Raw genomic sequence first — 115,343 nt, 5'->3', positions numbered from 1 at the left:
GACGACCAACTGATCAAACTGATCGTTCTTCCAGCCCGATTCATTGTTGGCCGCGCTCGACATATAGAACTGAGAGAACAGCATATCCAGCGTTGGACGCGGGTTGATCGAGCCATAACCCACCGGGTCTTTGGTCCAGTGCGTTGACCAGTAGCCGTCATACGGCACGCGACGCACCTTAACGTTCAACCCGGTGTTACGCGCCACCTGCTGGATTAACTGGCCCCCTTCCACCGCACCTTCGATGTTTGGCGTGGTGATGATCTCTACCGTTGCGCCCTTCATACCGGCTTTCTCGATATGGAATTTGGCCTTTTCGGCATCCAGCGGACGCGGTTTGAGATCGGCGTTAAACAGCGGATGCCACGGCGGCACGGGGGTGTCGTTACTGATATCACCGTAGCCTTGCAGCACGGTTTTCAGCACGATGTCACGCGGCTGCAGATATTTCATCGCCAACACGAAATCCTCGCTGCTGCCCGGCTTCATGTCGGTGCGGATAATCAGGTTGGTGTACATCCCCGCCTTGCTCTCCAGCACGGCGAAGTCTTGCGTGGCTTTCAAACGATTACTGTCGGCTGCGCTCAGGGTCGAAACGATATGTAAGTCACCCGACATTAGCGCATTGACACGTGCCGCCTGATCGGTGACGCCCAGCAGTTCGATTTCGTCGAGATGTGGCAGGCCGGGCTTGTAGTAGTTTGGGTTCTTCACGCCAACAGAGCGTACGCCCGGCGTGAACTCTTTCAATTTGAACGGCCCCGTGCCAATACCCTTACTGAAGTCTTTGGTGCCATCCTGCACAATCAGGAATGGGGCACTGGCGAGCATATAAGGCACGTCAAAGTTGGCGCTGCTCAGCTCAAGAGTGACTTCGTTATCGTTCACCGCCGTGAAGGTTTTGAACTGATCGGCCAGCTTAAAGGCATTGGAAGCCACGGCGGGATCTTTGTGGCGGCTGAGTGAGTAAATGACGTCTTTCGCGGTGAGAGGTTTACCGTCGTGGAACGTGACCCCTTTGCGCAATTTAATGTGCCAGGTGACACCATCCGAAGACTCCACGGACTCCGCCAGCCCCGGTTGAATCGCCAACTTTTGGTCGAGTTCGGTCAGGCCGCTGTAGACCATAAACTGGCGGGTATAGTCACCGCTGTTATTGCCTTTGGCAGGATCGAGTGTGTCAGTAGCGGAGGCGTTGGACATGGCTGCGCGCATCTTGCCGCCTTTCACCGGTGTTTCAGCCGCAAAGCTCATCTGCGGAAAACCTATCAAGCCGCTGCTCATGACTGCACCCGCAGACAACAACTTCATCAGGCCACGACGTGACAGGGATCCCTCAGTCAGCATACGTGTCAGGGCCGGATTTACAGCGTCAGACTCTTTATCGAATTTACTCATCTGCACACCCTCAATATGAAAAGTGGTTTGTTTTGATAATCGAGCGTCAATCAGATCGCCATTAATGTGGCCCCTTCCAAACCGGATAGCGCCCGCATGAATGCCAAATCAATGACACCTTAGGATGTGCATTTATGCGTCCCCCCTCGAAAGCATCCCCCTGGCGCGCATCAATAGCGACCTGAAGAATCCCATCGTAGAGTGCACATTGATGCGCACCGGATTAACGATCAGGAGAGCCGATCCTTAGCCTTGTAATACAGCCCCGCGAGAGGCAAAAACCAGGGTTTCCCGTGGTAACCGGGCAGCGCAGGCCATGTATCGCGCTGCCAGGGATTTTCGTTACGCTTTTCTGCCAGTAAATCGGCCATCACCCGCCCCATCCACACCGACATCTGTGTGCCGTGGCCGCTGTAACCCAGCGAATAGAACACGCCATCGTGCTCACCCGCATGCGGCAGGCGATCGGACGTCATATCCACCATGCCGCCCCAGCAGTAATCGATGCGCGATTTGCCGAATTGTGGGAACAGCGCGGTCATCGCCGCACGTAACACGTCGCCACTGCGCGAATCCGAGGTTGGATTGCTCACCGCGAAACGTGCACGCCCCCCAAACACCAGACGACGATCCGCAGTAGTGCGGAAGTAGTTGCCAATATTCAGCGAAGTCACATAGGTGCGATCTTTAGGCAGCACTTGTTCAATCAGCGCATCACCCAGTGGTTCAGTGACGACGATAAAGCTGCCTACCGGCACGATGCGGCGCTGGAACCACGGGAACGGCCCTTCATTCGATACGCCGGTGGCCATCATGACTTTTTCCGCGATGATCTCGCCCTGGGCGGTGGTGACGCGATGACGGTAGCCATCCAGACGCGTCAAGCCGGTCACCGCGTGATGGGGAAAGATCTTTGCTCCCGCGCGGGCAGCGGCATTGGCGAGACCAATGCCGAACTTGCCCATATGCATCTGGCCACCGCGTTTTTGCAGTAAGCCACCGTGAAAGGCATCGCTGCCCACTTCACGGCGAATCTCATCTTTACTGATCAACTCGATTTCCGGGTCAACTGTGTCACGCATCAGTTGCCATGCACTGCGCAGTCCGGGGAAATGCGACGCTTTGCTGGCGAGCTTGAGCTTTCCGCACAGGCGAAAATCACAATCAATCTGCTCTTCCCGCACCAGTTGCTGGACATAACTCACGGCGTCATCAAAAGCCCGATAGAAGCGACTGGCTTGCTCGATCCCCTGGCTGGCTACCAGCGAAGCAAAGTTTTGCGATACGCCGGTATTGCAGTGTCCACCGTTACGTGCGGAGGCCTGACTCATCACGTTGCCACTTTCCAGCACCACCACGTTGATACCCTGTCGTGCGAGATTCAGCGCGGTTGAGATGCCGGTAAATCCGCCGCCAATCACCACCACGTCAGCAACCGACGGCAGTGCGCCACTCGCTGCGCCAGTAAATGCCGGTGCCGTGGCTTGCCAGAATGATTCGAGTTTCATCGCCGCCTCCGGGCTTAGAGTCCAACCACAGCGGGCAGACCGCCGATATCTTTAATCTCGGTGTATTCATAAGCTGGGTTGGCCGGATCGTGACCCCGGTTGACCCACACTTTGTTTTTGATGCCCATGTCGTAGCAGGTCATCAGGTCATAGCGCAGGCTCGACGAAACATGCAGGATCTCTTCGGGACCGCAATTCAGCTTGTCCAGCATGTACTCGAAGCCTTTCATCTGCGGCTTGTACGCACCCACTTCTTCTGCGGTGATGGTCATGTGGATCGGTGCACCAAGACGCGGCACGTGATGGGGAATCAAATCGTTCATTGAGTTGGTGAGCAGCACCAGTGGGAACTCTTTCGCCACTTTAGCAAGTCCTGCGGGCACGTCTGGGTGCGGCCCCCAGGTGGCGCAATCGGTGTAGATAAAGTCGCTATCGGCTTTGCTCCACTGCACGCCCCATTTTTTACAGGTGCGCTCCAACGCATCGCTGACGACGTCGTAGTAAGGTTTCCACGCCCCCAGCACTTCATCGCGGCGATAGTTGGCGAAATCGGTGGTGAAGGCCAGCATCTCTTGCGCTGACACCCGATCTTTGAAGCAGCGCTCTGCCGCTCCTGCCATGTCAAAATTAATCAGGGTGCCGTAGCAATCAAAGGTGATGAATTTCGGTTTAAACAGTGCCATGACGCGACCTCGTCGTTGTCTGATACGTGAATTTAGAAATCGATTAATACACTCTTCTGGCGCTGGCAGGCCTGAAACGCCTGACGACCCAGATCCTTGCCAATACCGGAGCCCAGGAAGCCGCCGGTGGGAATAATGAAATCGCCGGAGCGACCGTAGCGGTTGATCCATACAGTGCCGGACTCAATGGCACGCATCGCTCGCATGGCTCTCGGCAGGCTCAGCGTATGCACGCCGGCACACAGCCCATAGGTTTCGTGCGCCGCCAGCGCGAGCCCTTCTTCTTCGCTGTCAAACTCCTGCACGGTGAGCACCGGGCCAAAGATCTCCTGCTGCACCGCCGGGTTATCAGCCGCCACACCACATAACAGCGTAGGCTGCCAGAACCAACCTTCGTCGGTGTCCGCAAAACGTTCGCCGCCCACTAACACTTCTGCGCCCTGCGCTTTGGCTTCAGCGATCACCGATGCCACCTTGTTGCCCTGGCGCTCATCGATCAGCGGCGCATAACGGCTGCTGTCTTGCCAGGTGACACCCGGCTGCGGCTGCTGACATAGCGCCACCAGGCGATCCAGCAGCGGTTGAGCGATACCACGTTGCACAATCAAGCGAGTACCCGCGACGCATGCCTGTCCACCGTTGGCGGTGAAGCCGCGCAGGATGCGCTGTGCCAGGACATCGATATCGCCCGCATCATCGAACACCAGCTGTGGGCTTTTGCCACCTAACTCCAGCGTGACAGGCTTCATGCCATGCTGTGCTGCGTCACTCATGATGCGTGCACCCGTCACCGTGGAACCGGTGAACGAGACTTTGCGTACCAGCGGATGGGTGACCAGCGCGCTGCCGGTCACTGCACCACTGCCCTGCACAATATTCAGAATGCCCGCCGGTAAACCGGCCTGCACCGCCAGTTCTGCCATGCGTACGGTAGAGAAAGGTGTCAGCTCCGAAGGTTTCAGCACCACGGCATTACCGGCTGCCAGTGCAGGACCGCATTTCCACGAGGCCATCGACAGCGGGAAATTCCACGGTGTAATCGCGCCAATCACGCCGTATGGCTCCGAAATCAGCATGCTGAGGCTGCTTTCCTGCGTCGGGAACAGATCGCCACTGTATTTGTCTGCGCACTCGGCGTAGAAACGGATGGCCTCTGCGGTAAACGGAATCTCATGCTGTACCACATCGCTGATCGGCCGCGTCGACCCCAGCGCTTCGAGCTGAGCCAGTAACGGATCGCTTTCAATCAGATCCGCCCAGCGGCGTAACACTTTTCCACGTTGCCGTGGTGGGCAGCTGCGCCAGCCACTGGTTTTCAGCGCTTCATGGGCCAGGGTGACAGCCCTATCAACATCGCTGGCCTGGGCTTCGCTCAGCTCGGCATAGACTTTGCCATCAGATGGCCTTTTAACGGCAAAACGCGCGCCCTGGGTGGAAACATGCTGGCCACCAATATAATGGCCAATCGGGAGAGAAACTTTTTCAGGGTCGAAACTTAACATGGAAAATTCCTTATTTGTTACACCCATCACATGTGCGCCAATTAACGATTTGCACAACATTTATCTGTCACGTTAATAAGCTAATGCAGAAAGTATGCCAGCCCAGTAAAAAATAAAAATGCGTAAAAAACAGTCCAGAAAAATTTTCTGCCGTATTGAAGAGGGAAAATTTGCGGATTTGCCGAAGGAATAAACAGATGATTTACTTCACAAAATTCGTGCATCCCTACGGTGCAGCTCGCACGAAACTTGCACTAAAACGGTGATGGGCCGGAAAAGTATGACGCCGCGCACAAAATAAAACAGCGCCGTGAACCTGAGGTTGCCGGCGCTGTTTATGTAATTGGTGATGAAAGTCATTATGCGCAATGAATTGCGCGATTACCTATTTGGAGCGGTACGATTTAACACGCATTGCTGCATTTATAAACTGCCCATATGAAACGTTTTCTGCTCCAGATACTCTTCAATTCCATAGCGCGAACCTTCACGTCCTAAACCGGATAATTTAATTCCGCCAAAAGGTGCCGCATCTAAAGATATCGCACCGGTATTAAAACCGACCATGCCAAATTCTAATGATTCCGCCACGCGCCAGGCTCGACGTATATTCTCCGTAAAGAAATATGCGCCTAATCCATAAGGCGTGTCATTCGCCATGCGTATCGCCTCCTCTTCGGTATCGAAGACAAAAAGCGGTGCGACCGGGCCGAAGGTTTCTTCATGCGCAATACGCATACTGCTGGTGACATTACCCAACACGGTCGGCTCAACAAAGGTGCCATTCGCTGCACTGATCCCGCCACGCAGCAAGGTCGCTCCCTGGCTAAGCGCATCATCAATATGGCTGTTCACCTTCTCAACAGCGCGATCGTTAATCAGTGGCCCAATCGTGCTACTGGGTTCAAAGCCATCCCCCACTTTAAGGGTTGCCACTGCCTCCAGGAGTTTCTCACTGAAACGCTCATAGATACCGCGTTGCACCAAAATGCGATTGGCGCAGACGCAGGTCTGACCGGCATTACGGAATTTACTCGCCATCACACCAGGGATAGTGACATCGAGATCGGCATCATCAAACACAATCAGTGGCGCATTACCGCCCAGTTCCAGGCTAAGGCGTTTAATGCTGTCGGCACTTTGTTGCATCAGCAGTTGGCCGACGCGCGTGGATCCGGTAAAGGAGATTTTGCGCACCGTGCGGCTGGCAGTCAGCGTGCTGCCGATCTCGGTGGGTAATCCGGTGAGCACCTGAAGTACGCCAGAGGGAAAACCTGCCCGCTCTGCCAGCACCGCCAGTGCCAGAGCCGACAGCGGCGTCAACTCAGAAGGTTTCACGATGATCGGGCAACCGGCGGCCAGCGCCGGTGCCACTTTGCGGGTAATCATCGCAATCGGGAAATTCCACGGCGTAATCGCTGCGGCCACGCCAACGGGTTGTTTCAGAACCAGAATGCGGCGGTCTTCACTGGGCGCCGGAATGGTATCACCATAGATGCGGCGTGCCTCTTCAGCGAACCATTTAACAAAGCTGGCACCGTACAACACCTCACCTTTGGCCTCTGCCAGCGGTTTGCCCTGCTCGGCGGTCATGATAATCGCCAAATCGTCAGCATTGTCGAGAATCAGCTGATGCCATTTATCCAGCAGTGCCGCGCGTGACGCGTTCGGGGTTTTGCCCCAGCTGACACGCACCGACTCAGCATAATCTATTGCCTGCTCGGTTTCGGCTGCACCCAGTGCCGGAATAGTGGCAATCTGTTGCTGAGTGGAGGGATCGATCACCGGCAGCGTGGCCCCGGCGTGCGCGTCCTGCCAGCGCCCGCCAAACAACGCCTGCTGGCGTAACAGTTCTGCATCTTTTAGTTGAATCCGCGACATTTTCATCCCCTTTATCCTGTTCATTTCACTGTAACGTGGTGAAGCAGTGCAGGATGTTTTTCTACGGGGTGGAAACTCATCAGGGGGGCGTTTTGCGGCGGGAAAAGAAATTTTATGCTGTGCTGGGCGCACAGCCATACGTTACCCGTTATTGCGCACTTTACAGCAAGGGGCGCATCAATGCGCCCCCTGTATGGCCTGTAGCATCGCCAATCATGGCGACCACTGCATCAAATCTGGAAATCGATAGCAGGTTCAGACTCCGTTTCATAGGAGAGCGCCTGACGCTTAATCTCCTCCAGCGACAGATTGGCGTTACACAGTTCCAGAAACTGCCAGACGTAATTGCGCTGCAACTGGCCGCGCTTCAATCCCAGCCATACGGTGTTGGCATCAAACAGATGATGGGTGTCGATTTTCACCAAATCTTCACCTTCATAGATGTCACACGCCTGATCAGCCAGAATGCCGACGCCGAGACCCAGCTCTACATAGGTTTTCACGACATCAGAATCCTGCGCGCTGAGCACGATATCCGGCTTAAGTCCCGCCGCCTGGAACGCACGGTCAACACGCGAGCGACCCGTGATCCCCTGACGATAGGTAATCAAGGGATGGCGACTCAGGCTAGCCAGCGTGATCGGCTGATGCTGTAACAGTTCATGGTCGTGCGGCACCAATAACGAGTGGTGCCAGCTAAACCACGGGAAAGCCGCAAGGCTGCTGTTGTTCACCAGTTGCTCGGAGGCAATACCAATATCAGCTTCACCCGCCAACAGCATGGCCACAATTTCCTGCGGTGAACCCTGATTGAGTTCAAGTCGAACATTAGGATAGAGCTGTCGGAATGCTTTGATCACACGCGGCAGACTATAGCGGGCCTGCGTATGCGTGGTAGCAATCGTTAGCACGCCGCTGGTTTCATTGGTAAACACATCCGCCAGGCGACGCACTTTGCCTGCTTCATCAAGAATGCGTTCAGCAATGGTTAACAGCGCCTTGCCCGGTTCCGTCATGCCCAGCAATCGCTTGCCGCGACGAATGAAGATCTCGACGCCGAGTTCATCTTCCAAATCACGAATATGGCGGCTGACCCCAGATTGTGAGGTAAACAGCGTGTTCGCCACTTCTGTCAGGTTGAATTCGCAACGTGCAGCTTCACGTATAATTTTAAGTTGCTGGAAATTCACACCCTTTTCTCCTGTTCCCTGCCCTGTTTCGTCCATGTTATGAAGTTGGTGTCATTGCAGGAAATAATAAAAAACGGTGTGTTATGCGGAATAGTAATAAGGAGGGTGATTTATCTCGACGCGTTTGCGGGTGTTAAAGCGTGAAGGGGTTACCCCAGCCGTAGATAGCTGGGGTAAAGAAGAAGGGATTAACCGACCAGCATCAACTCGCGCTCTTCCGTCATCGGCTTATTCAGCAGTGACAGCAGGATGTTTTTCACTGCCTGCGCAGAAGGTGACAGTGGCAAGCGCGCAGAGATATTCAGCGAGAGCGGCAGATTCAGCGATGGGCTGTTAATACGTGCCATCCACGCGTGAGTTGAACTCACCAGGGCGCGAGCCGCTGATTCCGGCAGAACGGTCACACCCATGCCGCTGGAAACTGCGGCAGTCAGGGTTGAGATTGACTCGATTTCACCGATGATTTTTGCGCTCAGACGACGCAGCGAGAATGCTTCATCAACACGTTTGCGCACCGCGCTGTAGTCACGCGGCAGGAACAAATTCATCTGCGCCACGTCGGCGAGATCAACGGTAGCGCCCGGGCATGCGGTCGCACCGACCAGATACAACTCTTCTTTCATCAATGGAATGCTGTTAATGCCGGCTGTCGGCGCACGGTCATACAGCACCGCCATATCCAACTGACCGTTCATCACTTTTTCATTTAAAGAGGTGCCGCTATTCTCATGCAGATACACCAGTACATCCGGGAATTGTTCCCGCACCGTTTGCAGCAGCGGCATCGTCAACGAAGAAGCGGCGGTGCCCGGTGCCAGACCAATTGATACCTGACCATTTAACGCCTGGCCCGCGTTGATGACAGCCGTTTGCGCCTGTTCACACTGGCGCAGAATAGTACGAGCATGAGCATAAAGAATTTTGCCCGCCTCGGTTGGTGTTACGCCACGTTTGGTGCGAATCAGTAACTGCTGATCGAGTTCGTTTTCCAGCGTCGCAACTTGCTGGCTAAGCGCAGGCTGCGCGATGTGCAGCACTTCTGCTGCCTGAGTCAGGCTGCCGATATCGACGATTTTTACAAAGTACTTCAGTCGTCTTAAATTCATATTGCCTCCGTCAATCCCCGAATAACCCGTTTGGGTGTCTCAGCCTGCTGGCTTGTGTTCATGAAGTTGCAATATGCAGGCCAGGTTTATTCGGAGCGTGAAAAAGCAGTGCCAGAATATTCCTAACGGCACGGAAAATAAGCCTTTCTGATTACCTCTTAAGAGTTAATAAGCTGAGCACATGACACAGAGTGATTAAAAATAAATCGAAATGCACCACCATGGTGCACAACTTGCGTGGCAGATGTGCAAAAAAGTGATGACCGAAAGCGTCGCAGTGGTGCATAACTCACAGAAAATGACCAAAAACGGTCAGAACGAAAGCAAACGCGGGGAAAGGAGCAGGATCAACCAGTGGGAAAACTTATTGTGAACAACGGAGCAAAATGTCCTTGAGGGCGCACACAGTGCGCCCTGCAATCAGGAAGTACTATCTCTTTTTACGGTTTCTATGCATATCGATGGACACTGCGGCGACAATGATGATGCCTTTAATGATGTCCTGCACGTAAGCATCCACACCCACGAAGGTGAATCCGCTCTTAATCAGACCCAGAATCACAGCACCAATCAGCGTTCCGGTGATGCGACCCACGCCGCCCATCAGGCTGCTACCGCCGATAACGGCTGCGGCAATCGCATCCAACTCGTACGCCATACCCATACTTGACTGGCCGCTACTGACGCGCGCCGCCAGCACCACACCCGCCAGGCCAGAGAGCGCACCCGCGATGGTATAGACGATGATCAGGTATTTATTAACGTTGATCCCTGACACTTTGGCCGAAGTCATGTTGCCGCCAATTGCATACACATACTTACCGTAACGGGTATGCTTCAGGGCGATGTGGAACAGGAAGGCCACCACCAGGAAGATGATCACCGGCATCGCGCCCTGGCCGATGGAGGTAAAACCATCTGACAGGAAGCTGATCGGGTTACCTTGCGTGTAATACTGCGCCAGACCACGCGCCGACACCATCATGCCCAGTGTGGCGATAAATGGCGGGATACCGGTTTTGGTAATCAGGAAACCGTTCATGACCCCGCAAAGCAAACCCACACCGATACCGGCCACAATCGGAATGACGGCAGGCAGGTTAACCAGTGACGGATACATCGGTGTCAGGCTGTCAGAGGTTTGTGCCAGACTGGCCGCCACTACCGCCGTCAGTGCAATCACCGAACCAGACGACAGGTCAATCCCCGTGGTGATGATGACCTGGGTCACGCCCACCGCAATGATGCCGATGATCGCCACTTGTAAAACAATCAATACCAGACGGTTGGTGTTGAGCAGGAAAGATTGGTCACGAACGTACCAGCCTGCAATCTCAAAGATTAAGGCAATACCCAACATCACCACAAAGATGCCGGTATCTTTCGGCAACTTATGGCGCAGGTTGCCAAAGAAGGATGTCGATTCCGCGGCCTGCGGGGCCGTAATTTTTACGTTACTCATAGATGTCTCGCGCCTCACTCGGATGCCAACGACAAAATGGTTTCCTGATTGGCCTCTTCTTTATCGAGGATGCCAGTTATACGTCCGCCGTGCATAACCATCACGCGGTCGCTCATGCCCAGAATTTCCGGCAACTCCGACGAGACCATAATGATGGCCACGCCACGGTTTGCCAGTTCGCTGATTAAGCGGTAAATCTCGGCTTTTGCCCCGACGTCAATACCGCGCGTCGGTTCATCGAGGATCAGAATCTTCGGTTGAGCCAGCAGCCAGCGCGCAATCAGCACCTTCTGCTGGTTACCGCCACTGAGGTTGTTGATGATTTGATCCATGGTCGGCGTTTTAATATTGAGCTTGCGGATCTGCTCCATGCAGTCCTGTGCCATCTTCATGTGGCTAACGAAACCGGCTTTACTGACATAATCCGGCATGTTGACGATGCTCATGTTCTCCATCACCGACAACACCAGGAATAAGCCGGACTTTTTACGGTCTTCGGTCAGGAACGCCATGCCCTTCTCAATCGCCGTGGAAGGCGAATCGATTTTGACCGGCACGCCATCGATCAGCACTTCACCGCTGTCGAAGCTTTCCATCCCGAACAAACTTTCCATCACTTCACTGCGTCCCGCCCCCACCAGACCGGCAACACCGAGGATTTCACCCTTACGTACCGTGAAGTTGATATCGGTGAAACGGTCTTTACAGGTAAGGTTGCGCACCGTCAGCACTTCTTCACCGATTTCACCATTGAATTTCGGGAACAGCTGCGTCAGTTCACGCCCCACCATCTGGGTAATTAATGACTGACGGGTAAATTCAGAGGTGCTGTTGCTGCCGACCCAGGTCCCGTCGCGGAAAATGCTGATCTCATCGGTAATAGTGAAAATTTCATCCATCTTGTGGCTGATATAGATGATGGCTTTACCCTGCGCACGCAGGTCGCGGATAATAGTGAACAGATGCGCCACTTCGGTTTCCGTCAGTGCCGAGGTCGGTTCGTCCATAATCACAATGTCGGAGTTCCAGGACACCGCTTTAGCAATTTCCACCATCTGCTGAGCAGCGATACTCAGCTCGCCAACCATACGATCGGCTTTTAAACGGATATTGAGTTTGTTGAGTAATTCCTGCGTTTGCTTGTTCAGCAACGCGTGGTCAACAAAGCCGTACTTCATCGGTTCGCGACCGAGCCAGATGTTCTCAGCCACAGTCATGTAAGGCACCAGATTCAGTTCCTGGTGGATCATGGAGATGCCAGAACGCAGCGCATCCATGGTGTCCTGAAACTGCACCGGCTCCCCTTTAATGCGAATGGTGCCCTTATCGGGACGATACATCCCGATAAGGCATTTCATTAAAGTGGATTTGCCCGCGCCATTTTCACCCATCAGGGCATGTACCGACCCCGGTTTAATGCGTAGTGAGACATTGTCGAGTGCCTTCACTCCGGGGAAGAACTTGCTGATGCCTTCGGCTTCAAGCGCAAAAGCGGTCATACATCACCTCCGTACGGCTGAGTCGGGAACGATTATTTCTGGTTACGAGATTCGAACTGCGCCATGTTGTCTTTGGTGATCAGCTGGTAAGGGATGTTAATCACCTTCTCCACTTTCTCGCCTTTCGCCAGTTTCACGGCAGTCTGTACGGCGCCTTCACCCTGACCTTTAGCATCCTGGAATACAGTGGCGACCATCTTGCCGTTCTTCAGCATCTGCAACGCATCCGGTGTACCATCCACGCCCGCAATCAGGATGTGGTTCGGGTTTTTGCCCAGCGCCTGCAGCGCACCGATCGCCATTTCATCGTTGTTTGAAGCAATCGCCTGAATGTCATCGCCTGCGGTCATCCAGTTACTCACTACGTCCACCGCGTCATTACGGGTGAATTTCGCGGTCTGTTTCTGCACCACTTTGATGCCAGGATATTTAGCCACAACCGCTTCAACACCTTTGGTGCGGTCACGGGTGGATTCGTTAGCCAGATCGCCCATCAAAATGGCGACGTTGCCTTTACCGTTCATCGCTTTTGCCAGCGCTTCCATTTGCAGACGGCCCGCTAATTCGGAGTCAGAGCCGACGTAAGCCATTTTGTCGGTCAATTCACCTGCCGGTTTGCGGTTAACAAAGATCAGCGGCACACCCGCTTTAGAGGCCGCATCCATCAAAGGTTTGACGGCATTGGTATCCACTGGGTTAACGATAATGGCGTCAACGCCCTGACCGATGAAGTTCTGAATTTGTTGCAGCTGCTGGGAGACGTCGCCTTTCGCATCTTCGACCTGCCCCTTAACGCCATCTTTGGTCATCTCTTTCTGCATCGCGGTACGCAGAATGGTCAGGAAGTTATCGTCAAACAGCGCCATAGAGACGCCCACCTGAAGGTCTTTTGCCATAACAGCGGCAGGTAACATGCAAGCTAACAGGGAAGTCACTAACGCTTTTTTGAATTTCATAGGTAACCCTTCTTATTCGTTAACATGCTCAGTTGGGCTGATACGACGAATGAAAAATATTTTTTACATTCACTCAACGGCACTGGCGTTATTTATCTGGTTGTAGAGGTAAGGCTTCTGGTCTAACGCTATCGTTTCGGTACTGCTCTTTCCTGCAACTATCTACTTATCAAAAGGTTATTTTCGAAATGCTGTTTCAGACGCCAAAACTGATTTCACCCGTGATGATAAGCAGTTCATTTGTTTCATCTGATCAGCATTTGAAATTTTCATCATAAAAGCACTGAAATGATTGTTTTAAAATCGGCAAATAACAAAACTTTGACATGCATCTAACATCTCAAAGGAAATGCGCTTAAAGTGAGATCTTGCTGGCAGTTTGAAATCTGAACGTTCAAGGCAGAAAAACAGCATTCCGCTGCTTTTACGCGCACTTAAACCAGAAGTGTGCGATCGGGCTTTGACATTGGGGATCGGCATCGCTAATATGCGCCTCGTTCACACGATTCCTCTGTAGTTCAGTCGGTAGAACGGCGGACTGTTAATCCGTATGTCACTGGTTCGAGTCCAGTCAGAGGAGCCATATTTAGAGAAGCCCGCTCAGGGAAACCTGAGCGGGCTTTTTGTTTTTTATGATTTGTTGATGATAGACGATGACGCCTGATCATGAATTATTCGGCCAGTCTTCCTAATGGCTGATTGCTTGTTGTATTGCAGAACGCTCAATACGAAAAGGCCGCTCAGAATTCACTGAGCGGCCTTCGCATTTCTGTTTTTATCTTCTTTATATTACCGCGCCAGCGAAGCCGCCTGACTCAATGTCATATTACGCGTCTCCGGTGCCAGCCATACCGATACCAGCAGACCAATAAAGGAAACAATCGCGGCAGCGTACATGGTGTATTCGATACCCAGATTTTGCAGGGAAATCGGAACCAGCCAGGTTCCCGCAGCAGAACCGATACGTGACATGGATGAACCCATACCGACGGCGAAGGCACGCACTTCCGTTGGGAACAGCTCATTCGGATACACTAACTCCAGCACCTGCGCTCCGCCGATAAATACCGCGTAAGCACCAAACATCACCAGAACCAGCATTTCAGAACCGTGGGAGAACATCCCCAATGCCAACAGCGCCAGGCTTGACCATAAAAAGCTGTGGATGATCAGACGGCGGCGGCCCATGCTATCAATCAAACGGGTTGCCACAACACAGCCCACCACAAACAACAAGGTGATGGCTATCGAACCCAGTGAGGCCCATTCGCCATCCAGATTCAGGGCTTTCAATACTACGGGTGCGAACGAATACACCGCAAACATCGGCACAACGGCCGCACTCCAGAACACCGAGACAAACAACATACGTTTGCCATAGCCAGAGCGCACCAGATCTTTCAATGTGACTTTGGCTTCCACTGACTCCGCGGGCATATTTTTCAGCGAGAATTCCGGACCGTAGACTTTCTTGATGATCTGCTCAGCCTCATTGAAACGACCTTTGCTGACCAACCAGCGTGGCGATTCCGGCGTGCCGATGCGCAGAACGAAAAGGAGTACCCCCAGCACGGCCGGGCTGGCCAGAACCAGACGCCATGCGGCATCACCGCCAATCGAGAGAATGAGGTTACCCACGATATAAGCCAGGGCTGCACCGGCGAACCAGAGAATGGTCAAACCGGCCAAACGTTTACCACGATGCTTTTGCGGCAGGAATTCGGTGAGCAGTGATCCGGCAACCGGGTACTCCAGCCCCACCCCGACACCCACCAGGAAACGCAGGATAAACAGCGTGAGGGCCGATTCCGCCCAGAAAGTGCCGACCGAACCCAGGATAAACAGAATTGGCCCGACAAAGAACAGACGACGACGACCCACAATATCGGTCAACCATCCACCGAGAAAACCACTGCAGAAAGTGCCAAGCATCGCTGAAGCGGCCACCATGCCCTGCCAGAAAGTATCAAGTTGCAGATGCTGGGAAAATTGCACGATCGCCACGCCGATGATACTCAGCACGTAGCCATCGAGGATCCAACCGCCACCCGCGCGCAGCGACATTAACTGGTGAAAATTATTAAGCGGGACATCTTCAATGGATATATTGGTGTTGCTCATAACAGGGTCTCTCCTGAATTATTCATTTCTCTGCAGGCGCAGCGATCTGTCCAAATCAAAGATGATTTGGCGGAACGTTAAAGAAACAGAAAAAACATCATTGACTGATTTAGGTATTTCTTTGAAAAAGAAATTGACCTCGAAATTGAAAAACCCTGCGTTTAATCCCTGAACATAAATAATGAAATTAAGCATGACCCACTTGCAGATCGTCTGTCTTCATCATTGTTTAGCGGTGTGTTGACCCAATACGCATTTGTTCGCTTTTGTCTGTTAATCACAGGTTAACTCCATGTTCAAACTATGCTGAATTTCAGGTGGTGTAAACATGCCCAGGACACCCAAAACTTGAGATTGTGATCATCTCCAAAATTCATCTGGAAAAATAATTCGAAAAAGTTATACGTATAACTGATTGAAATTTAATAAATTAATTTTACATGATGGTAAAATCATACTACTTAATTGTATTTCCTTTGTATTTTTCATGTATGCAAAAAGTTACGTGGTGGGATGGTTTTTCTTGGGTTGGGAAGCCAGGAAGGGGAAATGAGTCGGCGTGCAAGTACGCGAAACAGTGCGCCAGATCGCACTGTTTTTTCGCGGATAGAAAGTCAAAGAAGGGAATTAAACAACAAACTCATAATGCGAGCCATCGGGGAGTTCAATGTTGAGACGCAGTTTTCCGCCCGCGGCTTCAACATAGCGCTTCAGCGTCGAGAGTTTTAAATCCCGTCCAGGTTTTTCCATTCCAGCAACGGTGGGTTGTTTAATATTTAATTGCTGCGCTATCTCTACCTGCGTTTTGTTTACTCTTTCACGCAATTCAGCAAGGTGAATATTTAACAATACTTCTTCAGCCATGGTGTTAGCTTTAGCCACCACCTCTGGCTTCTCGGCCGCAAGAATCTGTTCGAGTGTTCTGCCCATGTCGTTACTCCTTTGTCTCTTCGCGTTGAAGATGATGGGTAAATTCTTTATCTGCGAGCGGGATCAGCTCAGCATAAAAACGCTTTTCATTGCCACTCTTATGACCCGCACAAAGCACTACACCGCTGCGCCGGGGATCGAATGCGTAAAATGCCCGAATAGGATCACCTTTGCTTTGAATGCGAAGCTCTTTCATATTGCTAAAACGAGAGCCTTTGAGGGTGTCGGCGTAGGGCCTGCATAATGCGGGGCCAGCTTGCTGTAATACGATCATTGCGGACAAAACGCATGCTCGATCAGTGTCGTCTTGCGCTACAAGCCAATCATCAAACGTGTCCGTTGTCATTATTTGCCACATGATACGCTCCTTGCGATATAGGTCAAATGCTATATAGGTTAAAGTCGATAATCAGTGTGACGAAACAAGGCGAGTCACGCACTTTATCTGCAATGACGTGTCGATAGGGATTCCAAAAAAAATGCCCGCTCAGTTATCCTGAGCGGGCATGGCCCTCATTAACAAAGACGTTAATCCACGGCAGGCGGTAAAGGTGCCAGCTCCAGGCTGCTGCGGAAATCGCTGCCTTGATAGTCGCTATCCAGCAGATTACGGCGACGCAGTTCCGGGAGCAGTCCGTTGAGAAGCAAATCCTGCTGGTCGGGGCTACCCAGGCCGTGCAGGGAAATGACGTCCAGCACACCCGCCTGATAGCGCTGTTCGATGGCATCGGCGAGTTGTTCTGGCGTGCCTGCCACAAACCAGTGGCCGGTCTCTTCTGCTTTGATAATCAGTTCATGTAGCGTCAACCCCTCCAGCGCATACTGCCGGAAGATGGCGGCGCGGCCCTGGCGGCGATGCACCTGCTCCAGTTGCGGAATCAGCGAAGCGGGCAATGCCTGGTCGAGCGGCAAGTCAGACAGATTCACCTCACCGCCCAGCATATCCGCAACGCGCAATCTACCTTGTTCGAAATCGATGCGATCGTGCTTATCACGCAGGCGGCGTGCCACATCCGCATCACTCTCGCCAATGATGGAATGGAATGAGTTCATGATCAGCGGCGGATTCTGTTCGCGACCAAAACGTCGTGCCCGCTGCTGCACATCTGCCACAAATGTCTGCGCCGCTTCAAAAGTGGGCTGCGAGGTATAGATCACCTCGGCATAGCGCGCACCCAGCGTGACACCCGCCTCAGATTGCCCGGCCTGAAACTGCACCGGACGGCGCTGCGGCGGCGGCGGTACGTTAAGCGGTCCGGCAACCTGGAAGAAATCACCACGATAGTGGATAGGATGCAGTTTGCGATGATCAACACGAATGCCACCGCTTGCCGTGCGCTGCACTGCTGCACGTTCGTTGGCGTCATACAGCGCGTTCATCACCTCAATAAATTCGGTGGCGCGTGCATAGCGTTCCTGCGGCGGTGGCAACTGGCTTTCACCAAAATTCTCCTCACCGACGGAGGACGTCACCGCATTCCACCCTGCTCTGCCGCCGCTGATGTGATCCAGTGTAGCGACCTGGCGCGCCAGATTATAAGGATGTAGCCAACTAGTGCTGACCGTAGCGATCAAGCCAATCTGCGACGTCACCTGACTTAACGCCGCTAAGGCAATCAGCGGGTCCTGCGTGCCGGTGGTGCCCGCTAATCCAGCGGGATCGGCCTGCAGTAAATCAGCAGTGAACAGGCCGGTGATTTTCTCGCGTTCAGCGATTTTCGCCAGTTCAATGGCGCGTGCGATACCCACGCCCGGTTGGCTGTCATTGCCCGCGGAAATCACGCTGCTGGCACCGACTAAGGTTTTGAGTTTACGACGATACGTTTGCGACACCATATTCTCCTTTAGGGCTGGCGCGTGAAATCCGCTTTAACGGCTTGAAGGGCATCTGCATCAATCAGCAGACGCAACCCGGTGCGTGCCAGCACGCGGGCGCCAATCAGCAACGCCTGATAGCCGCGTTCAGAGTTGGCGGCTTCACGGAAGGGCACAGTGTGAAAAATCAGATCATCCGGACCAATTTTTAGCCACGGATGCGCGGTGGGCACCGCATGGCTGATGTCCCCGGCATCAGTTGAGACTTTGTTGCGCTGCGCCGAGAGATCGACCTGCTCACCTGCTGCACGAAACTCCTCCAGCAGCACCGCATCCAGCGCGGGGTTAAGCTTGAAATCACGCGGACCGATTTGATGATCAATCTCCACACGTGCACCGGTCGCCAGCGCCACACCCTCGGCAATCGCTCTTAATTTCGGCTCTAAGGATTCCACCAACTCGCGGCTATCGGCACGAATGTAGTAATGCGCCGAGACGAACTCTGGAATGACGTTCGGTGCCTGACCGCCATTGGTGATAATCCCGTGCACACGCACGCCGTCCGGCAGCTGCTGGCGCAATACGCTAATACCGTTGCACAGCAACACCAGTGCATCCAATGCGTTGATGCCTTCATGCGGCGCGCTGGCAGCGTGTGAGGGTTTGCCATAAAAATGGAAATAGAGATGATTGTTCGCCAGCGTCGATTCAGTGAGGCGCGTTTTACCGGATGGATGCACCATCAGCGCCACATCGACATCGTCGAGTAATCCGGCTTCGACAAAACGCTTCTTCACGTTGCCTTTAGGCCCGCCGGGGCCGGCTAACCCGCCCTCTTCCGCTGGCGTTCCTAACACCACGACACGGCCGCCGGTTTGTTCCAGCACCTGAGACAGCGTGATGGCCGCCGCAACGCTGGTGGTACCGATCAGGTTGTGTCCGCAGGCATGGCCAATGTCAATCAGCGCATCGTATTCCGCCAGGAAGGCAATGGTCGGGCCCGGTTTACTGCTGGCTTTGACCGCGTAAAACGCGGTTTCATGTCCGGCGACGTTGCGTGTGACCTCAAATCCCTGCTCAGTGAGCAACTGCGTCAGCTGCTCACTGGCAAAGTATTCGTTGTTACCGGTTTCCGGTTTCGCAAAGATCGATTTAGCCACCGCAATATATGAGGCGCTGTGCTGTTCGAGATGGTTTTCCAGCGTGAGCTGAAGCGTGTTCAGCGGCATAACGGATTCTCCTGAATCAGGGCAAGTCAATGCCATCACTCTAAGCGCGTTAGCTGCTGATGTTTATCAAGAAATAGTGATAAGGATTGCGGGAAAAGGCACAACTACTAGTAAAGTAAAAGCGCAGATAAAGTGCGCCGCTATGCTATGTGCAACTGATCGAATTCGTTCCCATCGTTTGCACATACCCATAGCGGCGCGCCTTTGTTAGTGCCGTTTATCGATGTGCTGCACCAGTCGATCGCCGACCCACTGAATGCCACATACCAGCACAATTAATACTGCGATCACCGCGATCATCACTGAGGTTTCAAAGCGTTGATAACCGTAGCGAATCGCCAGATCGCCTAATCCGCCCGCACCAATCGCTCCCGCCATCGCCGATGCGCCGATTAATGCCACCAGCGTCACCACAAATCCCGAGAGAATGCCGGGCAGCGCTTCAGGAATCAGCACATCCCAGACGATACGTAGCTTGCTGGCACCCATCGCGCGTACCGCATCAATCAAGCCGCGATCCACATCGCGCAGTGACACTTCGGCCACGCGAGCGAAATACGGCGTTGCGGTGATCGATAGCGGAACAATCGCCGCCCAGGTCCCCAGTGACGTACCGACCAGAAAGCGGGTAAACGGAATCAGCGCCACCAGCAAAATGATGAAAGGGAGCGATCGGAAGCCGTTGATCACCAGCCCCAGCACGCGGTTAATCCCGCGATGTTCTGCGATGCCGCCTGCACTGGTCATCACCAGAATCAACCCCAACGGCAAACCGGCCACCAGCGAAAACAGCCCGGAAATCAGCGTCATTAATACCGTTTCGCCCAACGCATTGAGCAATAAATCAATCATCACTGGCGACATAACCCACTAACTCCACTTGCGCCTGCTGCCCGCGCAGCCAGCTGAGAATCTGTTGCTCATCGGTCACGTTGGCGACCGGAAGCGCAATAAAGAAGCGCACCACAGCGTAGTGCTGAATATGGTCGATGCCGCCTTGCAGTAAGCGGAACTTGCCCGGCAACGCTGCGGCAAAACGGGTCAGCAGATCACCCTGCGCGTCTTCGCCAGCGAAGTGAACGCTGTAAATTGCCTCGCCCTGTCTCCTCTCGGTAATCCGTGCAGCCAGCGCTTCTGGCAGTTGCGGCAGCAATCCACGCAATAAGGTTCGCGTCAGTTCGGATTGCGGATGGGCGAACACCTGCCACACCAGGCCTTGCTCAATGATCTCACCCGCGTCAATCACCGCCACGCGGTGCGCCACCGACTTGATGACTTCCATTTCATGGGTGATCAGCAGAATAGTGATACCCAGTTTTTGGTTGAGCGATTTAAGCAGCGCGAGAATAGAACGGGTGGTTTCAGGATCCAGTGCTGAAGTCGCTTCATCACACAGCAGCAGTGCCGGGCTTGCCGCCAGTGCACGAGCAATGCCAACACGCTGTTTCTGACCGCCTGAGAGCGCCGCTGGATAGTGCTGCGCTTTATCCGCCAGCCCCACCAATTCCAGCAATTCCGCCACGCGTTGGGCACGTTGCACCTTATCCAGACCGGCAATTTTCAGCGGCAGCGCGACATTCTGCGCCACGGTTTTCGCCGACAGCAGGTTGAAGTGCTGGAACACCATACCGACGCGGCTACGCACAGATTGCAGCTGTTTTTCCGACAGGCCGGTAATTTTCCGGCCTTCGATTTCAATGACGCCTTCGTCAGGTTGCTCCAGCCCGTTCAGACAGCGAATCAACGTCGATTTGCCCGCGCCACTGCGGCCAATCAGGCCGAGAATTTCACCTTTCGGCACCGTCAGTGAAATATCGCGCAGCGCCTGAGTTTGCCCAAAGCGACGTGAAACGCCCTGCAAGCGCACCACGCTGCCGCTTTCGCGAGCAACACGTTCGCGGTCTTGCGCATTCTCTACCACGCCACGCGTTAACGCGTTTAACGGCGCTTCGACTCCTGAGAAAATCGTCATGCTTAATCCTTACCAGGCCGTTTCGCCGGTGCCTTTATAGACCTTATCAAACACGGTCTTCACAGCGTCGTTCTGATAGGAGGACACCAGGGTTTTCACCCACGGCGCGCTCACGTTCTCTTTCTTCACGGCGATAAAGTTGTTGTACGGGTTGTCCTTCACCGGCTCCTGCGCGATACGATCGGCGGCAGTCAGCCCGCTTTTCAATGCCCAGTCGGTGTTCACCACCGCCGCATCCAGATCCGGTACTGAACGGCCAATGATGCCGGAGTCGAGCTCTTTAATTTGCAGATGATGAGGATTGGCGGTGATATCTGCCGTGGTGGCGGCAATGCCGACGCCAGGCTTCAGCTTGATCAGACCTTGCTGTTCCAGCAGCACTAAGCCACGCGCTTCGTTGGAAGGATCGTTCGGCACACCAATTACTGCACCGTCTTTCAACTCAGCCGCCTTCTTCACTTTTTTCGAGTAGAGACCAATCGGCCATACCGCCGTATCGCCCACGCGCACGATATCGTAATGATTCACTTTGATTTGGTTATTGAGGAACGGCTGATGCTGGAAGGCATTGGCATCCACCTCACCATTTTGCAGTGCCTCATTCGGCTGGTGGTAGTCGTTAAAAATCACGGTTTTCACCGTCAGTCCTTTGGCAGCGGCTTGCTTGATCACTTCGCGCCAGACGTCTTCATCTTCTCCGCTCATGATGCCGACTTTGACTGAGGTTTTATCGGCGGCGTGCGCCAGTGACAGCGGTGCTAATACGGTGCTCGCCAGCAGCAAAGCGCCGGCGGTTAACAAGAATGTCGTTTTGGCGGATGCCAGGCGTGTGTGCATAGTTATTTCCTCATAGTTATAATTGCAGCGGTCAAAGTACACTGTCGTGATGAACAGATAGCCGCAGTATACGCAGATGCTTATTCCTGCATTATGATTTATCCGGGAATGCTATTCCTGAAAAGAATAAAGACACACAGCCGCTCGCATCGCCACAAGTGAACGGACGGCTGTGATACCATGCCGTTTTGATTGACCTGTTATTGAGCGCTATGTCGGACACTACAACGAAACGTAAAAATGACCCGGAAGGGCTGAAAAAACGCATCCTTGCCGGTGCCCTGAAAACCTTCGCCGAGTTCGGTATGCAGGGCGCACGCCTTGAGCAGATTGCTGAACACGCGCAAACCACCAAACGTATGGTGGTGTATCACTTCGTCAATAAAGAGAAGCTCTATATCGAGGTGCTGGAGCAGGTCTATCAGGCGATTCGTGAACACGAAACCGGATTGAACCTTGCACAAATGGAACCCGAGCAGGCGATGATTAAACTGGTCGAAGCCAGCTTTGACTATCACGCCACCCATCAGGATTTTATGCGCCTGGTGTGTACGGAAAACCTGTTGCGCGGCCGCTACATTGTGCAGTCTGAGCGCATCAAAGCGTTGAACAAAAGTACCCTGGATCTGCTGGATGACATCCTGACGCGCGGCCAGCAGCAAGGCATCTTTATTGATGGCCTGAACACCGTGGACGTGCACCGCCTGCTAAGTAGTATCTGTGTGCACCACGTCGCCAACCGCTACACCTTCCACTTCCTGTTCACTCCAGAGGATACGGAAGAAGATAGCATCCGCCGTAACCGCCAGTTGGCTGTCACTGCCACCCTGCGCTATATCCGCAAAACACCTTAGATCTGTACTCCGCTGTGATGGTCTACGCTTAAAGCCTTGGGACCGTCACAGACCTCAGTCTAAGGAACGCCGTAGTGAACAGAGATTCCCATCTTTATCCTTTACGCAACACAGGTAACACTGAGCAAGACAGCGCACTGTGGAACTGGGCGCAAAACACCGTGGTGGGTCGACGCCAGCAAGTCTTTCAGCCGCAAAATGAAGCGGAACTGCAACAACGCCTGAAATCCTCCAGCGGCAAAGTGCGGGTGATTGGCAGCCGCCTTTCACCTGGGCGCATGCTGTGTGTGAACGCTGACGAACTGTTGCTGGATCTCAGCGCGATGCAAGGCGTGCTGGGCGAAGATGATACCAGCATCACCTTCGCAGCCGGTACGGTGTTGCAACAGGTGTTCGATGCGCTTACCGAACGCCATCGCATGCTGGCCTGTTCGCCTGGCGTGATATCCGTGCAGACACTGGCCGGTGCCATGGCCACCGGCACCCATGGTCAGGGCCTGAATCAGAGTTCTCTGGCAGATGAAGCCTTGCGTATCCGCATGGTGATGGCCGATGGCAGCGTGCGGGAATTTCAGCGAGGAGAACCCGATTTCCCCGCCACGCAGACCTCCCTGGGATCGCTGGGGATTGTGACCGCCATAACGTTGCGCACCGAGCCGTTTCGCCTGTTTACCTGCCATAAATTTGCCGAGTCCGCCGATACGCTGGAGCAGGATTTGCCGCGCTGGAATCAACAGTATGAGCTGAGCAAAGCCTGGTGGTTTGTTGATGACAACCTGATGCACGTCTGGAATGCCAACCCTGCCAGTGAAGCAGATGTTCAGGCGTGGCACGCCAATGGCGGCGAGGTGATTGAACATGGCGATGATACCGACAGCAGTCTGAATGACACCATCGATCAGACGCTGGCGCAGATGCATCGTGATACACAAATAGAAGGCAAAGGTGGCAAGCAGTTTCGCACCGTCACGCGCTTCCGCGATTTCACCGACCTCAGTGGCGATATCTACCAGCTGTTTTGTCGCGGCATTGCCGTGCCGCAAATCAACGTGGAAATTGGCGTGCCGCTGGATAAAACACCGGAAATTATCGGCAAAATCAAAGCCTGGTATGCGGAGAATCATCCGCACATGCACTACCCCATCATTCTGCGCTGCACGGGCGCGTCAGAAGCCTGGCTCAGTCCGGCTTATCAGCAGCCGACCTGTTTCTTTGGCTTCGTGGTCTATTATGCCGATGACGGTTCGCTGTCACAGGACGGTCTCCATTTCCTCACCGAGGTGGAGAAATTGCTGGCAGCAGAAGGCGGACGACCGCACTGGGGCAAATACTACGATCCGCAGCGCTACAGCTGGCGTGATATCTATCCACAGTGGGATGCGTTCCGCGCGGTGCGGGAACAACTCGATCCGCAGCGTCGTTTTAGCAATGACTATGTCACGGCTTTGCTTGACTGAATTTTGACGGGGGAGGATTTATGTACGCCTGGGTAACACTACTGACACAACCGGATTATTTTATCGGCGTGAAAGCGCTGCACCGTTCACTGAAACGCAGCGAAACCGCATGGCCATTGATTGTGATGGTGACCGATGCCATTGACATCGAAACGCGTGAAGCTTTGCAGGCTTTAGGCTGTGTGATTCATCCGGTCGAGCCTCTGATGCCGAATGCCGAACTGGAGCAGCATTATGCCTCTGCGCAATTTGGTGAAGTGTGGAGCAAGCTGCGGGCATGGGAACTGACCGGCTGCGATCGCGTGGTGTTTCTCGATGCCGACATGCTGGTGCTGCGCAATATGGATGAGCTGTTTACGCTGGATCTCGGCGATCATGCGCTGGCAGCGTGCCACGCCTGTCGCTGCAATCCGAATAAAATCGCCAGTTATCCCGCCAGCTGGCAGCCGGAAAATTGCCATTACACCTGGCAGGATCGCGGTGAAGCGGCTCCTGCCAGCCTGGACCGCTATCTGAATGGTGGCTTTTTAGTGCTCGAACCGGATCAAGAGGTGTTTAGCTGGCTACAGCAGAAAGTCGCTGCTATCACTGATCTACGCCGCTATCCGTTCTCTGAACAGGATTTACTTAATGAAGTGTTTGAGAATCGCTGGCTGCCGCTGCCGTATATTTACAACGCACTGAAAACGCTGCCATTCCAGCACAGCGCTATGTGGCGTGAAGAGGATGTAAAAAACCTGCACTTTATTCTGGCTAAGCCGTGGAAGCGCGACCTCAATCAACCCGAAAACCAACGCGACCGCTACTACGCATTGGATAAGCTGTGGTGGGAGTTAGGGGTTAATTAACGTTAACTGAGTAGCTGCCTCACAACGCCTGAGGCAGCTACTCATTAATGCGGGCCTCCGCAAAAACGCTGAGGCTATAAATCTGCAAACACGTTATCAACGCGTTTTGGCAATACGCTCCAGTGCCACCTGAGCCAGAAAACCCGAACGAGTTTTAAATTCAGGATGAGTAGCGACACAACGGTCAATACGGTCAATCAACAGCTTCGGCAGAGTGACATTAATCTTCTCCGAACCACCTAAAATACGCGTCACATCCACTTCCACCAGCACCCAAACATAACCTGTATAGGCAGGATCTTTCATCACGCTTTTAAGTTCTGAAACTGCTGGAATATCCTGCTCCAGCTCAACCATCAACTCCAGATGCCCGATGATAGCCTCTTTCGCGTTTTTCACCGCGTCTTCCAGCGTATCTCCAGCAGAAAAACAGCCAGGTAAATCAGGGACCGTGACACCGAACGCCGTGCTTTCATCGCCCGCTTCAATCGCAATCGGATAAAACATTGTTAACACCTCTCTCAATTTAATGGACTGCAAGCCCGGCCTGTTTGCGGATGCTTTTTACCGTTTTTATCGGCAGATCTTTTTTAGGGTGCGGAATTGTCACTAAACCTTTCTTAGTAGGATGCACAAAATGATGATGGCTGCCGTTAACCCGAATCAGCTCCCAACCAGCGGCCTTGATCTCAGCCATTAATGACCTGCTATCCATGTCCATTACCGGCTTCATCCTGAAAGCAAAAAGATAACCCCAATAACCCCGAATTGCAACACCTGGAGTTACTGGGGTTATCTGTTAATTAAAGTCTGCTTGAACATTGAGTAGAGTCAGGGATAAATAAAGGGCGCACTTAGCGAATGAAGTGCGCCTCTTTAGTTTTAACGCCAGCCCAGTTCCGGTGCCACATGGGTCAGGATGCTTTCCATCACGTGCGCACAGTAATCCACGCCCAGCTGGTTCGGGATGGTGAGCAGCAGCGTATCGGCTTCGGCAATCCCTTCGTCCTGAGCCAGCTGTTTGATCAGCTGCTCTGGCTCTGCGGCATAGCTACGGCCAAAGATGGCGCGGGTTTTCTCATCGAGGAAGCCCACGGAGTCCTGATCCTGACCACTGCGACCAAAGTAAGCACGGTCGATGTCATTGGTCAGCGCAAAGATACTGCGGCTCACTGACACACGCGGCGTGCGCTGATGTCCGGCGGCTTTCCAGGCTTCACGGTAAGCGCGAATCTGTTTCGCCTGCTGGATGTGGAACGGTTCGCCAGTTTCATCATCCTTCAGGGTGGAGCTTTGCAGATTCATGCCCTGCTGTGCTGCCCAAACTGATGTCGCATTTGAACCGGAACCCCACCAGATACGCTCACGCAGCCCTTCTGAGAACGGCTCCAGACGCAGTAAGCCCGGTGGATTCGGGAACATCGGCTGTGGATTCGGTTTAGCAAAACCCTCACCGCGCAGCACTTCCAGCAACTCTTCGGTGTGACGACGTCCCATATCGGCATCGGTTTCACCCTCTTTCGGGTTAAACCCAAAGTAGCGATAGCCTTCAATCACCTGCTCCGGGGAGCCGCGGCTGAGACCGAGTTGCAGACGACCGTTAGAAATCAGGTCTGCCGCACCGGCATCTTCTGCCATGTACAGCGGGTTTTCATAACGCATATCGATCACGCCAGTACCAATCTCAATGCGATTGGTTTTGGCACCGACTGCCGCCAGCAGCGGGAACGGCGAGCTTAACTGACGCGCAAAGTGGTGCACGCGATAGTAAGCGCCATCCGCGCCCAGCTCTTCTGCCGCCACGGCTAAATCGATGGATTGCAGTAACACGTCCTGAGCGGAACGGGTAGCTGACTGCGATGACGGGGTCCAGTGACCAAAGGATAAGAAGCCAATCTTTTTCATGGTGAAATTCTCCAGGGGGACCGCACTGGCCCGCACATGATGCATTAGGTTTCGATGGAGAAAGGTTACGCCAGGCGAGAGGTGACTGATAGCCAATAGTTTTCGCTCGCTTCATCAACTTTTTTGCATAAGTCATAAAAACACGGTCTTTGTGTTTATCACGGTGATCAATCATCTTGCGGGGAATTCATCCGATTCACAGGTTTATGGCATCCGCATGGCAAACGACTATATCAACGCACAGCAGCGTGAAGTGGTGCATCAACTGGGCCGCAATTGGCTGTGGCGCAGTGAACTGCCCACCTGGGCGCTGATGGTCGGGGTGTATGGCGGCTGGTTTGGCTGCGTCATCTATTGGCAAACGCTGGGTCTGTTTTTAACCACTCTGCTGCTGATTGTTTTCACCACCTGGTATATGTCGCTGCAGCATGAGCTGATCCATGGCCATCCCACGCGTTTTCCAGGGCTCAATCAGCTGTTTGGTACCCTGCCGCTGGCGGTGTGGTATCCCTATGGGCTGTATCGCGATTCCCATCTGGCACATCACCGCAATCACACCCTCACCGAACCGGATGAAGATCCGGAAACCTATTACCTGTCACCGGAACGCTGGGCACAGCTCAAGCCGTGGCAGCAACGCTTGATTCACCTGCGTAATACGTTTCCCGGCCGTTTGCTGTTAGGTCCGCTGCTGGATATCGTGGCGACCCTAAAGATGATGCTTTTGGCGCGTGACCGTGCCGCTATTTCGATGTGGGTGATTCATCTGACGCTGCTGGCTGGGCTTTTCTACTGGATGCAGCAGCAAGGATTGTCGCCGCTGTGGTTCGTGGTTGCCGTGAGTTATCCGGCATTGGCGTTGACCAAAATACGTTCTTTCTACGAGCATCGCGCAGAAGAAGCCCCGCTGGCACGCTCCGTGAACAATGAAGCCGCCTGGCCGTGGCGTTGGCTATTTCTGAATCTCAACTATCATTCTGTACATCACGATCTGCCCGGTTTGCCCTGGTACGGCTTGCGCAAAGTCTATCTGCTGTATCGCGACGGCTACCATCAGCGCAATCACGGTTTCCGCGTCGCGGGTTATGGCGAGTGGTTGCTGCGCTTCTGGCGCAAACCGGTCAACGTTAACGCCCATCCGGGAACGCACAAGGATGCACAGCATGCCGATCATTTCACTGCCGATGTACGATATCCACCATCCGACGACGCTTGGCCTGACCGCTGCGCTAACGACGCTGCTCCAACAACGCGGCGTGCAGGCTGAGGTTGAGTGGCACAGCGATCTCTTACCCCACTGGCGCGACGCTGATTTGCTGTTAAGCCAGACCTGCGGCTATCCGCTGGTGGCTTTATTGCCTGATGTCCAACTGGTTGGGGCATTTCAATCCAGCGCGCAAGGCTGTGAGGGACTGCGCTATCGCAGTTGGCTGGTGGCGCGCAAAGAGGATGAAAATCTCACCCTGAGCGATTTTCGTGGTCGCCGCGCGGTGTGCAACAGTGATGACTCGCACTCGGGCTACAACTCGCTGCGTTATGTGATCGCCCCTCTGGCACACGACGGGCATTTCTTCAGTGAAGCGCTGCAGAGTGGCAGTCATCGTCAATCGTTGGCCGCGTTGCGTGAACAGCGAGCGGATATCGCGGCGATCGATTGCATCACCTGGGCGCTGTTGCGTGCTCATCACCCTGAAGAACTGGCCGGGTTAGAGATCATTGGTGAAACCCCGCTGTGTGCCGCACTGCCGTTAATCACCTCAGCAAAAACCGATGCCAAAACGCTTGAGCGTCTGCGCAGCGCCTTGACCGAACTCACTACTGATAAGAAGCATCAGCAGTTGCTGGCAGCGAGTCTAATCAGCAGTTTTGCGGTGCCAGAGCGGGCGTTTTACGATGAGGTGCAAGCGTGGGAAGTTCAGGCTGCGGAGTATGGTGTGACGGCACTTTGATTGCAGCGGCAGATTTTTTTGATGATGCGAGCCTGCAATCCACAGCACCTTTACTGATGTAAAGATGCTGTGGCCAAAGTGGGTGTTCCTTTTGTTCGCCTAAACTGCGGATTGTCCTGTTAAGCCACGACTTGCTGACGGCGCTGAGCGGCAAACTGGTTTTCTGGCTCGGCTAATCCCAGATTCTCACGCAGGGTCTCCCCTTCGTATTCGCTGCGATAGATCCCGCGCGCCTGCAGCAGTGGAATCACCTGCTCAACGAAATCATCAAACGCAGTCGGTGTGCCGCCACGCACGATAAAACCGTCGGTTGCGCCCGACAGGAACCATTGCGCTAATCCGTCTGCCACCTGTTGTGCAGTGCCGAGGAAACTCGGACGCGGTGTGGCTTCCTCCAGCGCGGCCTGGCGCAAGGTTAACCCACGCTCACGCGCATTCTGCTTAATCTTATCGGTGGTGCTGCGGAAGCTGTTCGCTCCGAGATCGCCAATCTCCGGGAAGGGTTCATCCAGCGCATACTGAGTGAAATCGTGATGTTCGAAGTAGCGTCCCAGATACTCTAGCGCTTTATCAACGGTCACCAGCTCAGCGGTGTGTTGATAGCGGCGCTCGGCGTCCTGTTCCGTATCCCCGATAATCACGCTGATGCCCTGGAACACGCGGATATCATCAGCATCGCGGCCACGTGCCACCAGGCGACGTCGCACGTCCTCACGAAACTCAAGCGCCTCTTCCAGCGTCTCCTGCCGGGTGTAAATGGCATCTGCCGCTTCAGCCGCAAACGCTTTGCCGGCTTCAGATGCACCCGCCTGGAACACGATTGGGCGTCCCTGCGGCGAGCGGCCGACGTTTAGCGGCCCCTGCACGGCAAAATATTTGCCCTTGTGATTGAGCGTATGCAACTTATCTGCATCAAAAAACTGTCCGCTTTGTTTGTCACGCACGAACGCATCCTGTTCCCACGAATCCCACAGCCCTTTCACCACCTGCAAATATTCGCTGGCAACGCGGTAGCGCTCATCGTGCTCGGGATGGGTGGCGCGCGAGAAGTTTTTCGCTGAGCCTTCCAGCGGCGAGGTCACCACGTTCCAGCCGGTTCGGCCATGGCTAAGATGATCGAGGCTGGCAAACTGACGTGCCACGGTAAATGGCTCGCTGTATGAGGTGGAGAGCGTCGCCACTAAGCCGATTTTCTGCGTCACCAGCGAGAGTGCGGACAGCAAGGTGATCGGCTCAAAACGGTTAAGGAAATGCGGTATCGACTGAGGTGTGATGTACAAACCATCGGCAACAAACAGAAAATCGATCTTCGCTTGCTCCGCTTTGCGTGCCAGATCCAGCACGTAATCTACATTAATGCTGGCATCGGCCACCGCATCAGGATGGCGCCATGCCGACATATTGCCGGATACACCCTGAATGATGGCACCCAGCCGCAGCTGGCGTTGTGTCTGACTCATAACATGCTCCTGTTAAGCGTGTGCGGGCTGCCAGTCGGGTATCGCCGGCAGCGCCTGAAGTAGTTTTTGCGTCCACGGATGCTGCGGTGCGGCAAAGACCTGGGTCAGTGCCCCGCTCTCGACGATCTGTCCGTTTTGCATCACCAGCACGCGATCCGCCAGATGCTGGATCACGCCGAGATCGTGGGAAATAAACAGCAGTGCGGTGCCGTGCTCGGCCTGCATCTCCGCCAGCAGATCCAGCACCTGTGCCTGCACTGAGACATCCAGTGCGCTCACCGGCTCATCGGCCACCAGCAGTGCCGGATTCGGCGCAAAGGCGCGCGCAATCGCCACGCGCTGGCGCTGCCCGCCAGAAAGCTGTTGTGGATAGCGCTGCAGGAAGTGGTCACCCAGTTGCACTTCATCCAGCAACTGGCGCACGCGCTGTCGACGCGCATCACCATAGATGCCAACACTGTCGAGGCTTTCACCGATGATTTTTTCCACCGTGTAGCGTGGATCGAAAGAGCTAAACGGGTCCTGCGCGATCAGCTGCAGCCTGGCACGGCGTGCGCGACGGGCTTTCTCTGGCAGGCGGTCCCAGCGTTCACCTTCCAGCTGTAGCGTGCCGCTGTCGGGTTCGGTTAAGCCCATCACCACTTTTACCAGCGAGGTTTTCCCCGAGCCGGATTCGCCCACCACGCCCAGCGTCTCACCCGCATGTAGCTGAAAATTGATATTGTTCAGCACCAGGCGATCGCCATAGGCTTTATTCAGATTGATGCCTTCCAGCAACGGCGTGGTGCCCGGCTTTGGACGCGGCGGTAACGGTGTGGGTTCGGTGGTACTCAAACGCATCCCGCGCGTGGCGGGGGTTGGCACCGCGCGTAGCAGGCGCTGTGTCCAGGCATGTTGCGGACGCTGCAGCAGCGGGCCACTGTGGCCCTGCTCCACCACTTCGCCATCGCGCATCACCAGCACGCGATCCGCCAGTTCCGCCACCACCGCCAGATCGTGGCTGATCAGCAGCAGACCATGCCCTTCCCGGCGGCGCTGAGCCAGCAGTTGCAAAATCTGGCGCTGCACCGTCATATCCAGTGCGGTGGTCGGTTCATCGGCAATCAGTAACGTTGGGCTCCCTGCCAGCGCAGTGGCAATCAGCGCACGCTGGCGTTGGCCGCCGGATAGCTGATGCGGATAGCGTGCCAGTCGGCTTTCGGCATCGTGAATACCTGCCGCTTTTAGCAGAGCCAGGCTCTTTTCCTCAATCGCATCACGCTGTCCCGCCGCGTTGAGCGCATCGCTGAGTTGCTGCCCAATACGGCGCAGTGGATCGAGCGAGACCAGCGCATCCTGCAATACATAGCCGATGCGACGTCCGCGCAGCGCGTGCCAGTCATAGCGAGTGGCCATACGCATATCACGTCCATCAATGGTAAAACGATCGGCGGTCAGCACCGCGCCGTCGGGCAATAATCCCAGTAAACTGCGTGCCGTCAGGGTTTTACCCGAGCCTGATTCTCCCACTAGCGCCACTGACTCACCCGGCCACACTTGTAAGTTGAGGCTTTTCACCACCTGCTGTGGACCAAAACGGATGCTGAGATTTTGAATATCGATAAACGGCTGGCTCATGCGCTTCTTCCTTCAAAACGAGCCTGCCAGTGGCGGCCTAAGGTATTTACCGCAATCACGGTCAGGGTGATAAACACGCCGGGCCACACCGCGATCCACCAGGCGTTGCGCAGATAGTTACGCCCTTCTGCCAGCATCAGGCCCCATTCGGCGGTCGGCGGTTGCGGTCCCATGCCGAGGAAGCTCAAACCGGCGGTGCCGATAATGGCGGTGCCGAGTCCCAGCGTGGCGAGCGCCGGCACCTGCGCGATGGCGTGCGGCAGAATATGGCGGGTGATTAACGTGAAGCGTGACAAGCCAAAGGTGCGTGCCTGCTCAACGTAGCCGGAGGTCATTACCGCGTAGGTTTGCGCACGCACCACGCGGGCGAAGCGCGGCACGGAAGCCACACCGAGTGCGATAATCAGGTTGTTGGTGCCGGGTCCGGTAAACGCGATCAGCATCAGTGCCAGCAGCAGATCCGGGAAGGCGGAGATCACATCCACTGCGCGGCTCAGCAGCTCATCGATCACGCCACGTGCCAGTGCCGCAATCAGGCCCAACAAGGTGCCAAACAGTACCGCCAATGCCATTGCCGCCACGCTGATCAGCAGCGAATAGCGGCTGCCGTAAATCACGCGCGTCAGCAGATCGCGTCCCAGCTGATCGGTGCCGAGCCAGTGGGCAGCAGAAGGCGCTAGCTGCGCGTTAACCGGATCGGCCAGCAACGGATCGCTATGGGTCAGCACGCCCGGCGCAATTACCGCCACCGCCAGCAGCACCAGGTAGAGAATCGCCAGCCACACGGCAGTGGGCAGTGACAAGGGAAGACGTTGAAGGGCCGCAATCATGATTTGTTCTCCCCACGCAGACGCGGATCGATCCACAGCGATAAGATATCGACCAGCGTACTCATCACCACGTAGATCAACGCCGAGAGAATCGCCACCGCCAGCACCACCGGCAGATCTTTGGCCAGCACCGCATCGACGGTGAGTTTGCCGAGGCCAGGGCGACCAAATACTTGTTCGGTAATCACTGCGCCACTGAGTAATCCGCCCACCAGCCAGCCGGTTAAGGTCACCGCGGGAAGCGCGGCATGACGCAGCGCATGTCGCAAGCGAATGGTGGTTTCCCCTACGCCCCAGGCACGCAGCGTCAGGGTAAAGGGTGCATCCAGTGCACGCTCCAGTTCACGACGCAGTAGCTGGGCGATCACCGCCCCTTGCGCCAGTCCCAATGCCAGCGCTGGGAGCACCAATGAGGAGAGTGAACGATCGCCTGCCACCGGGAACCAGCGCAGCGTGAAGCTAAAGATAAACAGCAGCACGATGCCCATCCAGAATGACGGCGTAGAAGCCAGCAGCAGTTCAACGCTGTTTGCCACTCGACGCCCAACGCGACGATGGGCCGTTGCAACCGCCATCACCACCGCAAACAAAATGCTCACCAGCAGTGCCGCTAGCGTGAGTTTGATGGTCGGCCACAGCTGGGTAGCCAGCAGATGGCTGACTTCAGTGTTGAGCATATAAGAGCGACCAAAGTCGCCATGGAGTACGCGCCACAGGTAGTGCAGATATTGCCACCACAGTGGCTCATTCAATCCCCATTCTGCACGGATCGCCGCTTCAATCGCTGGGGTGCGTAGCTGTTCACCGATCAGCAAACTAACAATATCGCCGGGTGCCAGATGCACTCCGAGAAAAGCCAGCGACACGGCAGCCCACAGCACCAGCAGGCCGCCAAGCAGACGGCCGACAATGCGGCGCGACAGTTCACTGCGCCAGACTGAAGGCCGACGCGGTCGCGGGGTGCGGGTGACAATGCTTTCCAGACTCATCTTCGCCTCCTGATTAATGATCACTGAGCCAGATGTCGTACGCGTTTTCTGGCATCTGTTTGTAGCTGCGGAAGCCCACGCCGCGCACGTAGCGGGCGGCAGCGATTTGGTCTTCCGGTTCATAGAGTGGAATCGCTAACGCCTGCTGCGTCAGGGCATAGTGCTGGAGCTGGCTGTAGTATTTGCGGCGCTGATTGATATCCAGCGTTGCGGCGGCCTGATCGAGCCAGCCGTTGATTTCCGGGCTATTAACGCGGCTGTAGTTGATGGCGCCACCGGCTTTCACCGGACGGTAGTGATTTTCGATATCAATGCCGTCGGTTTCGGTATTCGAGTTGGCAATCGAGCCAAAGTGACCACTGTTGCGCACGTCGGCATAGGTGCCGGAATCGACATAGCGCAATTTGATTTCGACGCCGAGACGTTGACGCGCCTGCGCCTGAATCGCCTGTAATAGCACATCGCGCTGATCGCGCACCGTGGCCTGCGCCTGAATCACTTCAATGCTCAGACGCTGACCGTCTTTGCTGCGAAAGCCTTCACCATCGCGCGCTTGCCATCCGGCCTCATCCAGTAATTTGTTCGCCGCTGTCGGGTTATTACCGTACTGGCCTTCCAGATCGTTGTTATAGAGCGGATCAACTGGTGAAGTGATGCCCCACGCGCGGGTGCGTTCGCCGCGATACACCGACTTCAACAGCGGATCGATATCCAGCCCCTGCAACAGTGCCTGACGCACTTTCACATCCTGCGTTGGGCCATATTCAACGTTGAGGAACAACGAATAAGGCGTGCCGGTATTCAGCGCGTGCTGGTAGGTAAAATCTGCGCTGTCTTTAAACTCGCTGGCATCATTGCCGGAGATCCCCTCAATCACATCCAGCTGGCCGGAGAGCAATGCGCCGGTGCGCACCGAGGATTCCGGCAGGAAGCGATAGGTTACTTTCTCCAGATATGCCGGACCCTGATGATGTGCGGTGGCCGGTGCCCAGTGGTAATGCGGATTGCGCACCAGTGTCAGTTGCTGGCCCTTTTCGTAGCTTTCGATGATGAAAGGACCGGTGCCCGCAATCTCTTTACCGCCCGCTTTGAGTTGCGGTGAGTGCCAGCTGGCGGGAGCCAGAATCTGCAGCTTGGCAGCAAACGACAGGAATGGCGCATAGCCCTGTTTCAGGGTGATCACCACGGTGTCGTTATCGGGTGTTTCAACGCTGGCAATGCGTGCGCTCAGGGCGCAGATGCTGGTTCCGGCGCAATATTTTGGATCCTGAACCTGGCGGAAGTTCTCCGCCACCGCGTTGGCATCCAGTTTTTCACCGTTCGAGAAAGTGACATCGCGACGCAGCGTGAAGCGATAAACTTTGCCGTCTGGGCTGACCTCGTAACCCGTCGCCAGCCACGGCACGAAGCTGCCATCGGTGCGACGCGCCAGCAGGGATTCCCATACATTGCGCAGCGTCACTTCTGCTTTGGACTGCCCGTTTAACTGTGGATTTAAGGGTGCTGGTTCGGTTTCCACGCCATAGTTCAGTGAACCGCCGCTGCGCGGGGATTCTGCGGCAAGCGTGGCCGAGGTGCTCAGCAGGCACGCCAGCCCCAGCGCCAGCGTGATCGAATTCGCTTTCATAAAGTCCCTGTTGTTTTAAATGATGTGAATCAGGCAATGCTGGCGATCGGCTGCGGGTTGAATTCCTTTTTCAGGAACACCAGCGCTTCGCCCAATGCATTGGTGCGGTGATAAAACGGCTGATAGCCGCGACGCAAATAAAGCTCACTCAGCCACGGATGTTTGGTGGCGGTTGCCAGATAGAGACCCGGCGCTTTAAGCGTCTCTTTCAACAGGGTGTCTTCGGCATAGCTGATGATTTCACGACCATAGCCCTGCCCTTTGTAGTCTGGGTCCACGGCGAACCAGTGGATAAACGGCAGCGACGACGGCGCATCGGTTTCCTGCTGCCACGGAAAGCGCACCGTGACTGTCGCAACAGCGCGCTCCCATTTACGCAGTACCAGCACCGTTTCCTGTTCAATGACGCGGCGTACCTGCTCAACGTTGCCCTGCGAAATGGTGAAGTGCACATCCAGCGCCACCAGCGAGGCATACGCACGCTGTAACAGGGCAAATATCTCTTCGGTATCGTCGGGTTTGGCGATTTGGATGGATTGGCTCATGTTGGGGTTTCCTGAATTTATCTTCAGGGAATTATTGAAATCCGGGGAATTAAAGTAAAACGAGAATAGTGGCAATGGATTTGTTAATTGTGGGAAATAACAGAAGCGTTTTATTTGGCGCATAGCATAGCGGCAAAATTTATCGCGCACCCATAAGCAATAAAGTTGCTTCTGATGCACACGCAATAAATCATGCCGCTACCAATCGTTTTACCAATTAGTGTTTGCTTAACCACACATCGTAAACGCTTTCCGGCATCTGTTTATAACTGCGGAAGCCGTAACCGTGCACGTAGCTGGCGGTGGCGAGCTGATCTTCGGGTTCGTACAACGGCACCGCTAAGGCCAACTGAAGCAGTGCACGCTGCTGCAACTCACTGTAATACTGACGGCGTTGCTGCAAGTCCAGTGTGGCAGCGGCCTTATCCAGCTGTGCATTGAGACCAGCATCATTGACACGACTGTAGTTAATCGCGCCACCCTGGGCGATCGGCCGATAGTGGTTCTCAATATCTACGCCATCAGTCGGGGTGTTGGAGTTGGCGATGGTGCCGAATTTTCCGCTTTTGCGCACATCCGCGTAGGTGCCGGAATCAACGTAGTTGAGCTTAAGATCGATGCCCAACCGCTGGCGCGCCTGTGCCTGAATCGCCTGTAGCAACACGTCGCGCTGGTCACGCACCGTGGCCTGTGCCTGAATCAGCTCAATGCGCAGTCGCTCGCCATTTTTGCTGCGGAAGCCTTCGCTATCACGGGTTTGCCAGCCTGCTTCATCCAGCAGCTTGTTGGCGGCATCCGGGTTATTGCCGTACTTCCCTTCCAGTTCGTTGTTGTACAGCGGATCAATCGGTGAGGTAATGCCCCACGCGCGCGTACGCTCACCGCGATACACCGATTTCAGTAGCGGGTCGATCTCCAGCCCTTGTAGCAGTGCCTGGCGCACTTTCACATCCTGCGTGGGGCCATACTCGACGTTGAGGAACAGCGAGTACGGCGTACCGGTATTGAGCGCGTGCTGGTAGGTGAAATCACTGTTGTCCTTGAACTCACCGGCATCATTACCCGAAATCCCTTCAATGGCATCCACTTGCCCGGACAGCAGCGCCCCGGTACGCACCGAGGATTCCGGCAGGAAGCGATAGGTGACGCGGTCAAGATAGGCTGGCCCCTGATGCTTCGCCGTGGCAGGCGCCCAGTTGTATTTCGGGTTTCTGACGTAAGTGACCTGCTGACCCTTTTCGTAGCTTTGCAGGATAAACGGGCCGGTGCCGGCAATCTCCGTGCCGCCCGATTTCAGCTGCGACGATTTCCAGCTGGAGGGTGAGAGAATTTGCAGTCCCGCAGCGAAGGAGAGGAACGGGGAATAGACCTCTTTCAACGTAATCACCACAGTATGGTCATCAGGGGTTTCAATTTTGTCGATGTGCGACCCCATCAGGCACAAGCTGGTGCCCGCGCAGTACTGTGCCACCTGAGTCTGGCGGAAGTTTTCAGCCACCGCATTGGCATCAAATTTTTCACCGTTGGAGAAAGTGACATCGCGACGCAGGTTAAAGCGCAAGGTTTTGCCATCCTCGCTGGCCTGATAGCTTTCAGCCAGCCACGGCACAAAACTGCCGTCAGGGCGGCGTGCCAGCAGCGACTCCCAGAAATTGCGCAGGGTGATTTCGGCTTTGTCCTGCCCGTTCAGTTGCGGGTTAAAGGTCGTGGGTTCGGTTTCGACGCCCACCGTCAAACTGCCACCGCTGACCGGTTTATCGGCAGCAACAGCGTGAAGCGCACCGCCAAGCAAACTTAAGCCCAGCGCCAGAGAAATTGCGTTTATTTTCATATTATCCTTGGTGATAGCAGGTGTTATTTTAATCAGCCCGAATTCCGGCCTGTTTTTAATTTCCGCTAAATTATTAAAATCCGGATAAATAAATGTAAAACGACAATAGTGGCAAAGGTTGTGATGAAATGATTTAAGGCGGGAAATAAAACCGTAGCGCCATCCTTAACGACGGCATGCAGCCCTCCGCATTTATGCGAATGTGACGAATGGATAGATGAAAGGGTATTAAGTGGCAGCATCCTTGCCGCCCCAAAATCACTCTGCGCGTGACGCAATAATTCCCTCGGCCACATTGCGTGGCGCTTCAGCGTAATGCGCAAATTCCATGCTGTAAGTCGCACGGCCCTGCGACATGGATCGCAGCGTGGTGGCGTAGCCAAACATCTCTGACAGCGGCACTTCGGCTCGGATGATGCGCGCACCAAAGCGCTCATCCATACCTTGCAGCGTACCGCGACGCGAAGAGAGATCGCCCATCACCCCGCCGGCGTAATCCTCTGGCGTTTCCACCTCCACCTGCATCACCGGCTCAAGGATCACCGGATCGGCCTGTTTCGCGGCGGCTTTGAAGCCAAAAATCGCTGCCATACGGAAAGCCATCTCCGACGAATCGACGTCATGATACGAACCGAAAGTCAGTGTGGCCTTGAGATCCACCACTGGATAGCCCGCCAGCACGCCGGAATTGAGCGCTTCACGAATCCCCTTCTCCACCGAAGGAATAAACTCGCGTGGCACTACGCCGCCCTTGGTGGCATCTTCAAAGGCAAAACCTGCGCCTGCTGCCTGCGGTTCCAGCGTCAGCACCACGTGGCCATACTGACCTTTACCACCCGACTGGCGCACAAACTTGCCTTCCACATCGCGCACCGTCTTACGAATGGTTTCGCGATAGGTGACCTGTGGCCGACCAATGTTGGCTTCCACACCGAATTCACGCTTCATGCGATCAACGATGATCTCCAGATGCAACTCACCCATACCGGAGATAATCGTCTGGCCTGACTCCTCATCGGTGTGCAGGCGGAATGACGGATCTTCTGCGGCCAAACGCTGCAACGCCAGCCCCATTTTCTCCTGATCTGCCTTGGTTTTCGGCTCAATCGACAGCGAAATTACCGGGTCCGGGAACTCCATGCGTTCCAGGGTGATCACCGCATTCGGATCGCACAGCGTTTCGCCAGTGGTCACCTCTTTCAAACCGACACAGGCGGCTATATCACCCGCACGAATCTCCTCGATTTCGATGCGATCGTTAGCCTGCATCTGCACGATACGTCCGATGCGCTCCTTACGCCCTTTCACCGCATTCCACACGCTATCGCCTTTGCGCAATACACCGGAGTAGACACGCACGAAGGTGAGTTGGCCCACATAGGGATCGCTCATCAGTTTGAAGGCCAGCGCCGAGAACGGTTCATCGTCATCAGCATGGCGCTCATCGTGCTCGCCTTTTTCGTTCACACCGGAAACCGGCGGCACGTCCAGCGGCGACGGCATCAGCTCAATCACCGCATCAAGCATGCGCTGCACACCTTTGTTTTTGAACGCGCTACCACACAGCATCGGCTGGATCTCGCCAATCAACGTGCGCTGACGTAAGCCCGCGATGACCTCTTCTTCGCTCAGATCACCCTGCTCCAGATAACGATCCATCAACGCTTCACTGGCTTCCGCCGCAGCGGCCACCATATTCTCACGCCATTCGGCAGCCAGCGCCTGCAACTCATCAGGGATCGGCGCATAGCTGAACGTCATGCCCTGGCTGGCGTCATCCCAATAGATGGCGCGCATCTTGTTGAGATCCACCACGCCTGCGAAGTGCTCTTCCGCACCAATCGGAATCACAATCGGCACGGGGTTGGCATGCAGACGATCTTTCATCATCTGCACCACGCGGAAGAAGTCCGCTCCCTGGCGATCCATCTTATTAACGAAAGCAATGCGCGGCACATGATACTTGTTGGCCTGGCGCCACACGGTTTCCGATTGCGGCTGTACGCCACCGACGGCGTCATACACCATCACGGCACCATCCAGCACGCGCATGGATCGCTCCACTTCGATGGTGAAATCGACGTGTCCGGGTGTGTCGATGATGTTGATGCGGTGCGGCGTGAAGCTGCCATCCATGCCCGGCCAGTAGCAGCTTACTGCCGCCGAGGTGATGGTAATGCCGCGCTCCTGCTCCTGCGCCATCCAGTCGGTGGTTGCCGCGCCATCGTGCACTTCACCCAACTTGTGGCTCATCCCGGTGTAAAACAGAATGCGCTCGGTGGTGGTGGTTTTGCCGGCATCGATGTGCGCGGAGATGCCGATATTGCGGTAACGTTCGATAGGTAGGGGTCGGGGCATGATGCGTCCTTAGTCTGTTCGACTGGAAAAGTGGGCGAGCACCATTGCCCGCCGCTGCGCAACAGCATAGACCCATTGTACGAATAAATACGAACAGTTTGAGCCTTTTTTAGCCATCGTGAAAATCTTGCATCGGTTTCAGCATTTACGGGCTGGCAAGCTTAACCCTTCCCGATTTATGGTAAGGGTCTCACTCTCAACGGGAAATCTAACCATGCGCATTCTGGTTGTCGGCGCCGGTGCCACCGGCGGGTATTTCGGTGCACGTCTGGCGCAAGCAGGACGTGATGTGACTTTTCTGGTGCGCGAGCGCCGTTTTCAGCAACTGCAACAAAACGGTCTGGTGCTAAAAACACCGGGCGGCACAGAGGTGATTCAGCCGCAGCTGGCGCAAACCGGCAAACTTACCGGCCAGTTTGATCTGATTATCCTGACGGTGAAAAGCTTCGGGCTCGATCAGGCGATTGAAGATATTGCACCCGCCGTAGGGCCAGAAACGCGGATCATGCCGATCCTCAACGGCATGCGGCATATCGATACGCTGCGCGCACACTTTGGCGACAAGGTGATTGGCGGCTTGTGCAAAATCAACGCCACGCTGGGTGAACAAGGTGAAGTGGTGCAGATGACGCCACTGCATATCCTCTACTACGGTGCACTCGATGGGCACAATGATGCACGTCTGCAACGTGTCGATGAGACGCTGAACATCGCGCAGTTCGATACGGTCTTTGCTGACAACATCATCAGCGAACTGTGGGAGAAGTGGTTGCTGCTGAGCACCTTAGGGGCGGTATGCTGCATCGCGCGAGGTAATACCCAACAGGTGTTGCGATCCCAAGGTGGAGAGGCGCTGTTGCAGGGGATTTTCGCCGAGGTACTTTCCGTACTCAGCGCTGACGGCTATCAGGAACGGCCAGCGGTAACGGCGAAGATTTATGAAACGTTGAATAATCCGCAGGTGGCGATGACCTCCTCGATGTACCGCGATTTAACCCAGGGTTATGAAATTGAAGCGGATCAGGTCATCGGTGATTTGCTGGTGCGCGGCGCGCGCAATGGTGTGAACACCCCGTTGTTGAATGCGGTGTATGTGAATTTGCAGGTGTATTTGCAGAATCGTTAAATCGCAGGTTAATACCGTTGCGGTGCTATATTATCGCGCGAATCTGAGAAGGCTAATTCGCTGACTTACGCGCAATGAATTGCGCCGCTACGGGGTTAGGCGTGAACCTGACAGAGCCAAATCGCCGACCTATGCGCAATAAAGTGCACCGCATCGGGGTTATACGCGTTTTATCCAAGCCGCGACTGCACGCCCTTCAGCTGCATCAAGCGCTGCCAGCCTGCTTCTACCTCGTCCGGGATATCCACATGCCCGAGGAAACCTTTGCCGCGTGGACCGTAGCCGTTTTCATCATCGCGCAGGCGCTGGATCTCGCCCATCAGCAGCGAAAGAAAACGCTCCATCGACCACAATCCTTGCGGTGGCGCACCGATAATGCGCAGCATACCCGCATCCATCATCACCTGCGGGACGAACACCGGCCAGCTGATAAATTCGGGTGCGTCGGCACGGTCACGCCACTGGTAGCGGAAGGTTTCCCAGGTACGTCGCTGCATCAGTGGGTCCTGCACCAGCAATACATGCTGCGGCTGCCACTTCTGCTCATCCAGCAGTTTTTGGCTGAAGGCGGCATTCTCACCACAGTTGCGTGAGGCGGTCTCCAGCAGCAGCTGATCGTCCGGCAGTGCGGCAAACACCCGCGCCATGTCGCCCAGCAACTCTGCTTCGCTTTTACCTTGGGTTGAAATCTGACGATAAAGGGGATGATTAGCGATCATCTCCGCCAGTAACACCGTGGAATGACCGATACCGCCACTGATCATCAGAGGCAGCTGATACTTCTTCGCCAGCGCAATCACACCTTCAACGTTGGGCAGTACCGCGTGACCGGCAAGAATTGCCAAATCAACCTCGAGCGTGCCATCTGTCGGCATGTGGTCAAGCGCCAGCCAGGCCGCAAGCGTATTGATATCCTGAATCTGTTGGCTATTGAGCTGCATCGCGTTCTCCTCGCATTAACACTGGCAGTGTAGCGGCTTAACTCCGCGACAGCAGAGAAAAATTTGCTACACTCGCCGCTATCAGATTCAGGAGAGTTTATGACTGCGCGTTCCGTTACCCTCGATGATGTCGCTGCACTGGCGGGGGTTTCCTACCAGACCGTTTCCCGTGTGCTCAACCATTCCGTGCAGGTTTCGCCACGCACGCGCGCCAAAGTCGAAGCCGCGATGCAACAGCTGAACTATGTGCCCAACCGCGTGGCACAGCAGCTGGCAGGAAAAGCCACGCGCACGCTGGGGCTGGCCACCAGCGATCTGGCATTGATGGCCCCGGCACAGATTGCCTCTGCGATCCATGAACGTGCCGCCGCACAGGGTTACCATCTGGTGATCGCCATGGCGAATGCGGCCGGAAATGCCCAGGATACGGTGAATGAACTGCTGGCGCAGCGCGTGGATGCACTACTCATCAACCTGCCGCTCGATGCTGAACAGGCGGCGCAGGTGCAGCAGCAGTGCGGCAGCAAGCCTGTGCTGTTTCTCGATGTTGAACAACATGCTGCTGTCAGCCAGTGCCAGTATCAGAGTGAATCCGGTGCGCAGCAGGCAGTGGAGCATCTCGTCGCGCTGGGCCACCAGCAGATTGGCGTGCTGAATGGGCCTGAAAGTTCGGCTTCGGCGCGGGCGCGCTTCACTGCATGGCAACGGGCGTTATCGTCACACCAGTTGCAGCCGATATGCGTACTGCATGGCGACTGGAGTGCGGCATCCGGGTATCAGGCGCTATTGCAGTTGCTGCCGGACCGCCTGCCACAGGCCATGCTGGTGGCGAACGATCAGATGGCGCTTGGGGCGATGCGTGCACTGCACCAACACGGCGTGAAAATTCCTGGAGAGATGTCGATTATTGGTTATGACGACACTGCCGAGAGCGCGTGGTATCAGCCGCCGCTCACCACCGTGCGTCAGGATTTACAGCAGTTGGGTGCGGTATCTGTGGACCGCTTGTTGGCGGAACTGGCCGGAGAAGCTGTACAGCCCCTGCAGCTGGTAACCGAGCTGATATTGCGCGAAACGACAGCTGCGCCGATGCAAGGGGATGTGGATATAGCGGAGATCGCCGGTCAGTTGCAGGCATTAGCGCGACAATTAAAACCCAAAGCCTGACCAGGTTAAAGCAGCACAGGCTATTGCGCACGCCACGGCAGGCAGTGCGGAAGCCGTTACGCTGCAAAAAATTTGGGACCTTGCGGTCCCAACATTTTTACTGCGGCTTTGGTTCACCCATCGCTTTCAACTTCTTCGACAGCTCGCGACGCTCTTTCGACAAGTCAGCATTTTTGATGATGTACTCATCGACGCGATCTTCATAGTCCACACGCATGGATGCAATGATTTCCTGAATCGCCTCAACGCTCATGCCTGGTTTGATGTACTCGCTCAGGTTGTCCAGCAGCAACACACGTTTCTGGTTATCACGGACTTTCTTCTCGTTATCCACGATTTCGCGCTGCAGTTTGTTTTTACGACGAAACATACGCACAAACTCCAGAACGTCCTGAAATGATTGCTTGGCATTTTCCATGTTGGCACCTTTCTTTGAGCCTGCCGCGGCAGGCGGAATAGTCATGAGCTACAGCTTAGCGGCTTGCTAGCTGGATTCGCAATTTTCACAGCTAATTTCGGACTGGCACTTATCTTAGCGCAAAGAAAGGGTGATTCACATTAAGTCATTGCCTGAGAAAACTATTTGCGCAGTGCCAGACGAACCAGGTCCGTAATGCGCTCCAGTTGACGCGCCTGTTCCAGACTCAACCACACGTAGCCATAGATCGCCGTGGTCTCTAAGCGCCCGCTGCGGTTGGCAATCAACTGTTCCAGTTCCTGGGTTATCTCTTCCAGTTCATGGCTGTTGGCGATCACGCCTTCCGTCTCCCCTTTCACCATCAATGTGGCCAGCGCGTTCAACGTGTCTTCGGTCATTTTCTGACTGCGGCGCAGCGTCGGGGCATTGAGCAGCAACAGGTGGCTCTCACGTGATGACCACCATGCATCAATTTGCATCTGCATCGTGTTAACCATATTACGGTTGATGGTCTGAATCGCTTCAAACACCGATTTAGGAATGCGCGTCTCTTTGCTGGCCGGTTCCAGAAGTGCGCGCATCTTAATGACGCTGGTCAGCTGTTTCTGGAAGGGTTTGTTGAGTCGGGGTTTTTCCAGCAGGTTAGCGGAAAAGCCGGTGTGATGCAGTTTCGCCATCGCCAGAAATGAATCGGACAGCTGAATGCGCCAGTGCGTGTAGGCGCGCTGAGCGAGAATCGCACTGAACAGCAGCGCCATAATCGAACCGAGGATCACATCGCCGCCACGCCACAGCGCCACAGTGAAGTCACCGGCCGGCGCACCCACCACCACGCCGAGCGTGATACCAATCAACAGCGCCATATAAGGATGTTTACCCAGCGTCAGATAGCCGCAAATAATCATCACCACGAAGCACCATGACAACATCATCGGCAGCGAGATCAGTTCCAGCTTCAGAGCAATCAAACCCGATGCCAGTCCGGCAAAGGTGCCGCTGATGCGTTGGATCACACGCGGAAACACATTGCCCCAGGTCGAGATCGGCCCCATCACCACCACCAGGGTGATCAGCGGCCAGGTGCCTTCCGGAATATCCGTCAAACGCACAAACAGAAAACAGAGCACAAAGGCGATAGCGATGCGCACGCCGTGCACAGCGCGATAGTGGCGGTAGAACCAGAACTCAATGGCAGAGATGGGTTTGTCGGCGCGTAACATGGTGGTCCGGGAACGATAAAAATTTGCGCGCTATGTTACCCTGGCGCGACACGAACATTGAGTGCTGCGCAGCACTATTTCCGCTCTTTTTTTGCGATTCAACAAGTGCGCTACATCTTATTTTCTCTTATGAAACATAGAAGTAACGCACTGATGATATTAGTCGGCTGCACGTACCGGAATGTACATATCCACCAGCCAGTCGCCGCTGTCAAAGCCGTCGGAAAGGTAGTGTTCGAAGCAGGGACGATTATCCACCTGCCAGTCGGTTTTCGTCTTGAGATGATCAAACAGGCTGTGCCAGGCGGTGAAGAAATCGTTATTCATCACTTCCATGCGCGCATGAAAATATTGCCCACCGGGCAGCAACCCTTGTTCGATGTCGTCGCCATAGGAGGGCACCGCATCGGCAGGCGCGGTGATCACCGTTTCAACCCGCAGCTCTTCCGGCGGCAGAACTTCAGGATTGCCGTAATAGATGGCCAGCCACTCACCGGCCATGCCATGCTGCTCGACCCAGCTTTTAAGCTGGTTAAACCCGCGCGGCACGGTTTCCTGCCACGGGCCCTGCAGATGGTAACCCAGCCAGCTTTGAGGATTACGCTCGACGATTGATGCTTTCATACTTTTGCCTCCGTTCAGCAGCAGAAAGCCTCACTGTTTCACTCCCATGCTGTTGAGCCATGGGAGCGACTCAGCTATCCGCTGCGGATTACAGTTTCTGTTTTACGTAGTCACTGATACGCGTGATGATGCCGGCTTTATCCACACCTTGTAGGGCATACAGCGGATAGCTCGCCAGCTGCTTGTCTTTGTCCATTACCTGGATTTCACCCACCTGCTCACCGGCTTTAAGCGGTGCTTCCAGATCTTTACGCTCAATCACATATTTCGCCATGACGTTTGAAACTTCGGTGCGCGGCAGAGACAGATAAATATCCTGAGTGGTGCCGACATCCACTTTGTGCGGATTGCCGTACCAGACGTTTTCGGTGCCGATTTTATTACCTGCATGGAAGAGTTGCACGGTATCGAAGTTATTCTGGCCCCATACCAGCAGTTTACGCGCCTGCTCTTCACGTCCTTTCGAGCTCTTACCGCCCATGATCACCGCAATCAGGCGATGACGACCAACAATGTTTGACGCAATGATGTTGAAACCTGCCGTTTCAGTATGGCCTGTTTTCATGCCATCAACGTGAAGGTTTTGATCCCATAACAAACCGTTACGGTTATTTTGCGTAATCCCGTTCCAGCTCAGGGTTTTCTCCGCGTACATGGCGTAGAAGTCCTGCTCACCATTGATGATGGCACGCGACAGCACCGCCAAATCACGTGCGGTGGTGTGCTGGCCGGGTGCATCCAGGCCGTGCACGGTTTCAAAATGGGTATGCGTCAGACCGAGCTTCTGTACGTAGTTGTTCATCATATTGACAAAGCTGTCCTGGCTGCCCGCCACATAATCCGCCAGCGCCACACAGGCGTCATTGCCGGAGTCGATGATCACGCCACGCATCAGATCGCGTACCGTCACTTTGTCGCCGGGCTTGAGGAACATCAGTGAGGAGCCTTTGAACACCGGATTACCTGCAGCCCAGGCATCCTTACCCACGGTGACCACATCATCACGGGTGATTTTTTTCTGATCAACCGCGCGATCCACTACGTAGCCAGTCATCAGCTTGGTGAGGCTGGCCGGGTTACGCTCTTCATCGGGATTGCCGGCAGTGAGGATCTGGCCCGTGGTGGCGTCCATTAACACCCACGAAGCCGCATCGATCGGCGGAGGCGTCAGTGGGAATGGCATGCTGTCGTCAGCGTGTGCCAGTGATGCCCAAACAATCATTCCAGATACAGTTACCAGCAGACGCCTTTTCAACACTTCTTCCTCAAATCAAAAAATGAATTTACCGCCGCACGTTTTACGGCAATTAGCGCCTGGATAGTTGAATAAATTGAAAAAAAGTATGAACTGCGGACAAATGCTGTGCGCCTGCCCACAGCAGCGGTAAACAAGGTTGTGCTGCCTGCTGCACACGACTATTCTGTGCGTTGATTTTCTATTGCCAGGATACTGCCGTGCCCGCCTCTGAGTTCACCTTTTTGTTCCACGATTACGAAACATTCGGTAAAAGTCCCTCACTGGACCGTCCGGCGCAGTTTGCCGGGCTGCGCACCGATAAAGATTTCAACGCCGTAGGTGAACCGCAGGTGTTTTACTGCCAGCCCGCTGATGACTATCTGCCGCAGCCGGAAGCGGTGATGATCACCGGCATCACGCCACAGGTGGCTAAAGCGCGCGGCGTAACAGAGACGGCATTTGCTGAACGCATTCATGGGCTGTTTACCGAGCCACAAACCTGTGTGATCGGTTACAACAACGTGCGCTTCGATGATGAAGTGACGCGCAATATCTTCTATCGCAACTTCTTCGATCCTTACGGCTGGAGCTGGCAGAACGGCAACTCACGTTGGGATCTGCTGGATGTGATGCGCGCCTGTTATGCCCTGCGCCCGGAAGGCATTATCTGGCCGGAAAATGATGACGGCTTCCCTAGCTTCAAACTGGAACATCTCACCAAGGCCAACGGCGTGGCGCACGAACAGGCGCACGATGCGATGTCGGATGTGTATGCCACGCTGGCGATGGCTAAACTGGTGAAAGAGAAGCAGCCGAAGCTGTTTGAGTTTCTGTTTACCCATCGCAACAAGCAGAAACTGATGAACCTGATTGATATTCCGCAGATGAAGCCGCTGGTGCACGTCTCCGGCATGTTCGGCGCGGCGCGCGGCAACACCAGCTGGGTAGTGCCTGTCGCATGGCATCCGGATAATCGTAATGCGCTGATCGTGGTGGATCTGGCGGGCGATATGTCCCCGCTGCTGGAACTGGATACGGATGAACTGCGCGAGCGGCTGTACACCAAACAGAGTGAACTGGGCGACCGCGCGGCGGTACCGATTAAGCTGGTGCATATTAATAAATGCCCGGTGTTAGCCCCAGCGAATACCTTACGTCCCGAAGATGCTGCACGCCTGAATATCGATCGTGAACGCTGTCTGGCGAACCTGGCGCTGCTGCGTCAGCACGCTGAAGTGCGTGAGAAAGCGGTGACGCTGTTTGCGGAAGCCGAGCCGTTTAAGCCATCGGATGATGTCGATGCACAACTTTATGACGGCTTCTTCAGCGATGCCGATCGCGCAGCGATGAACATCGTGCGTCAAACGCCGCCGCAGAATTTACCGGCGCTGGATTTGACCTTCGACGATAAACGCATTGCGAAGCTGCTATTCCGCTATCGTGCGCGTAACTTCCCCGGCACGCTGGATGATCAAGAGCAGCAGCGCTGGTTGCAGCATCGCCGTGAAGCGCTGAATGCTGACCGCGTGCAGGCGTTCCTGTTAGAGCTGGAGTCGTTAGCGAGTTTGCATGAGGATAACGCGGAGAAGATGGCACAGTTGAAAGCACTGTATTTGTATGCGCAGGAGTTGGTGTCTTAATCGCTCACACGCGTGATCGCGGCATATCGCAACCTGGTGTGCACAGATGTGTATCAGATTGATGTTCGTTTAAAATGCATTTCAGATGCAGGCGCACATAAATGTGCGCCATACCCGTTGTCACTTAAGGGTCGCCTTAATGGCGACCGCTGTGAACCTTAAATCATCCCCCACACCAGCCAGGTCAGCGCAAAACCACTTAACCCCATCAGCGTAGTCAGCACCGTCCAGGTTTTTAGGCCATCGGCGACGGATAGCCCCAGATAACGTGTTACCACCCAGAAACCGGCATCGTTAACGTGGGACAAGCCCAGGCCACCGAAGCACGCCGCCAATGTGACCAGCACACGTTGCATATCGGTCACATCGCCCACCGCCTGACTCAACAAACCGCTGGTGGTGAGAATCGCCACCGTGGCCGATCCCTGAGACGCACGCAATGCCAGTGACAAGATAAAAGCAGCGGGCACCAGCGGCAAATGCAGGGTTTCCAGCGTCACCGCCAGGGCTTTACCGACACCGGATTCCACCAGCACTTTACCAAACGCACCGCCCGCACCCGCCACCAGAATCACACTTGCAGAGCCAGGAATTGCGCGACCGGTCAGATCTTCCAGCTTCTCTTTGCTCCAGCCGCGACGCACGCCCAGTAACCATGCCGCCAGGGCCAGCGCAATCAGCAGGGCAATTGGCGGGTTACCAATCACCGTCATCACGTCACGCAGAATGCTGCCTTCCGCCAGCATGGTGTGCGCCAGCGTCCCCAACACGATCAACACAATCGGCACCACAATCAGACCCGCAATGGTCATCGCACCCGGTGGTGGCACTTCGCTTTTTGGCGTGCCTTCAGGTTTCGCCAGCTGCAACTGCTCAAGTACATCCACTGAGAGGTGGTATTGACGCAGGTTCATCACTTTTGCCACGTAGTAACCGACGATACCCACAGGGATCGAAATCAGGATGCCAAGCATCATTAACCAGCCCATATCGGTATGCAGAATACCGGCGGCGGCGGCTGCGCCTGGGTGTGTCGGCAACGCTACATGCACGGTCAACATCACGCCCGCCATCGGCAAACCAAACTTCAGCGGCGAGACACGCGCCACTTTGGTAAAGCCGTAAATCAGCGGGATCACAATGATAAAGCCGACTTCAAAGAACACCGGAATACCGAGGATAAACGCCGCCATGGTTAAGGCTGCGACGGTACGCTTGATACCGAGCGATTTACTGAAGCGCTGCGCCAGCGATTCGGCACCGCCCGAGGCTTCAATCACTGCACCAAGCATCGCCCCCAACACGATGATAATGGTGATATGACCCAGCAGGTTGCCCATGCCGCTAAAGATGGTTTCCATGATCTTATCAGCCGGAATACCGGTACTGATGGCGACGATCAAACTGACAATCAGTAAAGCAACAAACGGATGGACTTTGGCTTTAATCACCAACAGCAGCAGTATGACAATGCTGGCAGTAGCGATAGCTAATAGCAACGCGGTTGACATGATAAACCTCTAATTCTATTAGTATAATTTGGGTACATCTTTCTCTGGTATTGACGGATTCAGGCAATTTTTTCCCAGCACAGGGCGCAACGCACTGTGCTGGGCGGTACAACAAAAGCTATTTCGCGTAAGGCGCGAACCAACCGAGGCCCGCTTCGGTGCGACCGCGTGGGAAATACTCGCAGCCGACCCAGCCGTCATAGCCGACTTCATCCAGCAGGCTGAACAGGTACGGATAGTTGATTTCACCTTCGTCTGGTTCGTGACGATGCGGCGCAGAGGCGATCTGGATATGGCGGTAACGTCCGGCGTATTCGCGAATCAGATGGCTGAGATTGCCGTCCACCAGCTGCGCATGGAACAGATCCAACTGCGTGAACACGTTCGGACGATCGATACGTTCCATCATCGCCAGCGTTTGATACTGGCTGGAGTAGAGATAGTTCGGCTTCGTCACCGGGTTCAGCGCTTCCAGCAGCAGGCGAATACCGTGCGGCGCAAAACGCTCAGCAGCGTAATGCATATTGCGCACAAAGGTCTCTTCGTAAGCGGCATGATCGGCACCGTTGGGCACTGTCGCCGCCATCACATGCACCTGCGGGCAGTTGAGCGCCAGTGCATATTCCAGCGCACGATCGATATCGGCACGCGCCTCTTCTTCACGACCAGGAATCGCGGATACGCCCCACTCCCCGGCCTGCACGTTTCCGGCTGCGGTGTTGAACAGCACCAACTCCAGATGATGTTTCTCCAGCTCGGCTTTGATCACCTCGGCCGGATAGTCATACGGGAACAGAAACTCAACGGCACGGAAACCGGCGTTCGCCGCTGCGGCAAAGCGTTCAATAAACGGCACTTCGCCGAACTGCGTGGATAAATTGGCTGCAAACTTAGGCATCAGTAATTCCTCAATTCCGCCACTTCGCCATCAGTCAGATAACGAATAGAGCGGTCGCCGAGCGTGAACATCAGACGCGCGGTCTCTTCCAGTTCTTCAGTGTTATTCGCGGCTTCACGTAGCGATTTACCCACCACTACCGGGCCGTGATTGGCCAGCAGGAAAGCGTTGTAACGTGGCGCGAGCTGCGCAAGATCTTCAGCCAGGCGGTCATCACCCGGTTTGTAATAAGGTACGACCGGCACATCGCCCACGCGCATCACCACATAGGGCGTGAACGGGCGAATGCAGTTTTCGCTGTCGAGATCGTTGAGGCACGAAAGCGCCGTCAGATAGTGACTGTGCAGATGCACCACCGCTTTACAGGCGGGATTGTTTAGATAGAGCGCGCGGTGAAACGCCACTTCCTTAGAAGGCTTGTCGCCCGAAATCCACTCGCCCTGCATCGTCACTTTTGACAGGCGGTCGGCCTGCAGTTCGCCGAGGCAAGAGCCGGTAGGTGTCGCCAGCAGATTGCCATCTTCCAGCAACAGTGAAAGATTGCCGGCTGAACCGGTGGCGTAACCGCGCTGGAAAAAGGAGGCGCCCAGTTGCACCATCTCTTCGCGTGCTTGTTGTTCGGTCATGCTGAAAACTCCGTTTGTGCGCGGGCAAAGAATTGTTCGTCGCCAAAGTTGCCTGACTTCAGGGCCAGCGACAGCGGCTGCTGGATGTCACGCACCCACGGCACGCCAGGGGAGATCATCGGGCCGATGTGGAAGGCCGTTACGCCCAGGCTTTGTGCCACCACGCCAGAGGTTTCGCCACCGGCGACGATAAAGCGCTGCCAGCCGCGTGATTTCAGTTCACGGGTGACGGCGGCAAACAAGTGCTCAACCGCTTCGCTGCTGCGTGCCGCGCCATACTGCTGTTGAATTGCCTGCAGTTGCTGGGCATCGGCAGTGGCAAATAGCAAAGGTGCAAGAGGCTGTTGGTTATTCGCGGCAACCCAATCGCACAGTTCCTGCGCGTAGCCTTCAGCATCGTCGAGGCAGCGCTCAACCAGCACTTCATGTGATGGCGCCTGCTGGCGATAAGCCTGTACCTGACGATTGGTCATCTGTGAGCAAGAGCCAGAAATCACCACCGCACGTTCGCCCTGTGGACGTCCGGCTTGCTCGGCATCGCTGTTTTGCTGCTGAGTGGCCCAGGCGCGTGCGATACCGATTGCCAGGCCGGAACCGCCGGTCACCAGCACGGTTTCTTTCAGCGCTTCGCCCTGGGTTAGCAGATGCTGCTCGTTGAGCGCATCCAGCACCACGTAGTTGATGCCCTGCGCTTTCAGCTCACCCAGCTGTTCACGAACCGCTTCCGCGCCTTTGTCCAGCTGAGCAGCATTGATCACCGCCGCCTGCCCTTTCGCCTGGCGCGTCATCAGACGCACCAGATTGCTGTCGGTCATTGGTGTCACCGGATGATGACGCATGCCCGATTCAGACAGCAGCTGGTCGGCAACAAACAGATAGCCTTGATACACGGTACGACCGTTTACCGGCAGCGAGGGTGAGATCACCGTTTGCGTCTCGCCCAGTGCGGCCAGCAGTGCATCGGTCACCGGGCCGATATTGCCGTGTTCGGTGCTGTCGAAGGTCGAGCAATATTTGAAGTAAAAACGATCGCAACCCTGCTGTTGCAGCCACGCCAGCGCTGCCAGAGACTGATCGATTGCCTGCTGTGCCGGGCAAGAACGTGACTTCAGGCTGATGACAATCGCCTGCGCGCTCACATCGTCATGACCTTCCGGCACGCCGTTGAACTGAATGGTAGGCAGACCGTTCTGTACCAGGAAGCTGGCAATGTCCGTTGCACCGGTAAAGTCGTCTGCAATCACGCCTAAACGCATGGTTACTTCTCCTTTGACTCGGGCAGCGTGATGCCGCTGAAAATCTTGATGACTGCGCTGTCATCTTCGCGCCCGTAGCCAGCATTACTCGCTTCGGTGAACATGTTGAGTGCGGTAGACGCCAGCGGCAGCGGGAAATGCAATGATTTCGCGGTATCGGCCACCAGGTTGAGATCTTTCACAAAGATATCGACGGCAGATTTTGGTGAGTAATCACCGTCTACCACATGACGCATGCGGTTCTCAAACATCCACGAGTTACCCGCAGCGTTGGTCACCACGTCATACATGGTGTCGAGTGGAATGCCTGCGCGCGCAGCCAGCGCCATCGCTTCTGCACCCACCGCAATATGCACGCCCGCCAGCAGCTGGTGAATGATTTTGACCGTTGAACCCAGGCCAATTTCACTGCCCACGCGATACACTTTGGCGGCAACCGCATCCAGTACCGGCTTCAACAGGGCAAAGGCTTCATCGCTGCCGGACGCCATCACGGTCATCTCGCCGACGGCGGCTTTAGCTGCACCGCCCGATACCGGCGCATCCAGCATCAGCAGTTTATGTTGTGCCAGTTGCTGTTCAATCGCCTGTGCATCCTGTGAAGAAATGGTAGAAGAAACCATCACCACCGTGCCCGGCTTGAGTTGTGCCGCCAGACCGGTTTCGCCAAACAAAATCGCTTTCACCTGCGCCGCGTTAACCACCAGCAGCAGTACGGCATCTAACTCTTGCGCGAAACTGGCAGCGGAAGTTTGCGCATCACGCGCACCGGCCTGACGCAGGGTTTCCAGCGCCTGCGGATTTAAATCAACGCCCCAGGTGTTCAATCCAGCGCGAATACAGGACTGCGCTGCGCCCATGCCCATGGAACCCAAACCAATGACGCCAATGTTATTCACGGTTGCTGACACAGCACACCTCCGTTGTTAATTTAAGTGATATTTTGTTCAATGGTGTTAATTCTGCCGCAGTTACTGGTGTAGAAACGTGCGGCAAATCACAAAAATTAACTTACACGCACAGCATATAACATCGATTCACACCTCTGAATCCCAGCGGGAACCCTGTTCTGGCGGGATGTTTGCTAACATTTGCCTGGGATAAATTGTGCTGCAGGCTGTGAATTGATGCCTTACAATGTGAAAAATTGGTAATTCAGGGAGAGCGATGTGATTCCGGTAGAACGTCATCAACAAATTTTAGCGCTGGTTGCCGAACGCGGCGTGGTGAGCATTGCCGAGCTGACCGAGCGTTTAGGCGTATCACATATGACGATACGCCGTGATGTGCAAAAACTGGAGGAGCAAGGTGCCGTGCTGTCGGTTTCGGGCGGCGTGCGCTCGGCCGATCGTCTGGCCGCTGAGCCATCACATCTGGCGAAAACCAGCATGTACAGCAGTGAAAAGATGGCGATTGGTCAGTTTGCTGCGCGCCACATCCCCCGCAACAGCTGCATTTATCTCGATGCAGGCACCACCACGCTGGCGCTGGCTCGCGAACTGGTCGAGCGAGACGATTTACTGGTGGTCACCAATGATTTCGTAATCGCCCGTTTATTGATGGAGAGCAGCGGCTGCAAGCTGATTCACACTGGTGGCACCGTATGTCGCGAGAATCGCTCCAGCGTCGGCGAAGCGGCGGCGAGAAGTCTGCGCATGCTGGCGATTGATATCGCCTTTATTTCCGCATCCTGCTGGGGGCCGCGCGGCTTGTTTACGCCGGATGAAGATAAGGTGCCGGTCAAGCTGGCGGCCAGCGATGTCAGCAGTAAGCGCGTACTGTTGAGCGACAGCTCGAAATACAACAAGATTGCCACCCATCTGGCATTACCGCTGGAGCGCTTCGATACTCTCGTAACCGATACAGAATTAAGCAAAGCGGGACGCGAGACGTTGAGTGCGGGGAGTTGGGAGTTGGTGCTGGCGGGTTAAGTTTGCTGGTCTAAAAGCAAAAGGTCGCCAACATGGCGACCTTTTGCATACGACACGAAGTCTTTATCCGCTGCGCATAATGCGCAACGAAAATTACACTTCTTCGCTGAACTGCGGAACCGGATTGCGGAAGGTGCGAGTAACAAACGCCAGGTAAATAATACCGACCGCTGCCCACACCAGGCCGAGCACCATCGAGGTCTCTTCCAGGTTGATCCACAGTGCACCCACTGTCAAAGCGCCCATCACTGGCAGCACCAGATAATTGAGGTGATCTTTCAGCGTCTTGTTACGCTTTTCACGGATCCAGAACTGCGCAATCACTGACAGGTTGACGAAGGTGAATGCCACCAGCGCACCGAAGTTGATCAGCGCAGTAGCGGTCACCAGGTCGAAGTTAATGGCCAGCAGTGCCACAGCGCCCACCAACAGCACGTTCAGAGACGGCGTGCGGTATTTCGGATGCACGAAGCCAAAGAAACGCTGCGGGAACACGCCATCACGGCCCATCACATACATCAGACGGGAAACGCCCGCGTGTGCCGCCATACCGGAAGCCAGTACGGTAACCACAGAGAAAATCAGGATGCCGATCTGCAAGGCTTTACCTGCCACGAACAGCATGATTTCAGGCTGTGAAGAGTCCGGATTCTGGAAACGCGAGATGTCCGGGAAGTACAGCTGCAGGAAGTAAGACACACCGATAAAGATCACACCACCAATCAGCGCGGTCAGGAAAATCGCGCGCGGGATAGTACGTTCTGCATCTTTGGTCTCTTCTGACAGCGAACTGATGCCATCAAAGCCGAGGAACGAGAAGCAAAGTATGGTTGCACCGGTAATCATCGGCACCACGTGTGCATTCTCAGACCAGAAAGGCTTGCTGCTGGTCAGGGTTCCTGCGCCAACACCGTGCGCCACACCGTAAACCACCATACCAGTAATCACCACCATCACCACAACCTGCAGCACGACGATCAAGCTGTTGAAGTTGGCAACGGTTTTGATACCACGGAGGTTAGAGATGGTCATAAAGGCCACCAGCAACACCACGAAAATCCACGATGGAATGCCCGGCACCAGCGTCTCAAAGTAGCTTTTCGCCAGCAGGATGTTGATCATCGGCATGAACAAATAGTCCAGCAGTGATGACCAGCCCACCATAAAGCCGACGTGCGGACTGATAGCCTTCTGAGCATAGGTGTAAGCGGAGCCCGCAGATGGGAAGCGGCGTACCAGCTTGCCGTAGCTCACGGCAGTAAACAGTATCGCGATCAGCGCGAAAGCATAAGCGGTGGCGACGTGGCCGTCGGTCAATCCAGAGACGATACCGAAAGTATCAAACAGGGTCATTGGCTGCATATACGCCAGGCCCATCATGACAACCGGGATCAAGGTCAGGGATTTTTTCAGGTGTGCACGCTGTGGTGCGGCGGTGTTAAGCGACATTGTTCAGGCCCCCAACAGAGGTGATCTGCGGGATACTGCGCAACGTGCTGCAGTGAGAAGTGATATTAGTGTTTGCGATTGTCGCCGCGCCGTAATCATCACGAAAGCGAGAACCAGCTTGCGCCGGTGCAATTGTAAACAGCCCCATCTTTGTTTTCCTCAAATCTCACGCACAACGCGTGTTGTCAGTATTTATCTATCCGGATGCGTGTCCGGCCTCGGTAATTTGTGTGTGTACTGCAATCTGCAAAAAAATAACCGACGTGATAAGCGTCGGTTATGTTTCGTATTTTGCAGGGGACGTATTCTGCCCCAACTTATGCCATCGGCACAAGACGTTAGCGAAATTCTTCTGCGAGTCAGGCGTTCTTCAGCATCCAGTCAATCTCCGTGGCGGTGATAAGCCGTTCAAACTGCATTAACTCGTTCTGTTTGCAGCTGTGCCACACGCCGCTGAAATGCTCACCCAGCAGTTTTTGCAGAGGATAGCTATTCTCGAATTCATACAGCGCATCGCTCTGTCGCACCGGCAATGGCAACCCTTCTGCCTCATGTCCATTGCCCTGCACCGCATGCGGTAAGGGTAGCTGATTATCCAGACCGTGCAAAATACCGGCAAGAATTGTTGACACGACCAGGTAAGGATTTGCATCCGCACCGGCCACACGATACTCCACGCGATGGTTATCCACATCGCCGCAGGGAATACGTAAAGCAACGGTGCGATTGTTGTGCCCCCAGGAGGCCTGTAACGGCACGTAGGCTTCCGGTAAGAAGCGGCGATAAGCGTTCACGTTCGGTGCCAGCAGCGCCATTGAAGCCGGCATTAAATCGATCATCCCGGCCAGCGCGCGTTTCAACAGCGGTGAATCGCTGCCGTCGTCGAGTGAAAAGGCATTATGATCGGCCGCATCCAGCATGCTGATGTGCACATGCATGCCGCTGCCCGCGTACTCTTCATAGGGCTTGGCCATAAAGGTCGCTGTCATGCCATGATTTTCAGCCACCTGGCGCACCAGACGTTTGAGCAAAATGGCATGATCGCAGGCTTTTAATACATCACGGGTGTGATGCAGATTGATCTCAAACTGGCCCGGCGAGGCTTCCGCCAGTGCACCATCGGCAGGTATGCCCTGCTGTTTGGCAATATCGTCAATATCACGCAGAACATCAGCGAAATGGTCGAGATTATCCACCGAATAAACCTGACTCTGCATATTACGTTCGTCACTGCCCGGCGCACAGGGTGGCTGGATGTACCCTTCCGCATCGCGCTTTTTATCGACCAGATAGAACTCCAGCTCTACCGCTACCACCGGGAATAGCCCTCGATTGCGTAGCTGCTGCCACAAGCGATTAAGGACATTGCGGGGTTCAACGTCAAAGGGAGTGCCATCTTGGTTGCACATTGTCAGCAGCAATTGCGCAATGCGTTCAGGATCGGCGGCAGAAGGAATTAAAGTTCCGGGAACCGGGATACAGAGGTTGTCGGGTTCGCCCAGTGACTGTCCGAGTCCGGCTTCTTCGACGGTATTTCCGAGGATATCCATGGCGAAAACCGAGGCCGGGAAGTAACACCCTTTTTCCAGTTTTGCCAATGCAGAGATGGGAATGCGCTTACCGCGAAAGACCCCATTTAAATCATTAAGAAGAATATCGACATACTGCGTTTCAGGATGGCGTTCCAGCCAGGATTTAACCTCCAGCTGGAACGCGCTTGTTCGTTTCTCTTCACTGTGCCGCGTGAAGTCTTCTACTTCTACGAGGTTCGTCATGTTCCCACCCGCCCTTTACCGTTTAGTATTGGTTCGCGCAATGCTCAAAATAACAGCCACTCTTCTAACATAGCGCTAACGCAAAAAGTGTGCAAATGTAACAATTCTGTTGAAAGAACGAACAACCGGTTGCTAGATTGACAATATATTGCACACTTTTCAGACCGAACGCGCAAAAACGGTGAAAATATTGAACAGCAACGCGGAGACGTTATGGGCATTATTTTTGACAAGCCCTTGATTGGCGTAGTGATGTGTCAGAACCACATCGGCAGCCATCTCGGGCAAACGGTTCACAATAAGTATCTCGATGCCATCGTGCTTGCCGGTGGTGTTCCCTTGCCTTTGCCGCATCAACTGATGCATGCCCCTCATCTATTAGAAAACAGTATGACGCTGCTGGACGGCATTTTGCTCACCGGCAGCCCGAGTAATATCGAACCCTGGCATTACGGTGAAGAAGGTAAAGAGGAGCATGCCGATCCGGCGCGTGACCGCCTCGCCTTCGGCATCATCACTCATGCGATTGGCAAAAAGATGCCGATTTTCGGTATTTGCCGTGGCTTGCAAGAATTAGTGGTGGCCAACGGGGGATCCCTCTATCGCCAGCTGCATATGACGCATCTGTTTCAGGAGCATCGTGAAGATGATGCGCTGCCGCTCGATCAGCAATATGCGCCGGTGCATGAGGTTCAGCCTGAAGCGGAAGGTTTGTTGAGCCAGGTGCTTGGCAGCGCGCAATCCTTTGCCGTGAACTCTCTACATGGACAAGGCATCCGCGAACCCGGCCCGCAGCTGCGTATTGAAGCGCGTGCGCCTGATGGGCTGATTGAAGCGGTGAGTTTGCGCCAGCATCCGTTTGCACTTGCGGTGCAGTGGCATCCGGAGTGGCACTCCGATCACGACCCGGTTTCGCAACGCTTGTTTGCGGCTTTTATCCACGCGGCTCTCTGTTATCACAAGGAAAAACAGCCATGAATGATGCCACTCTGGCGCCTGGGCAACGTTTATCGCAAATCCGGCAGGAGATGGGATTGTCTCAGCGTCGCGTCGCTGAGTTGTCAGGACTCACACACAGTGCTATCAGCACCATTGAGCAGGACAAAGTCAGCCCAGCGCTGAGTACCTTGCAGAAATTGCTGAAGGTGTACGGCTTGTCGTTGTCAGAGTTTTTCTCGGAGCCAAAGGTAAACAGCACGCCGCGCGTGATCGTACGTCCGGAAGAGTGCGTGGAGATCGGCAGCCTCGGCGTGTCGTTGCGTCTGGTGGAGAACGGCGCTGAAAAACGTGCGCTGGCGATGTTGATTGAATGCTACGAACCGGGTTCCAGCACCGGAGAGAAACTGCGTCATCCTGGTGAAGAGACCGGCACGGTGCTGGAAGGAGAAATCACGCTGGTGGTCAATGGTCAGAGTTATCACCTTTATTGTGGCGAGAGTTACGTGATCGATACCGGCTTGCCGCACAGTTTTACCAATACGTCTGAGCTGCCGTGTCGCATCGTCAGTGCGCACACCCCAGCGAATTTCTGAGTTCACGCGCTAAAGGAGGATGTGATGCAACATGTGGGAAGTTATTACGCAGCAACCGCGAATGCGCATGAGCCGTGGCCCGAACTGCAGGAATCGGTGCAGTGTGATGTCTGTATTATTGGCGGCGGATTTACCGGCCTCTCCTCGGCGCTGTTTTTGACCGAAGCCGGTTATGACGTGGTGCTACTCGAAGCGGCGAAGATTGGTTTCGGAGCCAGCGGTCGTAACGGCGGCCAGGTGGTGAATTCTTACAGCCGCGATGTGGATGTAATTGAACAACGCTACGGCAAAGACGTGGCGAAGATGCTGGGCAATATGATGTTTGAGGGCGCTGAGATTATTCGCGATCGCATCGACCGTTATGCTATCGCCTGTGATTACCGTCCTGGCGGCATTTTTGCCGCGTTGAATCAGCGTCAGATGGGCCACTTGCGCAGCCAAAAAGCCAACTGGGAGCGCTATGGTAACCATAATCTGGAGCTGCTGGATGAGCGCGCGATTCGTCGCGAAGTGGCGACCGATCGCTATGTCGGCGGCTTGCTGGATAAGCGCGGCGGGCATCTGCATCCGCTTAATCTGGCGCTGGGTGAAGCAGAGGCGATTCGTCGTCACGGCGGACGCATCTATGAACAATCCGCGGCGCTGGAAGTGAAGTACGGCGAACCGCATCGGGTGAAAACCGCCAAAGGTGAAGTCACTGCCACCTTTGTGATATTTGCCGGTAATGCTTATCTCCCCTCACAACTGGAGCCGCGCCTGAGCCGTAAAAGCATGCCGTGTGGCTCGCAAATCCTCACCACCGAGCCATTAAGCCGCGACCAGGCGTTGGGTTTATTGCCGAACAATCACTGCGTCGAAGATTGTAATTATCTGCTGGATTACTTCCGCCTCACCGCCGATAACCGCCTGCTGTACGGCGGCGGTGTGGTGTATGGCGCACGTGAGCCGGATGATATAGAAGCACTGATCCGCCCTAAGTTGTTACGCACTTTCCCGCAGCTAAAGGAGGTGAAATTTAGCCACCGCTGGAGCGGTAACTTCCTGCTGACGCTGTCACGTATGCCGCAGTTTGGGCAAATCGAGAAGAATGCGTTCTTTATGCAAGGGGATAGCGGACATGGCGTGACCTGTACCCACTTGTCGGGAAGGCTGATTGCCGAGGTGCTGCGCGGACAGGCAGAAAGGTTTGATGCGTTTGCCAAATTGCCGCATTTACCGTTTCCTGGCGGCAGGCGCTTTAAAGTACCACTAACGGCAATGGGCGCGGTGTGGTACGCGTTAAGGGATCGGTTGGGGGTTTAGGCTAACGTATTGTCGCGGCGCAGTTTATTGCGAGTGTTATTTAAAACCCGCGATAAATCGCGCCGCTAGCGAAATAGTGCAGAAGTCTGCACTCGCACGTCAATCTCACTCCAGCGGCATCTTCATCGGGTCATCGTAGCTGTACTCAAATCCCAGCTCGTTGCAGATTTTCGAGCCATCAACCACCTTCCCCGCCGAACGCACGGGCTCGGCAGTAAAGGTCGGAGCCACCAGCCCCAACTGCTTCGAAACAAACGGATAAAAATCATCGCGTGCGGGATGTTTCGACGCGCACAGGTTGTAGACGCGTCCACCTTTCGGCGTTTGCAGCAACAGTACAATCGCATCCACCACATCATCGAGATGCACCAGATTGACCGCATGACCGCCATTCTCCAATCCAACCTTCCCGGCGAGGAATCGACCTGGATGGCGATTCGGCCCCACCAGTCCCGCCAAACGCACTATATCAACGCTAGTACCCGGCAGATCGTGCAGCCAGTTTTCCAGTTCGACCAGCGTCTTACCTGCCACACTCTCTGGCTGCAACGCACTGCTCTCTTTCATTATGCCCGGACCGGTGCCGTACACCGACGACGAGCTGGTAAAAATGATGCGCGGCACTTTATGCGCCAATGCCGTATCTACCACGTTCTGCACGGCTTGCATGTAATCTTCACCGCCCTGAACCGTGCGGCTGGCGGGTAACGTCACCACCAGCGCGTCCACCGCCATCAGCGTGGCCAACTCATCCGCTTCACATTCAATCTCGGGTGTTAGCACCAGTTGAAATGCCTCAATACCGCATCGGCGCGCTGCATCTACACCATCGGGAGAGGTTTTGCTGCCGGTCACTTGCCAGCCGCGTGCCGTCAGCGCCATCGCCAGCGGCATACCCAGCCATCCCAGACCTACAATCGCGACTTTTTTCATACCGACTCCTGCTTTCCAGCGCTAAGACACTTCATCTTAATCCCAGCGATTATGGCAAACCAGCGCAAACTGTTGCGGAAGGTTCCGAGAACTGACGTTAAAAAAGGGTTGCCAAGCGCCGCCATCTTCGTTAGGTTAATCAGCACGCAAATGAATACTCATTCAGCAACGGAATTTACTATGACACGCGTTCAGTTCAACCACCATCATCACCATCATCCTGACTAGTCTTTCAGGCGATGTGTGCTGGGAGACGATTAGGATCTTCCAGTGGTGCGAACGCAAAGAGAGCCCCCGGAAGATCATCTTCCGGGGGTTTTTTTATGGGCGAACGCAACCCAACTGAGTTCAGACAGGATTGAATAAGAGGACAGGAACCATGTTAGATAACACCCGTTTACGCATAGCTATGCAGAAATCTGGCCGTTTAAGCGATGAATCACGCGAATTGCTGGCACGCTGCGGTATTAAAATTAACCTTCAGCAGCAGCGTCTGATTGCGTTTGCGGAGAACATGCCTATCGATATCCTGCGTGTGCGTGATGACGATATTCCAGGCCTGGTGATGGATGGCGTGGTGGATCTCGGCATCGTCGGTGAAAACGTGCTGGAAGAAGAGCTGCTGGACCGCCGCGCGCAAGGCGAAGACCCGCGCTACTTCACCCTGCGTCGTCTCGATTTCGGCGGTTGCCGCCTGTCGCTGGCGATGCCAGTGGATGCGGAATATACCGGCCCGCAGTGCCTGCAGAACTCACGTATTGCCACCTCTTATCCGCACCTGCTGAAGAAATATCTCGATAAGCAAGGCGTCTCCTTTAAGTCTTGCCTGCTGAACGGTTCGGTGGAAGTCGCGCCACGCGCGGGTTTGGCCGATGCCATTTGCGACCTGGTATCGACCGGTGCCACCCTTGAAGCCAACGGCCTGCGTGAAGTGGAAGTCATCTACCGCTCTAAAGCGGTACTGATTCAACGCGACGGCGAGCTGCCAGCAGCCAAGCAAGAACTGATCGACAAAATGATGACGCGCATTCAGGGCGTGATCAAAGCGCGTGAATCCAAATACATCATGCTGCACGCGCCAAGCGAGCGCCTGGAAGAAGTGATCGCCCTGCTGCCAGGTGCCGAGCGCCCAACCGTATTGCCACTGGCAGGCGAAGTGAGCCGCGTGGCGATGCACATGGTGAGCAGTGAAACCCTGTTCTGGGAAACCATGGAAAAACTGAAAGCGCTGGGTGCCAGCTCGATCCTCGTACTGCCAATCGAAAAAATGTTGGAGTAACAGCATGAGCACAATCATGACCCCGATTGACTGGCAACAGTGTGATGAACAACAGCAGCAAGCGCTGCTGATGCGCCCGGCAATTTCTGCTTCGGCGAGCATCAGCGAAATCGTGCGCGATGTGCTGACGCAAGTAAAAGAACAAGGCGATGATGCGCTGCGCGAGTTCAGCGCGCGCTTCGACAAAGCGCAGGTGGAAAACCTGCGCGTCACGCCAGCAGAGATGCAAGCCGCCAGCGACCGTTTGAGCGATACGCTGAAGCAGGCGATGGCAGTGGCTGTCGGTAATATCGAAACGTTCCATAACGCGCAAATTCTGCCCGCGGTGGACATTGAGACGCAACCGGGCGTGCGCTGCCAGCAGATTACCCGTCCGGTACAATCGGTTGGGTTGTATATTCCTGGCGGATCTGCCCCGCTGTTCTCCACGGTATTAATGCTGGCAACCCCAGCACGTATCGCCGGTTGTGGTCGTGTGGTGCTCTGTTCGCCCCCGCCGATTGCCGATGAAATTCTTTATGCAGCGCAACTGTGCGGCGTAAAAGAGGTGTTTCAGGTAGGCGGTGCGCAAGCGATTGCTGCGCTGGCCTTCGGCACCGAAACCGTACCAAAAGTAGACAAGATCTTTGGCCCAGGCAACGCCTACGTCACCGAGGCCAAACGTCAGGTGAGCCAGCGTTTAGATGGCGCCGCGATTGATATGCCTGCTGGCCCATCAGAGGTTTTGGTGATTGCTGATGAAGGTGCCACACCGGCATTTGTCGCTTCTGATCTGCTATCACAAGCAGAGCACGGCCCGGATTCACAGGTTATCTTGCTGACCCCTTCGCTGAAACTGGCAGAAGGCGTGGCTCAGGCGGTGGAAGAACAGCTCGCGCAGTTGCCACGTGCGGCCACCGCACGTCAGGCGCTGGAGAGTAGCCGTCTGATAGTGCTGCGCGATCTGGCGCAGTGTGTGGAGATCTCCAACCTGTACGGTCCTGAGCACCTGATTATTCAGACGCGCCAGCCACGTGATCTGGTGGATGCGATCACCAGCGCCGGTTCGGTGTTCCTCGGTGACTGGTCTCCGGAATCAGCGGGTGATTACGCCTCAGGCACCAATCACGTATTACCGACTTATGGTTATACCGCCACCTGTTCAAGTCTGGGATTAGCCGATTTCCAGAAGCGTATGACGGTGCAAGAGCTGACGCCACAAGGCTTCCTCAATCTGGCTTCAACCATTGAAACCTTAGCCGCCGCTGAGCAGCTGGAAGCCCATAAAAACGCCGTTACCCTGCGTGTTGCCGCGCTGAAGGAGCAAGCATGAGCATTGAAGATTTAGCCCGCGCCAATGTGCGCGCGTTGACGCCGTATCAATCTGCGCGTCGTTTGGGGGGTAACGGTGATGTGTGGCTGAATGCCAACGAATTCCCGCTGCCGGTGCCCTTTGAGCTGTCTCAGCAAACGCTGAACCGCTATCCGGAATGCCAGCCGAAGTTGGTGATTGAGCGCTATGCGGCTTTTGCCGGTTTATCGCCGGAGCAAGTGATTGTCAGTCGTGGTGCTGATGAAGGCATTGAGCTGTTAATGCGCGCCTTCTGTGAGCCGGGCAAAGATGCGATCCTGTTCTGCCCGCCGACATACGGCATGTACAGCGTGAGCGCGGAAACCATCGGCATCGAGTATCGCACCGTGGCAGCATTGGATGACTGGCAGCTGAATCTGCCCGCCATTGCCGAACAGTTAGACGGCGTGAAAGTGGTCTACATGTGCAGCCCGAACAATCCGACCGGCAACCTGATCAATCAAGACGATATCCGTAAACTGCTGGAGATGACCGCCGGTAAAGCACTGCTGGTCGCCGATGAAGCCTATATCGAGTTTTGCCCGGAGGCGACTCTCGCCGGTTGGTTGAAAGAATATCCACATCTGGTGATCCTGCGCACGCTATCAAAAGCCTTTGCGCTGGCTGGCCTGCGCTGTGGCTTTACGCTGGCCAACAAGCCCGTGATCGACCTGTTGATGAAAGTGATCGCGCCTTACCCGCTGGCGACCCCGGTTGCTGATGTCGCGGGACAGGCGCTGAGCGAAGAAGGCATTGCGCTGATGCGTAAGCATGTCGCCGAACTCAACGCCAATCGTGCATGGCTGTTTGAACAACTGCCACAGCTGAACGTGGTGCAGCAGGTGTTCCCGAGCGAAACCAACTACATTCTGGCGCGCTTCACTGATTCGCCAAAAGTGTTTAAAACGCTGTGGGATCAAGGCATTATTCTGCGCGACCAAAACAAAAACCCCGGCCTTGCGGGATGCCTGCGCATCTCCATCGGCACCCGTGAAGAGTGCGAGCGCCTGATCGCCGCGCTGCAAGCCTTATCAGTGGAGCAAGCATGAGTCAGAAGACCCTTTTTATCGACCGCGACGGTACTATCATCTCTGAGCCGCCAACGGATTTTCAGGTTGATCGCATGGAGAAGCTGGCGTTTGAAAAAAACGCCATCCCTGCGCTGCTGGCCCTGCAAAATGCCGGCTATCAGCTGGTGATGATCACCAATCAGGATGGTCTGGGCACCGACAGCTTCCCACAGGCTGATTTTGATGGCCCACACAATCTGATGATGCAGATTCTGACTTCGCAGGGCGTGAACTTCAGCGACATCTTGATCTGCCCGCATAAGCCGGAAGATAACTGCGATTGCCGCAAGCCGAAAACCAAAATGGTGGAAGCCTGGCTGGCACAAGGCGCACTGGACACCGCAAACAGCTATGTGATTGGCGATCGCCTGACCGATATCCAGCTGGCTGAGAACATGGGCATTCAGGGCCTGCGTTACGGTGCAGAAGGTATTGACTGGGACGCGATCCAGGCACGCCTGACCAAACGTGACCGCCATGCGCTGGTGCAACGCAACACCAAAGAAACGCAGATCAAAGTCGAAGTGTGGCTGGACCGCGAAGGCGGCAGCAAGATCAATACCGGTGTCGGCTTCTTTGACCACATGCTGGACCAGATTGCCGTACACGGCGGCTTCCGCATGAACATCGACGTGAAAGGCGATCTCTACATCGACGATCACCACACCGTGGAAGATACCGGTCTGGCGCTGGGTGAAGCGCTGCTCAAGGCGCTGGGTGACAAACGTGGTATCGGCCGTTTCGGCTTCGTGCTGCCGATGGACGAGTGCCTGGCACGCTGCGCACTGGATATCTCTGGCCGTCCGCACATCGAGTTTAAAGCCGAGTTCAGCTATCAGCGTGTCGGCGATCTCAGCACCGAGATGGTTGAGCACTTCTTCAGCTCCCTCTCCTACGCCATGATGAGCACCCTGCACCTGAAAACCAAAGGCAAGAACGATCATCATCGTGTGGAAAGCCTGTTTAAAGCCTTTGGCCGCACCCTGCGCCAGGCAATTCGCGTGGATGGCAACACCCTGCCGAGTTCGAAAGGAGTGCTGTGATGAACGTGGTGATTCTCGATACCGGGTGCGCCAACCTTTCCTCCGTGAAGTGGGCGATTGAGCGCCTCGGCTATACGCCAGAAGTGAGCCGCGATCCGGATGTGGTGCTGCGCGCCGACAAGCTGTTGTTGCCAGGCGTGGGCACAGCCCAAGCCGCCATGAACCAGTTGCAGGAGCGTGACCTGATCGATCTGATCAAAGCCTGTACCCAACCGGTACTCGGCATTTGTCTTGGTATGCAGTTGCTGGGTCGCGGGAGCGATGAGAATGGCGGCGTGACCACACTGGGTCTGGTGGATGAACCGGTCTCGCTGATGGATACCCAGGGTTTGCCCTTGCCACATATGGGCTGGAACCAGATCACTTCGCAAGCTGGCAACCACCTGTTCCGTAATATCCCGGACGGCAGCTACTTCTATTTTGTGCACAGCTACGCCATGCCAGTGAATGCCGCCACCATCGCTCAGTGCGATTACGGCCATCCGTTCACCGCTGCGTTGCAGAAAGATAATTTCTTCGGCGTGCAGTTTCACCCGGAGCGTTCTGGCAAAGCAGGCGCGCAGTTGCTGAAAAACTTCCTGGAGATGTGATGATTATCCCCGCATTAGATTTAATCGACGGCAAAGTGGTGCGTCTGCATCAGGGCGACTATGGTCAGCAGCGCGACTACGGTAGCGATCCGCTGCCACGCCTGCAGGATTACGAACGTCAGGGCGCGGAAGTGCTGCACCTGGTGGATCTCACTGGCGCCAAAGATCCGGCTAAGCGCCAGATTCCTCTGCTCACTACCCTGCTGCGCGGCGTGAATGTACCGGTGCAGGTCGGTGGCGGCATCCGCAATCGTGAAGACGTTGCAGCCTTGCTGGCGGCCGGCGCGACTCGCGTGGTGGTGGGCTCCACGGCTGTTAAGCAGCCAGAGGAAGTGAAAAGCTGGTTCAACGAGTTCGGCGCGGATGCCATTGTACTGGCGCTGGATGTTCGCATTGACGCCAATAATCGCAAAGAAGTGGCGATCAGTGGCTGGCAGGAAGCGGCTGGCGTAACGCTGGAAGAAGTGATTGGCTGGTATCAACCAGTTGGCCTGAAGCACGTGCTGTGCACCGATATCTCCCGCGATGGCACGTTAAGTGGTTCCAACGTGGCGCTGTATAAAGAAGTGTCTGATGCCTTCCCGGATATTGCGTTCCAGAGTTCCGGCGGCATTGGATCGCTGGATGATATCGCGGCTTTACGTGGCAGTGGCGCACAGGGCGTGATTGTCGGTCGTGCTTTACTGGAAGATAAATTCACCGTAGCGGAGGCGATTGCATGCTGGCAAAACGGATAATTCCTTGTCTCGATGTCCGTGACGGACAAGTGGTGAAAGGCGTCCAGTTCCGCAACCACGAAATTATTGGCGATATCGTGCCACTGGCGCAGCGCTATGCACAGGAAGGCGCTGACGAGCTGGTGTTCTATGATATCACCGCCTCTTCCGATGGCCGTGTGGTAGATAAAAGCTGGGTGTCACGTGTCGCAGAAGTGATTGATATTCCATTCTGCGTCGCGGGCGGTATCAAGAGTGAAGAGGATGCCGCGCGCATTCTGCAGTTCGGTGCGGATAAGATCTCCATAAACTCTCCGGCACTGGCTGACCCGACGCTGATCACGCGTCTGGCGGATCGCTTTGGTGTGCAGTGCATCGTGGTGGGTATTGATACCTGGTTCGATGAAGCCACTGGCAAGTATCACGTCAATCAATATACCGGCGATGAATCACGTACCCGCGTCACCACCTGGGAAACCCTGGATTGGGTACAGGAAGTGCAAAAGCTGGGCGCGGGCGAAATCGTGCTGAACATGATGAACCAGGATGGCGTACGTAATGGTTACGATCTGGTGCAGCTGAAGAAAGTGCGTGAGGTATGTAAAGTGCCCCTTATCGCTTCTGGCGGAGCAGGCACCATGCCGCACTTCCTCGAAGCCTTTGAACAGGCAAACGTCGATGGTGCGCTGGCCGCTTCAGTGTTTCACAAACAAATTATCAATATCGGCGAGTTGAAAAACTTCCTGATCGACAACGGTGTGGAGATTCGCGCGTGTTAACTGCAGAACAACTGGCCAAACTGGATTGGGCCAAAACCGCGGGCATGATGCCCGTCATCGTCCAGCATAACGTTTCTGGCGAAGTGCTGATGCACGGTTATATGAATGAGGAAGCGCTGCAAAAGACGCTGGCGGAAGGCAACGTCACCTTCTTCTCTCGCACCAAAAACCGCTTGTGGACCAAGGGGGAAACCTCCGGTCACTTTCTGCAGGTGGCGAGCATCACCCCGGATTGTGATAACGACACCCTGCTAGTGCTGGCAAACCCGATTGGGCCAACCTGCCACCTCGGCACCTCAAGCTGCTTCTCACCGGCTGCGCCAGATTGGGCGTTCCTCTATCAGCTTGAGCAACTGCTGGCTTCGCGTAAGAGCGCCGATCCTGAGAGTTCTTACACCGCGAAACTGTATGCCAGCGGCACCAAACGTATCGCGCAGAAAGTCGGTGAAGAAGGCGTGGAAACCGCACTGGCAGCCACAGTGAACGATCGCCACGAACTGACCAACGAAGCGTCTGATCTGCTGTATCATCTGATGGTGCTGCTGCAGGATCAGGAGCTGGATTTGAGCACGATTATTAATAATCTGCGGGCGCGTCATAAGTAACAGATTGTGCAATAAGCTGCTCAAAATTGACATTTCAAAACTATTTTGAGCAGCATGCTTCTCAAAAAAAGCAAAGCTAGTTAAAATTGAGCAATATACTGCTCATTGGAGGTTAGCATGCTTATCCTACAGCTCTACCTTGATGGAAACTGGCACGACGTTGCCGAGCTTGATGTTAAAGAGCCTTCTAAAGGTCGTGAAAGCGCAGCACTTCTTGCTTATGACTTCAATTATGCAGCTGAACATCTCGACCGAAACGATATCGCTAGCTGTAGTTTGAATTATCCCGTAATGCTGATAGGCAGCCATTTTGCGCAGCCTTGGTTTGGTTTCCTCGACGATATTGTCCCAGCGGGAGCAAGCCGACGTTATTGGATTCAGCATCTTGGTTTACAGGGTAAATCTTCAGCTGAGCAAGATTATGCGCTATTGAAAGCCGGCACCATTGCGCCTGTTGGAAATTTACGTATCAAAGATTCCCTACCCCAACTCCCTGAAAATAGCCAACTCAAGACTCGCCGTTTTCCTGCCGAATGGGCGATTGAGAGAGACAGTGATTTTCTTGAATATGCGCAACAAATGGGAGCCGCCAGCGGCGGCGCAACAGGTGCGGGAGGGGAAGCGCCAAAACTGCTGCTACGACGAAATACAAACAGCGAAGTGTGGATTGATACCTGGCAAGATGATCAACAGAACCGGGATATCCCTTATCTGGTCAAATATCCGCGTGGATCACGAAGCCCAATCGACTGCGACATCCTGCGCGCAGAATATCATTTCTATCATGAGTTACAGGCCATGGGTGTAGAGACGATTGACACGCAGGAGATGTTGCTATGCGAAGGTGAACGATACCCCTCGCTTTGGCTACCACGCTTTGATATTGCGTTTGTTGAAAACAGAAAAGTCATGTACGGGCTTGAATCCATCTATTCGTTAATGAAAAAACCACCGGGTAGTTATCTCAATCATTTTGAGGTCATTCGCTGCCTGGTTGAGCGATTAGCTTTAACAGGTGAAGATCGCGAAAAGTTGGTCAGTGAATGGGTTAAACGTGACATGCTCAATGTAGCATTTGGTAATTCAGATAATCATGGGCGCAATAGTGCCATTCTAAAAAAACCATCAGGGATGTGGCTTGCACCGGTATATGACTTCGCACCGATGAAAGCCGATCCAGAAGGCGTGGTGCGAACAACCCAATGGGGTTCACCTTACGAAGAGGGTGGCCATTACAATTGGCAGTTGATTGCTCAACAGCTCAACGAGTTTATCCCTGAAGCGTCATTACTCAATTCGTTGCGTGAGTTAACCCGCAAGCTCGCTGGATTAAAATCCCGACTTGCCGCTCGGGGTGTACCGCATTCAATTCTGGAGATGCCAGGCATTGGTTTTAACTATCTCGAAGAACGCATCGCTGGGTGGCAAATATGAAGAATACGATGACGCCTTTTGAGCGAGAAGCGATGCTGCTAGGCCTTCTTCAACAATTTATTGAGGAGAAGTTAACTCATGGCCAACTCTTAATGCAGCTTCGTAAAAAGGTGCTAGGGTTTTCACAGGAACGCTATGCCAGCTTAGCGGGCATCAGTCGTCGCACGTTATCTGACGTTGAGCTGGACAAAGAAAGTATCACGCTGACTACGTTGAATCGCGTATTTAAACCTCTTGGATTGAAACTGGGCTTGCTGCCACGCCAAAAACATATGATGCAGGAATTACTCAGCAATCTTACTCAACAGGGAGCCCCTGATGACCACTCATGAGAAACTGATCGCCCTTCTCAACCAGCACAACGCGCGCTATCGCGTGGTCGAGCATCCCGCGACTGGCAAATGTGAAGCTGTTGCTGAGATTCGCGGGACTGAAGTGGGACAAGGCGCCAAAGCATTGGTGTGCCATGTCAAAGGTAACGGTATCAAACAGCATGTGTTGGCGGTTCTGCCGGCTGATCAACAGGCGGATTTGAGCAAAGTGGCTGAATCGGTGGGTGGGCGTCGCGCTTCTTTGGCTTCTCCAGCAGAGGTGGACGCATTAACGGGCTGTGTGTTCGGTGCGATTCCGCCCTTCAGTTTTCATCCCGACCTGCGGTTGGTGGTAGACCCGCTGCTGTTTGAACGTTACGACGAAATTGCCTTTAACGCGGGTCTGCTCGAGAAATCAGTGGTGATGAGTGTGGCGGATTATCGCACGATGCATAATGGTAACGTCATGAAAATAATCTGCTAATTGCCATGGCGGACAGTGATCGGTACTCTGCGTTATTCCACATCACGAAAAAAGAAGACCGAAATTATGGCAAGTTCTCGTTTTACTGCCCGCCTGCGTCAGACGCTGGCGCTGGCTGTGCTGGCAGGTTGCGCATTTGGCGCACAGGCAAAGATTGAACAAGTACGCTTCGCGGTTGATCCAACCTACCCTCCTTTCGAATCCAAAACCCCGCAGGGCAAACTGGTAGGTTTTGATATCGACCTTGGCAACGCGCTGTGCGAGCAGATGCAAACCAAATGCGTGTGGGTTGAGAGCCAGTTCGACGGCATGATCCCGGCGCTGAAAGCCCGCAAGTTCGATGCCATCCTGTCTGATATGGGTATCACGGAAGAGCGTCTGAAACAGATCGACTTCACCGTTCCGCTCTATGATACGCACACCCAATTGATTGCACGCAAAGGCTCTGGCCTGCTGCCAACGGCTGAATCGCTGAAAGGCAAAACAGTTGGTGTTGAGCAGGGAACCGTGCAGGAGCGCTATGCACTGGCAAAATGGCAGCCACACGGCGTGAACGTGGTGCCTTACGGCGATCAGGCGCAGGTTGAAAGTGATTTGATCTCTGGTCGTCTGGATGTGGTGTTCACCGATGCGGCGCAGGCGGCAAACGGCTTCCTGAAACACCCACAGGGCAAAGATTTTGAGCTGGCTGGCCCGATTGTGGAAGACCCGATTATCGGTCCTGGCACGGCGATTGGTCTGCGTAAAGGCGACGAAGAGCTGAAAACGGCTCTCGATAACGCTTTCGCTGAGATTAAGAAAAACGGCACTTTTGACAAGATCCAGAAGAAGTACTTCGCCACCGATATCTCGATCCAGCATTAATCAATGCAGGGGCGGTCTTCAGGCCGCCCTGTCCGCGCTGCTAACATGAGCAAGCGCAAATTTAGCGGCTTCATACCCGCTCATTTTCACAGCAGCACTATAATTCCAATCAATAAAATTAATCAGGCACGACGTTCAACGTGCCGTAGAAACAGGACATCGACCACGTCATGCAACAACAACATCATCCTCTGTTAAGTGCTTCACTCGGTACACAGCGCGAAATCGTCAGTTTCCATTTCGGTACCGATTCCCAGCAGCGCGTCTACATTCAGGCGGCACTGCACGGTGATGAACTGCCGGGTATGGCGGTGGCGTGGTATCTGAAACACAAGCTGCTGGCGCTGGAATCGGCCGGGCAGCTCAAATCCAAAATTACGCTGGTGCCGGTGGCAAATCCGCTGGCGATGGGGCAACACTGGCACGGCAGCCATTTGGGTCGATTCCATACGCTTTCAGGTCAGGATTTCAATCGCCGTTTCCCGGCGTTAGGCGATACCCTGGCTGAAGAGTTGGCCGGTTCGTTGACGCAAAGCGAGTATGAAAACAAGCGGCTGATCCGTGATGCCATTGATCGCCATTATCGCGATCGCATTGCTAAAACCGAACTGGATGCGCAGCGCTTCACGTTGATGCGTATGGCCAGTCAGGCTGATTTGATGATTGACCTGCACTGCGACTGGGATGCGTTGCCACACCTCTACACGACCCCGCATGCGTGGCAGGATATCGAGCCTTTAGCGCGTTGGTTAGGTAGCGAAGTACAGCTTCTGGCCCAAATCTCTGGTGGCGAGCCGTTTGATGAAGCCTGCTGCGAGCCATGGCTAACGCTGGCCGAGCGGTTTGGTGGTGAGTATCCGATGCCACGGGGTTTATTACCGGTGACGCTCGAATTACGTGGTGTGGCGGATGTGTCGCCTGGACAAGCTGAGAAGGATGCGGATGCGATTATTAACGCGCTGATTGAAGGTGGCTACATTGCAGGTGACGTGGGTGAGTCCCCTGCTCTGATCAACCCTGCAACGCCGCTGGCAGGTTGTGAGTATATCCATGCACCGCATTCAGGGCTGTTGTTGAATCGCCGTGAGTTGGGCGAATGGATCAAGCCGGGTGAAGTGGTAGCGGAGATTGTGGACCCGATTACCGACCAGGTGACGCCGCTGGTGGCAGAGTTTGGTGGGGTGCTGTATGCAAGGAACCTGATGAAGTTTGCAACGGCGGGGATGCTGGTGGTGCGGTTGGCGGGGGAAAATGCGGGACGTGAGGGCGAATTATTGGTGGTTTAACAAAACAACAAAAAATCACTATAAAAATGATTTTTTTTTCGTAAAATAAACTCCTGTTTTATGGAGTTCATAACTGGTAATTACATGCTTAAAGATATACAAGCGTTAAGGTTTTTCGCAATATTATTTGTTGTATTCCTTCACCTGCCAATTATTCTTCCTAACAATCATACCTATAACGAATTGCGCAATTTCACTAATACAGATAGTGGTGTTGAACTTTTTTTTGTAATAGCAGGTTATTTCTTATCACTTACACTGGATAAATCTTCTAACCACATTAATTCAACGCCTGATAAAATAGTGTATTTGATAAAGATTTACATAAAAAAGATAAAAAGATTATCTCCTCCGGTATATTTCTGGATTGCTATTCCAATGTTATTCTCGTTAATCACTAAGAACTCAGAATTGTGGTTACCTTATAACTTGATGATGGAGAAATTCTTTGCCTCTTTTGTATGGCTTAGAAATTTTGAAGAGATTGGTACCGAAGGTAATTTTGGTTACATGTGGGCACTTTCTTTAGAAATGCAATTCTTCATAATTTACCCTCTTGTATACTTAACTTTTGGTCGCAAGAAAACCATCATTACTTCCGTCGTAATCTGTGTATTTATGATGTTTTATCGGCCTGGCGGTGGTCCTGCCTGGATGTTTAGATTTGATCCTCTTTTGTACGGCACACTACTTTATTACATCGTTAGTTCAATTGATTTAACTAAACTTTCATTGCAAGAGATTAATCTTAGTCCATTAAAAAAATCTGCTATTGGGCTTATGATGATCATTTCTTTAGCTGTTGTTCCACAGGCACTAATTCACTTATGGACATTTAGATTTAGCGCAGCCGCTATGATTTCAACGGTGTGTGTTTTCTTAGCTGTCATGAATACAGGTTTTTTTACCAGTTTCCCATCAATCTTAAACAAAATTGTATCTTATATTGGAGGCCGGTCATTTTCATTATTTTGTTGCCACATTCCAGTATGGTTTATAATTTTCCAACTAACTCATGGTCACAATATTTCAGATTCAAGCAGGATAGTATTGCAAATATTATCTATGTTCATTGCAACAGAATTAACGTATCAGATTTTAGAAAAACCATTTATTAAGAAAAAATAATTAACGCCCAACTTTTGACATAAAAAACCCCAACAATATGATAAGTTGGGGTTTTTTTTAAGAATAAAAAATTTTCAAACTAAAATCGTGTTACAAAATGAAAACACGATGTGTTAGCTTTCAAGCCACTCCGTATGGAATACACCTTCTTTATCGATACGCTTATAAGTGTGCGCACCGAAGTAGTCACGCTGAGCCTGAATCAGGTTAGCAGGCAGTACTTCTGAACGGTAGCTGTCGTAATAGGCAATTGCAGCAGAGAAGGTCGGAGTTGGGATACCATTCTGAATTGCATAAGACACAACATCACGAAGTGCCTGCTGATATTCATCGGCAATGTTTTTGAAATATGGATCCAGCAGCAGGTTAGCAATATCAGCATTGCTCGCATAAGCATCAGTGATTTTCTGCAAGAACTGAGCACGGATGATGCAGCCAGCACGGAAGATCTTAGCGATTTCACCGTAGTGCAGATCCCAGTTGTTCTCTTCTGAAGCTGCACGCAGCTGAGAGAAGCCCTGAGCATAAGAAACAATTTTGCCCAGATACAGAGCACGACGCACTTTCTCAACAAACTCAGCTTTGTCACCGGTGAAAGCTTTAGCCTGAGGACCGCTCAGCACCTTAGAGGCTGCAACACGCTGCGATTTCAATGAGGACAGGTAACGAGCGAAAACTGATTCGGTGATCAGCGACAGCGGCTCGCCAAGATCAAGAGAACTCTGACTGGTCCACTTACCGGTACCTTTGTTAGCAGCTTCATCAAGAATCACATCCACCAGATATTTACCGTCTTCGTCTTTCTTGGTGAAGATATCTTTGGTGATGTCGATCAGGTAGCTGCTCAGCTCGCCGTTGTTCCAATCAGTGAAAGTCTTAGCCAATTCTTCGTTGTTCAGACCCAATGCACCTTTCAACAGTGCATAAGCTTCAGCAATCAACTGCATGTCGCCATATTCGATGCCGTTATGGACCATCTTCACATAGTGACCGGCGCCGTTTGGACCGATGTAAGCAACACAAGCTTCACCGTCTTCAGCACGCGCAGCGATTTTGTCCAGAATTGGCGCAACCAGTTCGTACGCTTCTTTCTGACCACCAGGCATGATGGAAGGACCTTTCAATGCACCCTCTTCACCGCCGGAGACGCCGGTACCAATGAAGTTGAAGCCTTGGTCTGACAGTTCTTTGTTACGACGGATGGTGTCTTTATAGAAGGTGTTACCGCCATCAATAAGGATGTCACCTTTGTCTAGGTGAGGAGTTAGAGAAGCAATAGTTTTATCAGTCGCTTCACCCGCCTGCACCATCAGCAGGATACGGCGAGGTTTTTCCAGCGATTCAACGAACTCTTCAACGGTGTAGAACGGAGCAAGTTTTTTGCCATGATTCTCTGCGATAACTTCATCAGTCTTTTCGCGCGAACGGTTGAAGATAGAAACAGTGTAACCGCGGCTCTCAATGTTAAGAGCCAAGTTACGGCCCATAACTGCCATACCTACAACGCCGATCTGTTGCTTGGACATTACATACTCCTGTCTGTGGTCGCTCATAGTGTTACTGGTAACACTATTCTATAAGTGATCGATATGTTAACTCAACCGTCACTAAGTTAGGTAGAAATTGATGCTTAAATGGTGTCACTTTTTTAGTGACAGCAGCCTACTCTTTGATTTGAGCTTTACATATCTTAGAACAGTCAAGTGACTAAAATCTAAATTCATAAATCGTGAATATCAAAATATTAAAAACCACTTAAACTACTCATATCATGTTATAATGGCAGTAAATAACATAAATTAATAACTGAGAGTATCAATATGTAATTCTATAACTACTATTTTTGACAGCTAACTAGGTTGTGAGATTAGAGATTCAATGGAAAGCACTGAAAAATTTATACGTTGATTATTCATTAGCTTTATGGTTAATTGAAATAAGGATTTGAAATTGATAAACCTTAAAACCCTCATCCTATTTTTTAGATACTACATGCTTTCAGCATTTACATTTAGCCGAAAGATAACAACAATCCATACAATAACTTTCCGTGTGTTTTCTCCCGAAGGAGGCAGGGGTGGAGGTTCTGCAGTGCAGACTTGTCAACAAATATTAATGCAGGATCGTCTTAAAGATTTAAATCTTAAATATACTTATTTCGAGGAAAATGAATTTTCAAAAAACTGGCAAAGTAGGTTAGCCGATCTTTTTGGCGCGATTCAGTTTGTGATTTTAAAAACAAAAGATGAAAAAAACTGCGCCTATATAACTCATGATTATGGAACCGCTTTCGGTCTAGGATTACTTCGCAAGAAATATGTGTATATTTCACACCTTCAAGGCCCTAGAGTGGAAGAGAAGTATAACTATGGTGAAATATTCACAAAAACTGATGAATGGATTGTGAAATTTTGCGAGCGGTTTGCCTTTAAAAAAGCATTCTATGTCTGCTTTCCCAGCAAAGGAGCCCAAGAATATTATTTTCAGAGTAAATACCGTTCAATTAATAAAGGCCAAGCTAGAGTTGGGCCTGTGCTATACAATACAATTTTTGCAAATCCTGAACCAGAATCTATTAGCAATATTACTAAAGATGATGAGTTTGTTACCATATTATCAGTAGGGTCCCTTCTACCAGCTAAGGGATTAGATCTTGCACCAGGATATTTAGAGAAAAAAATTTCAAATAGCGAAAAAAAAGTTCGATGGATTTTAGTAGGTTCAGGTCATCTTAAAGATAAGATCATCGAACAGGCTAGGGAGTTAGAGAAAAAGCATGAAAAATTCAATTTTATTTTTCATGAAAACTTGACCTATCCACAGATAAGATTTTTAAATTCAATCTGCGACATATATCTTATGCCGCATAGAGTTTCTATTTTCGACCTCGCTACTTTAGAAGCTATGAAAGAAGGGAAGATGGTTATCCTTTCACCTCGAGGTGGAAACTTCGATTTTAATAAAGATGGCAATATAATTTTCACAGATAATGAAAGCATCAATATCTTTAATGAAAAAACCATAAAAAAATTTGGGGATAAAAATAGAGAGGTTTATCAAAACTACTTTTCAACAACTAAGTTTAAAGAAAACTATTGTCGTATTATAAGTGACCTTACGAAATAACAATATTTAGGTGAGCCAATATTTTTGGTTCACCTACATTAGCAATAATCCGAAACTAACCATTTGACTGCCCCTGTAAAAGACAGTGAGATTGAGCTAATCAACTCATTAGTAATGACTGCACCGCTCTTAATTTCACCTGTCGTTCAGAAAGATATCCTGAGTCAAAGACCACAGCTGGAATACCACATACTGTCTCTGAATTAACCAACAAAGTTGAATAAACACCTGCAATCACTCTAATCTTCTGAATGTTTTTTAAAATAAAAAGATCAGATATAGGGGCTGCATGTTCAATATAGGTGAAATTAGTTTCCACGCTATTTTCCAACTCATCAATCAATTTTTTGTCCGCAGGGAGTCTTGTATGACCTAATAATATAATATTAAAACCTAGCCGTGACTGTTCTTTGATAAATTTAACATACTCACCCCTAATTAAAGAATTCTTATTCTCATCAGGAAAACCACCTTGGCCAATAACAATAATATTATTATTATTTTCAATAAGCGGTACTCTATAGCATCTGTCTAAAGATCTCAATTTCTCCCGAGTTTTAGGAATTGATATTGGTAAGCTAATTAATGAATCTAAATCATTAAACACATGAGGATGCAAACAATAAAACTTAAAGTTTTCATCGTATGAACCTTCAAGAAACTGCAGATAGCTTGTTAATCCCTCTTCATAAAAAGAATATTTCTTACTAGGAAACGCTTCCGTTATTACCAATATCATTTCTGGAAATGGAGAATATACTTCATCAAACCAATCAATAGAGTGCCTGTAATTTATTCTCTCAATGTAATAATCAGTGTGATCAATTGTTTCGACCGTTTTCCATGAATGCAATCTATGTGCCCATAGCACATTCGAATTTGAAGATTGCCTATCCATTGTTATTAATAAGTGATCTTCGTAAATCTCTTCGGACATTTCAGCAACAACCGAAGCTATCAATGTTGAATAGAAGCCAGTTGAAATAAATAGCCTTTTCATAACCATCACCCGAATTTAACTTTTATTTTATTTACAATTAATAATGCTAGTTTAAAAGACTTTATGATGAGAGTTTTGAAAAAAAGATTATAGCTAGTTTTATTTATAACTTTAGCTTTAGCTCTATCCTGTTGAGTGATTTTTTCAACATCAAGGACTGACAAGTCGTACTCATAGGTTGGTAGCCTTGATTGTTTTTTTGAGTAATAATTAATCAGATGATATCTATAATTATCGACTTTATTTAAATCCATTATAGGCAAGCGCGGATGACCTGATTCCTTATCAATATTAAATAAATAAGATATACCGCTCAATTTATAAAAATCCATTGCCAAACTCAACTTAATAAAATATTCCCATATAGAAAACTCAGTTACATTCTCGTCAAAGTATCCTATCTCTTTAATAATTGATTTTGGGAAAACAAAACACAGAGAAGCGCAAGTATGACTAACAATCATTTTTTTTGCCAGAAAAAGCTCATCGTTTGATGGATGTTTTCTAGAACCCAGTAATAATGGTCGATTTAAAAAACGTGTACTGTAGTGAATTTTCACTTCTGGATAATATAATTTAACACCTTGATACCGAAAACTATGGTAAAGCTCTTCAAAAAAGCAATAGTCAATTCCATCATTTTGGTCAACTATAATAAGATACTCTCCCGACGCACTCCTTATGCCTATATTAATAGCTTTAGCATAATTATTATTGGCATCAAAGGATACAACTTTTATCTTTCGAACAGTTTCTTCATCGAAGGCGTTTATTACAGATGAAATTGCCTCTCGCTCCTCTTTGAGACAGATGATGATCAATTCCCAATAAGTAAATGATTGTCTATTTAGCGTAGAGATAATCGGTTCAACTGAGGAGGAAGTTACCGCGGTAATTGCAGAAATGAAAGGATTTTTTGTTTCACACATAGTTAGAAACTCAAAGCGGCGCAAATGCGCCGTCTTATTAAAAGTTAATTTTGAATGCTCGCAATAATTTTCCGATTATAGCTTTATTTAGCTTAAACTCAATTCCAAAAACCTTAGTGAGAATAAAGCCACCACTTATCCGGTAAGAAATTTTACCTGCATAACGCTCAATGAGTTTATCTTGTTCAGACATCGGTGCATGTGGATTTTTCTTTCGGTATTTCCAGTAAAAATCCTTGAGTGGATGGACACAAGTCAGAGTCCATGGTTTACGACGATCAGTGTAATGTAAAATACCAATATCAAGTAGCGTTTCCGATTCTTGCTGCATACTGTATTTACGTTCAAGATCGTTAGCTGTAAACATACGACTGTTTACATTCCATTTCAAAGGTAAAATCTTAGCTTCGTTCTTAAAAGTAATATTTAAAATGTCTTGGTCCTGAAGACTAATTTCTCGGTTATTAACATAGAAATTAATCATATAGTCATTAAATACATCTTCATATTTTTCTCTAATAACTTTCAGGTCAAAAACTATCATGCCTGCATTAAAATAATTATTATCAGCTCCCAGAATAAGGCGCCTGGTTTGAAGCAGACCACCTTCATCAAGCGATGCACCGATACATTTTCCATCAAGAGGTTCTAACCAAAGTTTAGCAATATCATCTAGACAAATCATATCTGAATCTAGATAAATTATTTTATCTACATCTTGAAGAACCTTATGAATAACTAAGCGGTAATAGGTATTCAAAGATATGTAGGACCTATTCAATGGCAATGAAATAAATAAATCAGGGTCAATTTCAACAAATTTAATCTGTACATTGCTCTTTAATTCTAATAATAGTAAATCTCTCTTTTCGTTTGAGAGGTTTTTATCACACAAAATATGGAAATTTATTCTTTGGTTTTCATTTGAGTTATCAAGGATTGATTCTATCGTTGCACTTGCATGAGGATAATATTTGTCATCAAACGACATGCAAATATTAATTGTTTCATCAAGAAGGATTTTCTCCTCTTTCTTCTTATCACTAATACCCTTTAAAATTAATTCTTTATCAATTACAGGAGCTTCCGCCAAATACATCAATCCAGCAGTGCTTATTTTAATTCCTTTATGTTCTCTACGCGCGAATAAAACATATGCATTAACTAATCTTTCAGCTATGAAACCCCAAATTCGCGACTGATATGAGTCGTAAGAGCTAATATCAACTTTACTCTCAGCTTCTTCCAAGACACCGAATAAAAATTCGCAATATTCATGATAATATTCACGTTTCATAATTGCAATATTTGCAAAGAAGCATGAGGTTGAATACATTGACTCCAAGAGCGCCAAATAATATTTTGGATATTTCTCTTTTACAATCTCCACTATAACATCGAGATCTTTTTTATAATGATCCAAAGCATACTGATCATAATTTGACATTACTTTCCATGGAAGTCCGACAGGATGAACATTCCATATCGGCCCCGTAATTATATCTTGGCCTTCACAAATACTTCTGATACTTTCAGGATCCAATTTGTGTTCATTTATAATGTCATCATTCAATCGATTAATCACATTATAGTCACCATGAGATTTAAGTGATAAATATCTCCTATAATGCATCAAACCATAATAATCAGCCTCATCATTTTTCCACGCCCAATATATTGCAGTAAGTTCACACCAAGATTTATTTTTATGAGAAATATTATCTCCAGTGTCATCACCAATGCAATATTCAAGTTCAGTATTAGATAATGCCCGGCCAACTTGAATGGGGATAATACATTCATTTTTAATATAAGGAGATTGTTTGTGATGACAAACATATATTTTAACGTTAGGATTTTTTGCCACGTAAACCTCAAATTTAAATATCAAATAATTTCAAGATAAAGTGATTTAGTCTTTTCATAAACTGATTCAAGACTAAAACGCTCTTCAACAATTCTTCGTCCTTGCAACCCCATTTTAATTCTCAACAGTGGGTTTGAAAACAAACTCAGAAGCTTCTCTTTAAACTCATCCTTGTCCCCTGGTCTAACGACATATCCATTAACACCATCATTAATAATACTGTTACAGCCACCGCTATCGTAGACTAAGCAGGCACGGCCAGTAGCTGCTCCTTCAATTATTATTCTTGGAACTCCCTCAAAATAAGTGGAGGGCAATGCCACAATATTGCATTCTTCGATTAATTTAGGAATATCACTGCGTTTACCGAGCCAATTAATTAGACCACATCGGTGCCACTCCAAAATTTTTTCTTTAGTAATAGCATCTGAATCACCTTCGATCTCAATTCCTGCAACATTTAGAATAAATGATTCACCTTGTAACTTAAGTTCTTTATTAATGTTAACTAATACCTCAAGGCCTTTAGACTTTAACATTCTTGCTGCAAATAAAACTACCGGTGGGGTATTTTCAACCTCAGGTCGATATTGATATTCAGTTAAATTTATCCCTACCCCATCAATCACAGAGCATTGTTTACATGGCACTTGTATTAAATCAATCAGTAGCCTTAAATCCTTTTCATGCTCGAATGTTAACCTGCTTTTTGGATTTTTGAAAATGAAAGAATAAGTTTTACGAACAAAAATATTTAATAACTTAAATGTTATTGTCTGATTCATGAAAACTCTGCCGAGTCCCACAAAGCTTGAAACAAAAGGTTTCTTTAAAAATCTTGCATATATACCACCAATGATTATTGGCTTTATTGTTATGGCGTGTAGAATGTCTGGATTTAAGGCAGTGAGAAGTTTTATTATATTGATGAAATCTTTTGAAGCTGAAACAAAATTCAATGATCTTTCATTCATGCCAGACTCATGGCAAATAAAACCCTGCGTGTTTAACGTAATTCTTTCATTTTCGCTAAAGTGCGCTATTACATGAACCTCATACCCATCATTCAAGAAAAGCTTAGCTCGATCCAACCAATGAAGTTGGAAATACCAACCAGAATTAATAAAAAAACATATTCTCTTTTTCATTTAGGCACCACTAGTGGTTATAACCACTAATTTTTTTTATTCCGTGAAAAATTCCTTTGATCAAGTAGCCATAATATCTTTTTTTATTTTTGCAAGTTGACCCAACTAAAAAATATTTAATAAGTCTAAACACTTTCGAATTGGATGAAAAATAATCAAAATTATGATATAAATATTTACTTAAAAATAAATTTCTTGATAGATAGTATATTTTCCATTCTTGATTATCCCAATTTGTAAAAGCTTTAACATCATGTATAAATTCAAGTTCTATACGGAAATTGATCTTATAACCCATTAAATTTAAGTATGATGAATAATAAACATCATCATAATATAAAAAAAGTTCTTCTTTAATAAAAGTGTATGTTTCCGACAATAACTTTGCAGGAATAACTGCACCAACAAAAGAAAAGGAAATCACTTCCGATGACAATCCAGGTTCTGCTGTAAACGTAGAAGGGTCTCGCAAATATTTTATGTTTTCGAAAAACGAGGCTGGTTTTAACTTCCACGGGAGATTCATCCTACAAACCTCACCTTCTTTGTTTTTGACTACCGAACAATATATCTCATTAATATTTGGGTTCATTCTTTCGAAACAAACCAAAAAATCTTCACATGGATATGCATCATCATCATAAAATATTACCCAGTCAGTGAGAATACTTTTAGAGATGAATTCTGATCCATAATGAAAACCTCCAGCACCACCATTATTATTATTCTTATGAAGTATGCTTACTCTGGAATCATCTATTGTTTCGAGCCATTCTTTAGTTCCATCACATGACGCGTTATTTACGATAACAATATGCTGAAATGGCAACCTCCTGGTTGCCATTACCGTGTCTTTTAACTTATTTAGTCTGTTAAATGTTACTATTAAAGCAGTTACGTTCATCTAACTGAAACCGAAAATGATGGCATTAGAGATTTTTGTTCAATGCAGTCAAGGTAAACCTTTGCAGTGTTTAATGCTTCAGCAATTGTTACATCCATGTCGAGATAGCGGTAGGTGCCTAACCGCCCCACGAAAGTAACATTTTTCTCTTGTTCAGCTAAGTTAAGATATTTCTCTAACATGTCCATCTCACCAACCTGTCTGATTGGATAATATGGAATATCATTTTCTTCACAGCTACGGCTATATTCCTTATAGCATACCGAACCAGAATGCTTTTCCCACGGAGCGAAATACTTATGCTCAGTAATTCGAGTGTATGGTACTTCCTGCTCACAATAATTCATGACCGCGCAACCTTGGTAATCACCATCATGATAAAACTTTTCAAAATCTAGAGTTCTATAGCCTAAACGGCCGAATTGATGTTCATAATATCCATCAAGAGGACCACTATAGAAAACATGATCAAAGCTATCAGCATCAGTTTTAATAAAATCAGTATTTAACTGAGTTTCAATATTTTCATGATCAAGAATTTTTTCGACAATGACGGTATAGCCATCTTTAGGCATTCCCTGGAATTTATGATTGAAGTAGTTATCATCATAATTAAAACGAACAGGAAGTCTTTTTAAAATTGAAGCGGGTAACTCGGAAGGATGCATACCCCACTGTTTAATTGTATAGCCTTTAAAGAAGGCTTCATAAAGTTCACGCCCGACAAAACGTAAGGCTTGTTCCTCGAAAGTTTGTGGCGACTCAATCGCTGACTCACCTTTCTCTTCTATCAGCTTCTTAGCCTCATCTGGAGATAATGTCAGGTTAAAGAATTGATTTATAGTGTGAAGATTGATTGGCAGTGAGAATACTTTTCCATTAACCGTTGCTTTAACACGGTTAACATATGGCATCATTTCAGTATATTGATTAATATAGTCCCAAACCACTTCATTATCAGTATGAAAAATATGCGGCCCATAGGTATGTATAGTCACTCCAGTGGCATTATCAATTTCACTGTAGCAATTCCCAGCAACATGTTCTCTGGCATCAATTACTTTTATTTTATGGCCTTTATCTGCAAGTTGGCGGGCAATTACAGCACCTGAAAAACCAGCCCCTACAACTAAAATTTTCTTGCTCATCATCACTTGTTCCTTACAAGGTTTTACTGCATAAATTCTTTATAATCAGCAATAACAACCTTGCTGTCACCAATTCTTCTAACTTTATGATTTTCTATCCAAATCACTTTGTTACATACTTTTTCAATATCACTCATACTATGGCTTACAAAAAGAATTGTTACACCTTTGCTTTTAAATTCGTTGATTGTATTAATGCACTTTCGCTGAAAGCTGATATCGCCAACAGCAAGAACTTCATCAATAATTAGGATGTCCGGGTCAACTTGAGTTATAACTGAAAATCCTAATTTTGCAAGCATTCCACTAGAATAGACCCTTATTGGCTCATCTATAAAATCACCCAATTCTGAAAATTCGATAATCTTATCAATTCTCTTATTTAATTCTTTTCTGCGCAATCCTAGCAAAGTCGCGTTTAATCGAATATTCTCACGTCCAGTCAATTCAGGATGAAATCCTCCACCAAGTTCCAGCATAGATGCCACTCTGCCATGAACCTCAACAGAACCACTCGTTGGTTTAATAACACCAGCAACAAGCGATAAAGATGTACTCTTCCCTGCGCCATTACGACCTATTAATGCTACTGACTCACCTTTTTCTACCTGAAAAGATATATCTTCGATGGCTAAATACGAACGACCAGATAACATTGTCAATGCGCGCTTTGGATTAAAGATTAACTCTTTAATCCCAGACCCAATGTGATGGTACAATGGATAGCGTTTAGTTACGTTTTTAAATTCAATTGCTACTGTCATTACAAAATCTCAGCAAAACGGAATTTCAATTTATTGAACACCCAAACACCAAGCACCATCATTATGATTGCAGATAGATAAATATGCGAAAGTGTGATGTAGTTGATAGTACCGTGCATAAATAAATCACGCCAAGAAACAATCATTAGTGATAATGGGTTGGTGCCGATTATCCACCTATAAGCTTCAGGTATTAAATCAACAGAGTATAGGATGGGTGTACAATAAAACATTAACATTATACCTAAACTAACAAATCTTTCTAAATCTCTAAAAAATAGATTTAACGTTGACAACATCAGTGCTAAGCCATATGTCAACATCATTTGGCCAAATCCAATCAATGGAATTCCCCAAAGCCAAGAGATCGAAGGGCTCATATCGTATATGTAGAGGAAAACAATAATTACCGGGATTGTGCATAAAAAATGAAGGAATTCCATTAAAACATTACTCAATGGAATAACAGATCTTGGAAAGACTGTCTTTTTAATGATTTGAGCGTTAGCAATAAATGAGAAAAGAGAATTATTTGCTGAACTTGCAAACCATTGCCATGGAAATAATCCAGTAATAAGAAAAACTGTATAATTAGGTATTTGAACTCTCATTACCAATTTAAAGATAAAATAATAAATCATTGCAAAAAGCAAAGGATTCGCGATTGACCACAAGTAACCAAGAAAACTACTTTTATAACGAACCTTTAACTCTTTTTCGGTAATAACTGTTATAAGATCAATGAGATAGCCAAAGTTATACTTCATATATGTTGCTCAAATTTGCCCTATTGATAAGCGCTTCGCTTAATTCTACAAACCTTCTGCTCAATTTCTTAGCAAATGGAGAATGCTACCGCCCCTGGCTTACAGCTACCAGAGGACTTTAGGTGTAAATCTAACCACTTTGTATTTAAATTCTTTCACCCTACGATATTAATCTAACATGCATAGTGTAATGCTACTTGAGCATAGGATTGAAGCTAGTGAGTGTTAATTTAGCAACTATAAAATTATCGCTACTCTAATGCTTCAAAATTAACCAACACAAATCCTAACATTTTCATGTTCTTTACGAAAGTCACAGCTAATCAACGATGCGTAAAGATTAGACAATTCCGACAAAAGCAAAAAGCCTGTCTATGACAGGCTTTTGGCGTATCTCAAAACATTATGGATTACTTAAACCCTTCCGGGTTCTTACTCTGCCAGTTCCACGTATCACGCATCATCGCGTCAATCCCACGCGTTACCCGCCAGTCCAGCTCGGTGTTCGCCAGACTTGCATCCGCCCAGAACGCCGGCAGATCGCCATCACGACGCGGCTTAAACTCAAACGGAATAGCCTTACCAGAAGCCTTCTCGAACGCTTTAATCATTTCCAGCACCGAGAACCCTACCCCGCCGCCAAGATTATACGCCTTGTAACCGGTGACTTTCGGCAGATGATCCAGCGCCTTCAGGTGCCCTTCGGCCAAATCCACCACGTGGATATAGTCGCGCTGTGCGGTGCCGTCTGGCGTATCGTAGTCATCGCCAAACACGCCCAGCTTCTCCAGGCGACCAATCGCTACCTGCGCGATATACGGCAGCAGGTTGTTAGGGATGCCGGTTGGGTCTTCACCAATCTCGCCAGACTCATGCGCGCCAACCGGGTTAAAGTAGCGCAGCGCGATGGCTTTGAAATTCGGGTCTGCTTTGGCGAAATCGCGCATCACGAATTCGATCATCAACTTAGAGGTGCCGTACGGGCTGGTGGTGCCACCGATTGGCGTGGTTTCCACGTAAGGAACCGGTGCATCGGCGCCGTATACCGTCGCTGAAGAGCTGAAAATGAAATTCCACACACCTGCAGCGCGCATCTCTTCCAGCAGCACCACAGTACCTGCCACGTTATTCTCGTAGTATTCCAGCGGCATGCGGGTCGATTCACCCACGGCTTTCAACGCCGCGAAGTGAATCACAGCAGAGATGTCGTTGGCCGCAAACAAGTCACGCAGGCACGCGCGATCGCGGATATCGCCTTCAACGAACACTGCTTTCTTGCCCGACAACTTCTCCACGCGATTGACGGCCTCGCGCGAAGCATTGCAAAGGTTATCCAGGACCACAACGTCGTCGCCGCGCTCTAACAGCGCCAGCACCGTATGGGAGCCGATGTACCCTGCTCCGCCCGTTACCAAAATAGCCATGTGTACTCCTTTAAACCGCGCAAACGGCGCGGCATGAGAATGGATTATTTCGCCAGAATTTTCTGGATAGCTTCGCGGAAATCACGACCCTGCGCGTTGTTACGCAGACCGTAAGAAACGAATGCCTGCATGTAGCCCATTTTTTTACCACAGTCGAAGCTTGTACCCGTCAGCAATTGTGCATCTACCGGTTTTTTCTTGCTGAGAGACGCGATGGCATCGGTCAGCTGAATACGGTCCCAAGCACCCGGCTTGGTGTTTTCCAGCTCTTGCCAGATATCCGCAGACAGCACATAACGACCGACCGCAGTCAGATCTGAGTCCAGCTGGCCCGCTTCTGGTTTCTCAACAATGTTAGTAATAGTGCTGATGTCGCCAGGGTTTTCAATTGGCTGCTCGGTGGTCAGAACACCGTATTCGGTCAGGTCTTCGCCCGGCATGTGTTTCGCCAGCACCTGAGAGTGACCGGTTTCTTCGAAACGAGCCACCATCGCCGCGAGGTTATAACGCAGGTGGTCAGCGGTTGAGTCATCCAGCAGCACATCTGGCAGCACCACCACGAATGGGTTATCACCGATCATTGGGCGTGCACACAGCACAGAGTGGCCGAGACCCAGCGGGTTCGCCTGACGCACGTTCATAATGGTCACGCCAGGAGGACAGATTGATTGCACTTCGCTCAGCAGCTGACGTTTTACGCGCGCTTCGAGCAGCGCTTCCAGCTCATAAGTGGTGTCGAAGTGGTTTTCCACTGCATTTTTGGAAGCATGGGTGACCAGCACAATCTCCTTGATGCCCGCCGCTACACACTCGTCAACGATGTATTGAATCATTGGTTTATCGACGATTGGCAGCATCTCTTTCGGGATAGCTTTTGTTGCAGGGAGCATATGCATACCGAGACCCGCAACCGGGATTACTGCTTTAAGCTTGGTCATATTTATTCCATTTCATGAAGTGAATACGTGGGGTCGATTATGCAGGATCGGCCAGTGCAGCAAGTATAATCTTTATCTGAAAATCCGGCACTAACTCTCTGTCACAACATCAAAAATCGCCAAAATGGCGGGCTACCGCTTCGCCTGACACACTGAAAATGAACCGGCTAAACTGCTGAAAAACAGTGAAGGATTCACGATAAAAGCCAGGATGATAAGACCATTGATTTGCAGAATTGATGCAGAGGATTTTGCCCAGGATGCTCGGGTTTGATGACGGCTAATGATGCTTCGCAACGCATAATAGCCAGCAATATCGTCGCGACAGGATTTATCGCACATGCAGACAGTATCACTGCCGCCATAAATGCACCGCGACAGGATCTGAGCGGGCCGTCAGCATAAAGCCCCTGCCCGCTCAGATCGCGTCATTGACACAACGTCGTTAGCGCAACGCTTACAGCCAACCCTCAAACCACTCCGGCATCACGAACAGATTGAAGTGATTCACCAGCATCATCAGGCCGACAAACACCACCGACACCGAAACCCACTGGCGGGCATACGGCATAAAGCGGATACCAATCACCGGCTTGATAAAGAACGGATGGGCGAAGGCAGAAATCAGCACCTGCGAGATGGAGAGCGTCAACGCCACATACAGCACGTTCGGCCAGATGTAGGTTGTCGCCAGTACCACAACCACCACCAGACTCGCCACGATATTCCAGTAGAACTCAACGTTAGTCTTGCCGTTCGCCTGCGAAATCGCGCCGGTTAAGCCACCCATCGGACGCAGCATGCCGAACAGCAGCATCAGCGGAATCAGATGGTAAACCTGCTCATGCGATGCGCCATACAGCACGCGTACGATGACCGGAGACAGAATGCCAATCGCCAGATACATCGCGCTGCTGAACAACATGATGACGAAGGTGCCTTTCAGGAACAGATTTTTCAGCTGCTCCGGATCGTGCTGCTTCTCGGCGAAACGCGGCAGTGCCAGACGGTTGATCACCGGCGATACCAGTTTCAGTGGCTGCAGAATCAACTCTTTTGCCAGCGAGTAGATCCCCAGCATCTCCGCGCCCATCACTTTACCCACAATCAGTGCATCCGCCTGGGTACGCAGTTGGTTGATGGTCTGAGAACCGAGCTGATAAATGCCGTAACGCACCGCGCTGATGAAGGTCGCCCCTTCAAACTCCCACGTTGGACGCCACGACTTCTCCCCGAAGTAGATCATGCACAGGATGCGCGTAAAGGCATTGATAAACAGCCCAAGGATGGCCGCCGCCACCGTAAGCGAAGTGAAGTAGAGCATCGCCACGGTACAGATGAACGCGAACAACTTGGTGGCCATCTCAATCTTCGCCAGCGTCACCATACGTTTGGATTTCACATAGTGCGCCTGATACTGCGACAGATGTCCCAACACGAGGAAGTTGAGGCTGGTGAGCATGATCAGCCCGGTCAATTCAGGCAGGTGATAGAACCACGCCACCGGGAAGGCAATTGCCAGCATAATCAAGCCGGTACACAAGCTGAGTGAGACGTTGACCCAATAAATCGTACTCTGCTGGCGGCGGTTGATGTCCTGGCGATGCACGATGTAGCTGCTCATCCCCATATCCTGCAACACCGTCGCCACTGCCAGAATGGCATTGATGATCGCTAATAAACCTAACTCATGTGCTTCCAGCTTACGCGCCAGAACGCTGAGCTGTAACACCTGCAGCAATGCCGCGAAGCAGGTACTGCCAAACAGCCAGACGGCCTGTTTTTTTAATCCGCTCACACCATGCGCTCCAGAATTTTAGCCAGCTCACCATAAGCGATGTGCTGATTGAACTCGGTTTCCACTTTGTGCCGCGCAGCAGCCACGACCGGCGCGACATCGACATCACCGCGTGACAGACGCAGCAGCGTGTCAGCCAACTCTTCGGCATCGTTTTCGGAGACCAGCCAGCCGCTGACGTTGTTCTGAATCAGCTCCGGGATGCCGCTGTGATAGGTCGAAACCACCGGCAGCCCCACCGCCATCGCTTCCATCAACGCCACCGGAATGCCTTCCATGTCGCCATCGGCTGCGGTTTTCGACGGTAGCAGGAAGATATCAGCATCATTCAACGCCTGACGAATCTCCTCCTGCGGCTTGAAACCTGGCATAGTGACAAAGGCTTCCAGTCCGGCACGCGCGATGTGTTCACGCATCATGCCGTCCTGCTCACCGTTGCCGATGATGGTGAACTCGAACTGCCCACCGTTGTTGCGCAGAATTTCGCTGGCTTTTACCGCCACGTCTAAGCCCTTTTTCTCGGTCAAACGCGCGACCGAAACAATTCGCAGCGGCTGATGAAACGCCTCACGCGGCCTGAAGTTAAACTTTTCAGGCTCGATGCCCATGCGCGTCACGTGCACCTTCTCGCGTGGACAACCCATCTCAATCAGCTTGTTCTCCCACAAATGGCTGATGGGTAACATCAACTCGCTCTGTTTGAACAGATTGACGTAATCGAGCTTGTGCTCTTCGAGAATGTGACGGCGCGAAATATCCGCGCCGTGGAACACCGTCGCCTGCTTGCCTTTCAGCACGCCGAGCTCACGCAGTTTGTTGGCCAGCGCACCGGCATAACCAAAGTGCACCAGAAACACATCCGCGGTGAAGGTTTGCTTCGCGTTAGCAACAATCGCGGGCAGCAGCAGCTTTTTCGCCTGCTGGCCGTAGCGGCCGACGTTGAGTGATTTGATTAACGCCGGCTTCGCGATTTTCGGCAGCATCAAACCAATGCGCTGCGTCAGCTTATCGAGATTCGAAACTTTCTCTTCCGGCAGTAAATAGTGAGTTTTCGCCGCCAGATTGTAATCATCGAACGCGGCGTGGCGATTGATCATATCGCCCGGAAACACGGAGATGATCTCCACGTCATAGCCTGCATCGATGAAATGCGTTACCTGATTGAGGACAAACGTCTCAGAGGCAACCGGAAAACGCATGGTGAAAAAGGTCAGCTTCATCACTTACCCCAGCACGTTGAGAATTTCTGCCGTAATGCGGTTACCAATTTCACGCTCCTGCGCCACCGCGGTATCCACTTTGCGCTTCACATTGTCGTAATCGGCCAGCACGGTTTGTACTTTGTCGATCAGCGAGCCATCCATCAGGCTTTGCACGTCGGTGGCCATTTGCGGCAGTCCAAGCTGCTTCATCACACCGAGCGATTTGTGCTCATAGTTGATGGCCACGGCTGGGGTACCGAAGTTCATGGAAATGATGGCGGAGTGCAGGCGGGTGCCAATAGTCAGGTGACAATGGCTTAGCAGGATACCGAGTTCGAGGTCGTTGAACTCGTCCATGATGACATGGTAATGCTCGGGATTTTCGACGTGGTCGCGCAGCGTCAGCGCCACCATCCGGTCATCTTTGGCGTAGCTGTCGATGCCGGTACAGGTAGAGAAAGCCACCACCTGATAGCCTTCAGCAATCATCGCATTGATGACTTTCCCAAAGGCCGCTTCGTACTCTTTCTGCGTCACGCCGAGACGTTTATCGAACGGTGCCAGTTCACGCACGGTGATGGCGATGGTTTTACGCGCGCTGATGATGTTTTTCCAGTGCAGCAGGTTGTGGCTCGGATTCTCCACATCGCGTGCTTTCACCAGGAAGGCGGTATCGACGCCCTTCTTCACGCGGCTGGTGGTGACGCCGTCTTGTTTCAGGCGATCGAAGCTGACCTCTTCACGCAGCACCAGGCTATCGACGCGATCAAACACGAAATTGGCCAGCGCATTCACGCGTGGGTTCTCAAAGGGTCCCACGGAGTGACCGACCATGTGCAGCGGCTTTTTCGCCATCAATGCACAGAGCGCGTGGTCAAACTGCGTCACACCATAAAGATCGACGAAGAACGAACCGCCCACCTGAATGATGGCGTCATACTGTTCCAGACTTTTGGTGAACTGCGCCAGATGGGGCGGCACAGAGAACGATTTGTACAGGCCACCCTTGCCCAGATGCGCCATCATGATTTCGGGCATCAGGCGGTTGGCCACTTTACGTTTAACGCTGCCCACCAGCCCTTTCGCTGATTTGCTGTTATGCAGAAACAAGGAATCCTGCTGGATATCCTGTTGCAATAAGTACCCGGAGCTTGTTGGATAACGACTGATCACATCAATATCGAGGTCGCCACGCGCAGACTGCAAAGAGTCGATCAGTCCACGTAAAATCGCGCCATCCCCACGATTTCCACAGGTATGGTTTCCCACCAATAAAATCTTCATAAACACTCCAGAAAAATTTTTTTAATTTTTTACAAGCCACGTCATTTCCTGCACGGGCAAAGTGAACTCTGTGTTAAAAAACTGCAATGGGAACAATGCCCAAAATAGAAAATCTGTCCTCAAACGGGCGACCTGCAGGCCGCTCCCAACCTTTCCCGGAGAGGGCGCAAACGGCTGCGTCCTCTCCGGTTACTGCATTACGACTTCACCGCAAAATAGGGTAACGCCACCTGTTCGCCGTTAATCACCACCGAGACAAATCCTTTCGGCTCACGCGTATCTACCTGCTCCGGTTTCAGCGCGCGCGAGGCCAGCAGCAGATCGCCCTGCTCGTTGCCGCCTATACCCGCTTTACCGTTGTGCAGACTGAAGCGCTGCGGTGCTTGCTGGCTGCCGCTGGCAGGACTGCCCTGCGCCATGGTGGCATCCACACGCGCACAGCGTCCGGTGAGGAAGCGGTCCTTGGCGGTGCTTTTAATCAAAATAGCGGTGGTGGGTGTCCAACCTGCCAGCTTGACGAACACTTTCGTGTCCGTCTCTGAGCGCGGTTCAAAGCGGACATCCACCACGGGTGAACTGCCTTCGGCAGACCAACTGGCTTCCGCATTTTTGGTTTTGCGTTGCAGATGAATAACCGCACGACCGCCGGTGCCTTTACCATCAATGACGTTCATTAAGGGCTGATTAGCCGTGCCATTATTGAATTGCGATTGACCAAACACCTCTATCTCCCAACTGTCTCCCACCGTAGGTGAGTAGAAGTTGCCGAGTTCAAACCAGGTTTCCTGGTTGGTGTTATTCGCCAGGCGGAAGCGTGAAGTGATGTAGTTGTATTTCAGGCTGCCATCGATGGCGACACCGTAAGATTCCACGCGCGTGGACCCCATCTCCCAGATGTTGAGCCAACGCTCGCCTTCCATCGAGTTGTCGATCCAACTCCCCGCCTGCAGGTTGGTCTGGCGCATGTTCAATCGCGAGTTGTGCGCAATCAGCGGATTTTTACAGTCTTCAATGCTGAGCGCATCGATAATCCACTGCCCATTGGAAATGTCACCGGGAAACTCACTGTGTTCGATCCAGCCGTTATGAATGATCGACTGGCTGCAACGTGGCAGATTCAACACCTTACCGCCTTTACAGTGCTGGGCGTTGAAGTTGGAGAGTTCAATCGCCGTGCTGTGATCCCAGGCGCCCGCCTTTTGGCCCGACCAACTGGCTTTAATCACATCACCGGTACAGGCATTGGCGTACCACTGGTCGATTTTACAATCCAGCGTATCCAGTAAGCTCAACGACACCCCGCCAACCTGATTGAGTCGCAGGCAGGCACCACGGAAAAATTGCCCGCCGGGACACGTGTTGCGGAACAGCCCCTGCTTATTCGGTCGCTTGTCGTTTTGACCGTTGAAAATCAGATTGGAGATTTCAGTCCAACGCGCGTTCACCTGGAACAGGAATTCAGAGCGACCGTCTGAAGTCAGCGTGGTCGCCGGGAAATAGCCAAAATTGACCATCGCGCCGGAGATACGGAAGTAGCGTCGTTCTTCATTACCGAAATCGCACTCGGTGACGAAGAAATTGCCTGCAGGGAACTGCACACAGATCTGCTGATTGGCATCAATTGACCATTGATACATGGCTTTTATCGCCGGTGCCGCATCGGTTTTGGCATCGGCAATGGCGCCAAAATCGAACAGCGTCAGGCGGTTAAAATCTTCAACCACGCGACGCCAATAGAAGCCTTTACCACTGAAGATAACGCCACCATCATCTTTGCCGTCACCAAAAGCGCCAACGAATTCCCCGCCGCCCACTTCTAAGCCTTCATGCCAGCTTTTAAGCTTGATTTTGGCACCCGCGAACAGCGGACGCGTTTTTCGTAACTCCTCAACCGACGGGATTTCGCCAATCAGCTGATAGCCATTCGGCTGCGCCAGACGCTGGCTAAAGTTACTCGGATTGGGTCGTGAAACATCTGCAATCGAAAACAGCGTATTCCCTTGATCGTCTTCCACCACCATGGAGTGAGCAGGATTGGCGATCAACGCTGCATTATCGTGGATGAATTGCGCGAAATTGCCCTTATTTAGCGCAATAGGCTGACTGATTTGTGACACTTTACCGCTGGCATCGCGCAGGAAGACCGGAATCTGATTGCCCGCTTTGCTGGCATCCTGACCGGCCTGCCCGATCCACAATTTGCCCTCAAAGTTCTGCCAAAACTGTGGTGGCATGGTGTAGACGTTTTCTGGCGTTAAAATCGGCACATCGCCCTGCGGTACGCTGGACGGATCGACAGCTTTCAAAGCAGGTTGACCACTTTTTGCCGCATAGCTGGAAAATGCGCTCACTGAGAGCGCGGCAACAATGGAGGAGGCTGCAGTTTGCAAGACTTCTCTTCTTTTCATGCTTTCAATCCCGTGGTCATGGGGCTGCGTAACAGCCATAAATGTGATCCCGGAGGCATTTAGCCGTCATACTTCACGCCACAAGGGCGTTGGCTGCCTGCCTTCGCCCCTGTCACTTACTCAAGTAAGCTCACGGGGACTCAAGCATTTGCCGCCTTCCTGCGGCATGAATTATTTGGCTAAACCAGGGCTAGCCAGCTTTGTTTGATCTGGTTACCGTCAAACTTCAGCGCAGTTTCTTTGGTTTTTTCGCTCATGGCATAGAACAGGCTATCGTCACTCGCCAGCTGTTCCATCCGCGCCAGAAACGTCGATTTGTCATTCATCGGCACCAGGAAACCATCTTCCCCGTGGTTGATGATTTCCTGCGGGCCGGTTGGGCAGTCATAAGCCACCACCGGCAATGACCAGGATTTCGCTTCGAGCAAGACCAGTGGCAAGCCCTCATAACGCGAGGTCATCAGCGCCATATCGCTGTCACGGTAGTAATCGTTGATGTTGCTCACTTTGCCGACGAAGTTAACGCTATTAGTAATGCCCAACGCCGCAGCCTGATCGTGCAGTTGCTGACGCAGTTCGCCGTCACCGGCAATTACCAGCGTCCACTCAGGATGGGTTTTGTTGAAATCAGCCCAGATATCCAGCAGCAGGTCGAAGCCTTTTTGATTATCCAGACGCCCCACCGCCAGCGCCTGACGGCTGCGGCTCTGGCGCTGAAAGGCCTTGTACACCACCGGATTGGGGATCTGCTTGCTGGCGATATTCCAGCGGCTGAACACCTGATGATCTTTGTCCGTCAGCACGATGACCTGGTCGTAATAGCGCAGCAGCATCCACTTCAGCGCTTTGATCGGCTTGCTGAAGGAGTTAATCGCGATGTGTTCACAGGCGTAGGCTTTAAAGCGTTTTTTCTTCATCGCCATCAGGTTCCAGAAGGCGAACATTACGCTCAGGCGACCCATGCTGATCAGAAATACGCTGTCGAAGCCTTGCTGATGAATGCTTGCCACAGCGCTTTTAATCGGGTTGCTGTGCCCTTCAAAACTGACGATCTCTTTCACGCGATCGAACGGATAAAAGGTTTTGCCGTGTCCTTCCAGCGAATAAATGGTGACGGCGTGCTGCTCTCCGAGGCACTCCGACATGAAATTACAGATGTTTTCCGTGCCCGCGTAGGAGTAGGCATCCTTAATCACTAAAACGATCTTTTTCATAAAACGCTTTCCACCTCAAAATGTGAACTTAAGACCCAACGCCTTCGTGCTGCTCACGTCGTAACAACACGAAGGATGCCGGGTCTTAACGATGCTTCAGGGTGAAGAGAACGCCGTTCACCATATACCAGCCGTAATAGTAATAGATTTTTAACGGATTGTTTTTATAGATAATTCTTAATAATTCGAGGTGCCATTTCGCCGCTTTATTTTTGTTGCGCGAGAGGGAATCGCCCAGCTCGTAATAGTTGACCAGCGTCTTCTGGATCACCCGAGCTTGCTTGTAGCGGAGGAACAGTTCGTAGAGGAACAGGAAATCTTCATGTCCTTTACGCTGGAAGAAGATGCCCTGAGGGGGACGGCGGAAACACACGGAAGAGAAGCAGACGCGATACTGCTTCTTCACGAAGTTTTCCTGCTGCAGATAGGGTTTGCTGTAGAGAATATCGTGGTCGGCGGTTTTGGTTTTGTAGTGATAATGCGTGATGACAAAATCATCACCCGCCGCGATCGCCGCAGTCTGTTCGGCGAGTTTATCGGCGTGCCATTCATCGTCACTGTCGAGAAACGCGATAATCTCTTGTTGCGCGGCACGCAGACCCACGTTCCGTGTTTCCGCCGCACCGAGGTTGACTTCATTGTTAAGAATGGTGATGCGCGCATCAGTGCAGTATTCGCGTACATAGGCCAGCGAATCATCGGTGGACTGATCATTTATTAAATAAAGATGCCAGTCGCTATAGGTCTGATTGACGATCGACTCTACCGCACGCAATACCGTTTTACGCGCGTTATACATCGGCATCACGATACCGACGGTGCCAACATGATTTGTCATTTGCATACCCGGAGTGTCAGGAACCAAAAAATTGCTCCCGGTGCGGGAGCAAGTGAAATTTTTATAAGTGAATCAGGAGACGGCTCGCCCGCCAGAGAAGCGAGACTTCACCTTATCGAACAGTCGATTCAGGAAATAAGCCCGGTTATCACGATTGGTGAGGAAGAAGTAGCGCGCGAAACTGAGGCTCGCCTGCAGTGATTTACCATCCATCTTGTAGCGCAGCGGCAGCTTGAACGCCTTATAGGTATGGACGTCACGTGCCGTGAGGTGCGGCTTCATGGTGTCCAGCCAGAAGAAGGAGTACTTCACCGACTCGCCTTTGTGTTTGGAACCAAATTTGGTCACCAGATGGTAGGTGGCGAGCGGCTTATCAATCATCACAAACTCATAGCCCATGCGGTCAGCACGGATGCAGAAATCATAATCCTGATGGCGAATATAACGCGCATCAAAACGGATTTTGTCGGCATCTTCGCGCTTCAGCACAATGGTGCTGGTTTGAATAAAGCCGTAACAGCCGAACAGATATTCCGCCACGGTTTCGTTTTTGCCTGGCGGCTGCATCGGCATCACTTTCAGGAAGCTGCCGTCCTGATGAATGTTCACCTGGCTGAAAATCACATAGCGCGATTTGCCCTGTGCCTCCAGTTTGCTGATGGTGTCGTGCACGGTCAGTAGCTTATCGGCAGCCCACTCATCATCGGCATCGAGGAAACTAATGAAATCGCCTTCAGCCAGTTCAATACCCTTATTGCGGGCGCCCGCACCGTTCAGTTTGATCTGGGACAGTTCCAGCTTGATGTCCAGATCCTGATAACGCTCACTGCGTACGACCTGCGCCAGTTCGTCTGCATCAGCCGATTTGTCATCGACGATAATGACTTCAAAATTGCGATAGGTTTGCGCTTTGACACAATCTAGCGTCGTGACAATTGATTTCGACGCGTTATACGCGGGAATTACAATTGAGAAGCGGATGTCCTGCATTGCCAGCACCTCTTAAACAGCTGTTCCAGATTTAACGGTAGCGCGGACAGCCCTCAGAAAGGAATCGGCTTTGTTCTGAAAAATCATACCGTTATTTCTCTTTCTCATTGAGCTGCTGCGTTCCATCACGGAGGTTCCTATGAAAGTTTGTGCTGTGTGTATTTTCGCGGTGCAAAACGCACCATAAAAAGGGGCGGATAATCCGCCCCTGAGTTTTACTTAGCTTTTGGTTTCTTTGCCGTATTCGTAGTTGTAATAGTCGTAACCATAACCGTAGGAGTTCGCCGCTTTACGCACCACGGCGTTCAGGATGACACCCTTAATCTCAATACCGTTCTGCGCGAAGCGCTTGTAGCTGACATCCAACTCTTTAGTGGTGTTGGTTTCGAAACGCGCCACCATCAGCGACGTACCGGCCAACTTACCGATGATGGAAGCATCGGTCACCGCCAGAATCGGTGGGGTATCAATCAACACCAGGTCGTAGTTCTTGCTCGCCCAATCCAGTAACTCACTCATGCGACGATGCATCAGCAGTTCAGACGGGTTCGGTGGTACCTGACCGCGTGGCAGGAAATCAAAACCGTACACGCCTTTCTGAATCATGGCCGGTGAGAACTCACTCTTGCCGGACAACACATTGGAGAGACCCATTTTGTTTTCCGAACCGAGCAGCTCATGGGTATAACCACGGCGCATATCACCATCGATAAACAGTACACGCTGGCCTGCTTTCGATACCAGGGTCGCCAGGTTGGCACAGATAAAGGTTTTACCAATACCCGGGCTGGCACCGGTAATCATCAGAATGTTGTTTTTGGCTTCCATCATCGCGAAGTGCAGGCTGGTACGCAGGCTGCGAATCGCTTCGATGGAGAGGTCGGTCGGATTACCCAACGCCAGCAGCGTATTATGTGGGTCACTCTTCTCTTTGTGACCACGACGCGCCAGGGCTTCGGTATCTTTCTTACGTTGCCACTCTGACAGCGGTACGCTGGCATAGACGTTCATGCCCAGCTCTTCCAGCTGCTCAGGATTCTCAATACCGTGATGGAACAGCGCTTTCAGCAGCACCAGACCCACAGAGAGAATCAGACCCAGAATAAAGCTGGCGGCAATAATCAACAGTTTCTTCGGTGCCACCGGGCTACCGGCGGTTTCCGCACGGTCGATGATGCGCACATCACCCACGGTACTGGCTTTACTGATTCCCAGCTCTTGCTGGCGATTCAGCAACTGCATGTAGATTTCCTGACCTGACTGCACATCACGTGTCAGACGCAGAATTTCCTGTTGGGTTTGCGGCATACCGGCAATTTTCTTGTTCAGTTTTGCCTGCTCGTCTTCCAGGGTTTTGCGTTTTTCCAGCAGCGCGCGGTAAGTCGGGTGATCTTTGGTGTAGAGCTGTGACACTTCAGCTTCTTTGAAGGTCAGTTCGTTCAACTGGCTCTGCACGCTAACGGATGAGTCGAGAGCCGATTTCGCTTCCAGCGACATATCCACCGATTCATTCTGGCGGCGATAGGCGTTGAGCTTGTTCTCCGCATCATCCAGACTGCTACGCACTTGTGGCAGCTGGTTGCGCAGGAACTCCAGGCTCTTCTCAGCCTGCTCAGATTTACGATCCACGTTCTGCAGCAGATAGTTATTCACGATCTGATTCAGTACCTGGCTGGCACGCACCGGATCTTCATCCTGATATTCCAGACCCAGCACACCGGTCGTTTTGCCTTTATCGGCGACGGTAAGTGCGTTTAACACCGCTCTGATGGCCTGCAAGTCAGTGAGTTTGGTGACGTTGAAGCTGGTCCCTTCATCAGCCTGGATACCGCTGACCAGCATAGTGACTTCACCATGCTGCTCCAGCTGACCCACGCGGCCTTTGAACAGCTCATCACCCTCGCTGGTCACGGTATAAGTCTGTGGACCTGTCACTTCCAACTGCACCGTACGCTTATCGATAGTGCGCGGAATTTCCAGGCGAGAAATGGCGATTTCAGACGGCTTGTTGCCCATCAGGCGCGACAGACCTTTACCAATCACCGGGAAGTAGTTCTGCTCCACCACGGTATCCAGACCTAAGTCATTAACCGTTTTGCCCAACACCATACGGGATTCAAGAATTTGAATCTCTGTGTCGGAAGCGGGTGTCGTTGGAATCACATCCTGCAATTCATTCAGAACAGAAGCCGTGTTTTTCTGCTCTACCTGAACCATGGCATCGGCGCTGTAAATAGGCGTTGCAAACAGTGTGTAGAGCGTTCCTGCCAACATGAAGAAGGCGGTAACGGCCACGATGATCCAGCGATGATCAATTAGCTGTCCCACAAGATGCGCCAGATCCCATCCACTCGAATCTTCTTTTGGCGCGGTCATAACCTTGTTTTTAATATTCATGGGTATTCCCAACTATCGGCTTAGTACGTTGACCCATTTCTGGGTAGCGTTTTCCAGTAACCCGTAGACCTCTTCGAAGGCCTCGCGACTTTTTTTGTACGGATCCGCAATTTCCTGCTGATTGAGCCAGTGCCCAAGGAGCATGGTTTTTCCGCGTGCGGCTGGGTCGATGCGATTGACCTGCTCAACGTGGCGCTTCTCCATCACCAGAATCAGGTCATAGTCACGGCACATACTGGCCGTTAACTGCTGAGCATGATGGCCTTCCAGCGATACGCCGTGTAATGCGGCAACATCGCTGGCAGTCTGGTCCGCCGGGAACCCCTTCAGAGCGCCTAGCCCTGCAGAAGCCACCCGAGTTGAAGGTAGCGCGCGTTGGAAGAGACGCTCCCCGGTTGGGGAGCGGCAGATATTACCGACGCAGACGACTAACACGGACTTGATCATACTGAAACCTTAGTTAGACCAGTTGCGGAAACGCAGTGCTGCGGAGCTTGCATCGTCGATACCCACGATGGTTGGCAGCAGCCCAGAAATCACACGGTTCCAACGGGTAATTGGTGTGGCGGTGACGTAGACGATGTCGTACGGCTCCAGTTGGAATTCAGTCCCCATCACCATCGATGCCGCATCTTTGGTATTCAACTGATAGATGTTGGCGATCTTGGTGCGGTTCGCACCACGAATAGGGCGAATAACGAAGACACCGGTAGCATCGGACGTGGTTTGATCCATCCCAGCCGCATTACCCAGCGCTTCGGCCAGCGTCATGCCGCTACGGTCCATTTTCAGCGTGGATTGCTGTTTCACTTCGCCCATCACGAAGACTTTCAGATCATCGTTACGTGGGACGTAGAGAATATCGCCCGGATACAGCAGATGGTTCTGGCTCAGGTCGCCGTTTTGCATCAGCGCCTGCAGCGAAATGCGCTGCTCTTTGCCCTGGTGCGTCAGCACCACGTTACGCCAGTCTGCATCGGCAGCTAAGCCACCGGCTGCGTTGACGGCATCGAGTACGGTCAGCGGCACGTTAGTGATCGCCTGCTGGCCGGAGGTGGTCACCGAACCGGTCACGTAGGTTTTCTGTGAGCGGAAGGCTGCGACGTTGACATCCACCTGCGGGCTTTCAATGAACTGCGCAAGGCGGCGCGCAATTTCAGCGCGGATTTCCGTCACGGTGCGGCCGGCTACACGTACTTTACCGATGTACGGGTAGAAAATCGTGCCATCGGCCTGTACCCAGTTACCGGTGTCACTGGCGCTACGATACTGACCCGCTGGTGTGGTCAGCTCCGGGTGGTCCCATACGGTGACGTTCAGCACGTCGCCAATGCCCACGCGATATTCGTAGCTTTGAATCTCGGTCTGCAGCGCCGGGTTGGCCTGCGCAACCAGTGGCTTCGGACGCATCTGTTCAACCAGACGCGGCGTCAGCGGGAAGACGTTGACGTATTTATCGATGTCAAAGTTGCTATCCTGTTGCTCAATGACATCTTTTCCGCTAGTGGAAAGGTGCGAACCTGGTTCAATGGTGCACCCGGAGAGAAAAGTTGCGGATACCAGTAAAGGTATCAATTTAATTTTCATTATCATCTGATTCTTCGCTATCAGTTAATGATTGATAGAGGCGAAAACGCCGCTGTGTAGCGTCTTATAAAAAAATAAAACTGACGGGTTAAACACTGAAACTGTGGGTCATTATCATGCGCTCCCTTGGTTTTATGTTGTCACCGTGCCCTGAGACGACATCAAGTAAAGTCGGTGATTACCCTGCCGGCAAGTCACCGACTCTATTCAGGCTCGATAATGGCAGTTGTCAGTTAAGGCACTCCCAGCACCGGCATTTCAGACGGGGATAATGATTTCGTCCCCTGCCCTTCTACTCTCAATAAGCGCCATCGCGTTTCAGTACGACACCCACTGTCTTAAACAGGATCGCGATGTCATTCCACAGCGACCAGTTTTTGACATACCACGAATCGAAATAGACGCGCGTTTCATAGTCAACGTCGTTACGACCGCTAACCTGCCACAATCCCGTCATGCCGGGTTTCGCCATCAGGTAATAATCAACATCACCGGCATAACGACAGAGTTCGTCTTCAATCACTGGACGTGGGCCCACCAGGCTCATGTCGCCGCGTACCACATTCCACAGCTGCGGCAGTTCATCCAGACTGGTTTTACGGATGAAGTGGCCAACTTTGGTAATACGCGGGTCATTCTTCAGTTTGAAATCTTTATCCCATTCGGCGCGAGCGACCGGATCGGTGCGCAGGACTTCCTCCAGCACCTCTTTCGAGTTGATCACCATCGAACGGAATTTAAGGCATTTGAATTTACGTCCGTTCAGGCCGACACGTTCATGACCGTAAATCGGTGGGCCGCCATCGCGTCCAACCATAAAGCCGAGGACCAGCAGCGCCGGTGACAGCGCAATAATGATGCCGAGTGCGCCGACGATGTCGAAAGCACGTTTCAGGAAGCGCGAAGTGCGTTTCGCCAGATTATTGTTCACGCGCAGAATCATCACTTCATGGCTGAAGATGTAGGCCATGTCGGTACCGTAAAGGGGCACGCCGCGCAGAGTTGGAATCACTGAGACTGAACGGCAGTTATGCATTGCCAGCATTTTCAGCCAGTTGTCACGATGCTGGCTCTGTTCAAACTCCACAGCCACGATGAACTGGGTTTCGCTGTGCGTCAGCTGCCACAGCTCTTGTTCATTGTGCAGTACCGGTACGCCAGAGATGCTGGCCTGCGGGCAACTGCCATCAACATCGAAGAAGGCAATCACATCAAAACCCATCACCTCTTCGCTCTGCAGCGCCTGCCAGGCTTCTTCAGCATTACGGCTGCTACCGATGATGATGGTTTGTTTTTTCCACATACCGAAGTGATTCAGTACGCGTTTAGAGATGGCGCGCGCCAGCGGAATTAATATCAACGCCAGAATCCAGGTGGTCACCCAGACAAAGCGCGACATCTGCCATTGCGATAATGCTGAAATTGACAAATCGATGACAGAAAAAATAAGAATGGTACGAAATATCTCTTTCAGCTCAAACCAGAATGGCTTGCGATAGGTGTAATGACGCAGGCGAACCCAGAACCAGCCTACGCAAATAATCGATAAACAAACGTGGGTGGCGATTTTTAAGTGCAGGTATTTTTCAGATATATCTGCCAGTGGAGAATCTGTGAACGAATTAATCACCGCCAGAGCAATAAACAATGCCGCGTTGAAACAAATTAAATCCGAGCACGCCAGTAAAATTTTAGTGAGGAGACTTTTATATGTAATTTGGTTATCGCGCATATTTAACTCTTTTATTTTATTTCCCTAATCCCTAACGCCTCTGCCCTGTGTAATAAATGAGCGATATATCCACTGCTAACGGGGAGGCAATCTGCGGCAAACGCTCCGGTGTTTATGCCAATTCTCTTTTTAGTAAAGCCAAAGAATTGCAATAAATACCAACAGATTAGTCTGACTTCCCTTGCCACGATTTAGCCCTAATCTGAACGGAGAAAAGCACTTCAGGCACGCTACCGCCCTTGGCTGTCGCTGCCAATACCGCTGCAATCGCATCTATTTTCATCGCGCTCACTGAGATTATTCTTAGCCAGCGGCAGGCTAATCCCGTGCACGATCACAATTCATAACATTAAGAAGCTAAACAGCGCGCTATTAACAACTTCGGCGCAGACATTTACTAACACGTTGCTATACTAGTTATTACTGGCTTGTTTACAAGTAGGCCCCGTGTCCCCTGCACTATTTTAGGAAAAAGACTACCAGCCATAAGTATTGATGCCATCCCTTTCAGCCCATTCCTGCGTAAAATTCAGAATAATTCGATACTCACCTTCGGACTGCTTCGCATTAAAAACGTACGCTTGCGCGTGAATATTAGAATTAATCGTCACTATCACGATGCGGTGAAGTTTATCCATACATTCATCTTATCGACGAAATGTACCTTCTCAGAATATGCCTAAAACTCCGGGCAACAGGGTGATATCGCGCGATTTGCCTCATTTGTACCTTGCCTGCTGATTCACTATCATCAGACAAAACGCATTTTCAGACATTCAGGTGATGAAAGCATGATGGAGTGGATCCTCGATCCGTCGCTCTGGGCAGGATTAGTCACGCTAATCGTTCTCGAGCTGGTGCTGGGTATTGATAACCTGGTTTTTATTGCCATCCTGGTCGAAAAGTTACCGCCTGCGGCGCGTGACCGTGCGCGCGTAATCGGTTTGCTGTTGGCGTTGCTGTTGCGACTGGTGTTGCTGGCATCGCTTTCCTGGCTGGTGACTCTCACGCAACCGCTATTTACCCTGTTCCAGCATAATTTCAGCGCCCGCGATCTACTGCTGCTCTCCGGCGGGCTGTTTCTTCTTTATAAAGCCACGACGGAACTCAATAGTCGTCTGGAAGGTAGCGACGAAGAGAGCGGTCAAAGTAAGAACGGTGCTAAATTCTGGCCAGTGGTCGCGCAAATTGTGGTGCTGGATGCCATCTTCTCGCTTGATGCAGTGATTACCGCTGTAGGCATGGTGAACGAACTGCCGGTGATGATGGCGGCGGTCACCATTGCCATTTTACTCATGCTGCTGGCGAGTAAGCCGCTTACACGCTTTGTGAATGGTCATCCAACCATTGTGATTCTCTGCCTGAGTTTCCTGCTGATGATTGGCTTCAGTCTGGTGGCGGAAGGCCTCGGCTTTATTATTCCGAAGGGCTATCTCTACGCGGCGATTGGTTTCTCAATCGTGATCGAGATGTTTAATCAACTGGCGCTGTTTAATCGCCGCCGCTTCCTCACCGCCGGACGCCCGCTGCGCCAGCGTACCTCTGAAGCCGTGCTGCGCATATTGCGCGGTGAAGCCCAGCGCGCCGAACTGGACGCCGATACCGCCTCATTGATCAGCGACAGTGATGAAGGTGCGTTATTCAATCGCCAGGAGCGGCGCATGATTGCCCGCGTACTCGGTTTAGGGCAGCGGCACATCAGCAGCATCATGACGTCACGCCACGATATTGAGCACATCGATCTGAGTGAAGATCCCGCCGCGATCATGGCTAAGCTGGATAACAATCAGCACACCCGCATCCTGATTACCGAACGCGGGCACGATCCGCTCGGCGTGGTGCATGTGATTGATTTGCTCCATCAGTCGCTGCACAGCCATTCTCTCGATTTACGTGCTTTGGTGAAACAGCCGCTGATCTTTCCCGAACGCCTGACGTTATTGCAGGCACTGGAGCAGTTCCGTCACGCCCGCACCCATTTTGCGTTTGTGGTCGATGAGTTTGGATCGGTGGAAGGCGTGGTCACCCTGAGTGACCTGATGGAAACCATCGCCGGGAATCTGCCGAATGAAGGTGAGGAGATTGATGCGCGTTATGATATCCAGCCGTTGCCGCATGGCGGTTGGGTGGCGAACGGACATATTCCTCTGGAAGATTTGGCAGCCTATGTGCATTTGCCACTGGATGAGAAACGTAATTACCACACGCTGGCCGGATTATTAATGGACAGCCTGCAACATGTGCCTGAAGAGGGAGAAGAGTTACAGGTAGGGGATTATTTATTGCGCACGCTGCAGGTGGAAAATCATCGGGTACAGAAAGTGGAGATTGTGCCCGCGCCTGAGCCTGGGCGGTAACAGACGCCGTTATGCTCATCAAACCAGGCATAACGGCATTTTACGTGGATTAAGGTTGTTGCACCGCAGGCTTTTGGCGATCCAGCCACTCGTTAAGGCGCGACTTCGCCTCACTCTGCAACTGCTGGCGCACCACATCGTCAACCGGCAGTGAGTACTGCAAGTTGTTCCAGCCACCGTACATCCGCAGTGGAATTGCCTGGCCATTGAGCAGAGTCGCTAGCTTATCGTCGCCTTTCCAGCCGCGCAGCATCATATTGAAGGTGACGTCGAGCTGCTGGTTCACCACATCAATCGTGCCTTTGGTCTGCACTGCCAGGCGGTTACTGCCACCCTGCAGATCTGGCATGACAACCTTGCCCTGATTCAGGCTAATACGACCGCTCAGCTGCTGAATCCCCTGATCGTCCGGCTCATCATTGGTCACGCTATTGCTCACGCGCGCCACGGCACGGCGCACCATCTGTTGCAGATTAAGTTGGGCGAGTTGCAGGTTGGTGGCCTCCAGCTCGGCATTACCCTGCCAGTTACGCTTCGCTTCATCCACGCTCAGGCCCGTGCCGCTGAGATCGCCTTTCAGGGAGACCGTGCCCTGCAAACTCTCCGGCAGTTCCAGCGCTTTCATTAAAGGTGCAATGGCGATGTTTTCGATCTCCGGCTGCAAGACGACTTTGGTCACCGGCTGGCGGATATCAATGCTGCCCGGGATCGAGAAGTGCCCATCGCCGATCTTCCCCTGCAGTTTGTTCAGGGTCATCAACCCTTCCTGATTGCTGGCATCGATCTGCAGATTGCTCAGCGTCAATCCGCGCCACACGCTGGAATCCGCATTCAGGCTCAGCGTTAAATCCATCAGATTTAACGGCGAGTCAGCGTTGGTACGCGTGCGTGGTTCAGCAATCACCGGCGTGCGCGTCACGCTGGCGTGCTGTGGGGTGCTGCTGTCGCTGGCGGGGGCGCTGGCCATCAGATTATCAAGATTCAATGTCGTGGCGTGTAAAGCCAGATTGAGCTGCTGCGGCAACATTAAACGCCCTTCGGCACTGCCATCCAGCGTACTGTCGTTGGCTGTCAGCTGCATCTTTTGCAACGAGAATTGCTGTTTATCGGCATTCCACTCACCCTGCCCGCTCAGCGCACCTTTGATGCCCTGCGGCGGGAGGTTAGCGCCGTCCAGCGTGTAATCCATCTCTTCTATCTGCCCCACCAGCCGATGCGGATACTGCGCCACATTCATCTGCCCTTTAAGGTTGACGCTAACATTACGCTGATTGCGTGAAATGCGCGTGGCGAGTTCGATGCTGGCATTTTTGCTGGCATCCTGATCGAGGTTGAGATTGAGATTACGGAAGTTATATTCATCGCCACCGGGCTGCTGCCAGATCAGCAGACTGTCGGCGAGGCGCAGTTTAGCAATGTCGAATGACCAACCATTGGTGCGCGTCACCACCGGTTCCGCGTCCGTGGGCGCCACCGGTGAACCACTCGGTTTCTGGGCGGCGCTGTCTGGCGTAACACGAATCACGGCATTTTTCAGCATCACCTGGCTGACGCTTAGCTGATGCGACAGTAGCGGCCAGAGGTTGACATCCAGACGCATATTTTCTGCAGTGACCATCGGCTGGCTGGCGCCAGGTGCGGTCAGGCTCATGCGCCCGGCGAGAATACTGAGTTGCGGCCAGACGTGCCAGCGCAGGCCACCACTGACTTCAAGTTGATAACCACTGCGCTGTTCTACCTGCTGTACCATATAGGTACGAAAGTCGTTGGGATTGACCAGCAACACCAGTGCCGTCATGCCCGCCACGACCACCACTAACAGGATGGCCAGCGTCGTTATCACTCTTCTCATAATCCCTCATCACCGTCATTCTTCATGCTGCAGCGGCGTTGGCTGCGTTCATTTACCCCAGTCACACACTGATGCCAGCTACCGGGGATTCACCCTCTTACCGCTTTGCCGCACGTTGAATCATTTAGGCGAACATCAGTCTTTGTCGATACGGCTGGCATCGGCACCCTGCTGACCACGATATTTTGCATCTTCGCGGCGGTTATAGGGGCGTGCCGCCGGGCCAGACAATGGCTCGAAGCTCAATGCGCCAATCAGCATGCCCGGGCGCAGCGCCAGCGGCAGCTTACCGGAGTTATAGAATTCCAGCACAATGCGGCCCTGCCAGCCTGGATCGATACGGTGTGCCGTCACGTGCACCATCAAGCCCAGACGCGCCAGCGAGGAGCGGCCATCCAGCCAACCCACCAGATCATCCGGAATCGTGACCGATTCCAGCGTCACTGCCAGCGCTAACTCACCCGGATGCAGGAAGAACGCTTCCCCTTCCGGCAGCACAATCTCATCGCTCATTACGCGATCCAGTGCGGCGCTGACTTCGTGTTTTGGACCACTCAAATCAATAAATGGCGCAGTGTGACCACTGAAGGTGCGGAACTGATTGCCGAGGCGCACGTCCACGGTTGCGCCATTAATGCGCTCAACCGGTGGGCGCGGGTCAATCGCCAGTTTACCGTTGTCGAGCCAGGCTTCAATGTCGCGATCGCATAATCTCATCGCAGAGTCTCCATGCTTTAAGTGTAGCGAAAGGTCGCCACTGTTGTGACAACCTTCACGCGTCACGTCCATCCGGACGCAGTATTTTCAAAGATATTGGTTAATCTTGGCTTTGAGAATATCGATGGCGATGCGGTTCTTCCCGCCACGCGGCACGATAATGTCAGCGTATTGTTTGGAAGGCTCGATAAACTGCAGGAACATTGGACGCACGGTCTTCTGATACTGGCTCATCACCGAATCCATGGAACGACCACGCTCATTCACATCGCGCTTCATGCGACGCATCAGACAGATATCCAGCGGGGTATCTACGAAGATGGAGAAGTTCATCTCCTGACGCAGACGCGCATCGGTCAGCAGCAGAATGCCCTCAAGGATGATCACTTTTTTTGGCTTAAGATGAATACAGTCACTGGTGCGCGTGTGTTCAACGTAGCTATAAACCGGCAACTCAATATCCTGACCCGCCTTTAACGCGCGCAGATGCTGCAACAGCAGATCGTGGTCCATCGCGCTGGGATGGTCATAGTTGGTTTTCACCCTCTCTTCCATGGTGAGGTGGCTCTGATCTTTGTAGTAGGCATCTTCGGGGATCACACCGATATGCTCGTCACCGACCTGGTCACGGATTTCACGATAGAGCGTGCTGGCAATAAGACTTTTTCCGGATGCGGATGCACCTGCGATGCCAACGATCACGCACTGATGAGACTTGTCAGTCATACTTTTTTAAGACCTGATAACTGGAGCCAATTGAAGCCGAAACCGCAATGGGCCGATTGAGAGGGTTAGTTGGCGGCAATTATAGGTATTTCACCTGTTTGATGCCAGAGAAATGGGCCCGCCGCTTTTCAGAATATCCCCTTTTGCAGCCAGATGCTTAATCGATACACTGTTCTCCTGCCTGAGTGGTGTACCCCCCAGGTTGACTCAATAAAGCCCAAGGAAAAATATGAGTTGGAAAACCCTGACCTATTTTGGTGACAGCATGTTGCTGATCCCGACCGCCGTGATTATCGCGCTGGTGTTGCCGTGGAAAAGCGACAACCGCCAAACTGTCTGGTATTGGCTGCTCGCTTTTGGCCTGGCGGGCCTGCTGGTTAGCCTGTCTAAAATTCTGTTTCTCGGGTTTGGCATTGGCAGCGCCAGATTTAACTTCACCGGATTCAGCGGCCACAGCGCCATGTCAGCAACGCTTTGGCCAGTGATGATGTGGCTGGTTTCGGGCCGCTTCCCCACCTTTTGGCGCGCATTCACCATCGGTATTGGCTATCTGATCCCGATGATGGTCGGCCTGTCTCGCCTCGTGATCCACGCGCACTCCTTCAGTGAAGTGCTCACCGGCCTGATGCTGGGCTTTACGCTGAGCAGTGCATTCCTGTTGACACAGCGCCGCACCGCTCTGAAGGGCTTCAGCCTGGCGCAAGTGTGTGTCGCCCTGCTGGTGCCGCTGGTATTGATGAGTCATGGCCGCGTGGCCACCACGCAGCAATTTCTTGAACGTTTTTCCGCCCATCTCGCCGGATTAGAAAAACCCTATACGCGCGCCGATCTGTTTCGCGATTAATCATTTTTCTGTCAGGGCCAAATCTTTCATTGAATCAGGGCTAAACTAGATTCTGCGCAGACATCTTAGATAGATGTGCTAGCATGCAAAACAGAGAATGATTGGCGCATTTTTCGACGTGTAACGAATGCGCGCTGCTGGATTCGTGCATGACCCTGGAAATATTAACCTCACAGGATAGACCGCAAAGAAAATGGCTCAACGCACTGTTTTTGGGTGCATTGGCCTTTTTACTGACGCTATTTTGTCTCGAACTGATTGTGGTCAGCGGACGCATTTCCCCGCTTTGGTACTCCACCGCCCTGATGACGGTGGTGGTGTTCCGCGCCCCCTCAAAACATGTTCCGCTGCTGCTGCTCAGCTGTGTCATCGGCACCTCGCTGGCCAATTTAATCGTCATCGGTCCGGCGCTGAGCAACCTTAAATTTGCCATCCTGAATATGGTGCAGGCCATTCTCGGCGGCCTGATGTTGCGCGCGCTGCTGGATCGCAGAAATCCCCTGAATTCGCTGCTCGATTGGGTGCGATTTGCCGTCTGCGCCGGTTTGATTGCGCCGCTGATTGGCGGTGTGGTGGCGGTCTGGATGCTGCAGGTGGGGCATCGTGCGTCATTGCCCTTCTTTTCTACCTGGGTGATCTCCGAAGTGATTGGCGTGCTGGCATTCGGCCCCGTGCTGTTGTTATGGCCCAACAAGCCGCTGCGTCAATTAATCACCCCCGGTCGTCAGCTGGAAACGCTGCTGACACTGATCGTCACCCTACTGGCCAGCTATTTGTCGCTGCGTTTTCTGCCGTGGCCGTTCACCTTTATTGTGGTGATCCTGTTTTGGTGCGCGGTGCGGCTACCGAAGTTTGAAGCTTTTGTCCTGTTCTTCCTGAACGCCAGTTTCATCTCGATTCTACTGGCTTTTAACTTTGTTAACCTGGCACAAACCGGCTTGTTACTCGGCCAGGTCAGCACCTGGTTGCCATTCCTGTTAGTGCTGCTCCCCAGCCACGTGATGGCGCTGGTGATGGATGCCTTCCAGCGCGAAAAACACCATATTAGCGAGAGTGAAACCCGCTTCCGTAATGCAATGGAGTACTCGGCAATTGGCATGGCGCTGGTGTCGCCTAACGGTGGCTGGCAGCAGGTCAATCAGTCGCTGTGTCAAACGCTGGGCTTTCCGGCTGAAGAACTGAAGAAACTCACTTTCCAGCAAATTACCCATCCCGACGATCTCAACACTGATTTGCAACAGCTGGAGCGTCTGGTGGCGGGTGACATCATGACCTACACCATGGAGAAGCGTTACTTCCGCAAAGACGGTGAAATCGTCTGGGCACGCCTGACGGTATCCATGGTGCGTGACGCCGAACATCAACCGCTCTATTTCATTTCGCAAATCGTCGATATTTCGGAACTGAAACAGAGCGAGCAGGTGAATCGTCGCCTGATGGAGCGCATTACTCTGGCTAACGAAGCGGGCGGCATCGGCGTGTGGGAGTGGAATCTGCTGACCGGTGAAATGCTGTGGGACAAGCGCATGTACGAGCTGTTTGCTCTGGGCCCGCATCAAATCCCCACTTATGATCTCTGGCTGCATCTGTTGGAACCGACAGAACGCGAAACGGCCGCGCTGATCGTGCAGCAGGCGATTGAAAGGCGCAGCGCTTTCCATATGGAGTACCGTGTCAATCTGCCCAGCGGCTCGCGCTATGTGCGCACCGAGGCTAACCGCATTCTCAGCCAGGATGGTCAAATCGAACGCATGCTCGGCATCTGTCAGGACATTACGCCACTGCGCGCGCTCAACGAAGCGCTGTTCCAGGAAAAAGAGCGTATGGCGATCACCCTCGATTCGATTGGCGAAGCGGTGATCAGTACCGACGATGAGATGCGCGTGACCTTTATGAACCCGGTGGCCGAAACGCTGAGCGGCTGGCCTCAGGAAAAAGCGGCGGGAGTGGCGTTAAGCGAGCTATTAAATATCACGCGCGGTGCTAACGGTCCGCGCGTAGAGAATTTACTGCTGTGTAACTTGCCGGGCATAAAAACCTCACCCGACCTGGAAGAAGAGCTGGTGCTGCACACGCCGGAGGGTGTGCAGGTGGAGATTCACTACAGCATTACCCCTTTGAAAACCCTCACCGGCGCCAGCATCGGTGCGGTGATGGTTATTCAGGATGTCAGTGAATCACGCAAAATGATGAAACGCCTCAGCTACAGTGCTTCACACGATATGCTGACGCGGCTACCGAATCGCCATAGCTTTGAACAGCAACTCAAACGCGTGGTGAACGATGCTGCGGCCAACAACACTCAGCATGTGCTGGTGTTTATCGATCTGGATAAATTCAAAGCGGTGAATGACAACGCAGGTCATGCGGCAGGCGACGCCCTGCTGCGAGAACTGGCGGAGTTGATGCAAAAACACCTGCGCAGCAGCGATCTGCTGGCGCGTTTGGGCGGCGATGAATTTGGCGTGTTGCTTCCGAACAGTCACGTTGACCAGGTGCGCGAGGTGGTTCAGCGCATTGTCACTTCGGTCAACGAATACACTTTCCTGTGGCACGATCATCCTTATCATGTGGGCGCCAGCGCCGGGATCACGCAGATCGATCAGCACAACTGCATCCGCAATGTGGTGATGTCACAGGCGGATGTCGCCTGCTATAGCGCGAAACATGCGGGCCGTGGTCAATATCACGTTTATCAGGAAGTACAAATGTGATCATTGCCAGCCCGCGCTGGCTGCGCTAAAGTCGCCCCCTTTTTTTCTGGCATGGGGGATAAAATGTTCATTGGATTCGATTACGGCACGGCCAACTGTTCTATCGCGGTCAGCGATAACGGTACACCGCGCCTGCTGACACTGGAGAAGGGTCAGCGCCTGCTTCCCTCCATGATTTGTGCACCCACGCGTGAAGCAATCAGCGAATGGCTGCACCGCCATCATCAGGTGCCGACACCGGACACAGAGGGTACCGCGCTGCTCCAGCGTGCTCTGCGCTATAACCGCGAAGAAGATATCGAAGTGACCGCGGCAAGCGTGCAGTTCGGCCTGACCGCGCTGCAACAATATATGGTGGACCCGGAAGAAGTGTGGTTCGTGAAATCACCGAAATCTTTCCTTGGTGCCAACGGCCTTAAACCACAGCAAATCGCCTTCTTCGAAGATCTGGTGTGCGCCATGATGCTGCACATTCGCCAGCAGGGCGAAACCCAACTCGACCGTCCGATTGAGCAAGCCGTGATCGGCCGCCCGATCAACTTCCAGGGTCTCGGCGGCGAAGAGGCAAACCAGCAGGCGCAGGGTATTCTGTTGCGTGCGGCGAAGCGTGCGGGTTTCCGCGACGTGGAATTCCAGTTCGAACCGGTTGCCGCCGGGCTGGACTTTGAAGCCACGCTGGAGAAAGAGACGCGTGTGCTGGTGGTGGATATCGGCGGCGGTACGACCGACTGCTCGATGCTGTTGATGGGCCCAGAGTGGCGCAATAAAACCGACCGTCGCGAAAGTTTGCTGGGCCACAGTGGTTGCCGCGTGGGCGGTAACGATCTCGACATTATCCTCGCGTTCAAAACCCTGATGCCGCTGCTGGGTCTCGGTGGTAACACGCAAAAAGGCACCGCCCTGCCCGCACTGCCGTGGTGGAATGCGGTGGCGATTAACGATGTTCCGGCGCAAAGCGACTTCTACTCTGCCGCGAGCGGTAAACTGCTGCGCGATTTGATTCGCGATGCAGAGCAAGGTGACAAAGTGGCGCACCTGCTGAAAGTGTGGCAGCAGAAGCTGAGTTATCGTCTGGTGCGTGCGGCGGAAGAGAGCAAAATCGCCTTGTCCGAATTGCAGGAAACCGAAGCGTCGCTGGCGTTTATCGCCCAGTCGCTGCAGGCAGAGATCAGTGCCACTCAGCTGGAAGAAGCCATCAATCAACCGCTGGAGCGCATCCTGGAGCAGGTGCATCTGGCACTCGCCACCTGTGAAACCAAACCGGAAGTGATCTACCTGACCGGCGGCAGTGCGCGTTCGCCAGTGCTGCGTGCGGCATTGCAGCAGGCCTTGCCGGACACGCCAATTGCGGGTGGTGATGACTTTGGCTCAGTGACCGCCGGTCTGGCGCGCTGGGCAGAAGTGTTGTTCCGTTAACCCGGTTGCAACCACTTTATCGCGCATTGTGCAGATGATTGATCCACTGCCCGATGCGCAATGAATTACGCCGGTAACAAGCAAAAAAATGGCGGCCACCCTGGCCTAATGCCAGTCAGTTAAGCCTGACTGGCATTTTTTCTTCTTGCTGTCGGATATTTATAGGGTCTCTCTTTCACCACCCTTGGGAACGAGCGCTCCCGTCGTCCCGGCAGTCTGACCATCTCTGCTATCGAACTTACGTCCTTTACCAGTTCCGGGATTCGCCCAGGCGAAGCGCCTTCGAGTGTCCAGAGCAGCTTCATCACCCACGCTGTCGATTCCCTGAAGCTGAGCTGGTTAGGCCAGTATCCCTTCAGCGTTGAGGCCATTCTTATCATCTGATATC

At 52.2% G+C, this 115,343-nt stretch carries 99 protein-coding genes, 1 tRNA gene, 1 pseudogene and 1 other annotated feature (1 of these 102 running past the window's edge); of the genes and pseudogenes, 33 read left to right on the top strand and 68 right to left on the bottom strand.

The genetic code is table 11. From position 1 onward, the window contains the following. From F3J37_RS04595 to F3J37_RS04550, 10 genes are all read right to left on the bottom strand, one after another. Positions 1–1,398: the 5' portion of an ABC transporter substrate-binding protein gene (locus F3J37_RS04595; RefSeq protein ID WP_034824613.1), read on the bottom strand. Its footprint begins 207 nt before the window's first position; only the first 1,398 of its 1,605 coding nucleotides appear in the window; its start codon is at positions 1,396–1,398; the stop codon falls past the left edge of the window. Between the two features lie 230 nt (positions 1,399–1,628). Further along, a complete protein-coding gene (locus F3J37_RS04590; protein WP_166932136.1) occupies positions 1,629–2,906 on the bottom strand; it encodes an NAD(P)/FAD-dependent oxidoreductase in 1,278 nt (425 codons plus the stop codon). A 14-nt stretch (positions 2,907–2,920) separates the two neighbouring features. Beyond that, the gene (locus F3J37_RS04585) at positions 2,921–3,589 is read right to left on the bottom strand and encodes a haloacid dehalogenase type II (RefSeq protein ID WP_166932134.1); all 669 of its coding nucleotides are present in this window, start codon (positions 3,587–3,589) and stop codon (positions 2,921–2,923) included. A gap of 32 nt (positions 3,590–3,621) precedes the next feature. Further along, on the bottom strand, positions 3,622–5,091 hold the full coding sequence (locus tag F3J37_RS04580) for an aldehyde dehydrogenase family protein (protein ID WP_166932132.1): 1,470 nt from the start codon (positions 5,089–5,091) through the stop codon (positions 3,622–3,624). A 423-nt stretch (positions 5,092–5,514) separates the two neighbouring features. After that, the gene (locus F3J37_RS04575; RefSeq protein WP_160868087.1) at positions 5,515–6,972 is read right to left on the bottom strand and encodes an NAD-dependent succinate-semialdehyde dehydrogenase; all 1,458 of its coding nucleotides are present in this window, start codon (positions 6,970–6,972) and stop codon (positions 5,515–5,517) included. Between the two features lie 230 nt (positions 6,973–7,202). Further along, a complete protein-coding gene (cbl, locus tag F3J37_RS04570; RefSeq protein ID WP_045832269.1) occupies positions 7,203–8,162 on the bottom strand; it encodes an HTH-type transcriptional regulator Cbl in 960 nt (319 codons plus the stop codon). Positions 8,163–8,350: 188 nt separating this feature from the next. Beyond that, positions 8,351–9,268 (bottom strand): nitrogen assimilation transcriptional regulator NAC, encoded by a 918-nt coding sequence (gene nac, locus F3J37_RS04565; RefSeq protein ID WP_034824624.1) that lies wholly within the window; start codon positions 9,266–9,268, stop codon positions 8,351–8,353. 430 nt (positions 9,269–9,698) lie between these two features. Further along, positions 9,699–10,730, bottom strand: coding sequence for an ABC transporter permease (locus F3J37_RS04560; protein WP_038646197.1), 1,032 nt, complete (start codon positions 10,728–10,730; stop codon positions 9,699–9,701). Positions 10,731–10,744: 14 nt separating this feature from the next. Then, a complete protein-coding gene (locus F3J37_RS04555; RefSeq protein ID WP_034824628.1) occupies positions 10,745–12,229 on the bottom strand; it encodes a sugar ABC transporter ATP-binding protein in 1,485 nt (494 codons plus the stop codon). Between the two features lie 32 nt (positions 12,230–12,261). Continuing rightward, on the bottom strand, positions 12,262–13,185 hold the full coding sequence (locus F3J37_RS04550; RefSeq protein WP_034824630.1) for a sugar ABC transporter substrate-binding protein: 924 nt from the start codon (positions 13,183–13,185) through the stop codon (positions 12,262–12,264). 507 nt (positions 13,186–13,692) lie between these two features. Here F3J37_RS04550 and F3J37_RS04545 point away from each other — a divergent pair. Beyond that, positions 13,693–13,768, top strand: a tRNA-Asn gene (locus tag F3J37_RS04545). 206 nt (positions 13,769–13,974) lie between these two features. On the opposite strand, the gene F3J37_RS04540 is transcribed toward F3J37_RS04545, so the two are convergent. From F3J37_RS04540 to F3J37_RS04505, 8 genes are all read right to left on the bottom strand, one after another. After that, a complete protein-coding gene (locus F3J37_RS04540; protein WP_166932131.1) occupies positions 13,975–15,306 on the bottom strand; it encodes an MFS transporter in 1,332 nt (443 codons plus the stop codon). 627 nt (positions 15,307–15,933) lie between these two features. Then, positions 15,934–16,236, bottom strand: coding sequence for a transcriptional regulator ProR (proR, locus tag F3J37_RS04535; protein WP_034824636.1), 303 nt, complete (start codon positions 16,234–16,236; stop codon positions 15,934–15,936). Between the two features lie 4 nt (positions 16,237–16,240). Further along, a complete protein-coding gene (locus F3J37_RS04530; protein ID WP_166932129.1) occupies positions 16,241–16,594 on the bottom strand; it encodes a type II toxin-antitoxin system RelE/ParE family toxin in 354 nt (117 codons plus the stop codon). A 170-nt stretch (positions 16,595–16,764) separates the two neighbouring features. After that, complete coding sequence (locus F3J37_RS04525; RefSeq protein WP_166932127.1) at positions 16,765–18,069, bottom strand: NtaA/DmoA family FMN-dependent monooxygenase; 1,305 nt, start codon at positions 18,067–18,069, stop codon at positions 16,765–16,767. Positions 18,070–18,080: 11 nt separating this feature from the next. After that, on the bottom strand, positions 18,081–19,280 hold the full coding sequence (locus F3J37_RS04520) for a M20 family metallopeptidase (protein WP_166932126.1): 1,200 nt from the start codon (positions 19,278–19,280) through the stop codon (positions 18,081–18,083). 207 nt (positions 19,281–19,487) lie between these two features. Beyond that, positions 19,488–20,144 (bottom strand): methionine ABC transporter permease, encoded by a 657-nt coding sequence (locus F3J37_RS04515; protein WP_058962320.1) that lies wholly within the window; start codon positions 20,142–20,144, stop codon positions 19,488–19,490. Then, positions 20,125–21,252, bottom strand: a complete 1,128-nt coding sequence (locus tag F3J37_RS04510) for a methionine ABC transporter ATP-binding protein (RefSeq protein WP_166932125.1) — start codon at positions 21,250–21,252, stop codon at positions 20,125–20,127. Before F3J37_RS04510 ends, F3J37_RS04515 begins: the two co-directional genes overlap by 20 nt. Before the next feature lie 9 nt (positions 21,253–21,261). Then, positions 21,262–22,089 carry a MetQ/NlpA family ABC transporter substrate-binding protein gene (locus F3J37_RS04505; protein WP_166932124.1) on the bottom strand — a complete coding sequence of 276 codons (828 nt, stop codon included), beginning with the start codon at positions 22,087–22,089 and terminating at the stop codon, positions 21,262–21,264. A gap of 212 nt (positions 22,090–22,301) precedes the next feature. Between F3J37_RS04505 and F3J37_RS04500 the strand changes: the two genes are divergently transcribed. The 3 genes from F3J37_RS04500 (at position 22,302) to F3J37_RS04490 (ending at position 25,248) form a co-directional block, all read left to right on the top strand. Beyond that, positions 22,302–22,943, top strand: coding sequence for a TetR/AcrR family transcriptional regulator (locus tag F3J37_RS04500; protein ID WP_160868080.1), 642 nt, complete (start codon positions 22,302–22,304; stop codon positions 22,941–22,943). Positions 22,944–23,017: 74 nt separating this feature from the next. Further along, positions 23,018–24,400 carry a D-arabinono-1,4-lactone oxidase gene (locus tag F3J37_RS04495; protein ID WP_166932123.1) on the top strand — a complete coding sequence of 461 codons (1,383 nt, stop codon included), beginning with the start codon at positions 23,018–23,020 and terminating at the stop codon, positions 24,398–24,400. Between the two features lie 20 nt (positions 24,401–24,420). Then, the gene (locus F3J37_RS04490) at positions 24,421–25,248 is read left to right on the top strand and encodes a glycosyltransferase family 8 protein (protein WP_166932122.1); all 828 of its coding nucleotides are present in this window, start codon (positions 24,421–24,423) and stop codon (positions 25,246–25,248) included. Positions 25,249–25,344: 96 nt separating this feature from the next. Here F3J37_RS04490 and F3J37_RS04485 read toward each other — a convergent pair whose 3' ends face one another. From F3J37_RS04485 to F3J37_RS04475, 3 genes are all read right to left on the bottom strand, one after another. Beyond that, positions 25,345–25,755 (bottom strand): type II toxin-antitoxin system HicB family antitoxin, encoded by a 411-nt coding sequence (locus F3J37_RS04485; protein WP_100700930.1) that lies wholly within the window; start codon positions 25,753–25,755, stop codon positions 25,345–25,347. A 19-nt stretch (positions 25,756–25,774) separates the two neighbouring features. Beyond that, entirely contained in the window at positions 25,775–25,963 is a 189-nt protein-coding gene (locus tag F3J37_RS04480) for a type II toxin-antitoxin system HicA family toxin (protein WP_160868151.1), read from the bottom strand. 167 nt (positions 25,964–26,130) lie between these two features. Continuing rightward, entirely contained in the window at positions 26,131–27,153 is a 1,023-nt protein-coding gene (locus F3J37_RS04475; RefSeq protein WP_034824654.1) for an LLM class flavin-dependent oxidoreductase, read from the bottom strand. Between the two features lie 217 nt (positions 27,154–27,370). On the opposite strand from F3J37_RS04475, the gene F3J37_RS04470 reads away from it, so the two are divergent. After that, entirely contained in the window at positions 27,371–28,420 is a 1,050-nt protein-coding gene (locus F3J37_RS04470; RefSeq protein WP_166932121.1) for a fatty acid desaturase, read from the top strand. Further along, entirely contained in the window at positions 28,317–29,102 is a 786-nt protein-coding gene (locus F3J37_RS04465; protein ID WP_370662123.1) for a phosphate/phosphite/phosphonate ABC transporter substrate-binding protein, read from the top strand. Before F3J37_RS04470 ends, F3J37_RS04465 begins: the two co-directional genes overlap by 104 nt. A 119-nt stretch (positions 29,103–29,221) precedes the next feature. Here the strand turns inward: F3J37_RS04465 and F3J37_RS04460 are convergent, their stop codons facing one another. From F3J37_RS04460 to fusA, 8 genes are all read right to left on the bottom strand, one after another. Beyond that, positions 29,222–30,562, bottom strand: a complete 1,341-nt coding sequence (locus F3J37_RS04460; RefSeq protein ID WP_166932119.1) for an LLM class flavin-dependent oxidoreductase — start codon at positions 30,560–30,562, stop codon at positions 29,222–29,224. Between the two features lie 12 nt (positions 30,563–30,574). Then, positions 30,575–32,179 carry a dipeptide ABC transporter ATP-binding protein gene (locus F3J37_RS04455; protein WP_166932118.1) on the bottom strand — a complete coding sequence of 535 codons (1,605 nt, stop codon included), beginning with the start codon at positions 32,177–32,179 and terminating at the stop codon, positions 30,575–30,577. Then, entirely contained in the window at positions 32,176–33,009 is an 834-nt protein-coding gene (locus F3J37_RS04450) for an ABC transporter permease (RefSeq protein ID WP_166932116.1), read from the bottom strand. The genes F3J37_RS04455 and F3J37_RS04450 overlap by 4 nt, the downstream gene beginning before the upstream one ends. Further along, positions 33,006–33,998 (bottom strand): ABC transporter permease, encoded by a 993-nt coding sequence (locus F3J37_RS04445; protein ID WP_166932115.1) that lies wholly within the window; start codon positions 33,996–33,998, stop codon positions 33,006–33,008. Before F3J37_RS04445 ends, F3J37_RS04450 begins: the two co-directional genes overlap by 4 nt. A gap of 13 nt (positions 33,999–34,011) precedes the next feature. Continuing rightward, positions 34,012–35,625 carry an ABC transporter substrate-binding protein gene (locus F3J37_RS04440; protein ID WP_166932113.1) on the bottom strand — a complete coding sequence of 538 codons (1,614 nt, stop codon included), beginning with the start codon at positions 35,623–35,625 and terminating at the stop codon, positions 34,012–34,014. A gap of 29 nt (positions 35,626–35,654) precedes the next feature. Beyond that, on the bottom strand, positions 35,655–36,170 hold the full coding sequence (locus F3J37_RS04435) for a GNAT family N-acetyltransferase (protein ID WP_166932111.1): 516 nt from the start codon (positions 36,168–36,170) through the stop codon (positions 35,655–35,657). A gap of 217 nt (positions 36,171–36,387) precedes the next feature. Beyond that, positions 36,388–38,001, bottom strand: coding sequence for an ABC transporter substrate-binding protein (locus F3J37_RS04430; protein ID WP_166932109.1), 1,614 nt, complete (start codon positions 37,999–38,001; stop codon positions 36,388–36,390). A 258-nt stretch (positions 38,002–38,259) separates the two neighbouring features. Beyond that, positions 38,260–40,359: an elongation factor G gene (gene fusA, locus F3J37_RS04425; RefSeq protein ID WP_097116691.1), complete on the bottom strand. Its 2,100-nt coding sequence runs from the start codon at positions 40,357–40,359 to the stop codon at positions 38,260–38,262. Positions 40,360–40,573: 214 nt separating this feature from the next. Between fusA and F3J37_RS04420 the strand changes: the two genes are divergently transcribed. Beyond that, positions 40,574–41,485 carry a ketopantoate reductase family protein gene (locus tag F3J37_RS04420; RefSeq protein WP_166932108.1) on the top strand — a complete coding sequence of 304 codons (912 nt, stop codon included), beginning with the start codon at positions 40,574–40,576 and terminating at the stop codon, positions 41,483–41,485. 170 nt (positions 41,486–41,655) lie between these two features. On the opposite strand, the gene F3J37_RS04415 is transcribed toward F3J37_RS04420, so the two are convergent. Next, a complete protein-coding gene (locus F3J37_RS04415) occupies positions 41,656–42,426 on the bottom strand; it encodes a YdcF family protein (protein WP_166932107.1) in 771 nt (256 codons plus the stop codon). A gap of 99 nt (positions 42,427–42,525) precedes the next feature. Here F3J37_RS04415 and F3J37_RS04410 point away from each other — a divergent pair, with 99 nt between their 5' ends. Beyond that, positions 42,526–43,593, top strand: a complete 1,068-nt coding sequence (locus tag F3J37_RS04410) for a LacI family DNA-binding transcriptional regulator (RefSeq protein WP_166932106.1) — start codon at positions 42,526–42,528, stop codon at positions 43,591–43,593. A gap of 97 nt (positions 43,594–43,690) precedes the next feature. On the opposite strand, the gene tmaR is transcribed toward F3J37_RS04410, so the two are convergent. The 4 genes from tmaR to dacD form a co-directional block, all read right to left on the bottom strand. Continuing rightward, positions 43,691–44,011, bottom strand: coding sequence for a PTS system regulator TmaR (gene tmaR, locus F3J37_RS04405; RefSeq protein ID WP_034824689.1), 321 nt, complete (start codon positions 44,009–44,011; stop codon positions 43,691–43,693). Positions 44,012–44,172: 161 nt separating this feature from the next. Beyond that, positions 44,173–45,231: an FUSC family protein gene (locus F3J37_RS04400; RefSeq protein ID WP_034824691.1), complete on the bottom strand. Its 1,059-nt coding sequence runs from the start codon at positions 45,229–45,231 to the stop codon at positions 44,173–44,175. A 159-nt stretch (positions 45,232–45,390) separates the two neighbouring features. Continuing rightward, positions 45,391–45,855: a GyrI-like domain-containing protein gene (locus F3J37_RS04395; RefSeq protein ID WP_166932105.1), complete on the bottom strand. Its 465-nt coding sequence runs from the start codon at positions 45,853–45,855 to the stop codon at positions 45,391–45,393. A gap of 88 nt (positions 45,856–45,943) precedes the next feature. Then, on the bottom strand, positions 45,944–47,110 hold the full coding sequence (dacD, locus tag F3J37_RS04390) for a serine-type D-Ala-D-Ala carboxypeptidase DacD (RefSeq protein WP_205298864.1): 1,167 nt from the start codon (positions 47,108–47,110) through the stop codon (positions 45,944–45,946). A gap of 200 nt (positions 47,111–47,310) precedes the next feature. On the opposite strand from dacD, the gene sbcB reads away from it, so the two are divergent. Further along, on the top strand, positions 47,311–48,732 hold the full coding sequence (gene sbcB, locus F3J37_RS04385; RefSeq protein ID WP_166932102.1) for an exodeoxyribonuclease I: 1,422 nt from the start codon (positions 47,311–47,313) through the stop codon (positions 48,730–48,732). 158 nt (positions 48,733–48,890) lie between these two features. Here the strand turns inward: sbcB and F3J37_RS04380 are convergent, their stop codons facing one another. The 5 genes from F3J37_RS04380 to ltnD form a co-directional block, all read right to left on the bottom strand. Beyond that, a complete protein-coding gene (locus F3J37_RS04380; RefSeq protein ID WP_097116684.1) occupies positions 48,891–50,243 on the bottom strand; it encodes a GntP family transporter in 1,353 nt (450 codons plus the stop codon). Positions 50,244–50,361: 118 nt separating this feature from the next. Next, positions 50,362–51,141 (bottom strand): HPr family phosphocarrier protein, encoded by a 780-nt coding sequence (locus F3J37_RS04375; protein WP_166932101.1) that lies wholly within the window; start codon positions 51,139–51,141, stop codon positions 50,362–50,364. Then, positions 51,141–51,767 carry a 3-oxo-tetronate 4-phosphate decarboxylase gene (gene otnC, locus F3J37_RS04370; protein WP_034824702.1) on the bottom strand — a complete coding sequence of 209 codons (627 nt, stop codon included), beginning with the start codon at positions 51,765–51,767 and terminating at the stop codon, positions 51,141–51,143. Before otnC ends, F3J37_RS04375 begins: the two co-directional genes overlap by 1 nt. Continuing rightward, entirely contained in the window at positions 51,764–53,023 is a 1,260-nt protein-coding gene (gene otnK / locus F3J37_RS04365) for a 3-oxo-tetronate kinase (protein WP_166932099.1), read from the bottom strand. The genes otnC and otnK overlap by 4 nt, the downstream gene beginning before the upstream one ends. A 2-nt stretch (positions 53,024–53,025) precedes the next feature. Further along, positions 53,026–53,934 carry an L-threonate dehydrogenase gene (gene ltnD, locus F3J37_RS04360; protein WP_166932098.1) on the bottom strand — a complete coding sequence of 303 codons (909 nt, stop codon included), beginning with the start codon at positions 53,932–53,934 and terminating at the stop codon, positions 53,026–53,028. 258 nt (positions 53,935–54,192) lie between these two features. Between ltnD and ygbI the strand changes: the two genes are divergently transcribed. Next, complete coding sequence (gene ygbI / locus F3J37_RS04355; protein WP_045815211.1) at positions 54,193–54,954, top strand: DNA-binding transcriptional repressor YgbI; 762 nt, start codon at positions 54,193–54,195, stop codon at positions 54,952–54,954. A 93-nt stretch (positions 54,955–55,047) separates the two neighbouring features. Here the strand turns inward: ygbI and F3J37_RS04350 are convergent, their stop codons facing one another. Next, a complete protein-coding gene (locus F3J37_RS04350) occupies positions 55,048–56,403 on the bottom strand; it encodes an APC family permease (protein ID WP_166932097.1) in 1,356 nt (451 codons plus the stop codon). Positions 56,404–56,762: 359 nt separating this feature from the next. Beyond that, on the bottom strand, positions 56,763–58,178 hold the full coding sequence (locus tag F3J37_RS04345) for a glutamine synthetase family protein (protein WP_034824710.1): 1,416 nt from the start codon (positions 58,176–58,178) through the stop codon (positions 56,763–56,765). Positions 58,179–58,391: 213 nt separating this feature from the next. On the opposite strand from F3J37_RS04345, the gene puuD reads away from it, so the two are divergent. Genes puuD through F3J37_RS04330 form a run of 3 tightly spaced genes read left to right on the top strand, consistent with a single transcriptional unit; the run spans position 58,392 to position 61,012 of the window. Then, positions 58,392–59,156 carry a gamma-glutamyl-gamma-aminobutyrate hydrolase gene (gene puuD, locus F3J37_RS04340; protein ID WP_166932095.1) on the top strand — a complete coding sequence of 255 codons (765 nt, stop codon included), beginning with the start codon at positions 58,392–58,394 and terminating at the stop codon, positions 59,154–59,156. Continuing rightward, on the top strand, positions 59,153–59,710 hold the full coding sequence (gene puuR, locus F3J37_RS04335) for an HTH-type transcriptional regulator PuuR (protein ID WP_166932094.1): 558 nt from the start codon (positions 59,153–59,155) through the stop codon (positions 59,708–59,710). The genes puuD and puuR overlap by 4 nt, the downstream gene beginning before the upstream one ends. Positions 59,711–59,734: 24 nt before the next feature. Further along, positions 59,735–61,012: an NAD(P)/FAD-dependent oxidoreductase gene (locus F3J37_RS04330; protein ID WP_166932092.1), complete on the top strand. Its 1,278-nt coding sequence runs from the start codon at positions 59,735–59,737 to the stop codon at positions 61,010–61,012. Positions 61,013–61,117: 105 nt separating this feature from the next. Here the strand turns inward: F3J37_RS04330 and F3J37_RS04325 are convergent, their stop codons facing one another. Continuing rightward, a complete protein-coding gene (locus F3J37_RS04325) occupies positions 61,118–61,945 on the bottom strand; it encodes an SDR family oxidoreductase (RefSeq protein WP_166932090.1) in 828 nt (275 codons plus the stop codon). A 180-nt stretch (positions 61,946–62,125) separates the two neighbouring features. On the opposite strand from F3J37_RS04325, the gene hisL reads away from it, so the two are divergent. The 15 genes from hisL to F3J37_RS04250 all read left to right on the top strand — a co-directional run bounded on the left by hisL (position 62,126) and on the right by F3J37_RS04250 (position 74,864). Then, the gene (gene hisL, locus F3J37_RS04320; protein ID WP_100396937.1) at positions 62,126–62,173 is read left to right on the top strand and encodes a his operon leader peptide; all 48 of its coding nucleotides are present in this window, start codon (positions 62,126–62,128) and stop codon (positions 62,171–62,173) included. Further along, positions 62,149–62,270, top strand: a sequence feature (His leader region). (Overlaps the previous gene by 25 nt.) Positions 62,271–62,324: 54 nt before the next feature. After that, the gene (gene hisG / locus F3J37_RS04315; RefSeq protein WP_058962040.1) at positions 62,325–63,224 is read left to right on the top strand and encodes an ATP phosphoribosyltransferase; all 900 of its coding nucleotides are present in this window, start codon (positions 62,325–62,327) and stop codon (positions 63,222–63,224) included. A gap of 4 nt (positions 63,225–63,228) precedes the next feature. Continuing rightward, on the top strand, positions 63,229–64,536 hold the full coding sequence (gene hisD, locus F3J37_RS04310; protein WP_166932088.1) for a histidinol dehydrogenase: 1,308 nt from the start codon (positions 63,229–63,231) through the stop codon (positions 64,534–64,536). Next, complete coding sequence (hisC, locus tag F3J37_RS04305; RefSeq protein ID WP_166932086.1) at positions 64,533–65,603, top strand: histidinol-phosphate transaminase; 1,071 nt, start codon at positions 64,533–64,535, stop codon at positions 65,601–65,603. The genes hisD and hisC overlap by 4 nt, the downstream gene beginning before the upstream one ends. Beyond that, positions 65,600–66,667 (top strand): bifunctional histidinol-phosphatase/imidazoleglycerol-phosphate dehydratase HisB, encoded by a 1,068-nt coding sequence (gene hisB, locus F3J37_RS04300; RefSeq protein ID WP_097116671.1) that lies wholly within the window; start codon positions 65,600–65,602, stop codon positions 66,665–66,667. The genes hisC and hisB overlap by 4 nt, the downstream gene beginning before the upstream one ends. Continuing rightward, positions 66,667–67,257, top strand: coding sequence for an imidazole glycerol phosphate synthase subunit HisH (gene hisH / locus F3J37_RS04295; protein ID WP_034824743.1), 591 nt, complete (start codon positions 66,667–66,669; stop codon positions 67,255–67,257). The genes hisB and hisH overlap by 1 nt, the downstream gene beginning before the upstream one ends. Further along, positions 67,257–67,994 (top strand): 1-(5-phosphoribosyl)-5-[(5-phosphoribosylamino)methylideneamino]imidazole-4-carboxamide isomerase, encoded by a 738-nt coding sequence (gene hisA / locus F3J37_RS04290; RefSeq protein WP_045815223.1) that lies wholly within the window; start codon positions 67,257–67,259, stop codon positions 67,992–67,994. Before hisH ends, hisA begins: the two co-directional genes overlap by 1 nt. Further along, a complete protein-coding gene (hisF, locus tag F3J37_RS04285; protein WP_058962036.1) occupies positions 67,976–68,752 on the top strand; it encodes an imidazole glycerol phosphate synthase subunit HisF in 777 nt (258 codons plus the stop codon). The genes hisA and hisF overlap by 19 nt, the downstream gene beginning before the upstream one ends. Continuing rightward, on the top strand, positions 68,746–69,357 hold the full coding sequence (hisIE, locus tag F3J37_RS04280; protein WP_034824749.1) for a bifunctional phosphoribosyl-AMP cyclohydrolase/phosphoribosyl-ATP diphosphatase HisIE: 612 nt from the start codon (positions 68,746–68,748) through the stop codon (positions 69,355–69,357). The genes hisF and hisIE overlap by 7 nt, the downstream gene beginning before the upstream one ends. Before the next feature lie 117 nt (positions 69,358–69,474). After that, positions 69,475–70,791 carry a type II toxin-antitoxin system HipA family toxin gene (locus F3J37_RS04275; RefSeq protein ID WP_166932085.1) on the top strand — a complete coding sequence of 439 codons (1,317 nt, stop codon included), beginning with the start codon at positions 69,475–69,477 and terminating at the stop codon, positions 70,789–70,791. Further along, positions 70,788–71,123: a helix-turn-helix domain-containing protein gene (locus F3J37_RS04270; RefSeq protein ID WP_166932083.1), complete on the top strand. Its 336-nt coding sequence runs from the start codon at positions 70,788–70,790 to the stop codon at positions 71,121–71,123. Before F3J37_RS04275 ends, F3J37_RS04270 begins: the two co-directional genes overlap by 4 nt. Next, a complete protein-coding gene (locus F3J37_RS04265; RefSeq protein ID WP_166932082.1) occupies positions 71,110–71,586 on the top strand; it encodes a YbaK/prolyl-tRNA synthetase associated domain-containing protein in 477 nt (158 codons plus the stop codon). The genes F3J37_RS04270 and F3J37_RS04265 overlap by 14 nt, the downstream gene beginning before the upstream one ends. A 66-nt stretch (positions 71,587–71,652) precedes the next feature. Next, positions 71,653–72,450: an ABC transporter substrate-binding protein gene (locus F3J37_RS04260; RefSeq protein ID WP_160832717.1), complete on the top strand. Its 798-nt coding sequence runs from the start codon at positions 71,653–71,655 to the stop codon at positions 72,448–72,450. A 170-nt stretch (positions 72,451–72,620) separates the two neighbouring features. Further along, complete coding sequence (locus tag F3J37_RS04255) at positions 72,621–73,736, top strand: succinylglutamate desuccinylase/aspartoacylase family protein (protein ID WP_166932081.1); 1,116 nt, start codon at positions 72,621–72,623, stop codon at positions 73,734–73,736. An 84-nt stretch (positions 73,737–73,820) separates the two neighbouring features. Further along, entirely contained in the window at positions 73,821–74,864 is a 1,044-nt protein-coding gene (locus F3J37_RS04250; protein WP_166932079.1) for an acyltransferase family protein, read from the top strand. Positions 74,865–74,977: 113 nt separating this feature from the next. Here F3J37_RS04250 and gnd read toward each other — a convergent pair whose 3' ends face one another. Continuing rightward, a complete protein-coding gene (gene gnd, locus F3J37_RS04245) occupies positions 74,978–76,390 on the bottom strand; it encodes an NADP-dependent phosphogluconate dehydrogenase (RefSeq protein WP_166932364.1) in 1,413 nt (470 codons plus the stop codon). Between the two features lie 424 nt (positions 76,391–76,814). Here gnd and F3J37_RS04240 point away from each other — a divergent pair, with 424 nt between their 5' ends. Next, positions 76,815–77,990 (top strand): glycosyltransferase, encoded by a 1,176-nt coding sequence (locus F3J37_RS04240; RefSeq protein ID WP_166932077.1) that lies wholly within the window; start codon positions 76,815–76,817, stop codon positions 77,988–77,990. Positions 77,991–78,090: 100 nt separating this feature from the next. Here F3J37_RS04240 and F3J37_RS04235 read toward each other — a convergent pair whose 3' ends face one another. The 21 genes from F3J37_RS04235 to wbaP all read right to left on the bottom strand — a co-directional run bounded on the left by F3J37_RS04235 (position 78,091) and on the right by wbaP (position 104,329). Beyond that, a complete protein-coding gene (locus tag F3J37_RS04235; RefSeq protein ID WP_166932075.1) occupies positions 78,091–78,990 on the bottom strand; it encodes a polysialyltransferase family glycosyltransferase in 900 nt (299 codons plus the stop codon). Positions 78,991–78,995: 5 nt separating this feature from the next. After that, positions 78,996–79,919, bottom strand: a complete 924-nt coding sequence (locus F3J37_RS04230; protein ID WP_166932073.1) for a glycosyltransferase family 2 protein — start codon at positions 79,917–79,919, stop codon at positions 78,996–78,998. Between the two features lie 37 nt (positions 79,920–79,956). Next, positions 79,957–81,786, bottom strand: coding sequence for a DUF4422 domain-containing protein (locus tag F3J37_RS04225; RefSeq protein ID WP_166932071.1), 1,830 nt, complete (start codon positions 81,784–81,786; stop codon positions 79,957–79,959). Between the two features lie 20 nt (positions 81,787–81,806). Next, positions 81,807–82,934, bottom strand: a complete 1,128-nt coding sequence (locus F3J37_RS04220; RefSeq protein WP_166932069.1) for a glycosyltransferase family 4 protein — start codon at positions 82,932–82,934, stop codon at positions 81,807–81,809. A gap of 10 nt (positions 82,935–82,944) precedes the next feature. Further along, positions 82,945–83,838: a glycosyltransferase gene (locus F3J37_RS04215; RefSeq protein WP_166932067.1), complete on the bottom strand. Its 894-nt coding sequence runs from the start codon at positions 83,836–83,838 to the stop codon at positions 82,945–82,947. Continuing rightward, positions 83,835–84,986 (bottom strand): UDP-galactopyranose mutase, encoded by a 1,152-nt coding sequence (glf, locus tag F3J37_RS04210; protein ID WP_166932065.1) that lies wholly within the window; start codon positions 84,984–84,986, stop codon positions 83,835–83,837. Before glf ends, F3J37_RS04215 begins: the two co-directional genes overlap by 4 nt. 23 nt (positions 84,987–85,009) lie before the next feature. Then, positions 85,010–85,750, bottom strand: a complete 741-nt coding sequence (locus F3J37_RS04205; protein ID WP_166932064.1) for an ABC transporter ATP-binding protein — start codon at positions 85,748–85,750, stop codon at positions 85,010–85,012. Beyond that, a complete protein-coding gene (locus tag F3J37_RS04200) occupies positions 85,750–86,517 on the bottom strand; it encodes an ABC transporter permease (RefSeq protein ID WP_166932062.1) in 768 nt (255 codons plus the stop codon). Before F3J37_RS04200 ends, F3J37_RS04205 begins: the two co-directional genes overlap by 1 nt. A gap of 410 nt (positions 86,518–86,927) precedes the next feature. After that, positions 86,928–87,941 (bottom strand): UDP-glucose 4-epimerase GalE, encoded by a 1,014-nt coding sequence (gene galE / locus F3J37_RS04195; protein WP_166932060.1) that lies wholly within the window; start codon positions 87,939–87,941, stop codon positions 86,928–86,930. Positions 87,942–87,985: 44 nt separating this feature from the next. Beyond that, entirely contained in the window at positions 87,986–88,879 is an 894-nt protein-coding gene (gene galF / locus F3J37_RS04190) for a UTP--glucose-1-phosphate uridylyltransferase GalF (RefSeq protein WP_166932058.1), read from the bottom strand. 457 nt (positions 88,880–89,336) lie between these two features. Beyond that, a complete protein-coding gene (locus F3J37_RS04185) occupies positions 89,337–90,677 on the bottom strand; it encodes an MOP flippase family protein (protein ID WP_045832317.1) in 1,341 nt (446 codons plus the stop codon). Continuing rightward, positions 90,674–91,897, bottom strand: a complete 1,224-nt coding sequence (locus F3J37_RS04180; RefSeq protein WP_034824779.1) for a glycosyltransferase — start codon at positions 91,895–91,897, stop codon at positions 90,674–90,676. The genes F3J37_RS04185 and F3J37_RS04180 overlap by 4 nt, the downstream gene beginning before the upstream one ends. Before the next feature lie 3 nt (positions 91,898–91,900). Then, on the bottom strand, positions 91,901–93,163 hold the full coding sequence (gene wcaK / locus F3J37_RS04175; RefSeq protein ID WP_034824781.1) for a colanic acid biosynthesis pyruvyl transferase WcaK: 1,263 nt from the start codon (positions 93,161–93,163) through the stop codon (positions 91,901–91,903). 197 nt (positions 93,164–93,360) lie between these two features. Continuing rightward, entirely contained in the window at positions 93,361–95,571 is a 2,211-nt protein-coding gene (locus F3J37_RS04170) for a phage tailspike protein (RefSeq protein ID WP_034825254.1), read from the bottom strand. A gap of 179 nt (positions 95,572–95,750) precedes the next feature. After that, complete coding sequence (locus tag F3J37_RS04165; protein ID WP_166932056.1) at positions 95,751–96,785, bottom strand: glycosyltransferase; 1,035 nt, start codon at positions 96,783–96,785, stop codon at positions 95,751–95,753. Between the two features lie 85 nt (positions 96,786–96,870). Further along, positions 96,871–97,623: a glycosyltransferase family 2 protein gene (locus tag F3J37_RS04160; RefSeq protein ID WP_166932055.1), complete on the bottom strand. Its 753-nt coding sequence runs from the start codon at positions 97,621–97,623 to the stop codon at positions 96,871–96,873. A gap of 72 nt (positions 97,624–97,695) precedes the next feature. After that, complete coding sequence (locus tag F3J37_RS04155) at positions 97,696–98,613, bottom strand: glycosyltransferase family 2 protein (RefSeq protein ID WP_166932054.1); 918 nt, start codon at positions 98,611–98,613, stop codon at positions 97,696–97,698. A gap of 219 nt (positions 98,614–98,832) precedes the next feature. Next, entirely contained in the window at positions 98,833–101,010 is a 2,178-nt protein-coding gene (wzc, locus tag F3J37_RS04150; protein WP_166932052.1) for a tyrosine-protein kinase Wzc, read from the bottom strand. A 12-nt stretch (positions 101,011–101,022) separates the two neighbouring features. Next, on the bottom strand, positions 101,023–101,457 hold the full coding sequence (locus F3J37_RS04145) for an arsenate reductase/protein-tyrosine-phosphatase family protein (protein ID WP_034824796.1): 435 nt from the start codon (positions 101,455–101,457) through the stop codon (positions 101,023–101,025). Between the two features lie 9 nt (positions 101,458–101,466). Further along, positions 101,467–102,597, bottom strand: coding sequence for a polysaccharide export protein (locus tag F3J37_RS04140; RefSeq protein ID WP_155287990.1), 1,131 nt, complete (start codon positions 102,595–102,597; stop codon positions 101,467–101,469). Positions 102,598–102,895: 298 nt separating this feature from the next. After that, entirely contained in the window at positions 102,896–104,329 is a 1,434-nt protein-coding gene (gene wbaP / locus F3J37_RS04135; protein ID WP_160868032.1) for an undecaprenyl-phosphate galactose phosphotransferase WbaP, read from the bottom strand. A 791-nt stretch (positions 104,330–105,120) separates the two neighbouring features. Between wbaP and F3J37_RS04130 the strand changes: the two genes are divergently transcribed. Then, positions 105,121–106,686, top strand: coding sequence for a TerC family protein (locus F3J37_RS04130; protein WP_166932051.1), 1,566 nt, complete (start codon positions 105,121–105,123; stop codon positions 106,684–106,686). A 49-nt stretch (positions 106,687–106,735) separates the two neighbouring features. On the opposite strand, the gene asmA is transcribed toward F3J37_RS04130, so the two are convergent. From asmA to udk, 3 genes are all read right to left on the bottom strand, one after another. Further along, positions 106,736–108,538 carry an outer membrane assembly protein AsmA gene (gene asmA, locus F3J37_RS04125; protein ID WP_166932049.1) on the bottom strand — a complete coding sequence of 601 codons (1,803 nt, stop codon included), beginning with the start codon at positions 108,536–108,538 and terminating at the stop codon, positions 106,736–106,738. 135 nt (positions 108,539–108,673) lie between these two features. After that, positions 108,674–109,255, bottom strand: a complete 582-nt coding sequence (gene dcd, locus F3J37_RS04120) for a dCTP deaminase (protein ID WP_034824828.1) — start codon at positions 109,253–109,255, stop codon at positions 108,674–108,676. 87 nt (positions 109,256–109,342) lie between these two features. Beyond that, positions 109,343–109,981 (bottom strand): uridine kinase, encoded by a 639-nt coding sequence (gene udk / locus F3J37_RS04115; RefSeq protein ID WP_034824830.1) that lies wholly within the window; start codon positions 109,979–109,981, stop codon positions 109,343–109,345. A gap of 229 nt (positions 109,982–110,210) precedes the next feature. On the opposite strand from udk, the gene F3J37_RS04110 reads away from it, so the two are divergent. The 3 genes from F3J37_RS04110 (at position 110,211) to yegD (ending at position 114,955) form a co-directional block, all read left to right on the top strand. Beyond that, on the top strand, positions 110,211–110,825 hold the full coding sequence (locus F3J37_RS04110) for a phosphatase PAP2 family protein (RefSeq protein ID WP_034824832.1): 615 nt from the start codon (positions 110,211–110,213) through the stop codon (positions 110,823–110,825). A 149-nt stretch (positions 110,826–110,974) separates the two neighbouring features. Then, the gene (locus F3J37_RS04105) at positions 110,975–113,539 is read left to right on the top strand and encodes a diguanylate cyclase (protein WP_166932047.1); all 2,565 of its coding nucleotides are present in this window, start codon (positions 110,975–110,977) and stop codon (positions 113,537–113,539) included. Positions 113,540–113,602: 63 nt separating this feature from the next. Further along, complete coding sequence (gene yegD / locus F3J37_RS04100; RefSeq protein ID WP_166932046.1) at positions 113,603–114,955, top strand: molecular chaperone; 1,353 nt, start codon at positions 113,603–113,605, stop codon at positions 114,953–114,955. A gap of 119 nt (positions 114,956–115,074) precedes the next feature. Here the strand turns inward: yegD and F3J37_RS28005 are convergent. Continuing rightward, positions 115,075–115,343 (bottom strand): annotated as a pseudogene (locus tag F3J37_RS28005) (IS4 family transposase); the annotation flags it as partial.

Origin of the sequence: Candidatus Pantoea communis (genome assembly GCF_011752685.1) — a bacterium.
GTDB lineage: Bacteria > Pseudomonadota > Gammaproteobacteria > Enterobacterales > Enterobacteriaceae > Pantoea > Pantoea communis.
Note: the sequence above shows the minus strand (reverse complement) of the source record. Positions and strands in the feature narration are given on the sequence as shown.

Bases quoted from the DNA above. Each gene is read 5' to 3' on its own strand.
- F3J37_RS04590 (WP_166932136.1), bottom strand. From the start codon at position 2,906: ATGAAACTCGAATCATTCTGGCAAGCCACGGCACCGGCATTTACTGGC.
- F3J37_RS04585 (WP_166932134.1), bottom strand. From the start codon at position 3,589: ATGGCACTGTTTAAACCGAAATTCATCACCTTTGATTGCTACGGCACC.
- F3J37_RS04580 (WP_166932132.1), bottom strand. From the start codon at position 5,091: ATGTTAAGTTTCGACCCTGAAAAAGTTTCTCTCCCGATTGGCCATTAT.
- F3J37_RS04575 (WP_160868087.1), bottom strand. From the start codon at position 6,972: ATGTCGCGGATTCAACTAAAAGATGCAGAACTGTTACGCCAGCAGGCG.
- nac (WP_034824624.1), bottom strand. From the start codon at position 9,268: ATGAATTTAAGACGACTGAAGTACTTTGTAAAAATCGTCGATATCGGC.
- F3J37_RS04560 (WP_038646197.1), bottom strand. From the start codon at position 10,730: ATGAGTAACGTAAAAATTACGGCCCCGCAGGCCGCGGAATCGACATCC.
- F3J37_RS04555 (WP_034824628.1), bottom strand. From the start codon at position 12,229: ATGACCGCTTTTGCGCTTGAAGCCGAAGGCATCAGCAAGTTCTTCCCC.
- F3J37_RS04550 (WP_034824630.1), bottom strand. From the start codon at position 13,185: ATGAAATTCAAAAAAGCGTTAGTGACTTCCCTGTTAGCTTGCATGTTA.
- F3J37_RS04540 (WP_166932131.1), bottom strand. From the start codon at position 15,306: ATGAGCAACACCAATATATCCATTGAAGATGTCCCGCTTAATAATTTT.
- proR (WP_034824636.1), bottom strand. From the start codon at position 16,236: ATGGGCAGAACACTCGAACAGATTCTTGCGGCCGAGAAGCCAGAGGTG.
- F3J37_RS04530 (WP_166932129.1), bottom strand. From the start codon at position 16,594: ATGTGGCAAATAATGACAACGGACACGTTTGATGATTGGCTTGTAGCG.
- F3J37_RS04520 (WP_166932126.1), bottom strand. From the start codon at position 19,280: ATGCCGCTGAACACGCTTCAGCTCACGCTGGAAAACCATCTCGAACAG.
- F3J37_RS04515 (WP_058962320.1), bottom strand. From the start codon at position 20,144: ATGTCGCCAGTGATGATTGATTTATTGCTCAATGCGTTGGGCGAAACG.
- F3J37_RS04510 (WP_166932125.1), bottom strand. From the start codon at position 21,252: ATGACGATTTTCTCAGGAGTCGAAGCGCCGTTAAACGCGTTAACGCGT.
- F3J37_RS04505 (WP_166932124.1), bottom strand. From the start codon at position 22,089: ATGCACACACGCCTGGCATCCGCCAAAACGACATTCTTGTTAACCGCC.
- F3J37_RS04500 (WP_160868080.1), top strand. From the start codon at position 22,302: ATGTCGGACACTACAACGAAACGTAAAAATGACCCGGAAGGGCTGAAA.
- F3J37_RS04490 (WP_166932122.1), top strand. From the start codon at position 24,421: ATGTACGCCTGGGTAACACTACTGACACAACCGGATTATTTTATCGGC.
- F3J37_RS04485 (WP_100700930.1), bottom strand. From the start codon at position 25,755: ATGTTTTATCCGATTGCGATTGAAGCGGGCGATGAAAGCACGGCGTTC.
- F3J37_RS04480 (WP_160868151.1), bottom strand. From the start codon at position 25,963: ATGGATAGCAGGTCATTAATGGCTGAGATCAAGGCCGCTGGTTGGGAG.
- F3J37_RS04475 (WP_034824654.1), bottom strand. From the start codon at position 27,153: ATGAAAAAGATTGGCTTCTTATCCTTTGGTCACTGGACCCCGTCATCG.
- F3J37_RS04470 (WP_166932121.1), top strand. From the start codon at position 27,371: ATGGCAAACGACTATATCAACGCACAGCAGCGTGAAGTGGTGCATCAA.
- F3J37_RS04465 (WP_370662123.1), top strand. From the start codon at position 28,317: ATGCCGATCATTTCACTGCCGATGTACGATATCCACCATCCGACGACG.
- F3J37_RS04460 (WP_166932119.1), bottom strand. From the start codon at position 30,562: ATGAGTCAGACACAACGCCAGCTGCGGCTGGGTGCCATCATTCAGGGT.
- F3J37_RS04455 (WP_166932118.1), bottom strand. From the start codon at position 32,179: ATGAGCCAGCCGTTTATCGATATTCAAAATCTCAGCATCCGTTTTGGT.
- F3J37_RS04450 (WP_166932116.1), bottom strand. From the start codon at position 33,009: ATGATTGCGGCCCTTCAACGTCTTCCCTTGTCACTGCCCACTGCCGTG.
- F3J37_RS04445 (WP_166932115.1), bottom strand. From the start codon at position 33,998: ATGAGTCTGGAAAGCATTGTCACCCGCACCCCGCGACCGCGTCGGCCT.
- F3J37_RS04440 (WP_166932113.1), bottom strand. From the start codon at position 35,625: ATGAAAGCGAATTCGATCACGCTGGCGCTGGGGCTGGCGTGCCTGCTG.
- F3J37_RS04435 (WP_166932111.1), bottom strand. From the start codon at position 36,170: ATGAGCCAATCCATCCAAATCGCCAAACCCGACGATACCGAAGAGATA.
- F3J37_RS04430 (WP_166932109.1), bottom strand. From the start codon at position 38,001: ATGAAAATAAACGCAATTTCTCTGGCGCTGGGCTTAAGTTTGCTTGGC.
- fusA (WP_097116691.1), bottom strand. From the start codon at position 40,359: ATGCCCCGACCCCTACCTATCGAACGTTACCGCAATATCGGCATCTCC.
- F3J37_RS04420 (WP_166932108.1), top strand. From the start codon at position 40,574: ATGCGCATTCTGGTTGTCGGCGCCGGTGCCACCGGCGGGTATTTCGGT.
- F3J37_RS04415 (WP_166932107.1), bottom strand. From the start codon at position 42,426: ATGCAGCTCAATAGCCAACAGATTCAGGATATCAATACGCTTGCGGCC.
- F3J37_RS04410 (WP_166932106.1), top strand. From the start codon at position 42,526: ATGACTGCGCGTTCCGTTACCCTCGATGATGTCGCTGCACTGGCGGGG.
- tmaR (WP_034824689.1), bottom strand. From the start codon at position 44,011: ATGGAAAATGCCAAGCAATCATTTCAGGACGTTCTGGAGTTTGTGCGT.
- F3J37_RS04400 (WP_034824691.1), bottom strand. From the start codon at position 45,231: ATGTTACGCGCCGACAAACCCATCTCTGCCATTGAGTTCTGGTTCTAC.
- F3J37_RS04395 (WP_166932105.1), bottom strand. From the start codon at position 45,855: ATGAAAGCATCAATCGTCGAGCGTAATCCTCAAAGCTGGCTGGGTTAC.
- F3J37_RS04380 (WP_097116684.1), bottom strand. From the start codon at position 50,243: ATGTCAACCGCGTTGCTATTAGCTATCGCTACTGCCAGCATTGTCATA.
- F3J37_RS04375 (WP_166932101.1), bottom strand. From the start codon at position 51,141: ATGCCTAAGTTTGCAGCCAATTTATCCACGCAGTTCGGCGAAGTGCCG.
- otnC (WP_034824702.1), bottom strand. From the start codon at position 51,767: ATGACCGAACAACAAGCACGCGAAGAGATGGTGCAACTGGGCGCCTCC.
- otnK (WP_166932099.1), bottom strand. From the start codon at position 53,023: ATGCGTTTAGGCGTGATTGCAGACGACTTTACCGGTGCAACGGACATT.
- F3J37_RS04350 (WP_166932097.1), bottom strand. From the start codon at position 56,403: ATGTCGCTTAACACCGCCGCACCACAGCGTGCACACCTGAAAAAATCC.
- F3J37_RS04345 (WP_034824710.1), bottom strand. From the start codon at position 58,178: ATGACGAACCTCGTAGAAGTAGAAGACTTCACGCGGCACAGTGAAGAG.
- puuD (WP_166932095.1), top strand. From the start codon at position 58,392: ATGGGCATTATTTTTGACAAGCCCTTGATTGGCGTAGTGATGTGTCAG.
- puuR (WP_166932094.1), top strand. From the start codon at position 59,153: ATGAATGATGCCACTCTGGCGCCTGGGCAACGTTTATCGCAAATCCGG.
- F3J37_RS04330 (WP_166932092.1), top strand. From the start codon at position 59,735: ATGCAACATGTGGGAAGTTATTACGCAGCAACCGCGAATGCGCATGAG.
- F3J37_RS04325 (WP_166932090.1), bottom strand. From the start codon at position 61,945: ATGAAAAAAGTCGCGATTGTAGGTCTGGGATGGCTGGGTATGCCGCTG.
- hisG (WP_058962040.1), top strand. From the start codon at position 62,325: ATGTTAGATAACACCCGTTTACGCATAGCTATGCAGAAATCTGGCCGT.
- hisD (WP_166932088.1), top strand. From the start codon at position 63,229: ATGAGCACAATCATGACCCCGATTGACTGGCAACAGTGTGATGAACAA.
- hisC (WP_166932086.1), top strand. From the start codon at position 64,533: ATGAGCATTGAAGATTTAGCCCGCGCCAATGTGCGCGCGTTGACGCCG.
- hisB (WP_097116671.1), top strand. From the start codon at position 65,600: ATGAGTCAGAAGACCCTTTTTATCGACCGCGACGGTACTATCATCTCT.
- hisH (WP_034824743.1), top strand. From the start codon at position 66,667: ATGAACGTGGTGATTCTCGATACCGGGTGCGCCAACCTTTCCTCCGTG.
- hisA (WP_045815223.1), top strand. From the start codon at position 67,257: ATGATTATCCCCGCATTAGATTTAATCGACGGCAAAGTGGTGCGTCTG.
- hisF (WP_058962036.1), top strand. From the start codon at position 67,976: ATGCTGGCAAAACGGATAATTCCTTGTCTCGATGTCCGTGACGGACAA.
- F3J37_RS04275 (WP_166932085.1), top strand. From the start codon at position 69,475: ATGCTTATCCTACAGCTCTACCTTGATGGAAACTGGCACGACGTTGCC.
- F3J37_RS04270 (WP_166932083.1), top strand. From the start codon at position 70,788: ATGAAGAATACGATGACGCCTTTTGAGCGAGAAGCGATGCTGCTAGGC.
- F3J37_RS04265 (WP_166932082.1), top strand. From the start codon at position 71,110: ATGACCACTCATGAGAAACTGATCGCCCTTCTCAACCAGCACAACGCG.
- F3J37_RS04260 (WP_160832717.1), top strand. From the start codon at position 71,653: ATGGCAAGTTCTCGTTTTACTGCCCGCCTGCGTCAGACGCTGGCGCTG.
- F3J37_RS04255 (WP_166932081.1), top strand. From the start codon at position 72,621: ATGCAACAACAACATCATCCTCTGTTAAGTGCTTCACTCGGTACACAG.
- F3J37_RS04250 (WP_166932079.1), top strand. From the start codon at position 73,821: ATGCTTAAAGATATACAAGCGTTAAGGTTTTTCGCAATATTATTTGTT.
- gnd (WP_166932364.1), bottom strand. From the start codon at position 76,390: ATGTCCAAGCAACAGATCGGCGTTGTAGGTATGGCAGTTATGGGCCGT.
- F3J37_RS04235 (WP_166932075.1), bottom strand. From the start codon at position 78,990: ATGAAAAGGCTATTTATTTCAACTGGCTTCTATTCAACATTGATAGCT.
- F3J37_RS04230 (WP_166932073.1), bottom strand. From the start codon at position 79,919: ATGTGTGAAACAAAAAATCCTTTCATTTCTGCAATTACCGCGGTAACT.
- F3J37_RS04220 (WP_166932069.1), bottom strand. From the start codon at position 82,934: ATGAAAAAGAGAATATGTTTTTTTATTAATTCTGGTTGGTATTTCCAA.
- F3J37_RS04215 (WP_166932067.1), bottom strand. From the start codon at position 83,838: ATGAACGTAACTGCTTTAATAGTAACATTTAACAGACTAAATAAGTTA.
- glf (WP_166932065.1), bottom strand. From the start codon at position 84,986: ATGAGCAAGAAAATTTTAGTTGTAGGGGCTGGTTTTTCAGGTGCTGTA.
- F3J37_RS04205 (WP_166932064.1), bottom strand. From the start codon at position 85,750: ATGACAGTAGCAATTGAATTTAAAAACGTAACTAAACGCTATCCATTG.
- F3J37_RS04200 (WP_166932062.1), bottom strand. From the start codon at position 86,517: ATGAAGTATAACTTTGGCTATCTCATTGATCTTATAACAGTTATTACC.
- galE (WP_166932060.1), bottom strand. From the start codon at position 87,941: ATGGCTATTTTGGTAACGGGCGGAGCAGGGTACATCGGCTCCCATACG.
- galF (WP_166932058.1), bottom strand. From the start codon at position 88,879: ATGACCAAGCTTAAAGCAGTAATCCCGGTTGCGGGTCTCGGTATGCAT.
- F3J37_RS04180 (WP_034824779.1), bottom strand. From the start codon at position 91,897: ATGAAGCTGACCTTTTTCACCATGCGTTTTCCGGTTGCCTCTGAGACG.
- wcaK (WP_034824781.1), bottom strand. From the start codon at position 93,163: ATGAAGATTTTATTGGTGGGAAACCATACCTGTGGAAATCGTGGGGAT.
- F3J37_RS04170 (WP_034825254.1), bottom strand. From the start codon at position 95,571: ATGAAAAGAAGAGAAGTCTTGCAAACTGCAGCCTCCTCCATTGTTGCC.
- F3J37_RS04165 (WP_166932056.1), bottom strand. From the start codon at position 96,785: ATGAAAAAGATCGTTTTAGTGATTAAGGATGCCTACTCCTACGCGGGC.
- F3J37_RS04160 (WP_166932055.1), bottom strand. From the start codon at position 97,623: ATGACAAATCATGTTGGCACCGTCGGTATCGTGATGCCGATGTATAAC.
- F3J37_RS04155 (WP_166932054.1), bottom strand. From the start codon at position 98,613: ATGCAGGACATCCGCTTCTCAATTGTAATTCCCGCGTATAACGCGTCG.
- wzc (WP_166932052.1), bottom strand. From the start codon at position 101,010: ATGAATATTAAAAACAAGGTTATGACCGCGCCAAAAGAAGATTCGAGT.
- F3J37_RS04145 (WP_034824796.1), bottom strand. From the start codon at position 101,457: ATGATCAAGTCCGTGTTAGTCGTCTGCGTCGGTAATATCTGCCGCTCC.
- F3J37_RS04140 (WP_155287990.1), bottom strand. From the start codon at position 102,597: ATGAAAATTAAATTGATACCTTTACTGGTATCCGCAACTTTTCTCTCC.
- wbaP (WP_160868032.1), bottom strand. From the start codon at position 104,329: ATGCGCGATAACCAAATTACATATAAAAGTCTCCTCACTAAAATTTTA.
- F3J37_RS04130 (WP_166932051.1), top strand. From the start codon at position 105,121: ATGATGGAGTGGATCCTCGATCCGTCGCTCTGGGCAGGATTAGTCACG.
- asmA (WP_166932049.1), bottom strand. From the start codon at position 108,538: ATGAGAAGAGTGATAACGACGCTGGCCATCCTGTTAGTGGTGGTCGTG.
- dcd (WP_034824828.1), bottom strand. From the start codon at position 109,255: ATGAGATTATGCGATCGCGACATTGAAGCCTGGCTCGACAACGGTAAA.
- udk (WP_034824830.1), bottom strand. From the start codon at position 109,981: ATGACTGACAAGTCTCATCAGTGCGTGATCGTTGGCATCGCAGGTGCA.
- F3J37_RS04110 (WP_034824832.1), top strand. From the start codon at position 110,211: ATGAGTTGGAAAACCCTGACCTATTTTGGTGACAGCATGTTGCTGATC.
- F3J37_RS04105 (WP_166932047.1), top strand. From the start codon at position 110,975: ATGACCCTGGAAATATTAACCTCACAGGATAGACCGCAAAGAAAATGG.
- yegD (WP_166932046.1), top strand. From the start codon at position 113,603: ATGTTCATTGGATTCGATTACGGCACGGCCAACTGTTCTATCGCGGTC.